This is a genomic window from Desulfobaccales bacterium (assembly GCA_041648175.1).
Classification (GTDB): Bacteria; Desulfobacterota; Desulfobaccia; order Desulfobaccales; family 0-14-0-80-60-11; genus 0-14-0-80-60-11.
On the sequence record JBAZPO010000010.1, the window covers coordinates 5001 to 120343 of the forward strand.

Sequence of the window (115343 nt, forward strand, 5' to 3'; positions counted from 1 at the left end):
GATGTCGGCTCATCGCATCCTGGGGCTGAAGAAGGTCCCAAGGGTTTGGCTGTTCGCCAATTAAAGCGGTACGTGAGCTGGGTTTAAAACGTCGTGAGACAGTTTGGTCCCTATCTGTTGTGGGCGTAGGAGATTTGAGAGGAGCTGTCCCTAGTACGAGAGGACCGGGATGGACGAACCGCTAGTGTTCCGGTTGTGCCGCCAGGCGCAGCGCCGGGTAGCCATGTTCGGACCGGATAACCGCTGAAAGCATCTAAGCGGGAAGCCGACCTCAAGAATAGATCTCCCGGATCGTAAGATCCCTAAAGGCCCCTGGTAGACCACCAGGTTGATAGGCCAGAGGTGGAAGCGCAGTAATGTGTGGAGCCGACTGGTACTAATCGGCCGTGCGGCTTGACCATATTTCCCTTGTTTTTGGAAACTGCTAAGGACTCATTTCTTCCAGATTCGATTGAGCGGACCCAAGGTTCCGCTCACTGGTAACGTGACATAAAGTTTCCGGTGGCCATAGCGCAGGGGCCACACCCGATCCCATCCCGAACTCGGTAGTTAAGCCCTGCAACGCCGATGATACTACGTGGGTGACTGCGTGGGAAAGTAGGACGCCGCCGGATTTAATATCATAGCAGCAGCCCCGCCTCTTGACTGAGGCGGGGTTTTTTTATTCTCAAATTCCCTATATTATTTTAACATGGTACAAAAATGATCTCGGGATTTGATGCCCAGTAGAAAAGGGCGTACTCATGTTGCTGCCTGGACAGGTGGAGGAAACGGAATGCCAAAGAAAGGCAAACCGCCAAAGAAAGGAAAGCCGCCAAAACTTGGTGAATTGATTCACCAGGAGATATTCCGTCGCTACGGCATTCCCGGCCTGGTCGTCCTTTTCGTCTTACTCGCAGCCGCTTATGTATATTGGGATTGGGAAAAGGTGAAAACCTTGCCTGGCGTTAAACCTGTCGTCACCCACTTCACCCGCTGGCCGATTCGCAAAGCCGACCCCAACCGCTATTCCATCCTGGTGGCCCACCTGGAGAATGACGCCCAACGGGAGCACGAGCTCCTGATCATCGAGGCCCTCAAGGAGTTCGAAGGGGTGCAGACTCTCAGGCTGGACCGGACCATCCCCTTGGAAGGGCCGGTGCCGGAGGTAATGGAAAAGCGGGGACAGGAAGAGGCTCAACGCTATCTCAAGGAGAGCGGGGCCTCTGTGCTCATCTGGGGGGCGGTCCTCAGTAGGGGGAGCAGCACGGTATACAAGCTGTATTGGACCCCGGCGGCAGGGGAGGCGCGGAAGCCGGAGCGCTATGCGGCGCCCCTGGCCGAGGCGCAGCTGAGCTTGCCGGAAGTCTTCTGGGGCGACCTAGCGGAAATCCTGCGCCTGCAAGTCACCTCAGGGGCGACGGAACTTGAGGCCCAGGAGGGGCGCTACGTGGCGGACAGGCTCCCCCCTTTCATTGCCCGGGTGAAACAGCTCCTGAAGGCCAGTGGTGAACGACCGGGCTGGAATGCGGATGCCAGGGGCGCCACGCTGGTGATCCTGGGTACTGCCCAGCATAAATTGGGCGAACAGAGCGGGCAGAAAAGGCACCTGGAAGAGGCGATAACGACCCACAGGGCAGCGCTCAAAGAGTATACCCGGGAGCGGGCGCCGCTTCAGTGGGCCTTGACCCAGAACAACCTGGGCTCTGCGCTCTGCAGGCTTGGGGAGCGGGAGAGCGGCATGGAAAGGCTAAAAGAGGCGGTGGCGGCCTACCAGGAGGCGCTCAAGGAAGGGACCCGTGAGCGGGTGCCTCTGGACTGGGCCCTAACGCAGTACAATCTGGGTAACGCGCTTCAGTGGCTGGGAGCACAGCATGATGGGACGGAAATGCTAAAAGAGACGGTATCAGCCTACATGAGCGCTTTGGAGGTCCTCGAAGCGACCCAGGCCCCTTACTACGTGAAAAAAGCTAGAGCCAGCCTGCTGAGCGCCGTGGCCCTGCTGCGGGAGAGGGAAAAAGATAAGGAAGTTCAGAGTGAGTTCGGCCCACCAGCGAACCACGGGCAAGACCAGACCTTAATTTTAAAATCTATAAGCCCCACAAATCCATTCCCGAGCTTAATAGACCAAGACCCGCAGGGCCGTTGGTCCTCCGTGGGTGACGGAGTGGGAAAGTAGGACGCCGCCGGATTTAATATCATAGCAGCAGCCCCGCCTCTTGACTGAGGCGGGGTTTTTTATTACCTTGTGCTCAGTGAAGAGAAAGACCTTAATCAAGCATATAGGTAAACACGGCGCTTTCTTGCTCAGGGAAGGTGGGCGGCATTCTATTTACCAAAAGGGGAGCTTTAGGACCTTGGTTCCCCGGCATACTGAAATAGTCGATGAACTGGCCAGGAAGATTTGCAAAGACCTGGAGATTCCATGGGTGAAATAATGAAATTCAGGGCCATGATTAAGCAAAGCGATGATTGGTGGATCGGTTGGCTGGTCGATCTTCCCGGGGTCAATGCCCAGGAGAAGACCCGGGAAGAATTGCTGGAGTCCCTAAAAATAGGAGCCGAAGACCTGTTGAGCACTGCAGTGCCCTTTGAAGCCGAGGCCCAGATGACCACTATTGACATTTCCGCGCCGGAATGGGGCCTGGAAAATGTGCGATAGCAAAGGTTGGGGCCACACCCGATCCCATCCCGAACTCGGTATTCAAGCCCTGCAACGCCGATGCTCCTCCGTGGGTGACTGCGTGGGAAAGGAGGACGCCGCCGGATTTAATATCATAGCAGCAGCCCCGCCTCTTGACTGAGGCGGGCTTTTTTTATTTTTATTCCAAGATGATTTGGTATAAATGGATCAGAGGGAAAGGTTATGCAATTTACTGTGGAATCCGAGCAGGAAGAAGATGGCCGCTGGCTGGCGGAGGTGCTGGAACTTCCCGGGGTGATGGTCTATGGCCAGACCCGCCAGGAAGCTCTGGCCAAGGCCCAGGCTCTGGCCCTGCGGGTCCTGGCCGAGCGGCTGGAACATGGTGAGATGCTGGCCGAGCCGATAAATATTTTGTTTGCCGCGGCATGAGTAGCTGGCCCGCCACCAAAGCAAGACGGGTATTGGCAGGTTTGGTGAGGCTTGGCTGGAAGATCAAGAGAACGTCGAAAACCTCCGGATCCCACCGCACTTTGTCTCGGAGCGGCTGGCCCGACGTCGTGTTCGCCTTTCATGATAATGAAGAAATCGGGCCGAAGATGCTGGCCCGCATTGCCAAGGTTACCGGCCTTACCCCCGAGGACTTATGAAGTTGTCGGAGCTTATATCTCGATACACCTGGCAAGAAGTTGAGCCAGCTTATGCGGAACTATACCCTAAGGAGAAAAGGAAAAGAAAGAGAGCCCGGGAGGCTTTCGAATATATTCAATATCTTAAGCTCATAGATTCTAAGATGCGGATTCATATTGAGTACCGGGAAGATGAAGAAAGCGGCTATCATGACGTTTTGGGCAGAGACGGCAGTCTTAGGGAGGATGGGCAGGAAGAAAGCTACAGCCTGTTTCTAGTGGAATGGGACGAGTGGCTGGGGATGGAAATTGAGACGGAGACCCTGGGAAAATATTCCGAGTTGGACATCTTGTGCCATGTTTTTTGGGAAATGACCTGGTGTGGCTATTCCATGGAAAAGGTTAAAAAATTCAGGAAAAAACTTGAGCGGTCCTCGAAGAGTAAAAAAGAGGATTTTATTCCCTTCGATCCCACTATGTTGGGGCAAGAAGATGGAACCTATCAGGATTAGGTCAATAATGCTCCTTTCAAGGCTTAATAAGGCAAATCAAATAGAAAACACGCCATCCTACATCGAACACACTCGTTAAACATTCTTTTGGCTTTAGGTCTGCAGGGCTTTGAGGCGGGCTACGGGGTCAAAGCCTGGGTTACGGCGCACTTCCTCGGCTGAGGGCAGGTGGTTGAGGCGCATTAATTCGGAGATGGCCGCGAGTAGGCGGTCGTGTTGGAGCCCCGCGGCGGCCAGCACTTGGTCGGCTTTCACATAGTAGGCTATGAAATTGCGGGTCTGCAGGTCCCCATGGATCAGGACGGCGTCCCAGGCTGAGGCGTAGCCCACGTACTGGAGGAAGAGATCGAACTGCTCACTCCAGAAAAAGGGCACGCCGGCATATTCAACGGGGCGGCCGGCCATATTATGCGCTGCTACCCGGCCATGCTGTGCGGCCAGGCGCCAGTGCTCAATGCGGATGGGGGCGCCGTCGCGCCAGTCGGGAAAGCGGGCCAAGTCGCCGGCGGCGTACAACCCGTCGGTGACCCTCAGATGCTTATCCACGGAGACGCTGCCGTCCGGGTTGAGTTCGAGGCCCGTGAGCATCTGGGTGGCGGGATTGATCCCCAAACCCACCAGCACCAGGTCGGCGGGCAGGGTGTCGCCGTCATCCAGGACCACGGCGTGCGTCCGGCCGTTACCCTCAAAGCGGACCGGAGTGCGGCCCAGGCGGAAGGCGACGCCGTGCTCGGTATGGACCTCTTGGAGCATTCCGCCGATTTCCGCGCCCAACTGCCGTTCTAAAGGGACAGGGCGGGAGCCTACCACGGTCACGGATAGCCCTCGTTTGGTGAGGCTTGCTGCCGCTTCCATGCCGATGAAGCCGGCGCCGATAACTACCACCCGGGAGGCAGGGCTTGCGGCCGCGATGATGGCATCGGCGTCGTCGAGGCTTCTTAAGGTCAAGACGTTGGGCCATTGGGCCCCGGGAAGGTCGAGTTTGCGGGGCAGACCTCCGGTGGCCAGGAGCAGGGCGTCATAAGCGAGGGAGCCGCCGCCGGCAAAGGTAAGGGTTTTGCGCCGGGGGTCCACTTGGGTGACGGATTGCCCCAAAAGGACCTCGATGTCGTGGTCACGGTAGAACTCGGCAGTCCTCCATGGCAGGGCATCGGGACCGGCTTCGCCGCTTAAGTAGCCTTTGCTCAGGTTGGGGCGGTCGTAAGGCAGATGCGGCTCACCGGTGATCATCACGATGCGGCCCTGAAAGCCGTCTTGGCGCAGGGTTTCCGCGGCGGCGTTGCCCGCAGCCCCGGCCCCCAGGATTACAAAAGTGCGGCTGTCGGCGGGGTCGCGCCGCACCATGGTGGGGGTGCGCCGGTTTTCCGCAGCGTCCGGCACCTTGAGGATGACGTCGTCGTCTTCCACCCGCACATCAAAGCAGGGCTGGGCATCCAGGGCCGGAGGCTCTTCCAGGTTGCCGGTCATCACATCGAAGGCGGCCTGATGCCAGGCACAGACTACCCGGCGACCGCTTAAGGCGCCGTCGATGAGGGGACCGCCATAGTGGGTGCATTCCGCGCCAATAGCATAGAATCGGCCTTTGAGGCGGACCACCAAGACCTTGGTCTCCCCCACGACCACCTCACGCATCTCACCATCCTGCAGCTCGTGCGCCTTGAAGACGATGGATTCCTTGGACATCTGCGTCTCCCTTCCCGGAATTAGGTCCTACAGCTCCCTAATTTTATAAAGTAGTGCCCTTCTTATCGGGAGGCAACGGTTATGGGGAAAAAAGCGCGATTTTCTCAGGTGGGGTAGAGCGGAGGCCAAATGGTTGTCCCGCTAGAAGGAGATGCTTCAAGACCAAAAAATTTCCTTAACTAGCGGCAATGACAAAAATACTACAGGCCATTGCAAAGCCGGTTTTTTCTGTCATCCTGAACGAAGTGACGTCGTGGACGTGGGATTCTTTATGGCCCGCAGTATTAATCGGGAGACTGCTCCCTGGGTTTAGCTTTATGTTTGGCAATAAGTTCTCGAACCGCTGGAACAAGTTCCAGAGGAACCTCCATGGTGGTTTGCGTCCGATCCTCAGAGGCCGCTTCGTCCTCCGCTACCGCTTCTGCCTCGGTTTGTGCCTCATAATGGGCCAAAACCCGGGTTACCCTGGCTTCATCCCATCCTGGCGGATACTTGCTTTTTTTCATTTTATTTTCCTTCGACGCCTCCGATAGGCGATTAAAGGCTTCCCCTTCAATTCATAGGCGGTAATGACAAAAATACTATTGGGTTTTGGATCGGGAACATAGATAATCCGCAAATAACGTCCGGATGAGGTCTGGCCAATTGCTACCCGGGAGCCTTCTTGCCCTGGCCGATCCTCTCCTGGCCTGCTCAGCACCTCTGCAATTTCATTCTCAGCTACGCCATGTTTAAGAATATGCGGTTGACCCGTTTCTGGGTCAAGATAAAAACGAATTTTCATCCCTCAGCCCTAAGTTTTATGCCCTCAAGACCCTAATCCACCCAGTAATTGGGCGCTTCTTTCATGATGATAACGTCGTGGACGTGTGATTCCTTGAGGCCCGCGGGGCTGATGCGCACGAATTTGGCCTTGGCCTGAAGTTCCTTGATGGTCCTGGCGCCCACGTAACCCATGCCGGACCGGAGGCCCCCCATGAGCTGGAAGACGACCTCCGCCAGTTTCCCCCGGGACGGCACCCGGCCCACAATGCCTTCGGGCACCAGTTTATTCTCCAGGTTGACGTCTTCCTGGCAATAGCGGTCCCGGCTGCCGGCCTTCATGGCCTCCACGGACCCCATGCCCCGGTAAATCTTGTAGCTGCGGCCCTGGAAGATTACGGTCTCCCCGGGGGATTCTTCGGTGCCGGCAAAGAGGCTGCCGATCATGATCACGTCGGCGCCCGCGGCCAGGGCCTTGGTTAGGTCGCCGGAGTACTTGATGCCGCCGTCGGCCACCAGGGGGATGTCCGCCGCCCGGGTCGCTTTGGCGCAGTCCATGATGGCGGTCAACTGAGGCACGCCTACCCCGGCGATCACCCGGGTGGTGCAGATGGAACCGGGACCCACCCCTACCTTGACCGCGTCGACCCCGGCCTTGATGAGGTCCCGGGCGCCTCCGGCGGTGGCGACGTTGCCGGCGATCAACTGTACGCCGGGGAAGTTCCGCCTGGTATCCTCCACGGTCTCGATCACCCGCCAAGAATGCCCATGTGCGGTATCGATAACGATGACATCCACGCCGGCCTTGATCAGAGCCTCAATGCGAGCCTCCCGGTCCGCCCCCACCCCGATGGCGGCCCCCACCCGCAGGCGGCCGAAGTCGTCTTTGCAAGATTGGGGATATTTACGGATCTTCTCGATATCCTTGATGGTGATAAGCCCGGTGAGGTTGCCGTCTTCGTCCACCACCAGGAGTTTTTCGATGCGGTATTTATGCAGCAAGGCCTTGGAATCCTCCAGGGTGATGCCCACCTGGGCGGTGACCAGGTGGTCTTTGGTCATCACCTCTTTGACCTTTTGCTCCAGGTTGGTTTCAAAGCGCAGGTCCCGGTTGGTGACGATGCCCACCAGTTTCTTGCCCTCCACCACCGGGATGCCGGAGATGCGGTAGCGTTCCATCAGTTGCAAGACATCGGCGATCCGGGCCTCGGGCCCGATGGTCACCGGGTCGATGATCATCCCGGACTCCGACTTTTTGACCTTTTCCGCCTCCAGGGCCTGGGCCTCGATGGTCATGTTGCGATGCAAAATACCGATACCGCCCTGGCGGGCCAAGGAGATGGCTGTGTCCGCTTCGGTGACCGTGTCCATGGCAGAACTAAGCAGCGGAATATTGAGGGATATGCTCCGGGTCAACCGGGTGCTGAGATCCGCTTCGCTGGGCAGCACCGAAGAGGCCCCCGGCAGCAGCAGCACATCATCGAAGGTAAACGCGTAGGGAATGGGATCTGGCGCCATAAGCTTTCCTTTACTACGGATTGGAGTTCTTGGTGATTAATCTTGGGCCACGGAAAAAAGGTGACATGCTTAATTATATGAATGAAATTGGGGCCAGCAAGTCGCCGGAAAAATAAATATAAATATTAACCAATTTCGGCGAATCCCGAAACCTAAAACTTGGCGGCCATCACCTGCAAAACTCCCTCCAGAAGCCCGGCGTCGATTACCGTCAGGGAATCTTGCCGGCAGACCTCGAGGATGGTCAGGACGATCAAGGCTCCCGCCACCATGACCCCGGCCTTGGCGGGTTCGAGGCCGGCCAAGCGGGCTCGCTCAGATTCGGGCAAACTGGCCAACAATTCCGCCAGGGCCGCTATTTGAGGCCGGGTTAAGACCAGATGGTTGACTTTATGGGCATCATATTGCCGTAACTGCAAGTGCATGGCCGCCAGCGTCGTGACCGCGCCGGCGGTACCCACCAGATGCGGGGCCGCGGGGAGGTGGGGCTTGATGGTCTCCTGGTAGAAAGCGCTCAGTTGGGCAGCCAGTTTATTTTTCAGGGCTGCCACCCTGGACGGCTGCGGCGGGTCGCCCAAGGGGGAGGCCTGGCTCAGGGTCAGAACCCCCAGAGGCAGGCTGGCCAAGATCGGGGCAAGGCCGGGCCGCACCAAGGCAAACTCGGAGCTGCCGCCGCCCACATCGAAGACCAGCACCGCCGGGGCCGCCAGCACGTTTGGGTTAAGTGCGGACAGCACCCCGGTAAGGGACAAACGGGCCTCTGCTTCCGGCGCCAGCACCTCCACGGTGAGTCCCAGAGAATTCCGAACCATATCCAGAAAGACCTGGCGGTTATTGCCCTGGCGGAGGGCCTGGGTGCCCACGGCCCGGTAGGCCTGCACGTCATGGGCCGCCATGACCTGCTTAAAGTCCTTCAGGGCCGCCAGGGTCCGGGCCAGGCCTTCCGGGTCCAATTCCCCAGTGGCGGCCAGCCCCTGCCCCAAACCGGTGATCTCGCGGCGGTGGAGAAGCACCCTGAACTTGCCGCCGGGCAGGGACTCGGCCACTGCCAGGCGCACGGTCAGGCTGCCAACGTCGATGGCGGCGAAATAGCGGAATAGAGAGGGCTCGGTCATCATTCAAATATTGTAATCGCTGTAGGGGCGGGTTTAAACCCCGCCCTCTATGGCGCAAGAAAAACGGGAAGCTGAAGAAGCAAGAGCGGATTATGCCTTGCCGCAATCAATCCTTTTCAAGGACAAAAATTTCCGGCAGGGTGCGGCTCTGTTCGCCGCAATCCAGACCGTAGCCCACCAGAAAGCCTTTTTCTATGGGAAAGCCCACGTAATCAAGGGGGACCTCCACTTCCCGGCGCTCTTTTTTGTCAATGAGGCAGCAGATTTTGACCGAGCGGGGCCGGTGGCTGGCCAGGTGACGTTTAAGGAAAGCCATGCTGAGACCTGTGTCGACAATATCCTCTACGATCAGGACATCCCGGTCCGTGAGAGATAGTTCCACGTCCTTGGTGATATGCACCTCGCCGGACGTGGTAGTGTCGGACCCGTAACTGCAAAGGCGCACAAAATCCACTTCCACGGAAAAAGGCAGGGCCCGCACCAGGTCGGCCATAAAAATGAACACCCCTTTCAGGACTCCCACCATGACCAGGTCCCGGCCGGTATAATCCCGGCCGATCTGCTCTCCCAGTTCCGCCACCCGCCGGGCAATAGCTTCTTTAGAGATGAGGCAACGCTTATTGGTACCCATGAATTCCCTCCCCACTGGACATAAAAATAAAGGAAGGGGAGGTCGTTGTCAAATCTTAGCGGAAGTTAGGGCGTGGCCACCGGAGCGGGAAACCGAGAGGTTGTGCCCAAGCGGAGCTTGGACGGAAAGTGGCGTTCCCAAGCCGGAGCTTGGGAACGAGGGCGTAAAACCAGGGCGTAAATCCGCCGAAAGCTACAATTTCCCTGGCCTGGGGGGAAGGGTAAGGGGGCTTTGGAAAGCCCCCTCTATATAAACTCTGCGAGTGTCTCAGTCACGGTCCAGGTTACTCAAAGTGTAGTGTAGACGCCATCGATCGTCCCCAGGCATGGACGACAGAGGCCGGCTATCCCACAAGAGATTATCGCAGAGGTTGCCTCAGAAAAGTTGGGTTTTCTTTTATACTCATTGCCAAAAGTTTTTTCTGCTTTACCCCTCACCCCGACTCTCCCCGGCAAGAGGAGAGGGGAATGAAGGAAAGAACTTTTGAGCTTCTTGCAAAATTGATAGACATTACGTGGTCGCAGGCTTTAGCCTACTTGAGCACAGGCTGGAAAGCCTGTGCTACTGGAGCGCTTTTCAGTTGGCGGCTTTTTCTTCGTAGAGCTCCCAGGATTGCTGAAAAGCGTGGTCAAAGGAGCGCTCCCGGACATAATCCCGGGCCAGCCGGCCCATCTCCTTTAAATTCTCGGGATCGGCAATCAGCTTCTCCACGGCCTGACGCAAGGCGGCTTCGTCATGCGCGGGGATAATGAGGCCGGTTTGGCCGGGGAGGACATTTTCCCGGGGACCCCCTGAATCGGTGACAATCACGGGCAGGCCCGAAGCCTGGGCCTCCAACACCACGTTGCCAAAGGTATCCGTGGCGCTGGGAAAGAGGAACAGGTCACAGGAAGCATAGACCTCCGCCAGGTCTTCCCCTTCGAGGTAGCCGGTAAACAGGCAGGGAGTGTCCGCTAAATCCTGGCGCATCTCTTCCAGATAAGGACCGTCGCCCACCACCACCAGGTGGAGATCGGCATGGGTCTGGGTCAAAGTCTTGAAGGCGCGCCCCAAGAGCTCCAGGTCCTTTTCTTTGGAGACCCGGCCCACATAGAGGAGCTTCGTGCCCTCCGCCAGGTGATAACGGCTTTGCAGGAAGCCGTTGCGTTTGTCCGGATTGAAGCGCTGGACATCGACTCCCCGGGGATAGACCTTCATTTTATCAGGGTTAATGCCTTTGGCGGCCAGTTCCTCGGCCGTGCTCCGGGAGGGCACATAGACCACATCCATCTGGTTATAAAACCAGACGATGTACTTCCACATCAGGTCAACCATGATGCCGTCATCCGTGAGGTACTGGGCATACTGGGGAAGCGCGGTGTGATAGGTGCCCCAAATGGGGAGTTGCAGCATGCGGGCCACGGCCAGGGCGGTGAGTCCCATGGGGCCCGGCGTGGCGGCCTTAATATGGGTAAAATTGTTTTTATAGCAATAATTGAGGATCTCCAAAACCGGCGGATGAAAGAGTTTCTGCTCCTTATACTCCGGCAAGTGAAAGACCCCGATGGGGGTGAAGCTCTTGACGCCTTTTTGGTGCGCATGCCCGGCTTTGTCACAGGTGATGATGGTGTATTTTTTGTTGGCCTGCACCGCGGCTTCAACCTGGCGCTGCAACGTGAGGCCCACCCCGTTGATTTCATAGAAAGTGTCGGTGAAATGGGCCAGCTTGATGCGGTCCGACTGAGGGACCCGGGAATGCTTGCCTTCTAAGAAGCGGTCGACGATCTCCTGGCCCAGTTGCCGGTCCCCGGCAAAGGAAGTGTAGGCGGCGAAGTAAGGTGACAATCCCATGTAGACCAGCCCGCTGGAAGTAATGGAATTCACTAATTCAATAAAATGGGCACCCGTTAAGGCCTTGCGGAAACTCTTGTTGAATTGCTTTAAAATATTCACCGAAACCATATTGATGATCTCATACCATTTATTCTCCGTGCCGCCATTCAATTCTATACACGGGATCTTCGCAACTTCGTCGGTAATTAAGGATATGATGGAATCATCTTTGGGGGTGCATTTAACCATATTGCGAATTTTGTTACCGATATAATACAACGTAGAAAAACCCGCTTTCTGCTCGAAATTCGAATCTAGTATTCTTTCAAAAACTTGAGAAAAAATATTGGAATAAGAATGGTTGTCACCCAACTTGTATTTACTTTTATAAAACTGATAGGCAATGCTGTAGATGTTATAGGCCAGGGTTAAGGGGGTGGAGGCCTGGCCGCGGATTTCCGCCCGGCCCTGGTTCAGTCCCCGGAAATACTCGGTGAGATTAGGCGCCATTTCCACTTCGGTAAACATCCGGGCAATATTGATGGAGCTGTGATCGTCGGACCCCCCGGTGAAATTCTTTTCCCAAGGGTTGGGAAACGGCGGGGTCAGCTTGTAGGTCTCCATCATTTTATCCATATCAGCGGGGGAGAGAATGGACAAAATAATCTTTAGCCAATCATTCAAACGGGCATCCCGCGCCCCATTCAGTTCGAAGTTTTTGAACAACAGGAGCAGCTGCTCGAAATGGGCCAGGGTAAGGCGATTATTCACCGCCCAGATGGGATGGGCCAGGGTGTGGGTAATCTCTTCTTCATTGAGATAAGCCACCAGATCAAAGATGTTGGTCCGGGCTTTCTGGATATCCGCATGTTGCCGTTCATCGATCTGATACACCGGGATGTGCACCTTACAGCCGTCCGGGAAATAACTGGTCACTTCCTCGCTGATGAAGGTATCGGGCAGATGGCAGATTTCCAGAACACCCTGGATGGTGTTGTGGTCGGTAATGGTGACCGCGGTCATGCCTTTTTCTTTGGCAATGCGATAGATCGCCAACGGTTCCGTGTAGCATTCCTGGCAGCCCAATTTTTGCAACACCCATTGAGACGGCCGCGTGGAATATTTGGAATGGACATGCAAGTCGATCTTCATGGTCCCTCCTGCTGGTCAAGTGACTGATAAATTAGTTGATTAATATAGTTTCCCCAGCCCGCACTTTATCTCCCGGTTGGACCACGACCTGCATGCCAGCGACTTGCGGCACCACCAGATCCACCTGAGAGCCGATGCGGATCATGCCGAAGGTGACGCCTTTTTCCAGAAGTTGCCCAACCCGGACATAACTGTCGATGCCCCGGACGCTTTTGCCGGCAATTTGCACGACGTAATAGGGCAGTGCTTTTTCTTTGAATTTGCCCCAGAGCCTGGTCACCGTCCTCTCGTTGCTTAAAATGTGCAGGGAGTTCGTATAGAAGGGCGGGCGGCGCAAGAGGGTGCGCCAATGCATGGAGGCCATGCAGCGGTTTTTAAACAGAGGCGGGTGATGATGGACGAACTCAACGCGGCCGGCCAGGGGGACCCGGTTATAATGGACGCTGAAGGGGCTCATAAAGATGCCCACCAGGATCTTGGGCAGGGCCAGGTCTTCCCGCACGATATCCGCGACCCGGGCCTGCACCCCCTGCTTGATGGTGATGACGTCTTGTTCGGGGGCGATCCCTTTGACATAGACCACGGTGCCGTCGGCCGGGCTCACGATGTTTTCACCCAGCGGTGCCACCCGGTCGGGGTTGCGAAAAAACCAGACGTAACGCCAATAAAGGAAACCAGCCAGGATGAGGGTCCCGGTGATGAGCAACCCCGGAATCATAGGAGTTTCTTGCCAAAGGCGGCGTCCTTGACACGGACAAGGGCCACCCCGGAGGAAAAGGGGAAATTGATCAGCTCAAAATGGTCTTCCTGCTTGTTGAGGAAGTTCAGCCATTTTTTGACGCCCGCGTGTTTGATCAGTTCCCGGATATAGATGTTGGTGTCATGGAGAAAGATGTAGGTATTCTTGTGGGATTGCTCCAAGACCTGCAGGAAGTCGTATTTAACATCTTTAAAGGCATGGCTGCCATCGATGAAGGCCAGATCAATGGGAGGCAGGTTGAAGCTGGGATACGCCGGAAAGAATTCATCACTGCGCCGGCGGTGGTGGGTGACAATATTTTCCAGCCCGAAGCGTTGAAAGTGGCGCTGCACCTGGTCCGCATCACTCCACATGCCGCGCCCGCCGATGGTATGCAGGGGACCGTCCTTGATCAAGGAGTAGGCAGGATCGATAAAGGTGAGCATCCCCCTGGCGTTGTCTTTGAGCCCCAGAGCCAGACAGACGACGCTGTAACCGTAGCCGGAGCCGATGACTACGATATGCTTGGGTTTGAGAGCCCGCACGACGCCATAATAAATAAAACCAAAGCCTAAATTGAGCTTTTTACTATTTTCATTATGTCCAAAAGGTTTGGCAAATTGAAAAACATCCCGAAGCAGGTCTTCATTTAAACTGAAGTACTCTTTTTTCTGTCCAACCCCATTCTCACTAGATTCTTTATGTTTGGTCTTGAGATTCATAAAGTTCATTATGCTCCCCTTTGTACAGAGAAAATAACACCCTTAATATTACTTAAATCGTTGTTGCCTGAACTAGCCTGACATTCTTTAGACAATACTTACAACAGTTGTATTTCAAAAAAATGTTTATCTGGTTATTTTTTGGTTATGGGGATACGGGGATTTGTGAGGCGATTCGGGCCAGTCTTATGGCGAGGTGAGGCGGTGCGGCAAATGCTGCTGGGAGGCTCGTGGATCTCCTCCCTAAGCGAGGTCGCCAGGACCTGTATAATCTATTGGTGTAGTTAGTTTGGTGGTACAATAAATCGGGATAATTGCATCACTGCGGGGAAGAGAATAAAGGATCGGCCGGTCCGATATGACCTTGCCAAGCAGCAGTTTAAACCCCATTATGTATAAAGAGTAATTGCCCGGATCGCTGGCTCATCTCCATCGAAGGCGGAACGAACGCCTGTCGATTCTTTGAGGGCGGGCGGCTGGCGGGTTTGAGGGAAGCAATCGCCTTTTCTTGAAAAGATGCTTCGAGGAGCCTGCAAAACGACTGTTTGTCATCCTGAGCGCAGCGAAGGATCTCATGCCTTTTGAGATTCTTCGGTCGCTTTGCTCTCTCAGAATGACAGGGATATGAACGTTGGAAGAGAATTAAAAAAGGATGGACATGGCATCTGAGCCTGGAATCGAAGAATTGACGGACCACCAAAACCAGACGGCCTATTTCGGCTATCGCCAGGTGAGTGCGGCGGAAAAAGGCAAACTGGTGCACCAGCACTTCGACACGGTGGCTCGAAGATACGACTTGCTGAATAGCCTCCTGAGTTTCGGGATGCACCACCTCTGGAAACGGGCCGCGGTGCGGATGATGGGCTTAAAACCCGGGGACCGGGTCATCGACGTCTGCGGTGGCACCGCCGACCTGGCTATCCGGGCCGCGCGCCTCATCGGCAGCAGCGGGCGAGTGACCGTTTATGACATCAACTGGGCCATGATGGCCGCGGGGTGGCCCAAAGTGGTCAAATCTAACCTGGCGCCCCGCATCAACTATATCCAGGGGGATGCCGAGCTAGTGTCCTGCCCGGATGCGAGCTTTGACGCGGCCATGGTGGGGTTCGGCATTCGCAACCTGACCCGCCCCGAGGTGGGTTTTCAAGAAATTTTCCGGGTCTTGAAGCCGGGCGGGACCATGATGTGCCTGGAGTTCTCCAAGCCCAAGACCGCCTGGTTCCGTTGGCTCTACGACCTTTACTCGTTTTATATCATGCCCGCCATGGGCAAAATTATGGTAGGGTCCTGGGAGGCCTACACCTATCTCCCGGAGTCCATCCGCATGTTCTCCCAACCCGAAGAATTGACTGCGACCCTGGAGGAAATCGGTTTTACCCAGGTCCGGTACCGCCGTCTGACCAACGGTATCGCGGTGATCTACCTGGGGGTAAAGCCATGAAAATCAACTGGGCTGAACGCTTGATGGTCAACAGCCCCGTCCGGATTATGGTCCAGCGCCTGATCATTAAGTGGATCAAGGGGGTAACCAGGATCGCACCCGAGGCCCGAGTCCTGGAAATAGGCTGCGGCCGGGGCGCCGGGGCCTGTATGATTGCCGAAGAGTTTAATCCGGCCATGCTGCACGCCTTCGACCTCGATCACCAGATGATTCTCATGGCCGGGCGCTATCTGAAGCCTGCACACAAAGAAAAAATTTCCCTCTACGTGGGGGATGCGCTCAGGCTGCCGTATCGAGACGGAGTTCTGGACGCAGTGTTCGGCTTCGGGGTGCTGCACCATCTACCGGATTGGCAGGGCGGCCTGAAGGAAATCGCCCGGGTCTTAAAGCCTGGAGGCATCTATTTCCTGGAGGAGTTTTATCCTCAGCTCTACCAGAACTTTGTGGCCCGGCGCATCTTCCTGCACCCGGAACACAACCGCTTTTACAGCCACGACCTGCATCAGGCCCTGACCGACGAGGGCTTCAGGATTCAGGGCCGCCTGGAGCAAAAAATGTTTGGTATCCTGGCGGTGGCCGTGAAGAGGGGGTTAGGGGTTAGACAGTGCGCCTGAAAATCTCTGATTTTGCGGAAAGTTGACCGCTATCTTAAGGGGAAGAACCATGAAGGCGATTCGCGTCCATGCATACGGCGATCCGGAAGTTATGGGTCTGGAAACTGTTGCCGAGCCCGAACCTGGGGCCGGGCAGGTATTGGTGCGGGTTTACGCCGTTGGGGTGAATCCGGTGGAGACCTATATCCGGTCCGGCATTTACCCCCAAGGTGCGCCCTTGCCCTATACGCCGGGCACCGATGCCGCGGGCGTGGTGGAGGCAGTGGGCGTCGGGGTGAGCCGGGTGGAATTGGGCGACCGGGTCTATACCTCCCATAGCGAGAGCGGCACGTATGCCGAAAAGGCCCTGTGCCAGGAGTCCCAGGTCCATCCTTTGCCGGAAGGCGTCTCTTTTGAGCAGGGGGCCGGGGTCACGGTGCCCTATGCGGCGGCCTACCGCGCCTTGTTCCAACGGGCTCGGGCCATGGCGGGCGAGGTGGTGCTGGTCCACGGCGCCAGCGGCGGGGTGGGCGTGGCTGCGGTGCAGTTGGGGGCCGCGTTCGGCCTGACCGTCATCGGCACCGCAGGCACCGAGGAGGGCCGGACCCTCACCACGGTGCAGGGAGCCCAGCACGTCCTGGACCATCATGATCCCGACCATTATAAGCAAGCCCTGGCCCTCACCGAGGAGCGCGGCGTCGATATTATCCTGGAGATGCTGGCCAAGGAGAACCTGGGAGATGACCTGAAAATCCTGGCCAACGGCGGCCGCGTGGTGGTCATCGGCACCCGGGGCACGGTAACCATCGACCCCCGGGACACCATCGCCAAAGAGACCAGCATCCTGGGCATGTATATCTGGAACGCGAGTGAAAAAGAGACCGCCAGCATTCACGCCGCACTGGGGGCCGGCCTGGCCAATGGCACTTTGCGACCCATCATCGGCAAAAAACTGCCCCTGTGCGAGGCCGCCCGGGCTCACCACGAAGTCATAGAAGCCAAGGCCTACGGTAAGATCGTGCTGATTCCTTGAAAAGTGGGGGAAGGTCGGGTATTTTCATATTTTCAATAAGTTTGCCCGCCTCCCCTCACCCCCCTTATCTGTCAAGCTCCCGCGGCCGGTTGTTGGTTGTTGACACTGCTTGAGAAGCACTTATCCTTGTTTAAAATACGTAAAAAACTCAGGCCCGTTTAGGGCTTCAAGGCCTCTCAAGGTGCGCGGTTGCGACAGACAACCTTTCAGCTCAAGCCGGTGCCGCCGTTTCGTCTGGATCTGACCGTCTGGGTGCTGCGGCGTCGTTCCCACAATCTGGTGGATCGCTGGGATGGCCAGACTTACCGGCGGGTTCTCGTGGTGCAGGATCAAGCGGTAGAGGTGGCGGTTACCCAAACCGGTCCGGCGGAGTCGCCGCTGCTCTTGGTTAAGGCCGGCCATACCCATTCCCCTAAGGATTTAAGCGCAGTTCTGACTCCCCTCCTGGTCAAGATGCTGGGGTTGAGCGCGGACCTGGCAGACTTTTATCGCCTGGCCGGAGCGGATGCGCTGCTGGGGCCTTTGGTGGCGCGCTTTCGCGGCTTTAAGCCACCCCGGTTTCCTTCGGTCTTTGAAGCCCTGGTCAACGCCATTGCCGGCCAACAGATTAGCCTGACCTTGGCGATTCACCTCCTTAACCGGCTGGCTGGCGCGTATGGGCCGGTCTTTCCGGGAGCAGGGGAACCGCTCCACGCTTTCCCGGGGCCGAGAGATTTGGCCAATCTTACGCCGGAAGCTTTCCGCGCTTTAGGTTTTAGCCATAGCAAGGGGAGAGCCATCATCGAGATAGCCCGGGGCCTGACTGCTGGCAGCCTTGACCTGGAAGACCTGGAGAAGATGGAGGAAGCCGAAGCGGTGACTCGATTGATTGGCCTTAAAGGGGTGGGACGCTGGTCGGCGGAATATGTGCTGCTTAGGGGCTTGGGACACTGGTCCGTTTTTCCCGGGGACGACGTGGGGGCGCGCCGTTATCTTGAGAACTGGCTGCAGCAAGATGAGCCCCTGGACTATGAGGGGGTGCACCGCGTCTTAGCAGGCTTGCAGCCTTACGGTGGGCTCATCTATTTCCACTCTCTCTTGAGCGGCCTGGCCGAGGAAGGGCGCCTCTCCTGAGGGCTCCGGCCCTGGAGATCGCTTGGGAGTCGGGAATTCCTTACCGGGGCTATTCCCAGTTCAGGGTCTGGAGATCGCTTAAGCTGCGGTAATCAGTGAGGTCGTGGTGGATGGGGGTAACGGTGACATAGCCCTGGCCGAGGGCGCCGTAGTCCGTGTCCAAATCGGGCTCCTGGCGTGCATGGATTTCCGCCAGCCAGTAGTAGACATGCCGCCGGGGGTCTACCCGGCGTTCGAAGTGTTCCACCAGAGGGCCGGTGTCCTGGCGGGTAATCCTGACCCCTTTGACCTGGTCCCGGGGCAGGGCCGGTAAGTTGACGTTGAGACAGGTGCCGTTGGTCCAACATGAACAACCCTGGAACTGCGCAAGCAAGTCCCGGGCCAGGCGGGCGCCGGTGGTAAAGTCGGCGTTTATGTCGTAGGAGTTCAAGGAAAAGGCAACCCCCTTCACCCCCAGGATGGAGGCCTCGGTGGCCGCGGACACGGTGCCGGAATAGAGCACGTTGATGCCCACGTTGGGGCCTGCATTAATGCCTGAGACCACCAGTTCCGGGAGCGCCGGGAGCAGCTCCGCTATGGCAATCTTGACGCAGTCGGCGGGAGTGCCGCTCACCGCCCAACCCTCGACGCCGCCGTTGATGGACACCTCTTTCACCCGAAGCGGGGTAATGAGGCTGATGGAGTGCCCGACGGCGCTCTGTTCGCTTTCCGGGGCCACCACCGTCACCTCCCCGAGGTTCTTCAGTTCCCGGTAGAGGGCTGCCAGCCCTGGGGCGTAAATGCCGTCATCGTTGGTTAAAAGTATGTTCAAGGGGTGCTCTCCGGATAGCGGGTTTGGCACAGTCAGGTAAGGCTAAAATCGTAAGTTTGAAAACCCCCCTAAATCCCCCTTTTACAAAGGGGGACTTAAAGGCCTTTCTTCAGGATGGACGTCTGTTCGACGTCGAAAAGTTTTTGCTTTTTTACCCCTCACTCTGACCCTTCAAGGGAAGAGGGATTGCAGGGAGGAGCTTCTGGCGAGAGGAATAAATTATAACTTAAATCTTCTGCTATTGCTTGCCTTTGGGGTTCTCGGCTTGCTCTGGGGCCGGTGCGGTTTTTTTGGCCGTAGCCGTCAAGCGGCCCATTTCGGCCTGCCATTGGCGGAACGGCGCCTGGGGGATCACGGCCGTCACGGCTTTATCCCCCACCTTTGCCACCACCTTGAGATCGGTCTTCCCGGGGGGGCCAATCTCCTCAAGATGCAGGAGGGGTTTGCCCGCCTGATCCAGGAGTTCCACGCTATAGGCCGGGGCGACGGCGGCGGCGGCGGGCTTGGGCAGGAATTTCTTAGCTTCCAGCTTCTGGAAATTCCACAGGGCCATCTCCAGGCGCGCCGCGGGCTGCTTCGTGGCCATCTGGTCCGGTCCGCTAATCTGCCAGGTTTCCTGGTCTTTCTTGGCGGTCCAGGTCTTGCCGGGCGGCCCCCACTTGATCTGATGCACCTGGGGGATGGCTCCGGCCCAGACGCGGTGGTCTTCTAGCGAACTCAGGCCCTTGGCGATATCGACGGGCAGGGCCGCCTCCACCAGCACGATGGGGCCGCCCGCCCCTTTGCGGGCATAGGCCGCCTCGCCAAGCTTGGGGCCTAACGAGAGAGTCTGATTGCCCGCGGGCGTGACTACGGTGATCTCGGTCATCAGAGGGGGAACCAGTCCCAGGGGTTTGAGATTCTTGGGCGGGGGCTCGAGAAAATTTTTGGCCTGGGATAGGTGCAGATCCCGCAGGAGTTTCTCCACGTTATCGCCCCGGACCTTAAAGTCGGGCCGCCCCACCCAGCGCCAGGTCTGGGGACCGGACTTCTCCAGGTTTACCACGGTCTTGCCGGTGACGATCTTCAGGCCCTTGACATCGCCTTTGATGAAGGCCAGCAGGGTTTTGTCCCGTAAGGCCAGAACCTGGCGGTCCAGGGAGTCTTTGCTGCCCTGGGTGACCATGAGCAGGTGGGGGTCCTGGTCGGCGAGGACGTAATAATTCTGGTCGCCCGGGACCTTGGCGCCGATCACCAATTGGTGCGGGTTCCCTTGGGCGGTGAATTTAACCACCAGGGACGGCTTATCCAACCCATAGGGCTTGAGGTCCTTTTCCACCCCTAAATCCCGTTCCTTTTTGAGCCCGGCCAGAGTGGTGAGCATATTGTCCACGATGGTTTGATCGGCCTTGGTGGTTATGGGGGCGGTGAGGAACCACTCTTTGTCCTTTTTGACCAGGCGGACCTCGCCCGCGCCCCGGATCAGGGTCAGGTCGGTGATCTCGGGTTGGGTGAGGTGAAAGACCTTTTTGGCCTGTTCCTCTTGGGTGAGATGTTTTTCCTGCCGCCAATGAAGACCGAAATAGGCGCCGGCCAGGACCAGGAAGATCACCAGATAGGGGAGCAACCGCCGGGGACTCATCGCCTTGCCCTCCGCCGCCGGCGGTAGGCCCAGATGCCGGCCGCCAGTATGATCACCGGGGCCCAGACCAGGCTGGCGAGAAGCAGCCACCAGGCCTGATAACCCCTGAGGGTCAAGAGTTGGGCCTTGCCGGTGGTGCGCACCGTGATCTGCCCCATGGCCTGGGCCAGAAAGTTGGCGGTGTTAAGAAAAAGGTCGCCGTTGCCGAAGAGGTTGAAGAACGAGTTGGCCGCGAAGTCCACATCCCCGAAGACTATCATATAGGTCTTGGACTCGGCTGGCGGTTCCGGCTTTGGAGCCGGGGCCGGCTTCTGGTCTGTGCCGCCGGGCTGAGGCTGATTGGGCTTGGGAGGGGCGGGTTTGATTTCCGCCTGGACCGCTAGGCTAAAAGGCCCTTTCTTATCGGTTACGGCATCAAACGCGGCTCTTTCGGTCTTGATCCATTCCTTCCCCAGCTTTTCGTAACTGGTGGACATGGTGGTGGCCAGGGGTAAAAGGGTGATGTCCTGCCGTTCCTTCAGGAAAAGCGGCCGGGCCATGGGGTAGATAGTGACGATGTTTTTAAAATCCTGGGTGATCTTGGAGGGACCGTACTGAGAGACGATAGGCATGACCGCACTTAAGCCCAGGGATTGGCTTACCTGGTTGACGTCCAGGATGAGGCCGTTATCCAGGTCCACGCCGTAGCCCGCCAGAAAGTCTTTAAGGCCGCCGTCTTCAAAGGCCTCCAGCATGACCAGCAGCCGGCCGCCATGCTCAAGGAACGACTTTAAAGACTGCACCTCGGTGCTCATCAGGGGCTTTTTGGGTCCGGCGATGACGACCACGGCCGCATCCGGGGGGATCGCGCCCCGGGTCAGCAGGTTAAAGGGCTCAACCTCGTAACCTTCGTTGTCCAGGGCCTTTTTCGCCACCTGGAAGCCCCCGGGTTTGGGGTCATTCAGATCCCGCTCGCCGTGGCCCGCGAGGAAATAAACCTTTTTGCGCTCGAGCTTCAAGACCTTGCGCAGGGCGTTAGTGATGGCGTTTTCATCAGGCTGATCAGCCATCTGGTGCCGTCCCTGATAGTCCAGAAGGACATTCCCGGCATAGCGATAGCCCGCCTGTTGGGCCTTGAGGGGGTCTTTCTCCGGGTCCACAAAATGGTAACTGACTTGGGGATTGTTGAAGGCGTAAAGCTGCACGATCTCTTTGGCGGTTTGGCGTTCGCCTGCGCCCTCGGGCAAAAAGACCGTCAGGGTCAGCGGCTTGGTGATGTCCTTCAACAGGGCCTTACTGACCGGGGACAGGGACTGGGTCTGTTCTTTGGTAACGTCCCAACGAAGGGGGTGCCAGTTGGCCAACAGGGAGGCCAAAAGCAGGATGCCCACCACCAGCAGGACCGACAAGGCGGAGCCGGCCCCATACAGCACTTGGCGTTTTTTGAATGGATTACCCCAACTCACGGTTATGCTCTCCAGCGCCGAGATTCCAACTGTCTCTTGGTGAGAAAGAGGAAGAAATAGATGAAACTCAGGCAGTATACCAGGTCACGAGTATCGATGACCCCCCGGGTGAAGTTCTCGTAATGGTCCAAAAGCGACAGGTACTTGACGACCGGCCCCAGGCTGCCGGCGCCCAGTTCCTGGACCCAGCCGATGATCCAGAAAAGGAGGAGCAGGGCAAAGGCCACCACTCCGGCCACGATCTGATTTTCGGTGAGGCTGGAGGCAAACAGTCCCAGCGACAGGCAGGCCCCGCCTAATAGGACCATCCCCAGGTAACCGGCGCCGAGAGCCCCCCAATCCAGCCGGGTAACCAGGCCAAAGACCGCGGCGTAACTGACGGTAACGGCCAGTAAAATAAGGTAAATCAGCAGGGCGGCGCCGAATTTGCCCGAGATCACCGCCCAGTCCGTCAAGGGGTAAGTGAATAAGAGTTCGGCGGTGCCCGAGCGCTTCTCTTCGGCCAAGAGGCGCATGGTGACGAAGGGCACCAGAAACAGCAGGATAATGCCCAGGACCGCAAACAGGGGCCGGAAGACCATCTGCTGGGGATTGAGTTGGGCCGCAATCTGGGGATTGCCGGCCTGCTGGGCCGCCTGGAAGCTGATGATGTTGTAATAGATGATGTTGGTGTAGAAAAAATATCCCGCCAGGAGCAGAAAGAAAAACCCCGTAATATAGAAAATGGGGGTGGCGAAATAGATCGTCAATTCTTTCCGCACCACCGCCAGCCAACCTCTAAGCTGCTTCATGATCTTCTTCCGTGACCAGATTGAGGAACACTTCTTCCAGGGTGAACTCCTGGGTCTTCATCTCCAGGAGGTCCCAGCCTTGGGCCACCACCAGACGGGCCAACTCGGGTCTGAGCTCGTGACTGAGGTCGGCCTCCACCAGGAATTTATGGTCGCCTTGGCTGAGGACCCGGTTCACCCCCGAGATTTTTCGTAAGGCCGCTTCCACCTCAACCGGAGGCCCGCCCACTGTCAGCAGCACCCGGGAATCATGGCCCAACTGCCGGGAGAGGTTTTCCGGGCGGTCGCTGGCTACGATCTGGCCCCGGTTGATGATGATCACCCGGTCGCAGAGTTGGCTGACTTCGGGCAGGATGTGGCTGCTGAGCATGACGGTGTGGTCGCCCTCCAGGTTCTTGATCATCTGGCGGATTTCCACGATCTGGGAAGGGTCCAGGCCTATGGTGGGCTCATCCAGGATGAGCACCGGCGGTTGGTTTAAAAGGGCCTGGGCCAGCCCTAAGCGCTGACGAAAGCCCTTGGAAAGCGCCGCGACCAGGGTGTGGCGGACTTCTTCCAGACCGCAGGACGCCACCACCCGGTCAATTTCGCGTTTTTCCTCTTTGGCCGCAACACCTTTGGCCCGGGCGGCAAATCCCAGGAATTGCGTCACCGTGAGGTCGGGATAAATCGAGACGTTCTCGGGCACGTACCCAAGAGAACGCCGGACGGCCAACGATTCGGTGACGCAGTCGAACCCGTTGATCCGGGCCGTGCCCGCGGAGGGGGCCAGAAATCCCGCCAGGATCTTCAAGGTCGTGGTTTTGCCGGCGCCGTTGGGACCCAAAAAACCCACAATCTCACCGGCTGCCACCTGGAAATCGAGGCGGCTGACGGCCAGATGAGGACCGTAATACTTGGTCAGATCCTGAACTTCAATCATGGTTTCCATGTTTAATACCGTTTTCGGTTTCAGTTTTCGGTTAAAAGAAAACGCCGTAGGGCGGGCGTCCTCGCCCGCCGATTGCAGCGACATAGGGCGTCCCGTGGCCGCCATCAATCGGCGTGCACGCCATGTATATTTACGCTATTCCCGGGGCCAGCCACTTTCCCTCGGCCGTTCAACAATCATATCCCCGCCGCCGCTTTAAAGGCCGCCACGGTTTGGGCCAGGCCATCGGATAGGATGGTCTTGGGCTGCCAGCCCAGCTCTTTTTGGGCCAGGGTGCTGTCCAGCACGCTGCGGCGCTGTTCTCCGGGCTTGGCCGGGCCGTGCACCGGTCCCAGGGGAGAGTCCATGATTTCCTGGAGCTTGAGGTAAATGGTGACAATATCGGTTTCTTTGCCGGTGCCGACGTTGAAGGTCCCGGCTTTGGGGTAGTCCAGGGCCAGCAGGTTGGCGGCCACGATATCCCCCACAAAGACGAAGTCCCGGGTCTGCAAACCGTCGCCGTTAATCCGGGGCTGCTGCCCGGCCAGCAATTTTTCAATGAAGATGGCCACCACGCCGGCTTCTCCCTGGCCGTTCTGGCGGGGTCCGAAGACATTGGCGTAGCGCAGGCAGATGGGGATAATGCCGTGTTCCGCCTGGTAGAAATGCAGATAATGCTCCACCGCCATCTTGGCGATGCCGTAGGGAGCCTCGGGTTGGGCCCGGTCTTCCTCCCGGGCCGGCAGTGGGGCTGCATTGCCGTACATAGCGCCGCCGGTAGATGCGAAGATGATTCTCTCTACCCGGGCCTGGGCCGCAGCCTGAAAGAGGTTCAAAGACCCCAGGATATTTTCCTGGGCATCTTTAACCGGATCACTCACCGACACCTGGACGCTCATCTGGGCGGCGTGGTGCACGATTACGTGGGGCTTTAAGCGGCGAATGAGGTCGGCGGTTTCCGGGGATTTGATGTCATAAGGATAGAACTGCGCCGCGGCCGGCACATGTTCGGCCTTGCCCGTGCTCAAGTTGTCCACGACCGTTACCTCGTGGCCGGTGGCGACCAGTTGGTCCGCAACGTGGGAGGCGATGAAGCCGGCTCCACCGGTAACCAGAATCCGTTTTGGCGAGTGCATAGGTCTCCCTTCTCAGTCTAATTTTTTATATTAACTAATTTTTCTCCCTAGATGCAATTATTTCGCGGCCTCACCGCAGACGGCAGCCTGAAAAGAATTTAGGTGAACTTTGCATCTTCCCCTGATATTATGCGGTTTAAAGTTTAAGCGATATTAATTGAATCTTTGTGATCATGCTCTTGGAGCAATTGGTATCAAAAGGGATTTGAAAGGAGGGGGGATATGGTTCTGAGGGCCCGGATTGGGGGAGTAATGCTGGGTTTGGTCCTCTTGACAGCGCCGGGGGCGGCCAGTGCCGCTGAGACCAAAGGCGAGACCAAAGCCGCGATCAAAACCGAAACCAAAGCAGCGACCAATGGCGAGACCAAAGCCACGACCAAGGTGCTCACCCTGCAAGAACTTGTCGTCATGGCCTTGAATTACAGTCCGCAAGTCAAGGCTACCAAAAGTGAAGTGACCCTGGCAAAAGAACAAAAGAACGAAGTGCACGGCTACCGTTATCCGCAGTTCGATGCCGTGGCCCTGGGCGGCGTGGTACCCAATGCCCGGCGGGGCCAGGTGCGCCAGGTCGGCGAAAACAAGACCCTGTTCTATCCTGATCCCGCAGGCAAGATCCACGGTATGAACGTGTTCGGCAATCTGACGTTTACGCTCATGCAGCCTCTTTATACCTTCGGCAAAATCGCCTATCGGGAAGAAGCCGCGGGCAAAAACGTTTTGGTCAAAAAAGCCGGGGTCGACCTCAAGAAAGGCGAGGTCATGCTTAATGTGTCCCAGGCGTATTACGGCCTCATCCTGGCTACTCAGGGCAGGGATGCGGTGAATGATGCCCGTACTTATTTGAAGGATACCCGGACGCGGATAACTCGCCTCATGCAGATCAACTCGGCCAACGTCAAGGAAAGCGATCAGTACCGACTGGCCATGTACGAGGGCGGGGTGGAGAAATTTGCAGCCCAGGCGGAGGAAGGGTCTAAGGTGGCTTATCAGGCCTTAAAAGCCCAGATCGGCTACGGGGAAAATCAGGATTTGCAGGTACCCCAGGAACTCCCGGCCCCCACAGCCCCCGCCGATTTGAACCACTACATCCGCACGGCCTTAGAACTGCGGCCGGAATTCACCCAGCTCAAGCATGGTCTGAAGGCCCGGCAGTTGCTGGTGGATGCGGCCAAGGCCGACCGCCTGCCGTCTTTCTTCTTCGCGGTTTTGGGCCAGGTGGCCGGAGCCCCGGGCCGGGATTACAACCCCGACCCTTATACCAACGACTACTTTAACGGCATCGGCGCCTTGCCCGCGGTGGGGGCCCAGTGGCACTTTGATTTCGGCATTCTGAAAGCCAAGGTCGGTGAGGCCAAAGCGGAACTTGATCAGTTGCAGCACACTGAAAAGACCGCGCTCATGGGCATCCCGGTGGAAGTGGCCAAGGATTACGGCAAGGTCCAGGAAAATTATAAAGGTTCTCAAGGGTTGGAGAAGGCTTATATCAACGCCCGGCGCTGGATGGTCACCTCGTTCAGCAACTTTGATATGGGGCTGGGGTCAATGGATGACATCTTCCAGGCCTTCGAGCGCTACGGGTCCTTCCGGGGCGAATACCTCCAATCCCTGTTTGACTACAACATGGCCGTGGTCGAACTGGACAAATCCAGTGGCGCGTATATCAGAAAGTTACCGGCTGAGAGCAAACCCGAGAAAGACATCACTTCGCGCCTGAATGTCAAGCCTGCCAGCGCTCCGGATACCGGCAAGACCAAATAGATTTTCCCTTATATCAGCAACAAAACCAGGGCAGGCCAAAGGGCCTGCCCTTTTGGTGTTCCCAGGGTGCACCACAACTTTGTACAAATCTTATAGTCAATCTAGACAAATATTTTATTATCTTGATAAAAAGAATATTTTATTGTTAGTATCATTTCAAGATATTCCGGAGCAAACTCTCCCGAGATATTACCGTGCGAAGGCGCAATAATATTCAATCAAGTCAAGACATCCCCGCACTAATCTCCGACCCATGCATTACCTGTATAGAGCCCTGACTATTATAATTTCGGTTATCCTTGCCACTTTCTGTGCCGAAATATTTTTAACTTTTAAGAATTACTTTAGGGCTGATTATAATAAATTGAGAATGCAAAAAGCCCAGGAAAGGAGACTCCCCTATGACTGTCGGACAGTTCTTGGGGTGGTTCAAGACCTAAAGAAGGAAGGCGTTCAGGCCTATCCATTTTTCTATCCAAAGGGAGCTTGTCAAACGTTAAGGACAATAGGTCCTTTGGCAGGTATATCACGGCAAATGACGGTTCTCTGCAATGAATGCGGACGCTATACAATTTACGGAGCTGATGAACATGGATTTAATAATCCACCAGGGGTGTGGCCGCGACGAGATATTGATTTAGGGTTAATCGGCGATTCATTCGCTCAAGGGGCTTGCGTCTCACCGGAAAATAATCTTGCCGCACTCATAAGAAGACGGGGAAAAACCGTTCTCAGTTTAGGCTCGGCAGGTATAGGACCTTTAGCGGAGTATGCCATCACGGTCGAGTATGTCAAGGTTGTAAGGCCCAAGACCGTGATGTGGTTGTACTTTGAAGGTAATGATCTTGACGACCTGGAGGAGGAATTAACCATACCGATATTAAATAAATATCTAAAGGATGGTTTTTCTCAGAACCTGATTAACCGGCAGGATGAAATTGATGAAAAATTAATAGATTCTGGAAAATATTATTACAATAGTGCTCAACAGGCATTTATTATTAGACAACTGCAGAGTTTATTTACCTTAGAAAAGATAAGAATAAATTATCATAAGGTAGCCAAACGATATCATGAAAAATATTATATAAAATTAACCGCTACTTTAATTAATCGAGCAAATAATATGGTGTCTTCCTGGGGAGGCAAATTATTCTTTGTATATCTCCCAAGCTACGATAGATACATGAAAAAGGTTAATGATGATAAATTTATGCGACGATCTGAATTAATAGCCCTTATCCTGCAAAATGGTATCCAGGTAATAGATTTTCATGAGACCATGATTAACGATCCAGACCCCTTAAGCTTTTTTCCATTTAGAGTGAATGGACATTATTCAGAAGCAGGCTATAAGAAATTAGCTAATACTATCATAAATCATTGCTACCCAACTCGCCCGTTACATAGCGGCGCCGCAGGTCATTAAAAGTCTCACCTAGGCTCGTTTCTAAAAGTTATTTCTTATTTACCCCTCACCCTGACCCTGTCCGGCAAGGGGAGAGAGGGATAAAGGGAAAGGACTTTGGGTGACAGCATACGGGAATCAATGGGGGGTGGTCCTGATAACAACCACCCAGAGGCGATTGTGATAGAAGCTGATTGGGCGATTGACGCCGTGACAGAAGAGGCTTAAAATAACTTATGCGGTTTGAGTGGGATGAAGAAAAGCGCCTAGGCAATCTGGAAAAGCATGGCGTAGACTTTATCGATGCCCCGCAGCTTTTCTCCAACGAAATGGTGATCGCCCTTGATCGGCGGATTGATTACGGCGAGGCAAGATTTATCGGGTTCGGCGTCCTCAACCGGCGGGTGATGGCCGTGGTCTTTAGTATGCGAAAGCCCAACATCATCCGGATTATTTCTTTGAGGAAGGCTAACCGGAGGGAGCAGAGAAGATATGAACAGTCAGTCGCAGACCGATTGGGAAAGAATTGATGCCCTGAAGGATGATGAGATAGATTATTCCGAAATCCCCGACCTAGGGGAAGATGAAGCCTTTTGGGCTCAGGCTGAGGTCTTGGTGCCTTTGACTATCTGGGTCGATCCGGACGTGCTTGCCTGGTTTAAGGGGAAAGGGAAGGGATATGAGGCGCGCATCAGTGCGGCGCTGCGGGACTACAAGGAGAATCACAGTAAGCGATGATGAGGAAAAAACGGGAGTGGCTTTAGGACCCTTTCCGCTATTAAAGTTCGTCTGACTTAATGGCCCCCTGACCTCAGATTTCCTTTCCGACAATCAGCCGATGAGGAATAACCGGACGTAGAGTACCACGGGCGCGGCGAAGAGCAGACTGTCCAGGCGGTCCAGCATGCCGCCATGGCCGGGCAGGAGCCCCGAGGTGTCCTTAACCTCGGCCTGACGCTTAAGCATGGACTCGAAGAGGTCCCCCAGCAGTCCCACAATGGCCAAAAACAGCGCCAACCCGGCCATGGTCGCCAAGCTCTCCCAGGGCAAGGCCCAATGCGCTACGGCGGCACCGACGATCACCGCCGCAATGGTGCCCCCCACTGCCCCGGCCCAGGTCTTGCCCGGACTGACCGCAGGGTAGAGTTTGGTTTTGCCAAAGGTCCGGCCGCAGTAAAATGCCCCCGTATCCCCGGCCATGATCACCATGAAGAGCCAGAAGATCCACCATTGGCCGTCGTTTAAGTGGCGCAGCCAGATAAAGTGCCCCAGAAGCAAAGGGATATACAGGAGGGCCAGGACGTTGATCATCAAATCCTTGGTGAGTTCGACGATGTGGTCGTAGGTGATGAGATAGAAGAGAAAAAGGACAAAGAGGACGCCCACCAGGACGAAGATGACACCGGTGGGATTGGAGATCTGAGAGGCCCGCTGGGCAGTACAGAAGCTCAGAAGAAGTATCGATCCCAGGATGATGGATTTCAACCGGCGAATGACGTCGGCTTCGACCTGGAACATGCCCAGGAACTCCCACTGGGCCAGGCAATTGACCGCCAGGATCAACAGGATAAAAAAGATATGCCCGCCTTTTAAGAGCACCAACAACAGTATAGGTAAAGCGATCAGGGCGGTTAGCCAGCGGCGTGCGTGCAATAGGCACCCCCTTTAAGGCAGGTTTCAGGTTTCGGGTTCTGGAAAAGGACTTTAGAACCTTGGACTCGAGAAGCCAAAAGTAAACCCTATCGTTTAAGACCCCAGACCCATCAATGCTGCTCCTGGGCCTGGGGCTGGGACTTAAAGCCCCAGTAAAGCAGCAGACCGGCGCACACCAGGAAGAGAACCAGGGCGATGAGCTGGGTCAGGGGCATCCAGCCAAGGTATGTTGGCCCCCGATAATCCAAGGGGCTGCGGAAAAACTCCACCACGAAGCGCACCAGGCCAGCCAGGCAAAGGTAAATCAGGATCACCTGTCCGCTATAGCGTTTCCGGGTTCGGAACCAATAGAGAAACCCGAATACGCCCAAAGCCAGGAAGGCTTCGTAGAGCTGAGACGGATGCAAATGGACCCCCCGGAGTGGACAGAGGGAGGTGGGGTCGGTGAAGACCACTGCCCAGGGCAGATCGGTGGGAGTGCCGAAGCAGCAACCGGCCATAAAGCAGCCGATGCGGCCGAAGAACTGGCCCAGGGGCGCGCCCACGGCCAGGGCATCCAGGGTGGGGCGCCAGGCCCAGCCGCGGTAGCGGATGTAGATAAAGGCCACAACCAGGGCCAAAAACATGCCTCCCTGGAAATCCAGGCCGCCTTCCCAGAGGGCGATGAGCTTTAGAGGATGGCTCAAAAAAGGCCCGGGCTCCAAAATGACGAAGAGCAGGCGGGAGCCCACCAGGGCCGCCACGATGATATAGAAACAGAGGTCGTAAAATTGCCCCTTGGGTATGCCCTGGCGCTGGGCTTCCCGGCCCGCCACGAAGATAGCGGTCAAAAAGGCCACGGCCAGGAAAAAGCCGTAAGTAAAGATTTTTATCGGCCCGAGTTCAAGCAGGATTGGATGCATCAGCGGTTTTCTCTTCTTTGATAATAACCCATACCAAGACGGCGGCTCCTACGCAGACCAGGCTGTCGGCCACATTGAAAGCCGGCCAATGGTAGTGGCCGTAATAGACGTCAACAAAATCCACCACTTCTCCCAGGCGGACCCGGTCAATCAGGTTGCCCAGGGCCCCGGTTAAGACCAGGCTGTATCCCAGGGTCGCGAGCCATTCGCTACCGGGCAGCCGCCATAACATATAACCCAGGATCACTAGGACCAAAGCGGTGGTTGCCACAAAGAACAGCCAGGCGAATTCAGCCGACCAGCCGGACAAGATGCCGAAAGCCGCGCCCTTGTTATGGACGTGCACGAAGTTGAGCAGTCCGGGGATGAGGGCCAGCTTACCTCCCAAAGGCAGCTTCAGGAGGATGAACAGCTTGCTGACCTGATCGAGAACCAAGCCCACCATGAGGACGGGCATGAGAATGGCTAATTTCCGGGACACTTTTTATTCCGCTTATGGTTTTTCGTTAAAATAGATCAAAATTGCAATAAGTTACCGTTTAAGTTTGGTTAATCTTAATGAGGACCTGGTATTAGTCCTCCAGGACCTGCCGGCAGCGGGCGCATATTTGGGGATGTTTGGGGTCTTCGCCAACTCCTGGATAATGGAACCAGCATCGGACGCATTTTTCTCCCGAGGCTTTTTTCACGAGCACCGCTAAACCGGAAATCTCTCCCGAGATGATACCTTCCCCTGAAAGGACTTCGATAGGCTCGACCTTCAATTCAGCCACTTGAGCCAAGGTTTTAAGCTCAGAGATGAGACCCTGCAGTTTCTCAAACCGTTCACCGGTCGCGCCCAAATATATCACAGCTTCCTGTGACGCAGCAATAAGCTTGGTCTTCCGGGCCTCTTCCAGCTTCCGGTTGATTTCGCCCCGGATTTTGAGCAAAAAGTCGTACTTGGCCAGCAAAGCCTCGTCAGGCAAGCCCGGGGGCGGCTCGGGAAAATCGCCCAAGTGGACACTTTCGGGACGGCCGGAGCCGGGAATATATCCCCAAATTTCATCCGCGGTAAACGACAGGATGGGGGACATGGCCAGGGTCAGGCCTTGGAGCAGGTCGAATAACGTGCTCTGGGCGCTCCTGCGCTCCCGTGAATCAGCCTTGGAGACGTAGAGGCGATCTTTCAAGATGTCCAGGTAGATGGCGCTCATTTCCACGGCACAGAATTGGTGCAGACGGTGGAAGGCCTGGTGGAATTCGTAGTCTTCGTAAGCGCGCTTGACCCGGGCCAGCAACTGGGCCAGCCAGGACAGGGCCAGGCGATCCAGTTCCTCCCGCTTATCCGGTTCGAGCCAGTCGCGCTCGGGGTCGAAGTCGGAGAGGTTGCCTAACATGAAGCGGGCGGTGTTGCGGAAGCGCCGGTAAGCATCGGCCAGTTGCTTGAGGATGTCCGGGGAGAGGCGGACGTCATCCCGGTAGTCCTCTGCGGCCACCCACAGGCGCAAGATTTCGGCGCCGTATTTGTCCATCACTTCCTGGGGGGCGATGACGTTCCCCAGGGACTTGGACATCTTGCGGCCGTCGCCGTCCACCACAAAGCCATGGGTCAGCACACCCTTATAAGGGGCGTGGCCCCGGGTGCCGACGCAGGTTAGGAGGCTGGAGTGAAACCAGCCCCGGTGCTGGTCCGAGCCCTCTAAATAGAGGTCGGCGGGCAGGGCCAGAGTCGGGTCGGGTTCCACCACCGCGGCCCAACTTACCCCGGAATCGAACCAAACGTCCAGAATGTCGGTTTCTTTCTTGAAATCGGAGCCGCCGCAGGCGCACGTGGTTCCCGGCGGGAGCAGTGATGCCGCAGAGTCTGCAAACCAAAGATCCGCACCTTCCTCACGTACCCGGGCGATGATGCTCTCTAAAATCTCGGGAGTAAGCAGCACCTTGCCGCAGCCTACGCAGTGAAAGGCCACAATGGGCACGCCCCAGGCCCGCTGGCGGGAGATGCACCAGTCCGGGCGCCGCTCCACCATCTGGTAGATGCGCTCCCGGCCCCAGCGGGGAATCCAGGTGACCCGGTCGATGGCCGCCAGGGCCTTGGACCTCAGGTCATTGGTTTCCATAGAAATGAACCACTGCTCGGTGGCCCTGAAAATGATGGGTTGTTTGCAGCGCCAGCAGTGGGGGTAGCTGTGGGTCAGCTCCTGGGCCGACAGGAGTTTGCCTTTGGCCTTGAGGAGTTCAATGATGCCGGAGTTGGCCTCCCAGACTTTTTGACCGGCAAACTCAGGCACTTCCTGGGTAAATTTGCCGAAGTCGTCCACCGGCGAATAGGGTTCCAGATTATACTTGCGGCCGCTGTCGTAGTCTTCCTGGCCGTGTCCCGGCGCGATGTGCACCAGGCCGGTGCCCGCTTCCAGGGTGACGTAATTGGCCAGGATGACCTGGGAGTCACGTTCCAGCCAGGGATGGCGGCAGAGAGCGCCTTCGAGCTTGCGTCCCTTGACCTTGAAGATTTCCTGCCCCGTGAGTCCCCACAGACTCAACAGGCCCGGGGCCAGGTCGGCGGCCAGCACCAGGACTTCGTCGCCCACATCCATACCCACGTATTCCAGGTTCGGGTGCATCGCGATGGCCAGGTTGGCAGGCAGAGTCCAGGGGGTGGTGGTCCAGATGACCAGGGCGGTTTTTTTGCCGGCCCCTAATTCTGGCATCTGGGGCGGAGGGGTCACAAGAGAAAATTTGACGAAAATAGTCGGGGTGCGGTGGTCTTCATATTCCACCTCGGCTTCGGCCAGGGCGGTGCGGCAGGTGGCGCACCAGTGGATGGGCTTTTTGCTCCGGTGAATGGCGCCGCTGAAGTAGAACTGGCCGTATTCCTCGAGGATTTCCGCCACGTAAGCATCTTTCATGGTGAGGTAGGGGTGATCCCAGTTTCCCAAGACCCCCAGACGCTTGAATTCGGCGCGTTGGATATCGATGAACTGGCCGGCGTAGGCCCGGCAGCGCTGGCGCACCTCGACCTGGGACAGGCGCAGTTTTTTGGCCTTCAGTTCTTTGTCCACCTGGTGTTCGATGGGCAGGCCGTGACAATCCCAGCCCGGCACGTAAGGGCTGTCATATCCCGTCATCTGCCGGGATTTGATAATGATATCTTTCAGGATCTTATTTAAGGCATGCCCCAGATGAATGTGGCCGTTGGCATAGGGAGGGCCGTCATGGAGGATAAACTTGGGGCGTCCCAGGCTTTGGGCCCTGATCTTGCCGTAAAGGTCCATCTCGGCCCAGCGCTCAAGGAACAAGGGTTCCCGCCGGGGCAGATCGGCCTTCATGGGAAAATTGGTGCGGGGCAAATTTAACGTCTCTTTATAATCCATGCAACAGCCTCCGAAAGACAATTTTATTATAGTACCATATCCCAGCCTGCCAAGGAATCAATTAGGCAGGGAACCGCTGCTCGAGGGCCTGGAGTTTGCCCCCCTTTCTCACCCCTCACCCTAGCCCTCTAGTCCCTATATGCCGCGGCGCAAGGACCATCACCCTCTCCTCCTTGACCGGAGGGAACGGTTTAGGATAAACTTAAACATGCGGCAAGGGTTAAAGGCTTTTCTGCTTTCGGCGTTCGTGTTTCCCGGGCTGGGGCAACTCTATAACCAGGACCGGCGGAAGGGCGTGCTTCTGGTGCTGGGGGCCAACATCCTTATAGGGGCGGTGCTGCTCGTGGGCATGGTGCTCCTGTCCCAGGAATACCTGTCGGTCTTCTACCCTCGCCCCCTGACCTGGCAGATGTTCCAACTCCTGGTCTTCGATACCATCACCCACCCGTTTTTCTTGATTCCGTTTGTCCTGCTGATGGCCTTGTGGGGTTTTGCCATGGTGGACGCCGCCCGTTGCCCTGGACAGCCCGAGCCGACGGAAAATGAGAAGGTCTAGGAAAGCCTTATGCGACAATATCTGCTGGACGAAATACCCCGGGACGATGTCGCCCGGGTCCGGGATTATCTCAACCAACACGCCATCGCCGCGGGTATAGCGGATATCTGGTGGATAGACCTGCAAGAGGATCTGTTGAGCCCGGATCAGTTTGACCACCGGGATTGCCGGCCGCACCGCTTCGCGGTGGAGGTAGGGGACGACTTCGTACGCTTCGAGTTCCTCATCCGCAGCCTGCAAACCATGCGCTGCAGTTGCATCGCCTACGCCACCCGGCAGCAGCGGGACTTTATCATGGGTTACGCCGACCGGTTGGCGGAGGAACTGGGCTTAAGGACGTGATTATTCCCTCATAACGACTATAAGTCATTTCAAAACCGATCTCGGGTTCATTTGAGACCGGAAAATAATATCCCCCTTTGGAAAGGAAGACAGGGGGGATATAACCCCTTGAAATCCCCGTAAATCCAATGCTGTTCACTTAAACATTTGTAGGGGCTGGGTCTCCCCGCCCTGGGTTGGAAAGTACGGCGGCCCTACATCCGAATAGATACTAGGCGGGTTTCAGTATCCCAGAAACCGGCGGCTTGCTCTTTTCTGCCCTCGATTTTAATTTTGCAAAAATTTTATTTCTCCGACCTGCAAGGCTTAACATTTTTCCTGAGGGTAGCTCTAATCCATCAAGCAAGGAGCAATCCCTTAAGGAGGGGAGAGTCATGAACGGCTTGCAACGATTCTTGGGTGTGCGTCTGGGAAAATGGCTGGCATTATTGGTCGTGATGGCCTTGAGTCTGTCAATGGGATGCGCCACCCAACAAAGTCCCAGTCCTTATATGTATGGCGGTGCGGGTCTGGGCGCGGCTTTGGGGGCCGGTTTAGGGGCAGCCATCAATAACCGCAACCCGTTAAAAGGTGCGGCCATTGGCGGTCTGCTGGGCGCGGCGGGAGGTGGCGTAGCCGGTGAGGCTTACGGCCAATCGCGCAATAATCAGCAGCAGGGCTACTATCCGCCGCCGCAGCAACAACAGGGTTATTATCAGCAGCAGCCTCAGGGTTATGGGCAACAGCAGCCCTATTATGGGCCTCCGCCTAGTTGATCGGCGTCTAGCCTCGGTTCGGTTATAAAGAAGCCCCGGTGAACATTTCACCGGGGCTTTTTTCTGAGCCCATTTCCCGGCCCCTCTCTGATTAAATCTGAAATTATAGCGTTTGCCAAAAGTTTTTTCCGTAATAGGAGATACTTTTTCTTAACAAGGTGTACAGTTTCTTAATACCCCTGCATATAACCTGTACACTTTCATAACCTACCGGAATAAAAGGCATAAGTGCGGATCAGAGAGACCCAGACAAAGAAGCTTAACAGTAAAAACGTGCCCCTTGCAGGTCAAGGTAAGTTCTGATAATTCTATTTTCTTGTAGTGTCCTCAGTTTGCGACGTCCAAGTTCCGTACGGCTTGACAATAATTGCTCCATTTGAGTATGGCATGGATATTGTAATTAGAGTATTGCGACAACCAATTCAATTTTGCTACTCCACAAATTAGAGAGCGCCGGCTCTATTGCGGTGTTCGAAATGAAGGAGGCTGGTTATGAAAACGAAAGTGGAGCAGAAAAGCCTGGAAGTGCGGGTTCTTTCCATGAGCGAGAACCAGTGTATCTGGATGAAGACCGGAGTGGTGAATTTCAAAACTTGTGAAAATGCCTTCGATTGCACTTCCTGTGCCTTTGACAAGGGAATCAGTGGAAAATCGGTTCAAAAACCAACGGCCCTGGTCAGTTGGAAAGAGGTCATGGGGAACCCAAATTTACATAAGCAGTGCAGACACATGCTGACGGGCCGTGTCCTTTTTAAATTATGCTCCCATAACTTCGAATGTAAAGACTGTGCATATGACCAACAGTTGTATGAATACGACCAACTTCTGCGTGAAGAAGACCTGTCGGCTCATCCTGCTGCTCAGGTTAACAAGGTTGCCGGCTTTATGGTTGCCGATGGCTATTACTACCACTGCGGTGTTCGAAATTAAGGAGGCTGGTTATGAAAACGAAAGTCGAGCAGAAAGGCCTGGGAGTGCGGGTTTTATCCATGAACGAGAACCAGTGTATCTGGATGAAGGCCGGAGTGGTGAATTTCAAAACTTGTGAAAATGCCTTCGATTGCACTTCCTGTGCCTTTGACAAGGCAATCAGTAAGAAATCGGTTCAAAAACCAACGGCCCTGGTCAGTTGGAAAGAGGTCATGGGGAACCCAAAATTACACAAGGAATGCCGGCACATGCTGACGGGCCGTGTCATTTTCAAATTATGCTCCCATAACTTCGAATGTAAAGACTGTGCATACGACCAACTTCTGTACGACTACGACCAACTTCTGTGTGAAGAGGACCTGTCAGCTCATTCCGCGGCTCAGGTTAACAAGGTTGCCGGCTTTATGGTTGCCGATGGCTATTACTACCACAAAGGGCACAGTTGGGCGCGGATAGAGCATGGAGGATTCGTACGCCTGGGTATCGATGATTTTGCCTGGAGGCTGCTCGGGGCAACCGACATCTCCCTTCCGAAAATCGGCACCAAGCTAAAGCCGAATCAGACAGGTTGGTCTATTAAGAGAGAGGAGATGACCGCTGAAATTCTCACGCCTATGAGTGGCATCGTTATGGCAACCAATCAAAGCGCTGTGGTGCAGCCTAATCTTTCTAAAAAAGACCCTTACGGAAAGGGCTGGTTGGTCGTCATTGACCCGGTCAGCGGCCTGAGAAACAAAACCAGGAGTCTTCTGTTCGAACAGAAAGCGGTTTCATGGCTCAAAGACGAGGTGAGGAAGCTGGAAGAAATGGTGGTGGATGTCTATGGAGTCCCGCTTGCCGCAACAGGCGGTGAAATAGTCGATGATATATTCGGGAACCTGCATGATCTCAAGTGGGAAGACCTCGTTCATAAGTTTCTTCTTACCTGAGTGCTAAACAAAAATGATTTGCGGCGGCGGTACGGGCAGCTATATATGAAGGTTTCTCATGCCTTGGCGAAGCATGAAACTGCACCGCTCACAAAAAAAAATGTTTAATTCGTCGAGGTGGCTGAGTCCCTGGCTGAATCGCATGAGGCATTTGGGGGTCTCACAATGGTAAAGGGAAAAAGTGTGAGCAATCTCATGGAGGGCGACCTTGGCCAGACGTTCATAATAGGTGCCCTCCGAAGCCATGATCCCGTCTTTCGTGTACTTTAGGCGGAAATCGGAGATAATTGCCAGGTTTAGCCCCAACTCCGCTTGACCGAATACAAAGGTTAGTATGGGAGTGCAAAGATCCACGTCCGTGATGGCAAGAATGCGCGAATGATGTGGAAAGGAAAACCGGGCCAGGTACTTCAGAACGAGTCCGGCATCATACTGACATCGATGGCGCTGAAACGCTTCTTCCGGGATTGCCATCGCAGGCAGCATCTCGACCGGAGTTTCAAGTATCGCTTGAATGTTCCCTGCTATAACTCGGAGCGCCGTCTGCGGTATCTGGCCCATCTTTGTCAGAGCGATCGAGAGGGCAGGCGGTTTTTTTCGTTGCTGTGACGGCATATCAAGTAGCCTGGGAAAAGGCGGTCTGCCTTGATCGGCAATGCTCACCTGCAGGGCAGGCAATGTCTTCAGGACGGGTTATTTCCAGGGGCGGAAGGCAGATAAAGGGGAAGTTCCACCGCGAACGTTGTCCCTCTCTGGCTCGTTTCCTTTACCCAGATACGTCCCTTGTTCTCTTTGACTATTCCATAAGCGGTGCTCAAGCCCAGCCCTGTACCTTTTCCCGGTGCTTTGGTGGTAAAAAACGGATCGAATATCAGGGCGAGGTCCGTTTCCGGAATACCCCGGCCCGTGTCGGAAACTTCGATACAGGCTGTTTGCGCGGGCTTGTTAAGATAAGTCCGAAGCGTCATGGTTCCTTCATGGTCCATAGCGTCCACGGCATTCAAAACGAGATTAACAATCACCTGGCCCAGTTGATCTCTATCGCCTTTGATTAGCATTATATCCTCTGAAAGCTCTTTCCTGATCTGGATACCCATGAAAAACTTTGTGTCACGAATGAGATCCAAGCTGTGCTCAAGAAGCGTATTGACGTGGAGGATTTCCTTGCTGGGGGTTTCCTGTCTACTATAGGCAAGGAGGTTCTTTATAATTTTGCCGCACCTTCTGGCGTCTTCATAGATGCACGTTAGACTGTGCCGCCGGGGATCATCCTCTTCGAGTGGATTCAGTAAAAGATCGGCGTAGAAAATAATTCCGGTCAGGGGATTGTTTATTTCATGAGCGACCCCGGCTGCGAGCTGACCCAGGGAAGCCATTTTTTCCGCTCGCGAAATTCGACTGAGCATCTCCCGCATTGATTGCTCGTGTTTGAGCCTCTCTCTTAAGTCATTAAACAACCCGACGGTGGCAGCTTCCTGACCGCCCTCGTAAATGATCGCGGCAGTGAGCTCCACCGGGATCTCCTCGCCTTGAGCATGAATAAGGGTAAATCTGCTCAGGTGCAGCTTGCCTTTGCCTCCCAGGCTTTCGTCCCTCAAAATTTTCATAATCTCCCTTGCCTGGCCCGGGGGGTAAAGGTCCTCGACGTTTATTCTTTCATGCGCCTCTCTCAGCGAATATCCCGTGAGTTCCTCGGCAGCGGGGTTCATAGTCACAATTTTGCCTCGGCTATCTGCGGCGATTATAGCAGTGGTTGAACTCTGTATGAGTTTTTGGGTAAGGTCTTTGGCGCCCGAGAGTTCTCGCTCGAGCATCTTTAATTGTGTGACATCATGAATACTTTCAACTATATACAGAACCTCGCCAGCCTCGTTGAGGATCGGGGAGAAAACACGATTATCCCATTTTTCTATTCCAGCGCTGGTTGTCACAAGTTCCAGGACGGAATGTCCATGACGGTCCGCCAGAACCTTTGCGATAGGGCAAGTTTTTATCGGACAAGGCTCCACTGACTGGTAGAAGAAATCGTGACAAGTCTTCCCGACTATTTCCTTTTTATTGGCCCTGAACTTCTCCAGGAAGTTAGCGTTCACGTCCACTACGATCCTATTGGGTTTCAGGATCAGGGTAGGAAGAGAAAGGCAGTCGAAAAGTCTGGTTTTCCAGTCGTTCGGGGTTTTCATTTTCGGTCTCTACCGCATCGATTTTCGTTGAAAGTTAACCTTGTGAGCCACCAGTCCTGTTGATAGTAGCTTTAAGGTTGTAATGCCTAATTTTGCTGTGGAGCGTAACCCTGCTAATTTCCAGAGCCTCCGCTGCTTTGGAGATGTTCCACCCATGGAGCATGAGAATCCTTTCTATATGCTGTTTCTCGGCCTCTCTTAACGCTTGAGGGATATCTTGGGCTGAGGATCTAAGGAGAAATGCAAAATCATCTCGGGTAAGGTGGTGTCCTTTGGCCAGCACGACGGCACGTTCAACTGCATTTTCCAACTCACGGACATTTCCGGGCCACGGATAATTCTTAAGAGCATTGATGGCTTGCTGATGAATCCCCGCAACCGGTTTATTTGTTTCTTGTCGGATGCGTTCCAGAAAGTGCTGTGCCAACACGGGAATATCATCGGTTCGAGCCCGAAGAGGTGGAATTTCAAGCTCGATGACATTCAACCTGTAATAGAAATCCTGCCGGAAGGCGCCGCGCTCGATCTCCTTTGCAAGATCCTTATGTGTAGCGCAGATGAGGCGAAAATCAACCGGAATATCCGCTATCCCGCCGACCCGATGAAAGGTTCTTTCCTGCAGAACCCGAAGAAGATCGATTTGCATCTTTAAAGGGATTTCACCGACCTCGTCCAGAAAGAGGGTCCCTCCCTGCGCCATCTCCAATCGCCCTTTTTTGGCCTTTCTTGCCCCGGTAAACGCCCCACTCTCGTGTCCGAACAACTCGCTTTCCAGGAGCGTCTCGGTAAAGGCCCCACAGTTTATTGGGATAAATGGCCCGACGCAACGTTCGCTCGTAGCATGGATCGCCCTCGCCACCAGTTCCTTTCCGGTCCCCGTTTCACCTCGCAGCAGAACGGGTGAATCGAATTTTGCGACCTGTTCGATCAATGCAAACAGTTGCTGCATGCAATTTGATACTCCAACCAAATCCTCGCAGCGCACCTGGCATGCCACCTGCTCTCGCAGGATCTCATTTTCATCAAGAATTCTTTTTTGTTGAAGGAGCCTTTCCAAAAGGCAGACCAAGTCCCCAGGTTCGAAAGGCTTTGTGAGATAATCGCAAGCTCCGCGTTTCATTGCGTCAACCGCAGTTTCAATCGATCCATACGCGGTAATCATGACCACCAATGAGTGTGGACAGTTCGCCTTTACGTTATCGAGCACTTCGAAACCGTTCACATCGGGCATTTTGATGTCGAGGAAGATGAAATCGTAGTCCTTCCTGTCCACCATATCGAGAGCAGCCTGGCCTCCATCGGCGCCTTCCACGTCATAGCCCGACTTCTTGAACCAGGCCACAAGGGATTCCCGCACAATCATTTCATCATCGACAACCAGTACCTTCCATTTTCCGCTCATAAATCCTCTTTCTTCATAAACGTTGCGGACCCAGGGGAGAATGGAACGACGAGCTTCGAATCCGCTTTAATATCAAATGCGCGCCGTTGGAATTGGAACCATTCCAATGGATGAATCCGCCTATAAATATATCATATGCCCGTTATTAGTACAAAATCAATGCCCGGTAATAACCACCATCATGAATGCTGCCGTGCCTGTGCGGCGCTATATTGCGATTGCCAAAAGTTCTTTCCTTTTATCCCCTCTCCCCTTGTGGGAGAGGGTTAGGGTGAGGGGGTGGAAAAGAAAAAACTTTTGAGCCTCTTGCAAATATCTCCCTGCCTGTCATTCTGAGGGAAAGAAGCAACCGAAGCATCTCATAAGTGACCAAACGGCTTTTTGCAAGAACCTCTCCTGACAATAAGTATATTTAAGTATTTCAAAAAAAAGTGGCGTTAATTCAAAGGGGTAATCAATTCTACAATGCCATCTTTTATGGCATGGTTGCAACCCGGATCATGTCCGCACTTGCAAAAGAAAACCTGTCACCTTTCTCATCATTGTTGGATCCGTCGCAGTTCTGAGTTTATGCTGTCTCCATGACTTGCCGGGATAAAAACGGTTCACTGCTGGCCAACCTGAGGAAAATCGGCAGACTCCAGCCGTTCCGCCTGTGCCGTGTCCCGGCACGAGGATGCCAGTCCAGCCTTAATTTATTGATATTAAAGACTAAATATTACGAAAGCCCGATTATTACCCTGGGACAAGCGCGGGACAAGCGCGTGACAACCTTGGCACTGCCTCGACCGGAACGCGCTTGCACGCGGGTTTAGGCCGGGTATATGGCGAGGGTACCTCGGCAATGTCCCGGCACATGTGCCGGGTTTGCCCGTCCATTCGGCCCGCGCCCGGCCATTTTCAGCGATTTTTGAGGTTGTTTGGAGGGACTAAAAGCCATTTTTAAACCGTTTTTCTCTGTCATCATGAACGAAGCGCAGGCTCTTATAGTGATTGCCAAAAGAGTTTCTTGCAAAATTACCGGACATTATGTGGTCGCAAGCTTTAGCCTGGTATCGAGAAATTCGCCGGTAGCACAGGCTTTCCAGCCTGTGCTTATGTCATATATACGGTTTCGACCGTAAAGAGACTTTTGCAAGAGGCTCAAAAGTTCTTTCCTTTTATCCCCTCTCCCCTTGTGGGAGAGGGTTAGGGTGAGGGGGAGGAAAAGAAAAAACTTTTTGCAATGAGTATAAGCGTACAATCGGGGAAGGGCCAACTCCTCTCTTTCTTGCCAGATTGTTTACTCACCGCCTGGGCGGCAAAACAATCTGGTATGGTCTGTATAATAAAATCTGGTCTTGGCAGGGGCCGGTAATGCAAGGTTGGAAAAGAAAGCTTGTCAGTGCAAAAGGTTCCCATCGTCCAAAAGGCGAGTTTTGACCGGGTTCAACATGACAGGTACGAGGACTTAAGGCATCATGGTGTACTTCTGTTCGCCCTTGGGGACGTACCACTTGATGAAGTTGTAGTCGATGCCCGCGGCGGCAGGTTTGATGCCGTGGAAGCGCCGGGAGATGGCGGGCAGGGCGTCGGGGACAAAGAGAAAGGTGTAAGGCTGGTCTTCGGCCAGAATTTCCTGGAATTTGAAGTAGGCCTGGCGCCGCTTTTCCCGGTCAAAGGTGTGGCGGCCTTCGGACAACAAGGCGTCGACCTGAGGGTTGTTATAGCCGATGAAGTTGAGCTCGCCGGGTTTGGTCTTGGTGGAACTCCAGATGTCGAACTGGTCCGGGTCCAGGCCGGTGTTCCAGCCCAGCAACACCGCGTCAAAGCGGCCCTTTTCGATAAACTGCTTGAGGAAGGCAGCCCACTCCACCATGCGTATATGCACGATAATACCGATTTGATGGAGGCGGCGCTGAATAATCTCGGCGGTGCGCACCCGGGTGTCGTTGCCCTGGTTGGTGAGGATGGTGAACTCGAAGGGGCGGCCGTCCTTGCTGAGAATGCCCGCGGGGTTAGGGCGCCAGCCGGCTTGGGCTAGCAGGGCCTTGGCTTTGGCCGGGTCGTAGGGGAATTTAGGCACATCGGGGTTGTAGAACCAGGTCCCGGGTTTATAAGGACCATAGGCTTGTTCCCCCAGGCCCATGAGCACGCCGTCGATGAGCTCCTGTTTGTTGATGGCGTGAGTCAGGGCCTGGCGCACCCGCCGGTCGGCGAACCGGGGATCGCGCAGGTTGTAGCCCAGGTAGATGTAAGAGAAGGGCATGTAGCGGTATTTCTTATACATGCGGTCGAACTTGGGATAAGCCGTCTGGCGGGTGTATTGCAAGGGGGTGAGGCCCATGCGGTCGAGGTTGCCGGACTTTAATTCCAGAAACATGGTGGCCAAGTCGGGGATCACCCGGTAAAGGTAACCGTTCAGATAGGGCCGTCCTTCGAAATAATTGGGGTTGTAGTCCAGGCCGATCATTTGGCCGGTTTTCCACTCCTTAAAGATATAAGGGCCGGTGCCGACGGGGCGCCGCCCCAGGGGGGATTTGGTAATGTCCTGGCCTTGAAGCAGGTGCCGGGGCAATATGTTTAGGCCCCAGGAGCCCAGGGCGGGGGCGAAGGGCTGGGGGTAGGTGACCCGGAACGTGTAGTCGTCGGGCGCCTCAGCCTTTTTCACCTGGAGATAGTCGCCGGAATAGGCGGTGGGAGTCTTGGGGTCCACCATCACCTGGTAGGTGAACAGGACGTCCTTGGCGGTGAAGGGAGCCCCGTCCTGCCACTTGACCCCGTGGCGGAGGTGAAAGGTAATGGTGAGGCCGTCTTTGGAGACCTCCCAGCTTTCGGCCAGATCCCCCACCAGGTTGAGGTCGCCGTCATATTTGACCAGGCCGTTGTAGATGAGGCCGATGATGCCAGCCGAGGAGGCATCGGAGGCCAGGGGCGGCAGCAGGGTGCTGGCATCGCCGATGGAGCCGTCGATAAAGAGGTCCCCATAAGCCGGGCCGGTGTCCGGGCCGCCGTAGCGCTGCTCTTCTTTTTCGGATTTGCAGCCGGAGAGGGCCACAGCCGCGCAGGCCAACAGAAGCAGGAGAAACAACCAATTTCGTCCCGAAGATTGCTGCCTGGTCAAAAAACCCCCCATTCTTAACCTCAAGCGGCGAAGGCTGGCACGCCTGGACCGTTTAAATTTCGTTTAATCCCGTAGGGGCGGGTTTAAAACCCGCCCCTACAAACCGATGGCCGATTTTCTCTTGCCCCGGCCCAAGCTTTTAGATACATTTAACGAGTCGGGACGTGGCTCAGCCTGGTAGAGCACAGCGTTCGGGACGCTGGGGTCGGAGGTTCAAATCCTCTCGTCCCGACCATACTCCCGGGGCGGTAATTTTATAATTGCCTCCCATTATGCTGTATCCGGCTTCCTGCCAGGTGCACCCCTCAACTAATATCCCGCTTCATCTGCTCAAACTCGTCTTTCGTGATTTCCCCTTTGGCGTAACGTTTTTTGAGGATGTCCAGGGCGCTGTCGTCCTCAAAGCCGCGGCCGGGCACCCAAGTCCGCCTGGCTTTGTTGCGGCCGAAGATGAAGTAGAGGCACAGGGCGATGATGACGATCCAAAAGACGGGCATGAACATGGGGAAGACCCACCAAGTGTGCCAGGACCAGTATTGTTCGGGGTACATGGCTGACCTCCATAAGCACAGGCGAGACGCCTGTGCCACCTGATTCTTCTCCTCAGCGCCGCCGCCAGCGAGGGCCGTTGGAGGTGTCGATGATCTCGATGCCCTGGGCGGCTAGGTCGTGACGGATTTGATCCGCGGCCTGCCAATCCTGGCGCTGCCGGGCTTCTTCCCGGGCCTTCAGGCTGGCTTCGATGGCCGCGTCTTGGGCGGCGGGCCCGGGGGCCAGGTTCATGACGCCCAAGACTTCGTCCAGTTCCTGGAAGCGGGTCAGGATGGCGCTCGCGGCGGCGTGCCCCAGCCGGTCGTGGTCGATATCGGTGTGAAATTCCCCCACCGCGGCGAAGATGGCCGACAGGACCCGGGAGATGTTGAGATCGTCGTCCAGGGCAGCGGTGCACTCTTTTTTCAACAGGAAGAGGCGCTCCTCGATTGCCGGGGTCATGGGGGCCTCGCCGTCTATGAGGGCGAGGCGCTCCAAGAAATGGTCCAGGCGGGCTCTAGCAACGGAGGCGGCCTTGAGGTTGGTGTCGCTTATGGCCAGGGGCTTGCGGTAGTGGGTGGCCAGCAGGAAGTGGCGCACCTCTTCGCCCCGGTAGCCTTTGGCCATCAGGTCCCGCACGGTGACGGCGCCGGCTTCTTTCAAGGGCCGGCCGTCTTTGAGGACCCGCTCGCAGTGAAGCCAGGCCCGGGCCATGGGTTTGCCCGTGGCCGCGGTGAACAGGGCGTTTTCGTTTTCATCGTGGGGAAAGAGCGATTCCACGCTGCCCACATGGAAGTCGACGGTTTCGCCGGGGTGTTTCAGGGCCATAGCCGCGGACTCCAGATGCCAGCTAGGGCGCACCTGGCCCCAGGGGGTGGTGTAATAGAGCCCCTTTTTTAGTTCCGCCAGCTTGGCCCTTTTGAGCAGCGTGAAATCCCGGGGATTATCCTTGGCGTATTCGTCCAGATCAACGGTCTTGCCCACGCGGATTTTGCTCAAATCTATACCGGAGAGGCGGCCGTAGCCTTTGAAGCGGGAGATGTCGAAATAGACGGAACGGAGTTTTTCATAGGCATAGCCCTTCTCCAGGAGTTTTTTGGTGAGGTTGACCATGTCGTCGATGTGGTCGGAGGCCAGGGGATAGAGCACGTCTTCTTTAATGCGCAGGGCTTGCAGGTCCTTGAAGAATTCCTGGCGGTAGTGCCCGGTGAATTCCTGCAGATCCCGGCCCGCGGCCGCGGCCCCGGCCAGGGCGCGGTCGTCCAGGTCGATTAAGCTTACTACCTGGCGGACCTTGAAGCCCCGGAAGGCGAGATAACGGTGCAGGAGGTCGGTTACCACCAACCGGCGGGCCACGCCCAGGGAGAGGTGATCGTAGAGGGCCGGGCCGTCGGCGAACAGGGTGGCTTCCCCCGGACGCCGGGGTTCGAAGGACTCTTTGGACCGGGCCAGGGTGTTATAAAAGCAGAGGGTCGGGGCCTCTTTTTCGGTGAACAGGGATGTGGAGAGGTAGCGTTCACCGCCATCGGGGGCGATGGCCACGATGAGGCCACGCGGCAGCTCCCGGGCCTTGCGGATGGCCACGGCGACCGCGGCTCCGGAACTCATGCCCAGGAAAAGGCCTTCCTGGCGGGCCAGGCGCCGGGCGGTCTCAAAGCCCTCTTCGTCTTCGATATTGACGATCTCGTCGGCCTTGGTCTTATCGAAGATGCCCGGTTTATAGGACTCCTGCATGTTTTTCAGGCCTTGGAGGGCATGGCCCAAAAACGGCTCCACGCCCACGATGCGGATGTCGGGATTGAACTTTTTCATCCCTGCGTAGAGGCCCATGAGGGTGCCGGTGGTGCCCATGGTGGCTACTACCATGGTGACCTTGCCTTCGGTCTGCTCCCAAATCTCCCGGCAGGTGGACTCGTGGGAGGCGGGATTGTGAGGGCTGTTGAACTGATCCGCCAGAAAGTATTTGTCCGGATTTTCCCGGGCCATGCGGTAGACTTCTTCGATGGACCCGTCGGTGCCCAGGTGAGCCGGGGTGAGCAGCAACTCGGCCCCCAGCCCCTTGAGGATGCGCTTGCGCTCCAGGCTGGCGGACTCGGGCATGGCCAAAAGGATGCGATAGCCCTTGACGGCGGAGACCATGGCCAGGCCGATACCGGTATTGCCGCTGGTGGCTTCAATGATGGTCTTGTCGGGGGTCAGCTCGCCTGTAGCCTCTGCAGCCTCGATCATGGCAAGGGCCGGGCGATCTTTGATTGACCCCCCGGGATTGAAATACTCCAGTTTGACGTAGATCTCTACCTGGGTATGGGGGTTGAGACGGTTCAGGCGGACGATGGGGGTCTGCCCGATCAGTGCCAAAATATTATCAGCCTTGCGCAGCATAACGGGATCCAAACTCCTGGCGTTAATGGTGAGGCGCGGTTAAAAACCTTCCTCCTGACCCGAGGCGGCACACTGCCCTCCGGTTTCCATTTCCTCGGCCAGATAATTATTGACCAGGTTGATCAGGGTGAGGATAAAAAACCGGCGAGCCTCAGGTTCATCGTGCATCACTTCCAGGAGGCGATAAATGAGGCCAAGTATTACCATCCCCGCCTGAGAAGGCGCAACATTTTCCTGGTTGAAGCGGTCCAGGATATCATTAACCAGGGGGCGGACGCTCTCCTGCAATTCTGCATCGGTGGCAAACGCGGCCGTATCGATTTCGGTCATGCGGTTATCCTTATGGGGTTGTCAACCTCTTTAATTATAAAGCAAAACCTACCATATTCCCCGGCGCTTTGCAAACCGCGGGCGTGGGGCCAGAGGAAAGATCCCGGCGGCGAGCCGGGTGGCTCCAAGCCTGTCAAAAGTTAGCGCCTCAGGGGCCTGGAAAAGGTTACGTAAGTGAATCAAGACCTTCTAAATTTCTTGATTGTTTCATCTCCAGGCAATATGTTCATCAATCTTTACCGCTTTATAGATCGGTTCAAACCTGGACAAAATAACCTCTTAAAATATTTAATAAAAATACACTAGTTCCGAATGGTACGATCTTTGCTTAATAAGAGGGCATTGATTCACAAAAATTAGCAGGGTTGTCAACGTTACAGGAGTGGAACCTATAAAAGAGATAGCATTTTACCGGTTCGGTTGGCAAAAGCACCCCCGCATCTGATTCTGGGAGGTTCGACAATGAAGGAGCAATCGGCTAACACCCCAGGCAAGGTAAAGATGGATCAGGCCCGGAGATTGATGGAGCAGGGGCAACACCGGAAGTCTTTGCTCCTGGCTTTGGAAGTGCTGTTAGAAGAGCTGAATAGCCTCAAGGAGTCTCTCATTGCCCTCCAGATGGTGACCCGGTTGGAAGTGGAGCCCACGACCGCCCCGGTCCGGGAAGAGCCGCCCCAGCCCGACCATTTCTGGCTGCCGCCAGTCAAACCCCGGGTCTTGCATTGAAAGAAAATATAATATTTCTCATAAGTAACCCTTTACAATCTCTGGCCCGGAGTTATTTTAAAACATAAATCTGTGGTTCGCCAAGGAGGCTAGTATGGGTCAGTTGATTGCTTGTGCTGCGCCAGAAGGGGTCATGGTGGCCTCGGACAGCCGCGCGGTGTTTTTCGAACCTTTCGGAGAAGAGCGCTTTATCACGGTCGACCGCATCATTCCCGTGACCTCACATGTCGTCCTGGCTTCGGCCGGAAACTGGGAAGCCGCGGACATTTGTAGAGAATTCGCCGGGTTTGCCAAAACCGAGGGCTTAACCGACATGGATGAGCTCATCAATGCGGCTATTCCCTTCTTTACCAGCCGCTACGATGAAATCCTGCGCAAGATGTGCGAAAAGATCCCGCCGGACCCCATCGTCAACATGTATCTGCTGCTGGCGGGCTATTCGAAAAAGACCCTGGATCACCCGGGCCACCTGTTCGTCATCTGGGACCGTCCCCAGCCGCCCAAAATCGAGTATAACCGGGTGACCGATGTCTTCACCCTGCCGCGTCGTATGGGCCTGGAATTTAAGCTGAACGACTTGGTGAAGAATAAAGCGCCCCTGGCCCAGCTCGTGGACGCGGCCAAGGCGGGCATGGAAAAGCTGGCGCCGCAAGACCACATGATCGGCCCGCCCTACCACTACGTCACCATCACCGCCAAAGGGATTGCCGGGCTCTGACGCCGGGGTGCAGCAAATCCCTAAAGTTTGCCTCCTGCGGTCAAGTTTGATAGTATGCCTAGGCTTGCCATTTCTTAAAGGATGGCAGGCCTAATTTATTTTCCGGACCCCTGGCCATGTCTCCTGATCTAGAGCGACTCCGCATTCAACGCCCGGGGGAAGAGCGCCCCGCGGCGGCCTTCTCCAGGACCCGTATTGCCCTGATTATCCTGGGCGTGGCCCTGGTGATCGTGGTCGGGCTCTACCTCTGGGGGCCCCTGCAGCCTGCATTGGAAGTGAGCACTACGGTGGTCTCCCGCCTCTACCCGGCCCAGGCTTACACGGTCTTAAACGCCAGCGGTTACGTGGTGGCCCAACGCAAGGCCGCGGTCTCCTCCAAGAGCACGGGCCGCCTGACCTTTCTGGGGGTGGAAGAAGGCAGCCGGGTAAAAAAAGGGCAAATCCTGGCCTCACTCGAGAATGAGGACCTGATAGCCGCCCGCAATCAGGCTGTCGCCCAGGTGAACCAGGCCAAAGCCGACCTGGGCACTGCCACTGCGGAGATGGCGGACGCCGAACTCCAGTACCGGCGCTACAAGACCCTGGTGGCCCAGGACCTGGTTCCCAAGCAGGACTTTGATACCGCGGATGCCAGGTATAAGAAGGCCCAAGCCGGGGTGGCCGCGGCCCAGGCCCGCATCAAGGTTGCCCAGGCCGGCCTGGCCAACACCCAGGCGTCTCTGGAATACAGCTATATCCGCGGCCCCTTCGATGGCGTGGTGACCACCAAATACGCCGAGGTCGGAGAGGTGGTGGCGCCCTTCGGCGCCGCGGCCAATGCCCGGGCCGCGGTGGTGACCATGGCCGACCTGCACTCGCTGATGGTGGAGGTGGATGTGGCGGAGTCTAATTTGGACAAGGTTCGCCTGGGGCAACCCTGCGAAATTTCCCTGGACGCCATCCCCGACCGGCGCTTTGCCGGAGCAGTGCATATGATTGTCCCCACTGCCGACCGGACCAAGGCCACCGTGCTCACCAAGGTGAAGTTCCTGGAAACCGACGACCGCATCTTGCCGGAAATGAGCGCCAAGGTGGCCTTTCTTTCTCAACCCCTGGAGCCGGGAGAGCGTCAACCCCGCCTGACCATCCCCAAGGCCGCCCTGGTCACCCGGGAAGGCGCCTCCTATAGTTACCTCGTGACCGGCAACCGGGTGAAGCTGGTCCCCATCACCGTCGGTCTCACCCTGAACGACCTGGTTGAGATCGCACAGGGCCTCAAGGAAGGCGACCGGGTGGTTTTGAACCCGCCCGCGTCCTTGCGTGACGGCTCCCGGGTAAAAGTCAAGCAACCGTGATGGCGAACCAGGCGATAGCAACGGCCCCGGTAGTGGAGATCGCCCACCTCAATAAATCTTATCGGCGGGGCAGCCAGGTGCTGCCGGTCCTTGAAGATATCAGCCTCACCATCTTTGCCGGGGAATTCCTGGCGCTCATGGGGCCTTCGGGCTCCGGCAAAACCACCCTTTTAAACCTCATTGCCGGGCTGGACCGGCCGGACTCCGGCCAACTGCTGGTGCACGGCATCGATCTTCCGGCCCTCTCCGAAACCCAACTGGCGGATTGGCGGGCCGCCAACGTGGGGTTCGTTTTTCAGTTTTACCAGCTTATCCCCGTGCTTACGGCCTTTGAGAACGTGGAACTGCCTCTGCTCCTCACGAAGCTGTCCCGCCGGGAGCGCAAGGAGCACGTGGAACTGGTCCTGGAATTGGTGGGTCTCACCGACCGCCAGAGCCACTACCCGTCTCAGCTCTCCGGCGGCCAGCAGCAACGGGTGGCCATCGGCCGGGCCCTTGTCACCGACCCCACCCTCATCGCCGCGGATGAGCCCACCGGCGATCTGGACAAGAAATCCGCCGGGGAAATCATGGACCTGTTGACCAGGCTCAACCAGGACTTTCAGAAAACCATTATTATCGTCACCCACGACCCCGAGGCCGCCAGCCACGCCGGCCGCATCCGCCGCCTCATTAAGGGGCAGTTGCTGAACGAGAACGGAGCCCAGGAGGATTAGTAGAGGAGTCATTTCAAAACCGATCTTGGGTTTATCTGGGACTAACCAAAGATTTGAGATTGGGAAGTAATCAACCCCCTCTCTTTCAAAGGGGGACTTGAAAACCCACGCTCATAAACTTTTTTGATCGAGAACGAACTCAAGCCTTGAGGCAGGTTTTGAAATAGTTTTTAGGGTTATTCGAATAATCCTTAAGCTTGTATCCTGGGTGCCGCGCAGGGTCTCAAACTTTTAGCCTGGAGGGGTCCCGCTTGTGAATAACTGTAGTCCCATTCCCAGGAATGCTCAAGGCCGCTTCTATCATATCGACTGCCTCCCCGGGGAACTGGCCCCCTATATCCTGACCTGCGGCGACCCGGACCGGGCCCAGCGTATCGCCCGGCTCTTTGACCGGGTGGAGATGCGCCGCAAGAACCGTGAGTTCCTCACCTATACCGGCTCCTATAAGGACATTCCGGTCTCGGTCATGTCCACCGGCATCGGCGCGCCGGCCACCGCCATCGCCATCGTGGAGGCGGCCAACTGCGTCAACCCCGTCACCTTTATCCGGCTGGGCACCTGCGGGGCGCTCCAATGGGACATCGAGGTGGGGGACCTGGTCATTACCGAGTCGGCGTGGGGTGGGGACGGCACCATTGAAAGCTATATTCCGGGAGGTATCGTCCCCCATGCTGATCCCGGGATTGTCACGGCCTTAAAAGAAGCGGCTGAAGCTTTTAAAATGACGTATCACGTGGGCCTGACCCTCACCACCGAGGATTTTTACGCGGGCCAGGGCCGGGCGGCGCCGGGGTTTCCCGCCCCGGACCCCGAGTACATGCAAGTCCTGATGGAAAGCGGCGTGCTGAACATGGAGATGGAGATGGCGGTTTATCTGGCCCTGGCCGCGGTTTCCACTTATGAGATCAGGGCCGGGGGCGCCTGTTTGGTCCTGGACAACCGGGAAAGCGAAGTCGGGTTCACCTCCGTTAAGGATAAGCGGTGCGGCGAGGGACGCCTCATCAAGGTGGGCTTGCGGGCGTTGGAAATCCTAGCCAGGCAGGACATTCATAATAAAGCCCCAGTAACTGGCCACTGACAACTGATGTTAAAACTCACCTGGCGCAACACCACCCGGCACCCGCTGCGGGCCGCGCTCACTATCTTGGGGATGGCCGTGGCCGTACTAGCTTTCTGCCTACTGCGCACCGTGGTGGCGGCCTGGTATTCCGGGGTGAACGCCGCGTCGCCGGCCCGCCTGGTGACCCGGAACGCCATCTCCCTGATCTTCCCTTTGCCCATAGCCTATCTCCCCAAGATCCAGGCCATTCCCGGTATTGAAGGGGTGGCTTACGGCAACTGGTTCGGTGGCGTCTACATCGATGAGCGCCACTTTTTTCCTACGTTTGCCGTGGATGTGCGCCGCTACCTCCCCATCTATCCCGAGTTTGTCATGCGCGAAGACCAAAAGCTGGCGTTTATCCAGGATCGCCGGGGCGCGGCAGTGGGGCGCTCTCTGGCGACCCGATACGGCTTTAAGCTGGGAGACCCCATTGTCCTCAAAGGCACTATTTATCCGGGCGAGTGGCCGTTCATCATTCGGGCCATTTATGACGGCGCCGAACCCACCACCGATGAATCGCGACTCTTTTTCCATTGGGATTACTTGAACGAGACCTTGAAGAAACAAGGTTCCAGCCGGGCCGATAACGTGGGCTGGTATCTCATCAAGGTCGCCAGACCGGACTTGGCGCCCCAGGTGGCGGCCCAGGTGGACGCCCTGTTTAAAAACAGCCTGGCCGAGACTATAACGGAAACGGAGCAGGCCTTCGCCCTGGGGTTTGTGTCCATGACCGAAGCCATTCTGGTGGCCATCCAGGTAGTGTCCTGGGTGGTCATCGGCGTGATCCTGGTGGTCCTGGCCAACACCATGGCCATGAGCGCCCGGGAGCGCCAGAGAGAATATGCCGTCCTTAAAACCATGGGCTTCAAGGCCCGGCACCTGGCCGGCCTGATCTTCGGAGAATCCCTGATCCTGGCCCTGGCGGGAGGCCTGGTGGGGGAAGCCCTGACCTTCCCGGCGGTACATTTTTTCAAATCCCAACTGGGCCAGTATTTCCGGGTCTTTCCCCTCACCCGGGCTACCCTGGTCCTGGGTCTGGCGGTAGCTCTGATGGTGGGCCTCCTAGCCGCGCTGCTGCCGTCGGTGCGGGCCAGCCGGGTGAGCATCGCCGAGGCCTTGCGCAAGGTGGGTTGAGCAGATACTTTATTCCGAAAGAGTTATCAAATTTACTGACAAATTCATCATCCGAGTTAGCAGAATAAGCCCAAGTATGAGACTTTGGATCGGAGGCCGTATGGAAACCAGGCAGTCATAGCCGAAACCAAGGAGGAGAACATGGCCATTAGAGATGATGTGCTCAAGGAAGCGGAGCGGATGCGGCCCCTGTTTGAGTGGGCCGGGAACGAGTGGGGTTTTGCGCCAGCCTTGCTGGCCGCGCTAGCCGTACGAGAGTCTGCCTGCGGCCTGGCCCTGGACGCTGATGGGCTGGGCGACAACGGCCACGGCCACGGCATCATGCAGGTGGATGATCGTTCCTTCGGCGGGCTCTTCGATAGCCGCTACCCGCGCTTTTGGACCGACCCGATGTGGAGCATTGCTACCGGTGCGGCCATCCTGGACGCTAAATGGCGGTACCTCCAGAAGCATACCTCGCTGACTGACCGGGAGTTGACCTGGGCCGCAGTGGCTGCCTACAACTGTGGGGAGGGAAACGTCAGTAAGGTCGCGGCGCAGTTGGCCCAGCATCATGTCGAGGACGATGAGTTCTGGCAGATTGCGGATACCTATACGGCTAACCACGACTACGCCCGGCAGGTATGGCGGGATACCCACGAGTTTGTTAAGCAAGGTTGGAGTGAGGGCGCTGCCGAACCGGCGGCTGCAACCCCAGGGCAGCCTGCGCAGCCGAGCGCCCCTCCACAACCGGCGGTACAGCCTCCCCCAGCTCCGCAACCCTCAGTGCAGCCGGTTGAGGCTCAACCGCAGACCTATGCCGTCCAACCGGGCGATAGCTTGTCCCTGATCAGCAAAAAATTTTACGGTGACCCTGACCTCTACCAGAAGTTGGCTTATTACAACGGCATTTGCGATCCCGATGTCATCCAGGTAGGTCAGCTCCTGGAAATCCCTTCTAAAAGCGAACTCTTGGGCGAAAGCGTGGCAGCCCCACCCGCTGAAGTGACTCCTTCCGGCCCCGGGGTTGAAATAATCACGCCAGTAGGATTAACCCCGCCAAACGGCCTGAATGAGATTTTTGCCACCTTCGGGGACATACGCCACTATATTAACGGAGATGGCACTCTTAATCCTGCCTGGGAAACCGAAGCTTTAGGGCGGGCCGTACTGCCTTTCGCCATCCCCCTCTCCTGGGACCTGGGCACTAAGGTTTCGAGGATTCAGTGCCATAAAAAACTGGTGGATATCTTTCCCGAGGTCTTAGCCGCCATCGAAAAAGCGGGGTTGAAGAACCGGATCAAAAATTATGGGGGCTGTTATAATTACCGCAGCAAACGGTCGGGCGGCAAACTGTCCACCCACAGCTGGGGTATTGCCATCGATCTCAACCCCTTGACCAATCCCATGGGCGTTCCCGGCGATATGAGCCCCGACATTGTGGCCATTTTCCGTAAATTTGGTTTCAAGTGGGGCGGGGATTGGCCCGGCAGGAATCAGGACCCCATGCATTTTCAATTCTGCACCGGCTATTAATGGCGAACGCTGAGGGACTAGTCCCTTGATCTTACCACGGTGAAGAGAAACTCCGCTTCGGCGGCCTGAAATGACCGGAGCATCGCAACCCGGGAACCGCCCACCATGCTGAAACTCACCTGGCGCAATACCATCCGGCACCCTTTGCGGGCCGCGCTCACCATCTGCGGCCTGGCCGTGGCGGTGCTGGCTTTTTGTATACTGCGCACCGTGGTGGGCGCCTGGTACGCCGGGGTGGACGCTTCCTCCCCGGTGCGTTTGGTCACCCGGAACGCCGTATCCCTTATGTTTCCCCTGCCCCTGGCCTATCTCCCCAAGATCCAGGCCGTGCCCGGCATCACCCGGATGGCCTATGCCTACTGGTTTGAAGGCATCTATATCGACAAGAAACACTTTTTCCCCCAGTTCGCGGCGTCGCTGCCCGGATACCTGGACGCCTACCCGGAATATCTCCTGCCCGAGCACCAGAAACTGGCCTTGGTCCAGGACCGGCGCGGGGCCGTGGCCGGCCGCAAGCTGGCGGCCCGCTTCGGCTGGCGGGTGGGGGATGCCATCGTCCTGAAGGGCACGTATTTCCCGGGGGAATACCGGCTGGTGCTCCGGGGCATCTATAAGGGGCAATACCCCAACACGGATGAGACCCCGCTGTTTTTTCACTGGGATTACCTCAATGAAACCTTGAAGAAAATTGCCCCGGATATGGCCGATAAAGTGGGCTGGTATCTGGTCCAGGTGGCCCGCCCGGAGTTGGCCGTGCCGGTGTCGGTGCAGATCGACGCCGCGTTCAAGAACTCCCTGGCCGAGACCCTGACGGAGACCGAAGCTGCCTTCAATTTAGGCTTTGTGGAGATGAGCTCTGCCATCCTGGTGGCCATCCAGGTAGTCTCCTGGGTAGTCATTGGGGTGATTTTAGGGGTCCTGGCCAACACCATGGCCATGAACGCCCGGGAGCGGCTCGGGGAGTACGCCGCGCTGAAGACCATGGGCTTCAAGGCCCACCACCTGGCGGGTCTCATTATGGGGGAATCGCTTATGCTCTCCCTGGTGGGGGGGCTCCTGGGCCTGGCCTTGAGCTTTCCCGCCACGAGAGCATTTCCGCCGGAGGTGGTCCAGTATTTTCCGGGCCTGGAGGTGAGCCGTATGACCATGCTGATCGGGATGGCGGTCGCCCTGGCGGTGGGGGTGCTGGCCGGGATCATCCCGGCCTGGCAAGCCACCCGGGTTAAGATCGCCACGGCGCTGCGCAAGGTGGGGTGAGGCTTTCGATTAAATTTTAATTGGAATATGGCAGGTTAACGCCTGGTCGCATATCGAGGGGATGGTCTTGAAGTAGCGCCATAAATATATTAATATCTTTACACAAAAGAGGGGGTTTTCTCATATTCTTCTTCTGAGAGAGCAATAAATATTTTATTAACTCACCGTTAATCTGTCATAGTGTTGAGTTATGGATGGAAAGAAAATTTTGATCGCCGATGATGAAATGTCGGTACGTCTTTTATTCAGTGAGTTGTTAACGGAAGAGGGATATGAAGTATACCTAGCAGCTAATGGTAGAGAAGCCCTTGAAATCTATACTAAAATAGATATAGACTTAGTTATCCTGGATATAGCGATGCCAGAAATGAATGGGATTGAGGCCTTGCGCAGAATGGTTGAAATAAATAATGGTATCCCGATTATATTCAATACCGCTTACGAGGAGTATAGACAAAGTTTTGCTACTTGGGGGGCTAGTGATTATTTAGTAAAAGCATCTGACCTTGGGGAGATTATGGAATGTATAAAGAGGCATTTACGCGAATAGTAATAGATGTGGAATTGGGTATTTATACTAAAGTTCAATAAGATCATTTGCTCAAGCATCTTACCTAGTATATAAGCTCGCATAAGGCTGTTATGGATAATAAATCTAAGAAAATTCTGGTTGCCGATGATGAAAGTTCCATGCATCTTTTATTAGGTGAGGAATTAAAAGAACAAGGATATGAAGTATTCTATGCATTCAATGGGAGAGAAGCTATGGGAATTTTCAAAAAGATTTCTATCGACTTAGTTATTTTAGACATAAAAATGCCGGAGATGGATGGCCTTGAAGCTCTACGCCAAATGAAAGAATATAAAGAGGATATCCCGGTTATATTTTTTACCGCTTACGGGGAATATAAATACGATTTTGCTACCTGGGGTGCTGATGAATATCTGGTAAAATCATCTGACCTTGGAGATCTTTTTAAGTGTGTAGAGTATTATCTGAATGAAGATAAATAAATTATTGCGGTAGAATTATAGACTTTAAATAAGGTGGAACAATCGCAATGGATCGAGTCTTAATCCTCTATAGCAATCCTTCAGATACCCAGCGCCTGCGGTTGGATAAAGAGCATCGCACTATCGACCAATTGCTGGAGAAATTGAAACTTCCTGCCGATACGATAGAGAGGAAACATGCGGTGACCAGGGAAGATCTCCTGGGAGTTCTCTCGGAAGGAAAGTATGACATAATTCAATTTTCGGGTCATGGCACCGGTGAATGTTTTTCCTTAGAAAGGGAAAACGGCATATCAAGTGAAAATATTGCTGCCGAGCAAGTGGCGCATCTTTTAATCGAGGCTCAACCCAATCTGAAACTGGCCATATTTATGACGTGTTTCTCCGCCGAGGCTTTGCCGATACTCGGCCAAGCTGCGCCGTATATCATCACGGTATTCGGCCCGGCGGATGATGCCAAATGTGTTGAGTTTACCCGGATCTTTTATGATAACTATTTTCGCAAGGATTCAATTGAGCGAGCCTATTTTTTTGCCCAAGAATACACCGGCAGTGAGCTTCAAGTCGTGCTGACCCGGCGGGCGCTGGACCAGAAAGGGGGTAAGGTGCTTTTTCAGGTATTTCCCCGGGGAGATCATTTGGGAGACTCGTTCTTGATTGATCTCGAAGAAGCGAAGCATGATATCGAGTTGCTGGGCGTTCCCCGGGAAAAATTCCTCAATATATTGACCCGCAAGATTCGCCTGCACAAAAAGATTTTTAATACTCCCCGGGAGCGGGCTATACTGCCCATCGGCCAATTTTTCGGGATTTTCTCCTGGCAAAACGCACTTGACGTTATCAAGTGCCACCGGATTTTGCGGGTCCGGTCGGACGTGGACGATAAGGCCTGCGAAGTATGGGCTAGACTTACGGTTACCTATAATGACAGCGCCGGGGAACGCTATCGCCTGCTGCCTCAGCCTTTTGGGCCAGGCATTAACAAGATCATTGGCAGGGCCCTGGAGAATTTCCGGTTCGCCTATGAGCTCATTTCCGAAAATACTGAATACCAGGAAGTGTTAAATCGGTATGTGCCGGAGCAATACCGATTGTCAAAATCAATAATGCTCGCCAATATGGAGATGGCAGATCGCAAGCTTTACCAGGAAGATTTTGGCGAGACCATGGTTTATTTGGAAAGCGTTTTGAGTGCCTTGCATGACCTGCTGGATAGGTTGACTGATGAGCTCGCCATGGAAGCTTAGAACCAATGTGACTTCACCCTTCCCGCTTCCAGGTAAGGGCCACCTTCAAATTAGCCTCACCACTTCCAGAGGCGAGGATAGCTCCCGCTTGGGCAGTTAATTTCAACCCGAACTCGACCTGGATTTGATCCGGGATTGTAGTAAGATTTTTTAATTTCGCGATAATGGTGTTGGCAATGGGCCGGACGTTCTCCAGAGCGGCTTCAAAGGTTGGCACCGCCGCGGTGATGGCCTTTTCCGCAACTCCACGTGAAGGCGCGCCGGGTGCAGTTTCAATCTCCACCCAGATTGAGCCACAGGTCTCCAGCTTGAACTCCACCATTTGCTTCATATGAACCTCCTTTCACCTCATTTATGCAAATGTAGCTTTACTTTCCTGGAACTAAAAGTCAAGAATTCTGCAGTCACTCTTTTTATGCGTAGGTTGTTAATCCCTCATGCCGATTCCCATCTCCTATAGCTATCGCAATCTCCTGGCCCGGCGGCTGACCACGTTTCTCACCGCGGTGGGGATGGCGCTGGTGGTCTTTGTCTTCGCCGCGGTGCTCATGCTTTCTGAAGGCTTGCGGCGCACCCTGGTGGCCACCGGATCTTATGATAATGTGGTGGTGCTGCGGGCCGGGTCCGAGTCCGAGGTGCAGAGCGCCGTTGACCGCTCCCAGGCCGGGATCATCGGGGCTCAGCCGGAAGTGGCTCTGGGCAAGGAGGGTAGGCGGCAGGTGGCCGCGGAGGCCATTGTGCTCATCAACCTGCCCAAGCGGGGCAGCGGCATGCCGGGCAACGTCATCATCCGGGGGGTGCAGCCGGTGTCGCCGGAGTTGCGGCGGGAAGTGCATCTGGCCGCCGGGCGTTTCTTGAAGCCCGGATCCACCGAGATCGTGGCGGGGGCTGAGATCGCCCGGCGTTTTCAGGGGGCCGGGCTGGGGGAAACCCTGCGCTTCGCCATGCGGAACTGGCGGGTGGTGGGCGTTCTGGAGGCGGGCAACACGGGCTTCTCCTCTGAGCTGTGGGGGGATGTGGAAACCCTGCTGGCGGCCTTTCGGCGCACGGGATTTTCATCGGTGATTTTGCGCCTGAGGGACCCCGCGGCCTTTGACGCCCTGAAAGCCCGCCTGGAGAGCGACCCCCGCCTGCCGGTGCAGGTGCTCCGTGAGGTGCAATTCTACGAAAACCAATCCCGGCGCCTGGCAAACTTTATCCGCGTGTTGGGCCTGGTGCTCACCGGCATTTTTGGCCTGGGGGCCATCTTGGGGGCTATGGTCACCATGTACGCCCAGGTGGGGGCCCGGGTCGCGGAGATCGGCACCCTTAGGGCCTTAGGGTTCAAGCGGCATCATATCCTGGCCGCGTTTCTGCTGGAGTCCATGTTCCTGGGATTCCTGGGCTGGCTTTTGGGCCTGGTGCCCGCGGCGCTGTTGAACTTTTTGACGCTGACCACCATCAACTGGTCCAGCTTTGCCGAACTCACCTTCAAGTTCGCCCTGACCCCGGGGATCGTGGTCAAGAGCCTGATTTTCGGCGTGGGCATGGGCCTGGTGGGGGGCTTTTTACCGTCGCTGAAGGCGGCCCGCCTGCCGCTCCTGGAGGCTCTGCGGGCGGCGTAATTTCAATGCTGTTCACTTAAGCATTGGCGACTTCTGATCGGCTGTAGGGGCGGGGTTTCCCCGCCCAGCCCGGGGCACGTTTAAGCCAGGGCGGGGGAACCCCGCGCACTACAGTACTTAAGTGAACAGCATTGGGCCTAATCGATCCTTGCAGACTTTCGGGATTAATGGGGAATCAACCCCAAAATGCCGACAATAATTAGATAGATGGCCACAATGTTATTTAAGAGTCTGGGTTGAATGAGAATTAATATTCCCGCAATAAGGGCGATAATGGGGCCTATATAAGGATGCATTGCCAGCCTCCTTTTCCTTTGAAGTTGATAACCGGGAAGTTACCAAAAGGTAAGAACCTGATGCGCGGCTGTCAATTTCAAAAAGGGAATATTCTGTGAACTGATTACAATCGGGGGGAACGGAAGACTCTCCCGGTGGCTTAACCGTTTTTCGCGGTTTTTTGTCTGGTAGTGCGCACCAGTTCCTCCAGGACCTCCATCTGGATGCGCTGAATTTCCAGGAGGCGGCGCCACTGGGTGGAGAGGAGCAGGTCCATCTTTTCGTTCAGATGCCGGATTTCGAGCTCGGCCTTGAGGTTGAGCTGGTAGTCGTGCTCGGAACGCAGGCGGTCCTTGGCGTCCTGGCGGTTCTGGCTCATCATGATGACCGGGGCCTGGAGGGCGGCCAGGCAGGAAAGCACCAGGTTGAGCAGGATGTAGGGGTAGGGGTCGAAGGGTTGCCGGATGAGGGCGATGGAATTGACCACCACCCAGATGCCGATGACCACGCCGAAGCCCACGATGAAGCGCCAACTGCCGCCGAAGAACGCGACTTTGTCGGACATCCGCTCCCAGACCGTCAACTCCTGCTCGAACTCCAGGTTGATGTTTTTGGAGAGGATTTCGTGTTCCTTCAGGCTTTCCAGCACTTCCTCGTGGAGGGTGGAAATCTGGCCCATCTCCTCTTCCAGGACGTCTTCGACATATTCGCCCCGGAAGTGGTTCAGGTCCGCCTGGCAGATGTAGCCCTGGTCGTCCCAATCGGGGTGTTTCTTGCGGATGGTGTCACGAATCCCCTCCCGGATCAGTTCTGCGGGCCAGACCTCGTCCAGATCCTTCATTTGGCGGCAAATCTGGCAGGACACCTGTTCGGCTGGATCTTCTCCCATAAGAGCCTCACTGGGGGTGGGCGAGACGGGGAATAACTGCTGCACTGTCCCTCCCCCACCCTAATTCTCTCCCCTCAGAGGGGAGAGGGGATAAAAGGAAGAACCTATTGGCAAGCGTTCTATAAGGCCATCCAACCCGCGGTTGGCGGTTCACTTCTCCACGGCGCTGTCAAAGTCCTGAGGGGTGGTGGCTTTGCGATATCCTGGAGGCAGGTCAAACAACCGGTCGGGCACCTTGCCTTCTTTGATAGCCTTATATTCCAGGGAAAAGCGGCGTTCCCGGCACTCCATCTTGATGGGCAAGTCCAATTTTTTAGCCACCCAGTAGGTCTGGATTTCGGGGCCCCGGCTGCCTGGAACGGAAACCTGGTATTTATCGGTCTCATAGCCCTCGATCAGGTCATGACCTATCAGGTGCCTGTTCACTGCCTGGGGCGGGATCTGGAGGAACTGGCCGGGCAGTTTTTTCGTCAGGGGCATCTCCAGGAAGGTCCGGCCGGGGGGGATGAGCACCCAGACCACTTTCTTATCCGGGCGCACAATGGTAACGGTCTGCCCCCGCTCATCGATAAATTCCTGGCGCATCTTGCCATCGCTGACATAGATTTTGCCCGGGAAGAGCTTGGGGCCGTCTTTGACGATCATCTGGGCGGAAAAGTCCGCCCCCCGGGCCAGTGCCGGGATTATCAGGATCAGCAGGAGGACCCACCAGAAGCGCGGCATTGTGCAGGTAACCTGCTTGATAATGTTCATAGCTACACCTCTACTGCAAGCCTTTAGGGGCGGACAGGCAAGTTCGCCCCTATGGTGGTGCCCAAGCAGAGCTTGGGCGGCAAGTGGCGTTCCCAAGTGCAACTCGGGAACGAGGGGCTAAAAGGAGGGAATCACTTTAAGGCCTCATTAAATTTCCCGGCTGCAGCCGATTCCCTGGCCGGTGAGGAAATAGTATTCCTCGCCGGCGCAGGCCAGACAGACCTTTTGGCCCCCTTGCACCCTGATCCTGGGCTCCATCACCCCTTCGCCGCAGCGGGCGCAGACCTCGGTGGTGAAAATCCGGGCATACGCCGGCATGTGGATGGTGAGGGTCTCGATCAGGAACTGCTCGGAGAGGTCCACTTCTTCCAACTCCCGGCGGGCCACGCCTTCCCACAGGTGGTGGAAGCGGTGGTGATCCTCCTCGGTGCCCTGGCGCTGGACCACCACCTTCTCAAACAACGGTCCCGCGGCGGGGTAGCGGGCAAACATGCGCTCCCTAAAGTCAGGGTGCACCACCAGGCGCACTGCCGCGCCGTCGCTGCGCCGGGCCACGGTGACTGCGGTTTTGCCCAAATCTTTATAAATCAAGGCGTTGTTGCCGAAGGTGCAGCCGGTGACCACCTGGATACCGTCGACGAAGCAGTTGTTACACTCGACGACGGCCACCATTTCCTCCATGCCGGTGTTTTCCTGATCCAGATAGTCCATAGCATACTGGCCAGCCTTGACCCCCAGGGCCAGGTAAGGGCAGCGGTGCCCGTGCATGGATTCGGCGTGGCGCAACAACCCTTCCAGGTCCCTGCTGCGAATCATGGCTTCTACGGCCGCGCGGGCCGAGGCGTGTTCATGCATAGTGTGATTCCTTTATTCGATTTAAAGAATTATTTTGTTATCCTTAAGCCATTTTTCAATCTGTGGTGATAATGTTTTATTAAGATTTTGAATATCAAATTCAATATACAATTTACCCACTATATCAGAATTTAACTTAAACATGGTTCGTTCCTTTAAGAGACAGATTTTCTTCTTTAGTCAGAACATATAACCAACTTCAAAAGATACATTTGGATTAAAAATATCACTCTCCAATCGCTCAAAAACAGCTATTGCAAAGCTGCAACCATAAATGTAACTTTCTATATTTATTAATAGATCGTCAGAATAGCTCCTAATATCTGCTCTTAATAGATTAATATTGAATTTATTGAATATATCCTTCAAAACTTTATAAATATTAATATGTAACTTTGTTGACTTAAAGGACATTATAAGAAAACAGTTCCGTCCATATTCGGGGAAATCCTGAAAAAGTCTTATTAGGGATGATCTAACCCATGATAAAGCTCTTTCGATTGGGGATTCTTTCAATTCAGAAATATCTAAACCTTTTAAAATTTCTGTAAATTTGACATCGAGAGCTTTATCATAGGCAGCATTTATATGAGATAACGTATTATATGGAGTATGAAGTCGTTTATCGATCCAAGTCTCATTTGCCCAAATGGGGAACACATCATCGAAACTTTCTAAAATTGCAACAAAAATATCAAGATCATAAATTTCCTTCCTTAAATTTTTTTGTGCTATTGAGATAGAGAGATCAATAATATTTTCCCTTGTCATAATTCTTCTACCCAATGTATCTGAATATGGAGGGATATCTGAATCATATGGATCAAGAATATCTTCTACTATATTATTCCTCCTCATTGCTAAGATAGCTTCATCTGGATTGCCTCCAAGATTATTTAATGCAGATCTCAAGTGAGGCATTGTCTCCAAACATGATAATAGAAAGAATGAATGATGTATCGGAAGTGTGTTATGTTCCTCGCAAAAATGTTCGACATATTCAAAGATAATTTTTGCTGCTTTCGATAAGCGAAAGCCAAAAGAACTTACATATTTTTCTAAATCTAAAATAGCTTCGGTAGAGGTTAATGTCATCTTAATTCACCAGATAATCCGCACCCCTCCCAGGTCTTGAATGGAAAAGGTTTGGGCATGCGTCAACGAGCCCATAAACATCATGTTCTTGGGAATGTCCAGTTCTTTGGATAGGGCGTCTACGGTCTCTGGGGTGAACAGGCCTTTCCGGGCCTGGTACTCGATCTTCAGGTCGGGATGCAATTCCCGGATAATCCCCAGGTTGCGGTGAATGTTTAACTCCGCGGCAGGATCGTCTTCGGTGTAGAGACGAAAAATCAAGACATTCTGACAGTCTTCATTGCGGCTCAGGTAATTGAAGGCCTTGATCATACGGTTCAGGGTGCCCAGGCCCACAAACACCACGGCCCGGATATTGGCGATGGCCTCGATGCGTTCTTCCACCCCTTCCCGCCAGTGGGAGAACCGGGTGAGGACCCGGTCAATGAGGGTAAGGATCCATTTGAGGATAGGGATGCGCATGTACATGGCGATGCCGCCCAGTACTGCGGGAATGAAGTAGATGGCAAAATAGCCCAGGAAAACGAAGTTAATCGCCAGGTTACCCAGGATGCCCACGCAGGTGGCGATCACGCCTAGGATAACCGACCCCCACCCGGCCCGGAAGGTGCGCTTCAGTTCGGGGCGGTTTACCTTGAGGAGGATATTGCCAATACCGAACAGGGTCATCACCCCGAGGAAGGAGATGGTGTAAACCCCGGCCAGAGACAGCAATTCTCCGCCCGTGAGGTAGAGGATGGAGATGCACAGGATCATGAAACCGACGATGATGAGAGGGAAACTACCCCGCCGGGTTTGCTTGAGGAGAAACTGGGGAAAACACTGGTCCAAGGTCATGCGGTGCACCAGGCCGCTTACGCCCACATAACTGGTGAGCACTGCGCCGGAGAGGACCAGGACGGCGTCCAGCACGATGAGCGTGTGCAAGGAATGGCCGCCCACCAGCATGCCCATTTGGCCCACCAGGTCGTCCTTGGCGCCGATAATCTCCGGCACCATAAAGAGTCCCAGGGCCAACAGGGCAATGAGGGGATTGAACACGGTTACCGCCAGCCACATATTACGCAAGGTCAGGCGAAAGACGCCGGGGCGCTGCTGCTCGACGTAATTGGCGGAGGACTCGAAGCCGCTCACGCCCAGCATGGCCGCGGAAAAACCCAAAAAAAGGGCCTTGGGCCAATAGACGTCATGGCGCAGCAGGGCTAGATTCGCCAACCAATGGGTGATGAGATTGGCGCTGAAAATGACCCAGATAACAAACAAGGTCAGGGTAGCCAGGTGCAGCAGGAAAATGCCCAGGGCCACCCGGGCCGAATCCGTAATCCCCAAGATGGTCAACCCGGCAAAGACTGTGAGCACCACCGCGGTAGTCTCCAGGGGCGGCAAGCCGGGATACAGGTCAATTAAATATGCGGCGGCGGTCTTGGCCGAGATCACCGCAGTGGCCAGGTACGACAGGAGGGTGAGGCAGGCGGCGAAGGAGGCGTCGAACTTCCGGGTGCAGTTGAGCAGGCAGTTGTAGGCGCCGCCGTCCAGGGGCAGGGCCTCCACCACCTCGGTGTAGATCTTGCGATAGAGGTAGAGCACCCCGGCGGCCAGCAGCAGGGCCACCGGCGCGAGGGCGTGGGCATAGACGATGGCGATGGCCGAGACGTAAAGGCAGGAGGAGGTGATGTCATTGCCGCAGATGGCGGTGGCGTGCCAGGCCCCCAGCCGCTCTTTTTTGACTTTGCCCTGAATGAGCTCTTCCGGGGTGGGTTGCTCCACGACCAAAGGAGCGGTGATCTCAGCGTCGCTCATTTAGTCTTTTTAATAGATTTTTTCGTTTTTGTCGAGCTTTCCGCAAGGCCGGGGATTTGCGCCGCGGTCGCTTTGGTGCTAAGATCATCGTTAAATTTGGAGCAGATCCCCGTCTAAAGATGCAACTCAAACAAGCCATCGTTGCCCTTTTGAGCCCTGACGCGCTTGAAGCCGTCTGTCGGGAATATGGCCTAGAAGCCGACAGCAGCCGGTTGGCCCTGGCGTACCAGGTGATGCGCCATGAGCCGGTAGCAGTTGAAGAATTGTTGGAGTATTTGACGGAAGCGGAAGTGCAAAAAGTTTGTGCGGCCCGGGGAATTGCCGGCAGGAGGAAAGCCACTCTCATCAAAAAGCTTCTGAAGACCGAGCGCGGCCCCACTTTTGTGGCCCTGGACTTTGAAACCGCCGATTATTCCCGGGACAGCGCCTGCGCCCTGGGATTGGTGCGGGTGGAAAACCACCAAATCGTTAAGCGTTCCTACAGCCTGATCAAACCGCCGCGCAAAAGATTCGTCTTCACTTATCTCCACGGCATCACCTGGGAGGACGTGGCGAACCAGCCCACCTTTGGCGAACTGTGGCCCAGTTTCAGCCCAATGCTTGCGGGGATCGATTTTCTGGCGGCCCACAACGCCTCGTTTGACCGGTCGGTGCTCCATAAGTGCTGTGAGAAAGCGGAGTTGGAGCCGCCCAAGATTCCCTTCCGCTGCACGGTGCAACTGGCCCGGCAGACCTGGAACATATACCCCACGAAACTGAATCATGTCTGCGATCATCTGGGCATTACCCTCAAGCACCACCAAGCCGCGTCCGACGCCGAGGCCTGCGCCCTGATCGTCATGGCGGCGCACAAAATTCCCCCAAAATAATTCCCGAGTTAAGACTCGGCGCGCCAGAGGAGAAACGGCGTGCCCTGCCGGTTCAGCCATTGGCGGCGGTGGGCAAAATCAGGGAGGACCGCGGCCACGACGCCCCAGAACCGGGGGTTGTGGCCGGGGACTTTGAGGTGGGCCAGTTCGTGCACCACCACGTAGTCGATGACTTCCGCAGGCAGCAGGATGAGGCGCCAGTTGAATTTGAGGGTGCCGTCGGGATGGCATTCGCCCCAACGGCGCTTCCATTCTTTTAGTTCCACCGGACCGGGCGCAAGACCCATGGTTACCGCAAAATGGCGCACCCGTCCATGGAGCAGCCCAAAAGCGCGCTCGGCATACCAGGCGACCAACCGGGACCAGAGATCGGCCCCGTTTGGCAGAGGCACCCGAATCTCCTGGCCATTCAGGGTTACGGGTCCCGTGGCACCCTTAAGCACCGTGAGCCTTAAAGGCTGTCCAAGGAGGTGGGCCTCCCCTGCCTTGAGTTGCCCCCAGGCCGCCTTACGGTCCGCCACCTTGCGTTCGAGCCAGGCGCCGTGTTTTTCAAAAGCCCGGGCGAGGTTTTCCTTGGAGGTGCCTCGGGGCATAGTCACCACCACCCGGCCTTCGGCGGTGACCATGAGGGCGATGCTCTTGCGCCTGGGGCTGATGCGGTATTCGATGTCTAGTTCTGTCATTTTAGGGTTTGCCCGGCAAGCCGTGCGCCTACGACGATCATAGGAGTTGCTTATGGCTCCGGAAGGGGATTCGGGATTGATTTTTTAACTACTTGGAAATCCTCCTAAATAACCATTTTTAAAAGGGGGGCTTTCCCTTTGCAGGAATTACTTAACTCTAAATTTCGGAACCGATTACTGTAAAACCATAAATAAGGGGCCAGGGAAATCCCTGACCCCTAAGCGTATCTTGAGCCGGCCTATTTTACAACCGGTAGCGTTCGTCCACGATGCGCTCCACTTCTTCTTCAGACGGCATGGTGTCCCGGTAGCCCGCCATATATTGGTTTCTGAGCCAGCGGAAGAGGCTGACGGTTTCGTTGATGCGCACGATCTCTGGGATATCGCCGCTTTTCACCGTCTTGATGTGCTGGTTATACTGGCCTAGCATGGAAACCACATCATAGAAGGTGGCCGCGTCCCGCTTGATGCCCCGCTTGAAGGACTTGCCCTCCGTGGGATAGATCAGGTCAGGGGCGGGGTTGCCCGAAATGTCGATGCGCTGGAAGGGCCGGCGCACCGCCACCTGCCATTTCCGGGACTCCACCATCATCCGGGAGATCATCGGCCCGGCCCAGTCGTTGGTCACGTGGCCCGTGGGGCAGGCGGAGAAGAACTCCACCAGGGAGGGGCCGTTGTAAGCGATGGCTTCCTTGAGGATCTTGATGGCATAGAAGGGGTTGTCGACAGTGAGCTTGGCCGCGTAAACATGGGAGATGGCCATGGCCTGGCTGATAATCCGGCGGTGCAGGGTGGTCTTGCCCGCGTACTTCCTGCCGATGGGGGAGGTAGAGCGGTCGGTCCCGAAACGGGTGGCCCCGGACTTCTGCATGCCGGTGTTCATGTAGCCTTCGTTGTTGAAGATTACCCAGGTGATGTCAAAGTTTTCGCCCAGGGCATGGTTGAAGGGACCATTGCCGATGTCGTAAATGGCGCCATCCCCGGCAAAGACGATGATCTTGGTGAGCACGCTGTTGTAACGGTTTTGATAGGCCTGGTCCAGGCTGAACTTGGCCCCCAGGGCGGCGGCGGAGGCGGTGCCGAAACCGTAGTGGCCTGCCGGATACATCCGGGTATTGAAGGGGTTCACCAGTTCGGAGACCTGGTCGCAGCCGGTGGCGTTGATGGAGTAGATGTTGAAGCCGTGGTCCAGCATGTGCTCGATGGCCCGCTTGTTTTTCTCCGACAGGATCTTGAGGCCCTGGTAGAAGGTGGCGATGCCCTGGGGGTTATTGCGCAGGGACTCCGCCGCGAAGAAGGTCAGCAGGTTGATGACCCCCTCGGAGCAGCCCGGGCACAGGGTGTGCTTGCCGGGGTAGAGCTTGGAGAAGACGAAGAGCACCTGATGGTTGAGGGACAGCTTGTCCACGTACGGGGCCAGGTTGACCGTGTTGTCCCATGCCCGGCAGGCCGCCGGGAGAAAGTCCTCGTCTTTCACGGTGTTTTTGTCCACCATTTTCAGGGCATCGGTGGGGCACACCTGGGCACAAACGCCGCAGCCCTTGCAGGCGGCGGGGTCGGCGTTGATGTTTAAGGCGAAGCGCTCCCAGGGGATGCCCTTGGGTGGGCTCTTAAACTTCTTGAAGTACCGGGCCGCGTCATCTACCGGCCGATCGGTGACGGTGGAGATGAGGGCCGAATCAGGGCAGGAGGCGGTGCACAAGCCGCAGGCGATGCATTTCGAGGCGTCATAGACCGGCAGTTGGGCGCCGATGAAGCTCATATCCCGGTAGCGGCTGGTGCCCGCGGGCACGATGGGCAGGAAGTGATCCCAAGGAACTTTTTTGCCGTCCAGGATGGGTTTGACCATATCCTGGTAAAAGACCTCCTGGTAATTCTCCGTCAGGTTCACCGACTTGATGATCCCCATATGGTCTTTGTCGGCAAGGAGCACCGGGAGGCCCGCGGTCCTCGGACCCTGGCCGAAGTTCTCCGGCAGCGGCGGGGTGTAAGCGGGAGCGGTGGCATCTAAAGAGATGGTCCCAGGGGCTTTTTCACTGACGTGGCCGGAGGCCTGGTCGGCGCCGTATTTGAGCAATGAGACGTTGGACTCCAGCATTTCCCGCTTTTTGGTGCCCAGTTTCTTTTCCAGGATTTTCTTGAAGCGCTGCTCGAATTCCTTTTCGGTCAGAATGCCCATCTCCCGGTTGATGAGGCCCAGGAAGGCTGCGCCGGGGAGGTTGCGGTTGAGGTGCTGGAGCGCTGCCCGGGTGCCGTCGATGGCCATGATTTTGATGCGCCGGTACTTGATCAAGGACTGGACCTGGGACGAGAAGGTAGCCATGATATCATAGCAGCTTTTAGGGGTATTGATGACCAGGAGGCCGTTTTCCTTCAAGCCGCCCACATACTCTCGGAGAATCTGGTCAGACAGGAATTTTTCATTGAAGAAGGCCAGTACGTCCCGTTCCGTAAGTTCTGAGGAGTTGCGGATGGGCTGCGAGGAGATACGCAGGTTCATGAAGACCGGGGCGCCTTTGCGGGCGGCGCCGTAGCGGGCCCCGGACTGGATGTATTTCTTGCCGGTGCCCACATCCTGGGCATAAATAAGGGCCGCGGACTCCAGCGCAGTTTTAACACCTTCGGCGCCCACCCCGATGAAGGTCATGCCCAACTCCCGCTCCAGGTAACCGGGAAGCGGCGTAGGCCGCAGGGTCAGGGGGCCTTCGATGCCCACGTAAAAATCCCGGTGGAAACGCCGCTTTTTTTCGTAAAACGACAGCATGTTCTCCACCACGGCGGCGGCATCGTATTTGTTGAAATCCTTGCTGCCCAGGCCGTAGACTCCGTGGAAAAGGGTGGGCATATCTTCCCGGCCATAGATGCGGTGCTCTTTTTTGCCTTCCCGGCCGGCCCGGAGAGAGATTTGCAGGGAGGCCTGCACGTCGGCCAGGAGAAGCTGATTGTGGGCGGTGCCGGAGCGCTCCAACACCGAGATCACCTTGGCCTTGCGCATCCCATAGGCCAGCTCTTCATAGCAGGGCGGGTTGAACAACACCGGCCGCACCACTCCGATCTTGTAGCCTTTCACATCCCGGTAGTAGTCCACCACGTCTTTGACCACGCCGGCGGCGGAGCCCAAGAGGACCACGACCATGTCGGCGTCTTCGGTGCGGTAGCATTCCACCACTTTAAGGTTGGTGCCCAGAATCTTGTTCATGTTATTCATGGCCAGGGTGAAACCCCGGCGGAAGAAGCGGTAGGCCAGATCCTGGGCCACCTGGCCTTCCATGGTCAGGTCGGTGTCGGTGAAGGTGCCGGTGAGGGTGCCGTGTTCGAAGTTGGGTTGGTAGATGCGGTTGGGCGGCCCCACATAATACTCCAGGAAGGCGTCGGAAAGTTCCTTGATATTTTCGATAGCGTGGCTCTTGATGAAACCGTCACCGATGACCATAGTGGGCATCATCACCTGCTTGAGTTCGCTCACTTTAAAGGCCACAGGCAACAGGTCATGGAGCTCCTGGTTATCCTCGCTCACCAGTTGGGCCCAGCCCGCGTTGCGCACGGCGTAAAAATCGGTGTGGCCGCAGTGGATGCTCAAGGAGCCTTTGTTGACTTCCCGGGCCATGACGGTCATCACCACCGGCAGGCGCTTGCCCGCCACGGAAAAGAGGTTTTTGGTCTTAAGGAGGAGGCCCTGAGACGAAGTGTTGTCGGCGTAGCGCCCGCCCTGACAGGCCATGGCCTCAACCGCGGCGATGGCCGAGAGTTCGTCGCTGGGTTGAAAGTACATGAGTTCGTTGCCGAAGAGGTTTTTTTGGCCGTTGGCGGCCACCCGGGCAAAGGTTTCGGCAATAGGGGTGGACGGAGTGATGGGGTAGCCGCAGAGGCCGTCGACGAGGCGGGTCAACACCGAAATGGCCGCCTGGTTACCATCCATCAAGACCTCCTGCCGTTTGCGGATATTTTCCAGCAAAGTTTTAGGGATGGTGGCCAGGTCGAAGGCAAAGAGCTCGCTGGCGTCAAAGCGCTCCCATTCCGTGGGCCAATCGATGGGCAGGACTTTGTCTTTGCGGGTTTTGCGCAACCGGTGGTAGGGGAGTTGCTGACGCAAGGTATCGATTTCGGTGCTAGGTCTCATGGGGGCACTCTCCTTTACAAGAAACTAATGAAGTTTTTATCGCAAATTAATAAAGCCTTGGCAATAAAAAATCGCTTGACCTATAAAATTATCCTTCATAAGATTTGATAAGATATTTTGAAGGATAAAAATGGCAGCCGAATATTTTTTCCGGGAATTCGAGGCAACGCAACAGGAAACCCTGGCCCGAGCCGTCCAGGCCTATGGGAGTTATCTGAACGCCCTCAAGAGCGGCCGACCCCTCAAGGGCGGCATGCATTGGAAAAAGATCAAGGGTAAGAACTACTTATATAAATACCGGGACCGCTACGGCAACGGTGAGAGCCTAGGGCCTCGGTCGCCGGAAACAGAACGCCGGTTCACGGAATTCGGACGCGAGCGCCGCGAGTTGGCGGAGCGACTGGCTTCCCGGCGTGAGGACCTGGCCACCACAGCCCGGTTCTGCCGGGCGGCTTTAATCAACCGGGTCCCCGAGACCGTCATACGTATCATACGCCGCCTGGAAATGAGCGGTCTGACGGGAGCCACGGTCACCGTTATCGGCACCCACGCCCTGCATGCTTATGAATTTGCCGCTGGGGTCTTTATTGACGTGCTTAAGGAATCGCCGTTTTGGTCCGGTGCCGCACAAAAACTCACGCTGGGGGCAGCACGGCCAGTTCCGCCGGACGACCTCCTGCGTCTGCTGCGCCAGGCGGATCGCTCCTTTCAGCCCTTTCCCGGCAACGGTTTCCGGGCTGTCAATAAAGCCGGTTTTCTGGTCAAGTTAGCGCAGCCGCCAATCGTAAGGGTCCAGACCAGGGCCACGCCCCATAATGCTTCAGGGCCCGCGGTACCGGCCGAATCCGGCGATCTTATTGCCCTCTTGAGTGCTCCCAAGTTTTCCCAGGTAGTCATCGGCAAGCGGGGCACGCCGGCCACCCTGGCGGTCCCCGATCCCCGGGCCCTGGCCCTGCATAAACTTTGGCTGAGCCAGCAAGAGGACCGGGAGCCAGCCAAACGCAGCCGGGACCGCACCCAGGCCATGGCCCTGGCGGAGATGATCCTGCGCTACCTGCCCCAGTATTATTTTTTCTCTTCCCAACTTAACCTCTTTCCCCCCGAGGTGGTCCGCCCGGCCCAGGGGCTGGTGGAGGGGTATGAATCGAGTGAGGACCTGGACCTGGATTAGTGTCATGCCGCGTGAAAAGTCAGGAAGAGTTTGCACCCCGGATGTTTGTACTTATATTAAATCAGAGAACCTTCCCGGAGGATGGCGAATGGATGGATCTGCCCATGTAATCCTTTCCCGGCTGCAGTTTGCCCTGACCACCTAAAGACCCTTGAGACAATCGGGGGATAAATGAAGAGAAAGAAATATTCCGTTTTTGTCGGCTTGTTATCGCTAGGTGCCGTAACTTTCCTCGCAGGTTGCAGCACGATAGTTCTATTGGACCCCAAAGGACCGATCGGCGAGTCGGAGCGGTTCGTCATCATTGCGGCCATCGTGCTCATGGCGATCATCGTCATTCCCGTCTTCATCATGGCTTTCTGGTTTCCCCGAAAGTACAGAGCTTCCAATACCGAATCGACTTATATGCCGAAATGGGGTTATTCCGCCAAAATCGATTTTTTCATGTGGGCGGTTCCCATTGCCATTGTCACGGTCCTGGCGATTCTGGCCTGGACCTATACCCATTCTCTGGATCCCTATAAGCCCATCCCTTCGGCCGAAAAGCCCATCAACATCGAAGCCGTATCCCTGGATTGGAAATGGCTCTTCATCTACCCGGATGAGAAGATCGCGACCGTCAATCAAATCACTTTCCCCGTCAATGTGCCACTCAGCTTCAAAATCACCTCAGACACCGTAATGACTTCCTTCTTCATCCCGCAGTTGGGTAGCCAGATTTACGCCATGGCAGGCATGCAAACCCGATTGCACCTCCTGGCTGATAAACCAGGTATTTATGCCGGTCACAATAATCAAATCAGCGGTATCGGTTACGCTGACATGCATTTCAAGGCGAATGCGGTTTCCCCTGAAGAGTTTCACGCGTGGGTGCAAAAGATCAGGCAATCTCCGGAAAAGCTTGATCTGGACCGGTATGAGAAGCTCGCCAAGCCGAGCCTCGGGTACCACCCCGTGACCTATTTCTCTGTAGTCGAGCCCGATCTATTTGTGTATATCCTGCGCAAATTCGATCCGGCGTGGGGCAAACATCCCGGTCATATGAGCCGAGGCTCCGTTTCCCCACATGCAAGACACGACGTTTCGGAGGAGAAGTGAGATGTTTGGCAAGTTAACCCTTGCGGCGATTCCGTATGACAACATGATCACGTTCAGCGCCGTAATTGGTGCGTCTCTCCTGGGCCTGGTGATCATGGCCTTAATCACTTACTACAGAAAGTGGCCCTACCTTTACAAAGAATGGCTGACCAGCCTCGACCCCAAAAAGATCGGCATCATGTACATTATCCTGGCATTGGTCATGCTGCTGCGCGGCTTCTCCGATGCCATTCTGATGCGCGGTCAGCAGGCCATGGCCGCGGGCGGCTCCCTTGGTTATCTGTCCGCTGACCACTTCAATCAGATCTTCAGCGCTCACGGCTCGATCATGATCATCTTCATGGCCATGCCGTTTCTTACCGGGCTGATGAATATCGTGGTGCCGCCGCAAATCGGGGCCCGCGATGTCGCCTTTCCCTTTCTGAATTCGCTCAGTCTCTATCTAACCGCAGCCGGGGCGATGCTGATCATGGTATCTTTGGGTTGTGGTGAGTTTTCCCAAGCCGGATGGTCGGGATATACCCCGCTGACCGAACAACAGTACAGCCCGGGCACCGGGGTGGACTATTGGATCTGGGCCTTCCAGATCGCGGGTATCGGCACGACCTTGAGCGGTATCAATTTTCTCGTCACCATCCTGAAAATGCGCGCTCCCGGAATGAACCTTATGCGGATGCCGATGTTTGTTTGGACTAGTTTGTGCACCATGGTGCTCGTAGTTTGGGCCTTTCCGGTTCTGACGGCCAATCTATTTATGATAACCCTCGACCGCTACCTGGGCATGCATTTTTTCACCAACGACTTTGGTGGCAATATGATGATGTATGCCAACCTGTTCTGGACCTGGGGGCATCCCGAGGTTTATGTCGTGATTCTGCCGGCTTTCGGAATCTTTTCGGAGGTCGTTGCCACTTTCTCCGGGAAACGGCTATTCGGCTATGGGTCCATGGTTTATGCCGTTGCGGTCATCACGGTTCTGTCCTTTTCCGTCTGGGTGCATCATTTTTTCACCATGGGCGCCAGCCCGAACGTCAACCTCTTTTTCGGGATTGCGACCATGTTGATTGCCATCCCCACCGGGGTGAAAACCTTCAACTGGCTGTTCACCATGTATCGCGGCCGCATCCGGTTTAATACGCCGATGTACTGGGCCCTGGGGGGATTCGTGACCTTCGCTGTCGGCGGGTCCGCTGGCGTACTGCTGGCAATGCCGCCCGCTGATTACGTATTGCACAACAGCCTGTTTTTGATCGCCCATTTCCACAATATGCTGATCCCCGGGTCGCTGTTCGGCTTTATGGCAGGGTATTATTATTGGTTCCCCAAGGCCTTCGGCTTTCGGTTGCAGGAAGATTGGGGCAAACGCGCCTTCTGGTGCTGGCTGATCGGCTTTTATCTTGCCTTTATGCCCCTGTATGTGCTGGGCTTCATGGGCATGCCCCGCCGCATGGCGTTTTATCCCAACCCGGCCTGGCATCCCTATCTGCTCGTCGCCGCCTTGGGTACGGCCGTGATTGCGCTTGGCATCCTCTTTCAGGGAATCCAGTTGTTCGTCAGCATAAAGGAGCGCCAGGCGCTCAACGATCCCACCGGCGATCCCTGGGACGGCCGCACCTTGGAATGGCTGACCTCTTCTCCTCCCGCGGTCTATAACTTCCCGAAGGCACCTGTTGTAGATGACATCGATGCCTTTATGCACATGAAGGAAAAAGGCGGCGCGGATCCTCGGCCGGATCAATATAGCGACATCGAGATGCCAAAAAACGCGCCGCACGGCTTGATCATTGGCTTATTGGCTTTCGTGTTCGGATTTGCCATGATCTGGTACATCTGGTGGCTGGCCGGACTGGCCGCTCTGGGTATGCTTTTCACGGTCATTGCCCGCTCATTCGACGACGACCTCCATTATCTCATAACCGCCACCGAGGTCGAGCGGATCGAAACTGAACGCTTCGCCAGTTGGCCTTGGTCGAGGATAGACTCCACATCAGACCAACAGAATATTCCAGAACCCGTACCGGAGAGGTAAATGATGACCACAGACGCTTCGACCATCGGCGCCGCTCATAACGAAGAAGTTGAACACGATACCGTCGCGATGCAGACCTTCGGTTTCTGGCTCTACCTTATGAGCGACCTCATCATATTTGCGACGCTCTTCGCTACTTTTATCGTGCTGGGCCGCAACTATGCGGGCGGACCGACAGGGAAGGAATTGTTTGACCTGCCTTACCTGTTGGGTGAAACCTTGTTCCTGCTGGTCAGCAGTGTAACCTATGGTCTGGTCATGCTGGCCGTGCACGACGGCAAGACGAAGTGGGTTCTGATCGGACTCGCCGTCACCTTTCTGCTGGGGCTCGGTTTTGTCTCCCTGGAAATCAATGAGTTCCACGGTATGATTGCCGCGGGGCACGGGCCGGACCGCAGCGCCTTCCTTTCGAGTTTTTTCACCCTGGCAGGGACTCACGGTGCCCATGTGACTTTCGGGCTGATCTGGATGGCGGTCGTGATAGGTCAGGTCGCCGTCAAAGGGTTGACCTCTCCCGTTCAATCACGGCTGATGCGTCTGAGTATGTTCTGGCATTTTCTGGATCTCATATGGATCGGCATATTTAGTATCGTCTACCTGATGGGAGTTGTGTAAATGAGTCAAGCATCTATCGACAGCATCGGCGCAAGCAGGGGAAGTCTCAAATCGTACCTCACCGGCTTCGTTCTTTCCCTTATTCTGACCGCCATTCCGTTTGCCTTGGTGATGAGCGGTACTTTGTCCCCCACGGCGACCCTATCCGGCATATTCGTAGCTGGCATCGTGCAGATTATGGTGCACTTGCATTACTTCTTGCATCTGGACACAACATCTGCGGCGCGTTGGAACGTGCTAGCCCTGATCTTCACTTTATTGATCATGGTCCTCTTCGTCGGCGGAACCCTCTGGATCATGTCTAGCCTGAATTACCGAATGATGTGAAGCTGGCGGTCAGCTATTAGCTTTCAGCAGTCAGCTTTTTAAAGAAAAACAATTTGTTCCGTTACCTCAACAAATCAACCATTATCGACCTAATGTTCTAACTTATTGTTTTTGCTGATAGCTGACAGCTGATCGCTTAAGATGATGTGAGAATGCCTGAAAGGATCAAAAACTATGTGCTCGTTGCCAAACCGGGGATCGTTTTCGGCAACCTGATCTCCGCGGCAGCCGGCTTTTTTCTTGCCTCCAAAGGGCGGGTTGATGGCGCTCTTCTCCCGGGGACTCTCATCGGCATATCCTTGGTGGTCGCTTCCGGTTGCGTTTTCAACAACTGTGTCGATAGAAAAATAGACCGAAAAATGATCCGGACCCGCAACCGCGCCCTGGCCAAGGGGCTCATCAACCTGCCGATCGCCGTATCCTACGCCACGCTTTTGGGCATTGCGGGCCTGGCACTGCTCTGGACGGCAACCAACCTGCTGGCAGTTAGCATCGTGCTGGCGGGCCTGGTGATTTATGTGGGCGTATACAGCCTGTACCTGAAGCGCAATTCCGTCTACGGCGCGTTGATCGGCAGTCTGGCGGGAGCCACACCGCCCCTGGCGGGATATTGCGCAGTCACCGGCCGCTTCGACCTGGGAGCAGTGATATTGTTGTCAATCTTCAGCCTATGGCAGATGCCTCACTGCTACGCCATCGCGGTTTTTCGGTTTGAGGATTACACTCACGCGGCCATCCCGGTTCTGCCGGTTAAGCGGGGAACCGCCGCGGCAAAAAAGCATATTGTTGGTTATATCTTGGCCTTTATGGCCGCCACGCTGATGCTGCCCGTAGGCGGCTACACCGGTTACAGCACCTTTGCAGTGGCGACCGTGTTGGGCCTGACCTGGCTGTATATGGCCTGGTCGGGCTACAAGGCAAAAGGTGAACGGCTCTGGGCCAAGAAACTTTTTATCTTCTCCATTCTGACCATATTCATTCTGAGCGTCATGATGTCAACCGATTTCACCGCGCCTGTCCCGTCAGAAATTCTTCTGAGCTATGCTCCGTAGTCCAAACCGCTGTATTGAGAAATTTGTTATCAGTAACAGCGGGATCGAAGTGCCAGGGATATCGCTGATCAAGGATTTCGACAAGGTTCAGAGAGAATACCATCAGGATAATTGCTGGTGGGATCGGGCCAGGTGGCGAGGAGGCAAGGTTTTGCGGTTATAGCGATTGCCAAAAGTTCTTTCCTTATTATTCCCCTCTCCCCTTGTGGGAGAGGGCTAGGGTGAGGGGTGGATAGAAAAAACTTTTGGCAATGAGTATAAGTTTCGCGCACGCAGGTTGGGTTAATTGCGTCTCAGGCCCGCGAGTCTTGGCGATGCTGCTCCCGGTCGAGCCAGACCTGGAACATATCGACGCCTGGCTCCGTCGGGACCGAGAAGACTTTGACAGTTTGGGTTTTGCCCCGAAGTTGGACTTCGCCCTGGGGCACCACAGGAATATCGGAGTCCAAACCCAGACGCGTGTTCTCTTCGATGAGAATAGGCTGCCTTAAAACTTTGGTGTGCGATTCGAGGCGAGAGGCCAGGTTTACTGTATCGCCGATGCAGGTATAGGTGGCGCGCCTTTGGGTGCCGACAAAGCCGGCCACAACGGCGCCTGAGGCTATGCCTATGCCGATGGCAATGGGGGGGCGCTGCAACCCGGCTTGCTCTTGATTGAACAGTTTAATGCGCCGGATCATCCCCAGAGCCGCGCGGACCGAGCATTGGCGATGATCTTCCCGGGGCAACGGCGCCCCGAAGATCGACATCAACCCATCACCCGCCATCAGGCTGACAATGCCGCCCTCGCTGGCCGTAGCATCGATGATCATGCCATAGTAAGCGTTCAAGAGCTCAATGGTATCGTTAGGGTTTTGGGATTCGGCCAGGGTCGTAAAGGAACGGATATCGCAGAACAACACCGTCGCGTCCACGGTCCGGCCGCCCAAGGAAAAGCCCGAGGACATTAATTCTTCCGCAACTTCGTCGGTGGCGAATTTGCGAAACAGTTCCCGCTGTTCATCGAGGAGGCGTTTTTTCTCCAGGCTGGCGCCGACCCGGGCTTTCAGTAAAACGGGATTAAACGGCTTATTGAGATAATCCGCGGCCCCCATCTCGATGCACTTGACCACGCTGTCAATTTCATCTACCGCGGAAATCATGATCACCGGAATGTCCCGCCAGCGGGGATTGGCGCTTATCTGCTCCAACACTTCATAGCCATTCATCTCGGGCATTTCAATATCGAGCAAGACCACATCAGGGGAATGGGCTTGAAGCATTTCCAGAGCCTGTCGGCCATGTTCCGCAAATAAGACCTGGTGCCCTTGCTGTTCCAGGCTGCGGGCTAGCATCAAACGGTTCATGCGATTATCATCAACAATAAGGATTGAGCCCGTAAGTTTAGGCATAGGCATAGGTGGCTCCCGGTGTGGTTCGTATACTCATTGCCAAAATTTTTTTATTAACCCCTCACCCTGACCTCTCCCAAAAGGGGAGAGGAGAATAAGAGGAACGAACTTTTGGTAAGCGCTATAAGCCCTGGTTTTTCATTTGATCAGCTCCTGGAGCGCTTGCTTGACTAAGTTGTATTCGGCCTCAGCCAGCGCCACAGTGTCCGAGACCTCAGCCATTCTGCCTTCTCTGCTGAGCATCTCCAACCCTTTGGCCAGTTCGGATAATTTCGTTGCCCCGATTTGGGCGCTGTTGGATTTAAGACTGTGCGCGGTGCGACGGAAGAGTTCAGCATCATTGGCGGTCAAGGCCTGCTGCATATCCAGCAACAGATTGGGCGCGTCCTCATTAAAGACCTCGATGACTTCGCCGATGAAGTCGTCGCCCATGGCCTGCCGAAAACTCTCAAACTGCTCAGGGTCAATGGCCGGTCCTGATTCCGGAGGCAAATCCGGGGAAGCCTTCGGTTGGGTTTGGTTCAGGGCCGAAACCAAGGCCTCGACGCGAATCGGCTTGGTAATATAGTCATCCATGCCAGCATCTAGGCACTTTTCCCGGTCTCCCTGCATGGCGTTGGCGGTCATGGCAATAATCCGCGGTTTTTGGGCGGCAGACCAGGTCTGCTTGATGCGGCGTGCTGCTTCCAGTCCGTCCATCTCCGGCATCTGCACGTCCATCAATACCACGTCATAAGGTTGGCGCTGCAAGGCGGCCAGGGCTTCTACGCCATTGGCGGCCACGTCGGCCTGATATCCCATCCGCGCCAACAGTCGCAAGGCGACTTTCTGGTTCACGGCATTGTCCTCGGCCAGGAGAATTCGCAGCGGCAGCCGTTGGGCCTGGTGGGAATCGATATGGGCCGTAGCCGCGGCGCCGCTTTGGCGAACGGTTATCGGTTGCTCCGCAAAAAGGTTCATCAGGGCGTCGAATAATTGGGAGGGTTTGATGGGCTTGGTGATTTGGGCTGCGAAGATTGAGCTGTCCGGGCCAGTTTCCCGGTGACCCAGGGAAGAAAAGAGCACCAAGGGCAGGGTGGGGTTCAAGGCGCGAATCTCCCGGGCTAGCATGACGCCGTCCATTTCCGGCATTTGCATGTCCAGAATCACCACATCAAAGGGGTCGCCACGCCTGATCCATTCCAGCGCCTCCCGGGGTTTACCTGTGTCCCGGGCCAGCATGCCCCAGGAGCGCGTTTGGAGGACGAGGATGCGGCGATTGGTGTCGTTGTCGTCCACGGCCAGTATGCGTTTGCCGGCTAGGTGGGGCTGGAGCCTCAGCAACTCCTGCCGGGTGACTACGGGCATGACTACCGGCTCGGCCTGGATGGTGAAATGAAATGTCGCTCCCTGCCCCGGCAAGCCGGTGCTTTCGACCCACATGCTGCCGCCCATCATTTCGCTGAGCCGCTTGCAGATGACCAAGCCCAATCCCGTGCCGCCGTATTTGCGGGTGGTGGAGGCATCCACCTGGCTGAAAGATTGGAAGAGGCGGCCGAGACGATCTGGCGGTATGCCGATGCCGGTATCCGTCACGGCAAAATGCAAAACCAAGTGAGCAGGCGAAGCCATGGCGGGTTTTCCTGCCTCAGTCAATTCGCCGGATTCCACCCGGGCCGTCAGGACAATTTCCCCTTTTTCAGTGAACTTCACGGCATTGGTGAGCAGGTTGACCAAGATCTGCCGCAGGCGGGTGACATCGCCGGCAATAGTGGCCGGGACTTCCTCAGCAATCTGATAGGCCAATTCCAGACCTTTATGCGCCGCCAAGGTGGTCACCATATCCAGGGCGCTTTCAAGGCAGTGGCGCACATCAAAAGGCTGGTGCTCCAGTTCCATTTTGCCGGCCTCGATCTTGGAAAAGTCAAGGATATCGTTGATGATATTCAGGAGAGCGTCGCCGCTGGCACGAATCGTCTCGGTGAATTCCCGTTGTTCTTCATTAAGGGGGGTATCGAGTAAGAGGTGGGTCATGCCGATAACCCCGTTTATCGGGGTGCGAATTTCGTGACTCATCATGGCCAGGAACACACTCTTGGCCTCGTTGGCGGCTTCGGCGGCTTCTTGGGCCTCTCCGGCTTCGGCGTAAAGGCGGGCATTGTCCAAAGCCAAGGAAGCCAGTTCCGCAAAACGCTCAAGAAGTTCCGTCTCCTCCTCGCTAAATGTCTGGCCGGTTTCCCGGTGGCAGGCCAGACCGAGGACCCCGGTGGTCTGGGTCCCGGACTTAAGGGGAACTCCCATAACCACCCGGATGGCTTCGTAATCCAAATCAAGATTGTCGGCACGTTCTCCCCAACCCTGGTAATCTTCAATAAGTAATGGCTGACCGGTTTGCCAAATCTTCCCGGACAGACCTTGTCCCATCTTTAAGGTGGAGCCCAGGACTCCGCTGAAAATCCCCGCTCCAACCTTGCATTCCAGCACCTTTTTTTCCGGTTCGACCAGGAAAATAAAACCATGCGGCGTCCCTAATAATTGGCCGGCGCGATTGATCAGGGCTTGTAATAATTCTTGCAGGTTTAAGTGATTAATCAGGCCCAGGGTGGTTTCATGCAACGCGGCCAGATATTCTTTTTGGCGATGGAGCGCTCCTTCCATACGTTTACGCTCCGTGATATCCCGGATTATTTCGATGGCTCCCGTAAGATTTTCGGCAGAATCATACAGGCTTCCGGCTGTAGCCGCGAGATAAGCGCCGCCTTCTTTGAGCTGGGGGACATAGGTCTCGCCGCAGAGAATTTCTCCCCGCCTGCTCACCCGGGTATATTGGGCCCTGAATTCTGCTTCCTCATTGAAAATATAATCTATAAGGATCGGTCTTCTTTCCCCATAGAAGGGTAGAGCATATTCAAAATTGCCCTTCCCCAGGATATCTTGGGCCTTAACCCCGGTCATTGCTTCTATGGCACGGTTCCAGGCGATGACCGAACCTCCCTGGTCGATGACCAGAGTGGCGTCCGGCAAAAAATCAATGATATCCATAAGCCGGCGTTCGGATTCCCGCACCGCTGCTTCGGCTCGGACCCGCTCACTGATATCCAGGAAAGCTCCATAAATAAAATCAATTTCGCCGTGGGCATTACAAATTATCTGACTGCTCTCTTGAATCCACAACTGGTTGCCGTTTTTATGTTTGATGCGATATTCTCTTATATAGGACTTATCTCCTTTTAAGGCTGCCACTACTTTTTGCCGCATACCTGCAAGGTCTGCTTCGACCACAATATCCAGCCATTTCATTTTCCTGGAGGAAAAATCTGCTTTCGGGTAACCGGTCAAAGACTCAATCTTGTCATCGACGAAATCAGCCGACCAATCCTTATAGCCTTTAAAGACCACATTGGGCAGATTTTTTATCAGGAGCCGATACTTGGCCTCACTGTCGCGCCAAGCCTCATCAGCAGGGGGGTTGCCGCCACCGGTTGCCTGCGAATGGGCCAGTTGCTGGCGCAATTGGTTTAATTCTTCTACCAGTTCGTCTTTGGTTTTATCGTGGTCCCTCATGTCAGCCTCTGTCTTGGTATCGGAACATTTTTCCTTTATCTTTATATTAAAGAGGGGGGCATGATAATCCCTGGATTCCAAAAATAAACCTGCCACGAAGAGATTTCCACTGGGTATCTCGCCTTTGACGGGGCTGGTTGCTGGGTTTGGCCAGATTTTTCTGCGAAGGTGGGTATGAAAAATGTAAGGGGTTAGATTTTTCATCTAACCCCTTAGTTTAATGTGGTAGCGGGGGTAGGATTTGAACCTACGACCTTCGGGTTATGAGCCCGACGAGCTTCCAGGCTGCTCCACCCCGCGTCATTGACTTATGATTTTGTATTTATAACCATTTGACTCTGTTTCGTCAATGGCCAAAATGCCTGGCCTCTGACTGGCTGGCCCCGCAGTGCGTCAGAACTCGCTATAATTATTAATAAAAGAAAATTTGGCGTCGTGATGACTTTATGGCCGCGATGCCTTATGGAAGGCGGATACTGTTGTTGCCATGCTTTCTGCAACCTTTAAAATTATACGGTCCCCTGGGCCTTATCCTGAAGGTGAGTCTCCCCGGCCGCAGCCAGGTCGGCGGCCAGGTGGGGAAGCGCCGTAAAGATGAGTACAGCCCCTGCGGCCAGGGCTACCAAAGTAAGGGAGACGCCCCAGGTGAGGCTGCCCAAATCAGAGGCCAGGCCGATGAGAAAAGGGGAGGGTACATCCCCAACCAGATGAATAACCACGATGTTCAAGGCCACGGCCTGGGCCCGGCGCCATGGCCCCGCCACGCTCACCACCACCGCGGTGAGCACCCCGGGGTTGAGGAAGAGGAAGAATATGGCCCCTGCCAGGCCTGGGATATAGAAGGCGGGGTGATGGGCAAAAATGGCCAGGGCCGCCAGGGGCAAGGCCAGCACGATTCCCAGGCCACTGACCCACAAAGGCGCCCCGAGGGTATAGGTGAGCAGGCGATCTCCCAGGAACCCGCCCGTCAGGGTGCCCAGCCCACCGGCCAGGGTCACGGAGCCGAACAAAAGCAGGTTGGCCTGCGACAGGGTGAGGCCTTTCGATACTTCCAGGTAGTGGGGCATCCAGAACGCCAGGCCTCCCAGGGCAAAAGTCACCATGCCGTAGCCCAGGGTGACGCGGCGCAAGGTGGGCACCTTAAATAGTTGCCAATACGTGGCTAGAGGCGCAAGGGCAACCGGGGGCGCAATCGTTGCCCGAGATTCGGACCGGACCTCGCTGAGGCGGTAAATCAGCCCGGCCATGAGCAAGCCTGGCAATCCCGCCAGGAGGAAGGCCGGCCGCCAGCCCCAGTGGCTGCCGATCAGCCCGCCGATGAGGTAGGCCAGGGCGGTGCCCACCGGCAGCGCCAGGTAGAATAGGCCTAGGGCCCGGGCTCGGCGCCCCAACGGCAGGATATCGGCCAGATAGGCCGGCGCCAGGGTGCCGAAGGAGGCTTCGCCCACCCCCACCAGGCCCCGAGCCCCCACCAGGAAGGCATAAGAGGGCACCCAAAAAGTGAGGCTGGTGGCCAGGCTCCAGAGTACCGCGCCGCCAGCCATGAGGCGCAGGCGGCCGAAGCGGTCTCCCAGATAGCCGAATAAGGGCGAGGTGAGAAAATATACCAGGAAAAAGGCGGTGCCTAAGAACCCGAAGGCCTTGTCGCTCAAGTGGAGGTCGGCCTTTATCAGGCTGCCTAAAGAAGCCACCAAATACCGGTCCAGATAGTCCAGGAGATTGAGGGAGGCCAGGATGATGAGGGCGCGGGTGGCGAGGGACAGGGGCATGGTTGAGTAATCAGTAATCAGTAATCAGTGGACAGTATGCAATAACTGGCGTTTTCTGGCAACCGCTATGACGTTCCTGCTTGATTATTTTAGGCGTAAAGGCGTTCAAAAAATTTCCAGAAGTCCGGGAAGGACTTGGCCACGCAGTCCGGGTCGGTGATCACCATGCCCGGGGCCTTGAGGCCGGCCACCGCAAAGCTCATGGCGATGCGATGGTCGTTATAGGTTTCAATGACGTCGCCCCGGGGTTCGCCGCCTCGGATGCTCAGGCCGTCCGCGGTCTCTTTAGCCTCGATACCCAGCTTGGTCAGTTCCGTCGCCACTGCCGCCAGGCGGTCCGACTCCTTGTGGCGCAGGTGGGCTACCCCGGTGATGACCGTTTCGCCCCGGGCGAAGGCCGCCAGCACTGCCAGGGTGGGGACCAGATCCGGCATGGTCGCCATGTCAACGGCTATGCCCTGCAAGGGGCCGCCTTGGAGGGTGAGTCCCTGGGGAGATTCGCTTAGGGTGCAGCCGAGGCGCTCCAGCACGTGGGGAAAGGCCGCGTCGCCCTGGCTGGACTCCAGGCTCAGATTGGTGATGGTGACGCGCCCTCGGGTGAGGGCCGCCGCGGCCCAGAAATAGGAGGCGCTGGAAGCGTCGGCCTCAATCACATAGTTCTGGGGGAGATAGCACTGGCCACCAGGGAGTTGAAAAAATTGATGGCCCTGCCGGTAATAGGAGATGCCGAAGTCGCTCAGGACTTCCAGGGTCAGGTCCACATAAGGCTTGGAGACCAGGTCGCCGGTGATTTCAATTTCGAGGCCGGAGGGCGCCAGGGGGCCGATGAACAGCAGGGCCGAGAGATACTGGCTGCTGATGGAGCCCGAGAGTCGCGCATGGCCGCCGGTGAGGCCGCCGGTGACGCGCACCGGAGGGCAGCCGTCGCCGTTTTCTGATTTGGCCTGCACTCCCACCTGACCCAGCGCGTCCAGCAGCTCCCCCAGGGGACGCTGGCAAAGGCGTTCGGTGCCGGTGAGGCGATACTCTCCAACTCCTAAGGCGACCAGGGCCGTGAGGAAGCGCATGGAGGTGCCGGAGTTGCCCAGATAGATGGGCTCGGCTACCCGCCGCCAGCGGCCGCCCCGTCCGGTCACTTGAATGGTCGTTCCTTGCCAGTCAATTCCTGCGCCCAACTGGGCCAGGGCCTGTGCGGTGAGTTCGGTGTCTTCCGCCTTGAGAGCATTAACCAGCACGCTGTCCCCGGTGGCCAGGGCCGCGGCCATCAAGGCCCGGTGGGTGTAGCTCTTGGAGCCGGGGAGGGTGAGGGTGGCCTCTATCGGGCCGTGGGGTTTGACTTCTCTAAATGGAAGCATTGGTATCACAAGATCGTTAATCCTTTTGGATTTTGCGCAGGTTAAGGTCTATGGCTTCCTGTATGCAGGGGGTGGGTTTAAAACCCGCCCCTAACCGTTCGCTCCCAAGGCTGCATGAGCCGCCCGTGCCATGACCTCCAAAGGCGCCACCTGCCCGGTCCATAATTCAAACTGGGCCGTAGCCTGATGGATGAGCATCTGGAGGCCGTCGATGGTAGCGCAGCTCCGGGCCAGGGCTTCTTTTAAAAGACGTGTCGTAAGGGGTTGATAGACTATATCCATGACTACCTGGAAGCCCGACAAAAGCTCTGGATTGATTGGAATGCCGTCAATATCCGGGGTCATGCCTACAGGGGTGGCGTTTACCAGAATGGTGGCGGGGCAGCGGTCGACGGCGTCTGGAGGAATCGCCTCAGCGCCTAAGTCTTTGACTAACGCGCTAGCGCGAGCCTGGTCCACGTCCGTCAGGGTGACCCGTCCGCCTGCCCGGATAATGCCGAAGGCGATGGCCCGGGAGGCCCCTCCGGCCCCCAGGATGAGGACGTGTTGGCCGGCAAGATTGGTTCGGGCTTGGAGCGCCGTCACCGCCCCCAGCCAGTCGGTATTATACCCGGTGAGGCGGCCGTCCCGGTTGACCACGGTGTTCACCGCGCCGATTTGGGCGGCCTGGGGGTCCAAGGCATCGATCAGGGGGATGACTTCTTCCTTGAAGGGGATGGTGACGCTCACCCCGCCGATAGCCAGGCCTCGCAGGCCCGCCACGGCTTGGGGCAGGTCGGTCACCGGGAAGGCCACATAGACCGCATTGATCCCCAGGTGCCCAAACGCGGCGTTGTGCATGGCCGGGCTGAGCGAATGAGTCACGGGGCGGCCCAGGATGCCGAAGATTTTTGTATAGCCGTTGATTTTTATGCTATCAGCCATTGGAGATCAACCAAATTTAAACATAATGATGAGCATTCTGTAGGGGCGGGTTTAAAACCTGCCCCTACATTTGGAGGCCAGATTCTCAAAGGATAGGACCTATTTCAGCGTTCTCCACACCTTTTTCAGGTCATTTACTGTAAGCTGGCCCGGGGCCGAGGCCCCTGATTTGCTAAAAGGCGCGAAGGCGAGAAAGCTCCCCATGAGGATAGCTGCCAGCCGGGACCATTTTCCCAAGGGGCCCATGCAAAAGGCGATGATTTCTTTGCCCTGCGCTTGGGCTTTGGGGATGAGCGACAGCAGGCGGACGTTGTCCTCCGGCTGCCGTGCCAGGGTGACCAGTTTGATGATGTCCGTATCGGAGGCGATCATCTCCGCCAGCACGGCCTCCAGCCGGGCAGAGTCCGGGGTGCCGGTAAAATCGTGCCAGGACAGGATGAGTTTGGTTTTATTCCGCCTGGCCGCCAGCTCCCGGCGAAAGCTAGCGTCTGTGGCCAGTTCCACATCCAGGCAGGTCACCCCCAACGCCAGGGCATCTGTAAGGAGCTTAAGGCGGTTCGCCTCGTCGCCCTGCCAGCGGCCACCTTCGGTGGCTAGGCGGTTGGTGGCGATCACCGGTCCCGGTAAGGTTCGGAAGAGTTTTTGTAAGTTCGGGTTGACCTCTTCCAGGTAGTCCAAGCGCACCTCGGTCCACAAGCCCTTACGCGCAGCCCGCTGATATTTGCCCCGGGCGCGGTTGACCGTGGCCTCCACCACCGGCACGCAGATGCGTAAGGGCGTTTTTCGTTTTTCGTTTTTCGTTTTTCGTTCTCCTGCCATCATCAAAATGTTTACTTAAAAAATTTCCCCAAAAACCTCACTTTTTATTCTTTTACCAAAAACCAAAAACCAAAAACGAAAAACCATCAACTTAAGTTCTCCACGCCCGCGGCCCGGGGGAAGGAGCCCAGGAGTTTGAAGTGGGCGCTGATGGCTTCGACTTCTTCCAGGGCCTGGCCCACCTGGGGTTCGGTGGTATGGCCGTCCACATCCACAAAGAAGAGATAACGCCAGGCTTCATTTCTGGCGGGGCGGGAGACGATGCGGGTCATGTTGAGTTCCCGTTCCGCCAGGGGGCGCAGGGTTTTATAAAGGGCCCCGGGGATATTGTCCACGGCAAAGAGGATGGAGGTCTTGTCTTTGCCGGTGGGTCCCGGAGCGTCGGAGCCGATAACAAAAAAGTGGGTGACGTTGCCGGGGTTGTCTTCGATGCGGGATTCCACCACGCGCAGGTCATAAAGGGGCGCCGCGAAGGCGCTGGCGATAGCCGCGGCGTTGGGATTTTTGGCCGCCTTCTGGGCCGCCACGCCGGTGGAAGCAACCTCAAGGATGGGGATCTCACCCAGATGCGTTCCCAGCCAGCGGCGGCACTGGGCGTAGGGCTGGGGGTGGGTGTAGATGACTTCGATATCGGCCCGCTGCCCGGATTTGGACACCAGGTCGTGGGAAACTTCCAGATAGATCTCGCCGCAGATCTTCACCGCGGTCTCGGCAAAGAGGTCCATGGAGATATTGACGATGCCTTCGGTGGAATTTTCGATGGGCACCACGCCGTACTGGAATTTGCCTTTCTCCACTTCGGCAAAGACCTCTTGGATGGTACTCATGGGGCCAAAGCGGGTGGCCCGGCCAAATTTTTTCAGGGCCGCCAGGTGGGAGAAAGTGGCCTCGGGACCCAGGAAGGCCACCCCGAAGGGCATCTGCACTTCCCGGGCGGCGGAGATGATCTCCCGGAAGATATTGCGCAGGGCCGAGGGGCTCAAGGGGCCGGGGTTCAGATGCATGAGATGGGCCAGGACCTCTTCTTCCCGTTGAAAATCCAGGGTGCCCCGGCCTTCCCGGTTTTTGATCTGGCCGATAGTCTGGGCCAGAGTTTGACGACGGTTCAACAGGTTCAGGAGTTCCTGGTCCAGGGCATCGATCTGGTTTCGGATGGCTTCTTTTTCCGTCATAGTCATTTCTCCAGGATGGTTTCCTGGATTTTATGGCCAAAGTGGCGGCCGGTTTCTTCCAGGGCCACCAGGATTTCGTCCCCAGGTTTGAGCGTGACAATGGATACGGCCTCACCGTTAGGACGGGTGAGGCGGATGGTCTCGGCATTTTGCAAGATGGTGCCAATCTCCCGGCCGTTTGCCTCAGCCTGCACCAGCATCAGGGGACGGCGTTCCACCTTGACCCGGCCCACCACCGCCGGGGAGCTACGCCCCTGGTGATTAATCAGGAGGACTTCGTCTCCGGCCTTAAGCTCCCCCAGATACCGGGTCTTATCGCCGGGAACCCGAATATAGGCATGCACAGGTCCGGCGTTGACCCGGAAGGGCCGGGGAGCGACATAAGGATTTTCCAGGGATTCGGCGTGCACCAGGAACAGGCCCCCGGAAGAGTTGCCCACCAGCATGCCTTCGCCCGGCCCCATGTTGCTGCAGGTATCCACGCAGACCCGGTCGCCCATCCCCAGGGGCTTAAGTTCGGTGATGCGGGCTGCGGTTAAGGCCACCGGCGGCGAGACATCTTTTACCAGGCGGGCGATCTCTTTGACCACCGCTGGGGTGGCAGCGGAGACCACCAGGCCGTCCACCCCTTTTTCCAGGACTCCCAGGGCGGTGAGGGCCGTGTCTTTGTCGCTCACCTCCATGAAGATGTTGCCGCTCTGGGCCACCAGATTTTCCAGGGGAATGATGGTCCAATCCGGAGTGCGCACCAGCACCGGACCCTGGCGGGCCAGGCGGATGACCTCGGCCTCGTCCGCGGTGCTCAAGATGGTGACCTCCTGGACGTCGATGCCCGGAACCAGGTCGCCGTCCGGGGCCACCACGGTGATGAGCCCCAAGGCCTTGACGTCTGCGGTCCGGCCTTCGGGAACCCAGACCGCGTCGGCCCCGCTTTCCAGGGCGGTGGTCACGAGCTTTTTATCCCAGGGGTCAACTTTAACCCAGAGTTTTTTCATGGCCGCATCCTTTTTACATCGTTTGCAGGAAGGCCAGGGCCTCATCGACCCCGGAGTTTTCATGCACCAGCATGCTGATGGCGCCTACCATGTGGGCAGGATTGCGATGCTGGAAGACGTTGCGCCCGATGGAGACGCCAGCGCCCCCGGCTTCGATGGAGCCTTGCACCATCTCCAGGATGTCGCGGTCGGAATTCATCTTGGGGCCGCCGGCAATGACCACCGGCACCGGACAGCCGGCCACCACTTTGCGGAACGACTCCACCGAACCGGTGTAGGAGACCTTGACGATGTCTGCGCCCAACTCTGCCGCCAACCGGGCCACGTGCATGATGACCTGAGGGTCGAATTCATCCTTAATCTTTTCGCCCCGGGGGTACATCATGGCCAAGAGCGGCATGCCCCATTCCCTGGCTTCGCGGGCGACCTGGCCCAGATCGGCCAGCATCTCCCGTTCGGAGCCGTTGCCTATATTGATGTGAATGGACAGGGCGTCCGCGCCCAGCTTCAGGGCCTCTTCCACGGTGCATATCAGGGTTTTGGCATTGGGATAGGGCGACAGGGCGGTGGAGCCCGACAGGTGAATGATCAGCCCCACGTCCTTGCCCCGGCGGCGGTGGCCGCTGGTTACCAAGCCTTTGTGGATGATAATGGCATTGGCCCCGCCCGTGGCCACCGCATTGACGGTGGTCTTCATGTCGATGAGGCCTTCGATGGGCCCTACCGTGACGCCATGATCCATGGGGACGATCACGGTGCGCCCGGTGTCCCGGTTCATAATGCGTTCCAAGCGAATCTGTTTGCCGACCACGTCTTCCTCCCTCGCCGCTTTGCCTGCCAGGCTTTGACCCCGGCCCATAAAAAAAACCGTGGTCGCCTCGCCTGCGCCACGGCTTTTAAAAGATTTTTTAGTTTAGGGCTACATTCTTTTAAAAGTCGAGGCGCACTCCTGGCCCGGTAAAATAATAATAGCTAAAATAAAAATCGACGGTCCGGAGCCAGATGGATTGCATTTTCTTGAAGTCCTCGACTTTTGATACCCTAAATTATCCGTGCCCCCATGTCAATAAAAAATTATTTTGGCTATAATTTAAGTGATTCAGAAGTCGGGCAATGACCCCGCCGAGAGCTTGTCGGCCGATTCCGCCCCGCTCGACCCAGAGATCTTAGTGAAGGAGGCGGTATGCCCCGCATCGATGATTATAAGGCAGCCATCGCCCTGGCGGTGGCGGAGTTGAAACAAGTAAATCCCAAGCGGCTGGAGGCTCGCTGCGGTGCTGAATATTTTGTCGAGGACGCCCGGGACGGCCTCGTTGTCCCTTATTTCGGCCAGCCGCGCCGCATTACCTGGCCTGAGGTCAGTGTAACCCCTGGCACCGGCCCGGGAGAGATTTCGCTCCCGGAGCAGATCCTCGTCTTGCACTACTTGCTGCACGCCTCGGGAGAGCCGCTTGCCGGCCGGGTCATCGATTTCCGTGAGGTCCCGGAAGGCGGATTTTATTGGTCGGCCTTCGTCTCCCGGGCCAAAAAGCCGCTGTTGGAGACCTTCGGCCTTGACTTGAAGCTCTACCTCAAGGTGGCGGTGAGTCTGGGAGGCCAACCCCAGCCATTGGGCGATGCCGCGGCCTCATTTCTGGCCTTTCCCCGTGTGCCTATTACCCACGTTCTCTGGGGCGGTGATGAAGAGTTTCCCTCCGAAGCCAATATCCTTTTCGATGCAACCATCCCCGGCTATTTTCCAACCGAAGATGTCGCGGCGCTCGCGGGCGCCTCAGTGTACCGGTTGATGGGAGCGGCCCGGCAGTTTCAACAAAAGGGGTAAATCAACGAGAGACTATAGCCCCAGGTCTTGCCAGCCAGGATGAGCGCTAGAAACGATACTTGCGAAATCCTAAATAATGGTTATAATTTAATTTAGGGGGCGTAACGGCTTCGACGTAAATAGGGAACTGTGAGTTGCATGCCGAGGTCCTGTCCGCTCGTAAAACGGGTAGGAAAACCACAATTGCTGACAACTACAGCTACGCTCTAGCCGCTTAAGGCTAGCATCTGAGGCTCGATGCCGGGAGAGGGCCCCAGATGACGGTATCCTGGCGAAGCCGCCAACAAGGCCCATGGGTTGGCGGACGAAAATTTAAGGTGGGCTAGCCTCTAAGGATTCTGCCGGTGGAAGCCTTCTTGGGGCGAAACTAAAACATTGGCTACGCATGTAGAAGCTTCCAGGGACTATTGGCGGACGCGGGTTCGACTCCCGCCGCCTCCACCAATTAATTAGTTAGAAAATTCAAGTATTTATCTCATCAAGGCGACCCGGAATTTGGCCATTGTGTCTGTGATTGTGCCTATTCCGGGTTGCCTTTTTCATTTGCAGTTCCTGCCAACAAACCTTCCAGCGCCGAACCATCCTGCCTGGTCAAGTTAGGAATGTAGCGGCCATAAGTTTTGTAGATCATCGCCGTGGTTACATGGCCCAGGGTTCGGGCTACCCACTCCGGGGTTTCTCCTGCCGCCAAGGCCCAGGATGTAAAAGTATGCCGGATCTCGTACATGCGCCGATAGGGCAATTGGCTTTTCTTCATAGCCCTCATCCACAATTCCCGGAGTTTGTCTTGCAGGATTGGCCTTCCCTCCATATTTAGGAAAACATATGGGCTTTGAGGGTTAGCCAGCTGAATCTGTTGCTCTTCCAACACGTTCTTCATGGATGGCCGGATTTCAATCCGGCGATTGCTGGCGGCTGTTTTGAGCTCGGCCTTCTCCAGATTTCTCACCCGGCTCAACTCAACATGGATAAACCGATCATCGACTGCTGACCATTTCAGGGCCACCTGCTCTGATGGCCTCATGCCCGTAAGCACCGCCAGTTTGAAGTATGGCCTGTACCAAGCCGGAATGAACTCTATCAGACTGGCCCATTCCTCCATGGTGAATGGGTGGATACGCAATCTCTTCACCTGTGGCAATTTTAACGCATGGAAAGGGTCCGGCAGATCAATCCAGTCAAACTCGCCACAGGCATCCTTGAAAATCACCCGCAAGGGTATCAGGATATTGTGGATCCTCTTAGCAGTCAGGGGACTGCCTCCTGGCGACTTTTTAGTCCGCAGGTGCGACAGAAACTTCTTCATGAGCACTGGCCGGAACTCGCTAAACGCCGACTTCCCGAAGTAAGGCAAGAGGTGGCTCCTGAGTATGCTGGTGTAATCTCTAACTAAACTGGCGCTCATGCCAGGGCTCATCTCCGGCCACCATTGCTCCACATAATCACCAAAGATGATGTCCTTTGGGGCTCTCCGAAAGGTCTTGCCCTCCAACCTGGTGAAGTGGTCCATCTTGCTGTTGTGAGGGAAACTTTTCCCGAATTCAAATACCCCGTTTTCGATTTGGGAGACAATGAGGTCCAGCATTTTTCGCAAGCGCAAACGGTTCGTAGGGTTGTCATCCAGCCCGGAAGGCTCCCGAACTCGGTCCCCCAGATAGTAGAAGTCCACCCAGAGTCTGTCCCCCCGGGCGTAAACCCGACCGGATTTCCCGGCATTAAGCCGACCCCTGGTCCTCGTTTCCTGTTTAGACGTCTTGGGAAAGTCGATTACTTTAGCCTGTTGCATGTGTCAGTCCTCTCCGCCCTTCCAATCACCTCCCATCTGTCCAGATGTCACCATTTCCTGGTTACCACGGATCGAGGGCTGGTGTCAAATGCCCGGTCTTGAATTACGATCAAACAGTTATCGTTACCCAGGTTGGTTTCCTGGACTCCAATATGGTCGCCACGAAGCCATGACTCCACTGCACTCCAAATGAATAAAAGCTTTCTGGGTGTTGGTTTCAGGTAATGAATATCCTTCAAGAGTTTCTTCTGCCAGACGAGATTGCGTATAGTTCCAGGCGACATTTTTATCCGCGAGCCTAATTCATTCACCGTCATATATTCTTCCACAATAATTGTCCTCTTATCTCTATCAGTCCCAGGATATTGAAAGCCGGAAGTTATTATTCCTTGGGACATCGTTCGCAGTTATTAGCGGATGAAGCTGATGTTATGTAAAGTCTTAAGCCCCATCTTCTCTGGCAACGAGTTCTTTTTTGTCAGCCAAGCCCGTTAACCGGCTGCGGCCGGTATTGCCCCGAGATTAGGCGTCCAGCTAGGCAGAGCAAGTTACTTTTAAGGGAGGCGTCGTACTCCTCAATTGTCACGCCGTCTGTTCCTGGGCATCCTTTGTTCTTGGCGACCCGCCGGAAGGCGGCCCGCAGGTTGTCCAGAGAGCAGATCTCATCGAGTATCAGTTCTGTATATCCCTCACCTCCTTGTGCCCACCCAGATAGGGGGGCGGTGTCTGGTTTCGTAGACCTCATAGGCCAGTTTACCGTCTGTCCCGGCCCCACCGGGAATCCTACAAGACTGAGGCCGCGACGCCTCACTCGGGGTTACAGCTCCATCAGAGCAGGATGGTCGCTCCCCACCGACCCAAAGACACAGTTACCCTGGCCCGCCCCAAAGCGGGCCATGAATAACAGTTCTGCCCCACGCTGGCTATACAGATGAAGATCGGGGGCCGGCCGTAGACAATGAAGCCCATGGATGAGCCAGCGGAGTCGCTGTAGAAGCAAGGCGTTGCGGTAGATGCCGGGTTGGATATTCTCACCACGTTATAATCCGGACGCGGTAATAGCTGCAGTATGTAGCATCCATACAGATACAGGGTTCTAGTGCATCCTCGCCCCCGGTCACCCCTAAAGAGCCACAATAAGAGGGGTGCGGGCTCGAAGTAAAAGGGGGCCCCATGGGAGTCCCGCCTGATCGCACCTGGCACCCAAGCAGGATGTTTCTTTTCTCAGCGGATGAGGTTGTTGGGAGGGGTACCTGGAAATCGGGTTTGGGATTTTCGACCCTGGAAATTTTATTATGGTTTCTGGATGGATAAGCGATGTACGTTCAAATAATAATGGTGGAGGTAAAAATAACCAACATCAGATGAGTTTTTCGGTCCAAATTTCAACGATAACAGCTAACCAATGGTGAGAGCAAGGGGTTAGTAGTTCTTGAGGCCGTTTAGGGTCATTTTACTGGCCCTTATAGCCGCAAGACCTCGATGGATGAGATATGGTGTTTTGACGATATGTCAGGATATGGAAAGTTTTTAGCACAGTGATAAGTTCCTTATTATAGCAGAATCTTGCATTTTCATATCTAACAACGTTCTCAAAATGGTGACGCCACCAATAGTGAATATTTGTCAGCTCTTTTTCCTCCCGGAGCTTTAGAACTGGAAGGTATCCTGTGCATCGGAAGGTGAGTGACGCGGAAGTTAGTCATTATCGAGTGAGCCAGCGGCCGTCTCTTAGAGTGAGGAACGCATAAGGACGGATCCATTTCACGAAAAAGAGGGCGAAAAAAGCATAGAAGACGCCGTAGACGAAGTCCATGTCCCTTTCCGTGCTGATGTAATAAACCGTGAGTATAAAAGAGACCAGGGCCAGAGCTGTCAAAAACTTAACCAGCACCAAGGGGGAGATGACGATGGCAACCAGGATGAGTGGGATAAAGACACAAGAGAGGGGGAATTCCAATTCTCGGACAAAAAAGTCAACGATGGGCAGGATGCGGTGCTTTTCCCGGTAGTGGGTAAACATGAAGGTCATCTGTAAGTAGGACTCCCGAAAATTGGACCGGTCCCAGCGCAGAAACATACGGCACATGCCTTTGTAATTCTCGGGGACAGTGGTGTAAACCACGGCGCTGCGCTGGTAAACGGTGTCGTATCCTTGCTTGAGAATAAGGTTGGTAAAGGCCCGGTCTTCGCCGATGGTGCAGGGGGCGCCCAGGAAGGTCTGGCGGCGCCACTCTTCCAAAATGGGCAAGATCGCTTCCCGGCGGTAGGCGGACAAAGCCCCGGGAGTGTAGAAAACAAAGCGGTAGCCGGATTGGGAGGCCCGCAGGAAATCAAAAGCCAGGACAAAACGGACCCACAGCATCCGGGTAATCAGGTTGACCGAGCGGTTGTAAACCTTGATGTTGCCGGCCACTCCCCCGATCTTGGCGTCGTGGAGGAGAGGTGCCACAATATGTTTCAAGGTAGCTGGTTCAATGACGCTGTCCGAGTCCACGGTGACGAAATATTCCCCGGTCCCCATGGTAAAACCGATATAAAGAGCCTCCCGCTTACCTCTGTTTTCCGGAAAGCGGATTAAGCGGATCAATTCCGGACACCGGGACTGGGCCCGCTGCATGTATTCCCATGTGTCGTCTTTGGAACCGTCATCAATACAGAAAATCTCCAACCGATCGGTGGGGTAATCGGATGCGGCCACGGAATAAATGGCCTTCTCCACCATGGCCCCCTCATTGTAAGCGGGGATAATGACCGTAACCTTGGGGAGAGGCCCCCGGGGCAGGAGAAAAGGCTGGTAGCGCCACCAGAAGAAGGTGCGTACCGCCTGAAAAATTAAAAAAGTCAGGCCGTAGGCGGCCGCCACTGCTGCCAAGGGCTTTTGATAGGTCTGTAGAGTGAACAGGGCCAGATAACTATCCAGAAAACCCACTTCCAGGGCCACCCAGAATGAAACCAGCAGCCCCAGGGGCACAAAGATTTTTATCAATAAATCTATTGTATTTAAACGCTTGGCGGCCGGCAAAAGAGAGCCGTAGTCGGCCGCGGACTTAACTGCGCTGGCTGATACTTGCATAAGGTATACGCCCAAAGATCAGAGGGTGGATTGAACTGATTGGGAGTAATTATGACCGGACGGGCGGACCCTGACTATTGGCCGAACGCCAATTATAGGAAAACCGATGGAGGTTATTTAATAAGCCGATGGAGGAGAAAAGAGGCTCCAAAGGAGGGTCAGGAGTCCAGGGAAGTGAGTCCTTCCCGGAGGGCGTATTTGATGAGTTCGGCGAAGCTTTGGAAATCCAGCTTCTCCATGATCTGGCGGCGGTAGGCTTCCACGGTTTTGAGGCCCAGATGTAGGGTGGCGGCAATCTGCCGGGGGTTCTTGCCTTCGGCGAAGAGCTGTAAGACTTCCCGTTCCCGGGGAGTCAACACCGCAAAAGCGGAGTTGTCGAGGGCCGGAGAAGTATAGTCTTCAACCACCACTCCGGCCACCTCCGGGCTCAGGTAGACCTGGTTGACTATGACCAGTTTAATGGCCTTGATAAGTTCCTGAGAGGCGGAATGTTTCAGCAAGTAACCCGACGCCCCAGCCTGGAGCATGCCTTTGACAAAGCGGCGGTCGGCGTGCATGGACAGGGCGATGATCTTGATCTGCCGGTTTTCCTCGAGAATCTGGCGGGTGGCGTCAATGCCGTTGAGGTCAGGCATGGTGACGTCCATAACCACCACGTCAGGGCTGAGTTCTCGGGCCAGCCGCACCGCAGCCCGGCCGTCGCCGGCCTCACCCACAACTTGCAGGCCGGGTTCTCGCTCCAGCAAGGCGGCGAGCCCTTCCCGCATGATCTGATGATCATCGGCCAAAAGGATTTTAGTGCTCATGGGACATATACGTGGTGATATCCTTCGCCAGGGGAACGGTCAGAATGATATGGGCGCCGGCGCCGGGCTCGGACTGCACTTGCAGGAACCCGCCATAAGGGCGCAAGCGCTCCCGGATGCTAAAGAGGCCAAATCCGCACCTCTCCCGGCGGAAGGGTACCGGCTGAGGCATCTGGAAACCCACGCCATCATCCCCCACCTCCACCTTCAGATTCCCGTCTTCCCGCCGGATGGAAACCTCTACATTCTGAGCCTGAGCGTGCTTCACGACGTTGACCAACAGTTCATTGACCGACTGAAAGAGGAGAACCCGAACATCGTCGTCCAAGGGATCGGTGGAGCCATCGGCAATAAGCCGGGTGGAGATGCTGTGGTCTTTTTGGACCTGCTCCGTAAGCCATTCCAGGGCAGCAGCCAATCCCAATTCATAAAGTATGGGGGAGCTGATTTTGAATGTCAATGAATGGGTGTCCCGGATGGCTTGTTCCAGAAGACTACCTGTTTTTTCCAGTTCCGCAATGGGGTATCCGGGAAACTGGCCAAGGAGGGACTTTTGTAATTCCCCCAGCTTGATGTTTGCCAGGGCCAGGGTATGGCCGATTTGATCGTGGAGAAAGACCGCCAGGCGCCGGCGCTCCCGCTCTTCGGCCAGGGACAGAGAGGAAGCCAGGGACCTCAGGTTGTCTTGGTAAACAGCCACTTGGCTTTCCGCTCTTTTGCGTACGCCGATCTCCTGATTGAGGAGATAGATGAGCAGGACAAGGAGAGAAAAACTGGCAAAGGCCCCGCCGGAGAGGAACCATAAAATGATCTTAGTCTTCTGCTTCTCTCGGGCCCATTGGGGATTAAGCAATTTATTTTCCCGATCCTCCAGCTTTTCCAGACCCTTCCGAATCCGGTCCTGCAGCCTGGCTCCCTCCTTGGCCACTGCCTGCCTTCCCTTCTCCCCTTCCATTTGCTGGGCCAGGCCAATGGATTTCTGGAATAAGGCCCGTCGTTTTTCGATGAGGGGTTTCAACTCATCCAGGAGCCTCCTGGGGCCTGCTTCATCAGCAGTCAGTTGATAGAGATCGGCGAAGGCTTGGTCTATATTTTTGACAGCTACATGGTATCGGTCTAACTGCTGCTCATCTTTGGTGAGGACATAACCCCTGGCCGCAGACTCAGCGTCGGCCAGTTGATTTTCCAGATCGTAAACCAGGGAAAGGGTTTCCCGGATATGCGCCAACTTGTCCAGATCCAGACGCAGCTGCTCTTGGAAAGTAACCAGGTAAACAGTGGCAAAAATCGCCACCCCCAGGGTGATCCATACCGCGACCAGCTTTTTCCCTATTCCCGACCCCAAGGAATAAGGATTTCTTTTTCTTGCGGCGGTGTTTCTCCTTCTTTCTGAAACCATGCTTGTCTACTCTACATTCCTCAAAATTTCCTTTGATATGGCTACGTTCTCACTCAATACTATACACCATTGTCATATGAGATAAGACAATTTTCAGGCTCCTGATCCTGTGACAAACGGCTGTAAGGGTTTTATCTGCAAGATAAATATATTGTGAAAATGACAGTAAAGCCAACCCAGGAGACTCTGAGAAAAATATTTAATGTGAAATAGCTATTCAACAGTTCTTGCCACCCGAGAGACTTATCGGTTGAGGGGGGGGAAATGGAAGGTATCTTCTGGATATGGAAAGTTTTTGGTTCTGTGATAACGTCGGAACATAGCAGTAAGCACCTAAAACTCATATCGTAGTCCGGCGTTGATGAATTGGGTGATGGAGCCGGTCCGGCCCACCTCGGCGTTGAAGTTGACCTGGGCGTAGAGATTCTTCCTCAGTCCCGCAGTGACGCTCGCCCCTACCAGGACGAAGTTCCGCTTGGCGGCGTCGGTCTGGAAGCTAAAGCTGCTGCTCCCCTGGCTCAGGCTGGCATTAAGGTTCCGGCTACCGTTGGCGAACTCGTGTTGATAGAAGGCATAGCCCTGGGGGACCAGCTTGACCGAGCCCAGCCGGAGGGGGACGGTGAGACGGCCGCCCAGGCCGGTTTGCACGGAATTGGCGTTTTGGGCCCCTACCTTCAGGTTCAGGGCCGCGGCCCCTGTTTCCGTAAAGCTGCCCACCCAGAGGCCGGAGTATGCCAGGGTGGCAGACGGCGTCAGGATGAAGTGGCTGAGTTTCAGGTCATAGCCGGTCTCGCCATACAGGTTCAGTTGGTTGCCGGTAGTAGAACTGGTGGCGCTACGGCTAATGCCGTTAAAGCTGATGCCCCGGTTCAGGTCGTAGAGGTTGAGAGAATAGCCCAGCGAGCCGTAGGCGTAGAGGGAGCCAGGGAAATAGGCAGCGTAGGCGTTGAAGGGCACGGTATTGGTGTTCACGCTGCCCCGGGAGCCGTAGAATCCGGCACTGGTGTTACTGTACCCCGTGGCCAGGCCCACCAGAAGGTTGTCCTGCAGCCGGTAGTCGGCTCCTAAAGTCATACCACCCAGGTTAAAGTTGTAGCCAGTCTGGTTGATGGAGGAGTTTTGGCTGCCAAAGGCCGCTCCGCCGTCCAGATAGAGACCCCAGCGGCTCTCCGGGGCTTGGAACTTCTTCCTGGCGCTGAACAGATTGGAAAGAGAGGCGCCGTTGTAAGCCAGCATCATCCCATCCAGCTTGGAGTAATTGAAGCTTAGGCCTCCGGCATTAAGATTGCTGCCGCCATTTTCGCCCTGGACAAAGCGCAGGTTAGTGGCCCGGGTGGCCAGGTTACGCATCTGAAAGTTAGCCGACACAAACCCCAGGTTGGTAAGGGCCCCGGCCTTTTCCGGGGAGATCTGCTTGAAGGCATTTTGTACGCTGCCACTATCCGGCAGATAGTCGATGGCGTTCAGGACATTATCCAGGTCGCCGCTAGTCACCCCGGCCACGCTGTTGAGCATGGTTCCCACCGCCAGTTGGTTGGAGTTTAGACTGAGACTGGCGTTGGTATAATTGCGCTGCACCCAGAGGTCGACGCTGTTAGGGTTGTAACGCGTCTGCCAGAACAGGGTGGGGGTGAACTGCTGGTTGAGGATGGTGCTGAAGGCGCCGGAGATACCGCCGCTGGCCGTCAGGACCCCGGGAAAGACCTGGTTGCCCCGGGGTTTGAATCCGCCGTACAGCGTAGGGGCGATAGCGCCAGCCAGAGTGGCGGTACCCGGAGCGCCGGTGACGTTGATGCGATCATAGGATGAAGCCGAGGCAATTTCTGCAGTATAGGTGCCTGAGGCGGTCTGAACATAGCTACCCACCACACTCAGGGTGCCGGGAGAGTTACCGGGATTGACCCTGCCATTGTTCATCAGGGTGCCGGTGATGACCCCCGAGCCATTCACCAATCCGCCGGCATTGTTGGTCAGGTTGCCGATTAGGTTGCCATTGACATCGGTATTGCCGTTGTTGGTCAGACCGCCGGTTAAGGTCAAGGTGCTACCTGGGGCAATGTTTAACGTGGTGTCCGCTGAATTGGTCAAGGGGGCAGCGTTCGTATAGGTCCCAGTCCCTGACAGATTGAAGGTGCCGCCATTTAAGGTCAAAAGTCCGGACAGGGTACCGGCGCTCAGGTTCAGCGTCCCACCTGAAAGGGTGCTGGCGCCGCTATAAGTGGACCCGGCGCTGCTCATATTCAAGGTGCCGCCCGTCACTGTATTTATCCCGCTATAAGTTATGAGAGACGCACTGTTCAAGTTCAGGATGCCGCCGCTTACCGAATTGTTGCCGGCATAGCTGCCCGTACATTGCAGATTCAGAGTGCCACCCGTTACCGTTGAGGTCCCACTATAGCCGCCGTTGTTCCCTGTCAAGTTCAAGGTTCCGGCGGTGACGGTGCTGCCGCCGCTGTTCGTGCTGGTCAGATTGCCTTTTAAGGTATCATCGCTGGCGCCGTTGTGCGTTAGCGTGTTGCCCCCTAAATTCATGGCGCTTGTGAGGGTTATACTAGTTCCGGCTACGCCGCCCATATTGAAGCTGCCGCCTATAGTCAAAAGGTTGTCCACCGTAATGTTCGCAGCGCTGGCCCCGATGGTGCCGCCGTTGAGGGCTATGGCGCCGGAGCCGAAAGCGGAGTTGTTGCCCGTCAGCAGAGTGCCGCCCGCGAGAGTGGTCCCGCCGGTATAAGTGTTGACCCCGGACAAGGTCAGGGCGCCGGCGGTATTGTTAATATTGAGGCCACCGTTGCTGATGATGCCCGATAGGGTGGTATTGCCAGAGTTGGTCACAGTAAGGGTGCGGGTGGCGCCGCCCAGGCCCACTGCGCCGCTGAGGGTGAGATTGTTGGCGCCACCCAGGGTGAAATCCCCCCCGACGCTGATAGGGTTGCCCAAGGTGGGTGTCGTGCCAGTGGCTGCTTGTAGCGTGCCGCTGTTGATGGTCAAGGTTTGGTTCCCCAAGCCGTTGTCTGTGCCCGCCGCTACAGTGCCGCCGGCAAGAGTTATGGGCGCATTCAAGGTGCCTCCGGTCTGGTTGAAGAGACCTCCGGAGTTCACGATAATGGTTCCGGCCGTCAAGCCACCTCCCTGGAGGTTATAAGTGCCACTGCTGCCTGCATTGACCGCCAGGATCAGGTTGCCATTCACGGTGTTGGTACCGCCGCTCTGCGTGAAGGTTCCGGTGCCGGAGTTGCCCACGTATTCATTGTCCGCAGTAACGCCGCCGCCGCCCAGGTTAAAGGTGCTGCTGCTGTCAGCGTTTCTCCCCAGATAAAGATCCGTGAAAATGCTGGTACCACTGCTTTGGTTAAATTCTGTGAAATCCAGGGTGCCGGCGGTCTGGGTGAAGGTACTCCCGGAGTTCAGGGTCATGGTCCCGGCCGAGAGGCTGCCGCCACTGAGATCGTAGGAGCCGGTGCCGCCCCAGGCACCAAAGAAGAAGTTACTGCCTACCGTATGGGTACCGCCGGACTGGGTGAAACTGCCGGTGCCGGAGTAGCCGATGTATTCATTGCCTCCCACCGAGAGGCTGCCGTCGCTTAGGGTAAAGGAACCGCTGGCCCCGGCATCGATGCCCAGATACAGGGCGGTCACCGAATGGGTGCCCCCGCTCTGGGTAAAGGTCCCAGTGCCGGAGTAGCCCACGGCTCCATAGCCTTCCACCGAGAGGCTGCCGCCGCTCAGCGAGTAGGTGCCGCTGCTACCGGCATTGGCCGCCAGCATCAGGATACTGGTCACCGTGTGAGTGCCGCCGGTTTGGGTGAAGGTGCCGGTGCCGGAGTAGCCGATGTATTCATTGCCGCCCACCGACAGGCTGCCGTCGCTCAAGTTATAGGTGCCGCTGGCCCCGGCGTTTTGGCCTAATTTAAGATTATTGTTCACCGTGTTGGTGAAGCCCCCCTGGGTCAGCGTGCCGGTGCTGTTCTGGCCGATATATTCATTATCATAGGTGATGTCTCCGGTCACCGGATAGGTGGCGCCGTCGTCTATTATCAAATTAGAAGGAGCGTATAATGGCGAGAATTTGGTCACAAAGGCGTTTTGATAATTGGCGTTGCCCGGCCAGGTTTGTGCCGGATTTTGTAACGGAAAATCGCTGGAAAAGGTGAGACCTGTCAGGACGAGGTTGCCGTCGGGATCGACGGCCAGTCCGTAGGTGCGGTCACTGAGTGCCCCGCCGAGGTAGGTAGAGTAGTCCAGGGAGTCGCCGCTTGGGTTGATTTGCATGAGCATGGCATCTTCGCTCCCCTGGGGCGCCTGGAGAAACGCGTTGCGGGTGTAAGGAAAGGTCTGGGGCGCCGTCAGGTCGGAAGGATCATATAGGGCGCCCTGGGCGTCGGTCTCCCCGCCTACATAGATCGCGCCCCGCGCATCGACGGCCACGCTGGTGCTCCAACTGCCCCACTTTCCGCTGGCCGATCCGCCTCCCAGGAAAGTGGAGTAGACGAGGGAAGCGGTGCCATTCAAGGAAGGGTTGATCTTCACGAGGTAGGGCTCATCTCCAGACTTTCCCTCCTTGAGATAGGGGGCGGAATTGAAGATGGTGGGGCCTCCCGTGGTCATCGGAAAGCCTGATGACTGCGTCCGGCCTGTGGCCACGATGAGCCCCGATGGCGTCATGGTCATGCCGTAGACGTCATCTCGGGCGGTGCTCGAGTTTGCCCCCAGGTAGGTGGAGTAGCGCATGGTGTATGTGGAGGACGGGGAGCCGGGCTGGCTTGATTGGAATTGGGTGATAAAGCCGTTGCTTGAATTGGGGCCAAAGCCACCGGAAGGGGCAGTACTCCGGTAGGCGTTGCTGGTGGTGGGGAAGTTCGAAGAGGTGGTAAAGCCGCCCACGGCAATGTAGCGGCCGGAGGGGTCCACCGCGACGCTGTGCCCCTGGTTATCGCGGTCCCCGCCCAGAAAGCTGGAGTAAACCAACGAGGCGGCGCCGCTCTTGGAAGGATCGAGGATGCTCAGGGAGGCATCCCTTGAACCGGCAAAATCTTTCTGGAGGGCGGTTTTGTCCGTCACTGGGAATTTGATCGCCCCACTGCCGCCACCGGAAGTGGTTATGCCGCCAACATAGACCCGACCGTTCGCATCCACCGCGACACAGTTGCCGTTGTTGCTATCGTCGTTAAAAATGATCTGCCCTGACGTTCCCCCCACCGCTCCCTCCACGTTGCTCCCACCCAGGTACGTCGAGTATTGCAGTTTGCCTTTCGCATCAAATACGGTCACGAAGTAATCCGATTGCCCGTTGTTCTTCGACTGAAACGCGTTCAGGGTGGTGGGGAACGGTCCCGAGGCATCTGAAGTGGTAATGCCGGTGACCGCCACGCCGCCGTTCGGCGTGGCAGCCACCCCAATGCCCATGCTTTGATTGTTACCACCCAGGTAGGTGCACCAAAGCAGCTGGCCGGCAGGATTGTACTTCGCCACGAACGCCGACTCCGTGCTGCCTGGCGCCGGGGTCGGTTGATAGGCGTTCAGTACGGGAAGGTTTGAGACCTGGGTGGCGCCGGTCACATAGATATTCCCCAGTGCGTCGCAAGCGGCGTTTTGGCCGAAGGTAAGCGGACTGGAGCCAGCCGCTCCTCCCAGATAGGTGGAAAAAACCAAATCCGGAGTCACGGTTTGTGCGTGGGCAGATGAATAGCTGATACCGAGAATTGTGGTTATCAACAGATAAGTAACAGCTCTAAAAATAATACGCCCAATCTTGCAGGACTGAACACCTTTCCAGGACATCGCAGGCATATTAACCGGAATTTCACTGAGATTATGCGGCAATCTGAGTCACCGCAGCTTAAAAATGGTTTTTGGGACCCCTTTGTCCGGGTAAAATCTCCCAAACGATCCTCTTCTCGAAGCCAAATTTTCTCATCGAGGGCATGATAATGCAAATTTGGGCGGAAAGTCAATTTTCTGCCAGATTTCGGGCATACCACCCCCCAGAATCCAAATATCTCTTTGCTTTGGAGCTTAAGAACCCCAGGCCAACACTGCTTGGTAATGATGCGCCAGAGGAAAAGCTGAGGCTACATGTACATACCAACTCAGACCTCTCCTCCGGTAGCTGCAATCCTCAAGGTTGGAAAGCTTCTTGGGATGAGAAGATGATCCTTCTGCTTCTGTTCGAGCCACTATAATGTTTTGGAACGGCTCTCAGTGGCTTAATCATTGCGTGGAATCTATTTGGGCATGATCAGGAGGGTATAGATATCAGAGAATACGGTCAGGTGAGGGGAAAATGATAGTGCATTTGTGAAAAAGGTGTCGACATTGACCAAGTACCCATTCCGAACACAGTTTCTCCTTCAAGACCAGGAGTTATTCATCTCGCCGGCTACAACCTGAATTTGGACCCACACATAAGGGCACTCAAACGCGCCTAAATTGAGTACGGATTTATGAATGGTAAGTTGTCAGGGGAGGAGGTCAACGTTCGAAATTGGGCCCGCAAACGGCTCTTACGTTCGCAAAATCTTGAAGGGTTGCCATGGTTCCAGGGGTAGGAGGTTGAGAGTGGAGGTCTGAGGGGGTTTCCACTGGGAAGTGAGCTGCGTGAGCAGTGCTTAGGCCTCGCCAGGGAAATCGGTGACCGCAAGGGGGAAGGGAGCGTCCCGTTTGATATGAGCCTGGACTTGGATGAACTGGGGGAGCGGGCCCAGGTCATGTCCAGGCCCAAAAGGCCTTGGAGATTTACGAGCAGATCGAAGCGCCGGGAAACCTAAGAGGCGGGCACTTCCCCAGGTGACCGGCTCAGCCTGGCAGAGCGAAAAGAGTCGCCCTTCAGGGCGTAAGATATGTTCTCCGACAAAGAGTCAGCACGAACTCAATTTTGTAAAGAAATAATAAGACAGAGCTCTAATCTATCAATGTTATTTCATCATGTTAAGTAAATAAGGTATCGAAATCATCGGGGGTGACATTTTAGAGAGGGTCCACCAGGTTTTAATGCGCCCGAGCAAAGTCAGAAAACCAAGTTCTGGATTAAAGATAGCCTATTTTCTGACAGGCACACGTGGCCAGATTATCGTGTCGGCGCCGCTTTTGCCAGCCAGTATGAAAACTGCCAGCACCTCAAATATGCAGGCGGCTCTATGCTCACCGCAGCTATAGCCCATGAATATTCTTCCGGCCAAGCGGGCAACAGTGATGCCGGCATTCCTACGGGCGGACTCGGAAAAAATGTGAAGCATCACACCAGCCGGTTATTCCTTTTGGGAATCTGTGCCTAAAATTGTGCCTAACTCGAATGAAATCCTGTGACCGAGAATGATAGTGGGTGACATCCGGTCCAGAAGGGAGAGGTTAGAAAAGCCTTTTAAGTTATCATCTTATGTCATTGATAATCATTACATGCCATTGATATGATTGAAGATTAAGCGGGTTCGACTCCCGCCGCCACCATTTTTATCAATGATTATCGGCCCTTTGCGGGGCCGATTTTTCTTGACGGACAGTCGACGGACAGTGTCCGTATTTATGGGAAAAAAACCTTGCATTCGATCAGCCGCGGCCTTAATTTGTGACTAGGCGATGGGGTCCGCCCGGGAGCAGAATTTCCTCCCGAACCGCTGAGACGCTGATGGCTCCTGCGTACACCTTTGGTGAGGCAGGAGCTTTTTTTATGAGCTCCGATCTTTAGCTTCATCTCTCAATCTTTAGGAGCTTGTTATGGAGCACGTATGGTTCACCGCGGCCAGTTGGCTCGGCGTAGCGTTGTTAGCCAGCCTCATTTCCATCCGCACCGGCATCTCGGTAGCCCTCGTGGAAATCTTCTTGGGGGTGATGGCGGGAAACTTTTTAGGATTCCACTCGGCCCCCTGGATCGATGTCCTGGCTGCTTTCGGGTCCATGATGCTGACCTTCCTGGCGGGGGCCGAAATCGATCCCGTCTCCTTCAAGAAGCATCTCAAACCCAGCCTGGTGATCGGCTTCATCTCATTTTTATTTCCCTTCTTGGGAGCCTGGTCCTTTGCCCACTACGTCTCCGGCTGGGACTGGCAAGCCGCCCAGATTGCCGGCATCGCCCTGTCCACCACCTCGGTGGCCGTGGTTTATGCCGTCATGGTGGAAACCGGCTTGAATGAAACCGACATCGGCAAGCTCATCCTGGCCGCCTGTTTCGTCACCGACCTGGGCACGGTGCTGGCCTTGGGAGTGCTGTTTGCCAATTTTAACCGTTGGATGCTCGTTTTTGTCGTGGTTACCTGCATTGCCCTGTGGATGCTGCCGCGTCTCAGCCGTTGGATGTTCAAAAAATATGGCGGCCGGGTCAGCGAACCGGAGGTTAAGTTCATCTTTTTGGTTCTCTGCTTTCTGGGCGCCCTGGCAGTCACGGCCAACAGTGAAGCGGTGTTGCCGGCTTATCTGTTCGGGCTGGTGGTCGCCGGCGTGTTCGTGCAAGACAAAGTCCTGATGCGGCGCATGCGGACCATCACGTTCACCTTGTTAACCCCTTTTTTCTTTATTAAGGCCGGTGCCTTGATCTCCCTACCAGCTTTGTACACGGGAATCGTTCTGATCCTTATCCTGCTGGGGGTTAAGCTCGCCGCCAAAATCATCGGGGTCTGGCCGCTATGCCGGGCCTTTAAGATGCCGTATAGGGAAAGTAATTATACTACTTTGCTTATGTCCACCGGCCTCACTTTCGGCAGTATTTCGGCACTTTACGGGCTTACTCGCGGAATTGTCAGTCAGGACCAATATTCCATCCTGGTAACGGTGGTCATCGGTTCTGCGGTGGTGCCGACCTTTATTGCCCAAACCTGGTTCCAACCCAAGACCGTGGTACCTTATGAGCCTGCATATATCGGCAGCCCCGAGCATGTTTTGCACATGCCGGAGGAATATGAGGTTTAAGAATCTGAAAATTGGCATTACCGTCACAGACCTGAGCAGGAAGCTCAGATCCTGAAAGCCCCTTTTGGGTATCCCTCAGGTCGGTGCCATGTTGGTGGGATCATGGTCACCAGCAGGTGGGATCTTATCTTCCTCATAGCCTGATCTCGTCTAAAAGAAATCGCAACTGGAGGAATAAAATGTTTAAAAAAATCCTGCTGGCCTATGATGGATCGGAAGGGGCGAATAGGGCCCTTGAGGCTGCCATTGAATTGGCTCAACTTCACCAGGGGAAGATTTGGGCGCTGGCGGTAGAGGAAAATCTGCCGCACGTCATCGCCACCGTCGGCGAGTTTCAGGATACCAAGGAACAGGCCAACGAAAAATTCCGCAAGCTGCTCCAGGAGGCTCATGCCCGGGCCGAAAAAGCCGGGGTTGAGTTAAAGGCTCTGCTGCGCGGCGGTCACCCGGCCCAGACTATCATCGGTGTAGCCCAAGAAGGTGAATTTGACGTGATCTTGGTGGGGCATAGCGGTCTTTCCGGGGTTTGGGCGGCATTCTTAGGGACTACTGCCGAAAAGGTGAGCCGCCATGCTCCATGCAGCGTCCTCATAGTCCGTTAGTTTTGCCGTCATCTGGTTATTTTTCTTGATAATGAAGGGCGTTAAGGCAGGGTAGCGCTCTTTGGTGAAGACCGGGTTTTGTCCTTAACCCGTTGTGGCAATGAGTCGATTCCGGAGATAGTGATGCCATCTAAAGACCTTAACAAGGCCGAGGCGTGGAAATTTATCATCCTGGTGGGCGTGGTCAGCCTCTTTAGCGATATGACTTATGAAGGAGCCCGCAGTATCACCGGTCCCTTTCTCGGCATCCTCAATGCCAGCGCCACGGTTGTGGGGATCGTGGCCGGGTTGGGAGAGTTCATCGGTTATGCCCTGAGGCTGGTTTCCGGTTACTTGACAGACCGGCTCGGTAAATATTGGTCCATTACTTTCGTGGGCTATGCCTTGAACCTGTTTGTCGTGCCTCTGCTGGCTTTAGCAGGAACTTGGGAACTGGCGGCTTTACTGATCTTAATGGAACGGATGGGCAAGGCTATCCGCACTCCGGCCAGAGATGCCATGCTCTCGCACGCCACCACCGAGGTGGGCAGAGGGTGGGGCTTTGGTTTTCATGAGGCCATGGATCAGACCGGCGCCATGCTGGGGCCACTCATCGTCGCGCTGGTTCTCTATTTTAAGGGTGGTTATCGCACTGGTTTTGCTTATCTCTTGATCCCGGCCATCTTAGCGATCCTGGTCATCACCATTGCCGCGCGCCTTTATCCCCACCCACAGCATTTGGAGGTAAGCGTTCCCAAGCTAGAAACCAAAGGACTCAGTCACCCCTACTGGCTCTATGTGGTTGCTGTGGGCTTGATTGGCGCTGGCTATGCCGATTTCCCCTTAATTGCTTACCATTTTGGCAAAGCCTCGGTCACTCCACCCAATTGGATTCCCATATTTTATGCCGTGGCCATGGGGATGGATGGCATTGCGGCGCTCATTTTGGGCCGCCTATTCGATCGGCTGGGAATGCCGGTTATTATGGCGGTCTCAATTTTATCCGCCCTGTTTGCTCCCCTGGTCTTTCTGGGAGGCTTTAATCTCACCCTGTTGGGCATGGTCTTTTGGGGAATCGGCATGGGGGCGCAAGAATCTATTATCAAGGCCGCCCTCGCGGAAATGGTTCCCAAAGACCGCCGGGCCACCGGCTACGGCATTTTTAACACCGGCTTCGGCCTTTTCTGGTTCCTCGGAAGCGCCTTGATGGGCATCCTGTATGATTTCTCCATAGGGTCTTTGATTTTCTTCTCTGTGGTTATTCAGCTTTGTTCGATACCAATATTTTTTCGCATCTCCAAAGAAATTTGCTTTGTACATAGTTAAGGGAAAGGAGTGTTAATACGATGGCTCAAAAATCACTTCATGTTTAAGTCATAGATGCAAGATAGGTTCCAATCAATTGGGCAGGGCTATGGCTCTCCCACGCAGTCGGCCCCCAAGCCATAGTCGACCTGTGCCTTTTCCCTGGACGACCTGCCGGGGGAGTGAGTGAAAGAGTTGTGGGTGATATGCTGGGCCACAAAAACTCGAACTCGAAGTCCACGAGGTCCCATGCCAAAATGAAAACAGAGTCCTTGAAGCAAGTTTGGGGAGACAGGGAAGAAATGACCGCCCCAGGGCATCAAGTGGTCAATCTAACTGACCGGAAAAACAATTAAAAATAAAGCGAGGTTAACGGGTTCGACGCCCGCCGCCTACCACCAATTTAGAATAAATAATTTCAATGTGATAGGGGCCAAGAGGCCCTATTTTTGTGTTCCCATAGATTATGGGGACAATTGTCTCCAGACTCCGGACAGCACTCTTATTCCCTAAAAAATCGCTTAACCAATATCCTCACCCGTGGCATAATGCAACGATGAGACGCGGGTCTTTAAGAACAGGCGAGCAAGCCGCACGAACCGTTAGACGAGCAATAAATTAAGATTATTTATAGCTTGTGTCGATTGCCTGCTTGCGCCTTAAATCTGAAAGCGAAGACAATGCCGCATCCAGGAAAAATTGAAGGGAGACAACTAATGGCAGCATGTGACGTTTATGATCTCATTATCGTTGGTGGCGGTCCCGGCGGCCTCACAGCAGGGCTTTATGCTATGAGAGCCGCACTCAAGACCGTGTTGGTCGAAAAAGGCCTGCCCGGTGGCCAGATCAACCTGACGGAAAGCGTGGAAAATTATCCTGGCTTTGAAAATATCAGCGGCTTTGACCTATCTCAGAAGTTTTTGCAGCATGCCAGGTCTTATGGTCTTGAAATAAGGCAGGAGGAAGTGGCGGAAGTGGAGCCGGGGCTGGAATATCACACGGTCCGTCTGACCAATGGCGCCCAGCTTAATACCCATGCGGTGATCTTGGCCACCGGCGGCAGCCCGCGTAAGCTCAACGTCCCGGGCGAAATGGAGTATTACGGCAGGGGGGTTTCATACTGCGCCACCTGCGACGGCTTCTTTTTCCGGGACAAGACCGTGACGGTGGTGGGCGGCGGCGATACTGCCCTGGAGGAAGCCCTCTATCTGGCCAAAATCACCCGGCAGGTTTACCTCGCCCATCGCCGGGATGCCTTCCGGGCCAGCCGGATTTTGCAACAGCGGGTCATGGCTGAAGGGAAAATCGACGTCCTCTGGAACACCGTGGTCACGGAGATCAAGGCCAATGACCAGGGGGTAGCCGCGGTGGCTCTCAAGGACACGCAGACCGGGGCATCCCGGGAACTGGCCACGGACGGGGTGTTCATCTTCATCGGCTTCGTGCCCAACAATCACCTGGTGCCGGCAGGAACCCGGATGGATCAGGACGGCTACGTCATGACCGATGAGCGGTGCGAGACCAACCTTTCGGGGATCTTTGTGATCGGCGATCTGAGGCAGAAGTACGCCAAGCAGATTATCCTCGCGGCGGCAGACGGTTGTACCGCAGCCCTGGCCGCGGCCCTCTGCGTGGAAATGAAAAAAGCTGGTCAAAACACCACGGCGCCACGGGGATGAGGCGTGGACGCCGTACCTTCTTGCAGTAAGAATTTAAGAGTCTCAGATCGATATCATTTGCCATCCGTCTGGTCTGGCGGGGTCGTCACCTTTGGGGGATCTTTTTTGCGGCGCTCACTGAAGCGCTGGGTGATCACGTAGAATACCGGCACAAAGGGAATAGCCAGCAGGGTCGAGGCCAACATGCCGCCGAAGACCACTGTGCCGATGGCCTGCTGACTGGCCGCGCCGGCCCCTGCGGCCTTCATCAACGGCACCACGCCTAGAATGAAGGCGAAAGAGGTCATGACAATGGGCCGGAAGCGCCGGCGGGTGGCCTCCACTGCGGCGTCGAGGAGGGGCATGCCTTCAGCCTGCAGTTCCCGGGCGAACTCCACCACCAGGATGGCGTTTTTGCTGGCCAGGGCGATCATCAGCACCAGGCCTACCTGAGTATATAGGTTGTTTTCCAAGCCTCGGACAATAAGCGCCAGGATTACCCCCACCAGAGCGATGGGCACCACCAGGATAACCGCGGCGGGGCTGGTCCAGCTTTCATAGAGGCCGGCCAGAACCAGGAAGACCAGGGTAATGGCCAGGGCATAGATGAAGTAGGCCTGGTTGCCCACTTGTTTTTCCTGGTAGGCCGTGGCCGTCCAGTCGTAGGAAGCGCCCACGGGCAAGTTGTTTTTCGCTACCTGTTCCATGAGGTTCAGGGCCTGGCCGGAACTGAAGCCCGAAGCGGCAGCCCCGATTATGGGCACAGCGGGATACAGGTTGTAGCGGGTGAGCAGTTCGGAACCCAGCATCCGCTTGACGGTCATCAGGGTCCCCAGAGGCACCATTTCCAGTTTCTTATTGCGGACATAAAGGGCTTCGATATCCTGGGGGGTCAGGCGGAAGGGGGCGCCGGCCTGGACGTAGACCTGGTAAGATTGGTTGAATTTGTTGAACAGGTTTACATAGGCCGAGCCCAGGTACGCCTGGAGGGTCCTGAAGACGTCGTCCATGGGAACTTCCAGAGACTCCACCTTGGTCCGGTCAATATCAAGGAAAAGCTGAGGACTTTGAGCATTGAAAGTCGTGGTGACGCCGAACAAACCGGATTGGGCCCGGGCAGCCATAACGACCGCCATGGTGGTTTCTTCCATCTCAGTAAGGCCCAGGCTGCGCCGGTCCTCCAACATCATCTGAAAACCGCCTGATTGCCCCAGACCGCTAATAGGTGGCGGGACCAGCACTGCAAACTCGGCCTTTTCAATCCCAGCCAGTTGTTGCCTGACATTGTCAAGAATTCGGTCCTGGCTTAAGGCTGTGCCGCGTTTTTCGAAGCTATCGTAAATGACAAAGGTGGTGAACATCGTGGAGACATTGGCGGTATCCAGGATGGAAAAGCCACCAATGGTGACCCATTGAGCTACGCCCGGGATCTTTTTAAGCACTGCGTTGACCTGGCCGGAAACCTCCTTGACCCGAGGTTGGGAGGACCCTTCGGGTAACATCGCTGCAACAATGCCGTAGCCCTGGTCTTCATCCGGGAGAAAGCCGGTGGGGTGCTGGACGAAGAGGAGGGTGCCGATGCCAATAATGAGGCAAAATACCAGGGCCATGAGCCCGGTGCGATGCACCATCCAGGCCACCAGGTCGATATAAACCTTCTCCACCACTGCATAGCCCCGGTTGAAGCCCCGGTAAAAGGCATTGATCTTCTTGTTGGGGTCATGGGGGCGCAGGTAGAGGGCGCACTGGGCCGGCTTCAGGGTCAAGGCGTTCAGCGCGCTGATTACCGCAGTGGCGGCGATCACCAGGGCAAACTGGCGAAAGAGCTGGCCGGTAATGCCCGGCATAAAAGCCGCAGGCAGAAAGACCGCGACGAGCACCAGGGTAATACCCATAATCGGGCCAGTCAATTCGCTCATTGCCTTAATAGCCGCATCGTGAGGGGAGAGACCCTTTTCCACATAGTGCGAGGCGTTCTCCACAATGACGATGGCGTCGTCCACGACGATGCCGATGGACAGAATCAAGGCAAAGAGGGTCATGAGATTGACCGTAAAGCCGAGCATAGCTATGGCCGCAAAGGCGCCGATGATGGTGACCGGCACGGTGGTCGCCGGCACCAGGGTGGCCCGGAAGTTCTGGAGAAAGACCAGGATGACGATGAGCACCAGAATTCCGGCTTCATATAAGGTATGGTAGACCGCGTTGATGGCATCGCTGATAAACACGGTGGTGTCGTAATAAATGCCGTATTTCAGGCCAGCCGGAAAATGCTCGCTCATCTTATCCATGGCCTGGCGCACTTCCTGGCCCACAGCGATGGCATTGGCGCCCGGCAGGGAGTAAATGATGAGGTGGCCGCTCGGATGGCCGGAGGTGTTGGAAAAATTAGTAAAAACCTGTTGACTGAGTTCCACCCGGGCCAGATCTTTCACCCGGACGATCTGGGCAGTCTCATCGCTACGTTGGATTTTTATAATGATATTTTCGAACTGGGTCACATCTTCGAGGCGCCCCAGGGCGTTGACGGTAAACTGAAAGGCCTGGTTGGACGGCACCGGCGGCCCCCCCAGTTCCCCCGCGGCCACCTGGATGTTTTGCTGCTTGATGGCATCCACCACGTCCATAGTGGTCAGGCCGTAGTATTGGAGCTTGTTGGGGTCCAGCCAGACCCGCATGGCGTATTGGCCGGCACCCACGCACTTGACCTGGGCGACGCCGGGGAGACGGGCCAGGGGATATTGCACATTGATCATGCCGTAATTGGACAGAAAAGTTTCATCGTAGCGGTCATCATCGGAGAAAAGATCGACTACCTGCAGAATATTGGTAGAGACCTGCCTGACCGTAATGCCCTGAGCCTGAACGGTTTCGGGCAGTTGGGCCAGGGCCGAATTGACATAATTCTGGACCAGGGCCAGGGAAGTATCGAGATCGGTGCCCACATTGAAGGTTACGGTTAAGATGTAACTCCCATCACTGCCGCTGGTGGAGGACATATAGATGGAGTCTTTGACCCCGTTGACCGCCTGTTCGATGGGGATGCCCACGGTATTTGCGATGATTGAGGCGCTGGCTCCGGGATACATGGTGGTTACTTGAATCGTGGGCGGGACAATATTGGGATACTGAGCCACGGGGAGCGTTAACAGGCAGACCAGCCCCAGGATGATGAAGATTACCGCAATGACGTTGGCCAAGATAGGCCGCTCGATGAAAAACTTGGACATCATGGGGCGGCCTTCCGGGGGGCAGGGTTCTTAGGAGCTCTGGTATCTTTGGGGTCGGGCTGAGCAGGGCTTTTTTCCGGGGTTACCGGCCGGCCCGGTATGGCCCTTAGCAGACCGGCCACAACCACCCATTCCTGGCCTTGCAAACCTTCCAAGACTACCCGGTCTGAATCTACCTGGTTGCCGAGTTTAACCCCGCGACGTTCCACGATATTCTTATCGTTCACCACCCGGACAAAGGGACCGATCTGGTCAAAGCTCAGGGCCGCTTCCGGCACCAACAAGGCTTTCTCTACCTCACCGATGGGGACTCGCACCCGGGCGAATAAGCCCGGCAAGATTCTAGTCTTCGGATTGGGGAAGATTCCCCGCAGCATCAGGCTGCCGGTGGTGGGATTAAGAGAGATAGCAGCAAAATCCAGGTAGCCTTTATGCGGAAAGCCTTCGTCATCGGCCAGACCCACATAGACGGGGTGTTTGGCCTTCTCGACCTCAGCTTGCGGTTCCGGGTCTTTCCCGCGCACACGGAGCAAGTCCTGCTCATTAATGGGGAAATAAACATAGATGGGGTCAATCTGGTTGATCTCGGCCAGAACGGTTTTTACTCCGGCGCCCACTAATTCGCCCGGGTCCTTGAGGTGGCGGCCCATACGTCCGGTAAAGGGGGCGGTGACCTTGGTATAGCTCAGATTGAGCTTGGCCAGCACGACCTGGGCCTCGGCGGCCATGACCGCGGCCCGACGCGAGTCTCGTTCGTAGTGCCAGCGGTCCACGTCCGTTTGGGCCGCGGCTTGCTCCTGACGCAGCTTGGCGTACCGGACATATTCGGTTTGGGCATGCAACAATTGGGCTTTTTCGGACAGAACCGAGGCCTGGGCCTTTTGGAGTTGGGCCTTATATTGTTCCTGTTGGATGAGGAACAACAGTTTACCTTTTTTTACCGTCTCGCCGTCCTGGAACAAGAGCTTTTCCAAGAAGCCTTCCACCCGGGCCACCAGTTGCACGGTGTTCAAGGCCACGGCGTTCCCCGTGAACTCCAGGTAATCGGTCACGGGCTTTGAAAAGGGCTGACTTACCGTTACTTTGGGCGGCGGCGGCGGCGCATAGGTATTCCTTTCACCACAGGCCAAGGCCATGATCAGGAGCGCCACCGCGAGCGCCATTTTGGGGGCGAGGCCGCGATACCGGATTGGGCTTCTCTTTCCTTCAACCATTGTCTCAAGTTCCTTCTGGCAGTTCCTTAAGTAAACCGTTACCGCCGCACCGCCGGTTGAGCAATCACTGGGGCTGGTCGCTGGCGATTTCTCATCCTGGTAAAAATTCCTTCTGCCAGCTGCTACCATTCTGGCAGCCGGATATCGTATTTGGGTTGGTCCGGGGGTGGAGGCAAGGGGACCGGCTTAAGCAGGTTGCCCCAATTGGTGCGTTGCGCCATGACCTTTTTAACGGATTCCGGCACGAAATCATGACCGGTTCGAATCTGCCAGCCACCGCCCATGGCCCGGT

At 55.8% G+C, this 115343-nt stretch carries 93 protein-coding genes, 2 tRNA genes, 3 rRNA genes, 1 other RNA gene and 1 riboswitch (2 of these 100 cut by a window edge); of the genes, 47 read left to right on the plus strand and 52 right to left on the minus strand.

Features of this window, described 5'->3' with window-relative positions; translation table 11 throughout:
• From WC600_10530 to WC600_10565, 8 genes are all read left to right on the plus strand, one after another.
• Window positions 1–401 (plus strand): 23S ribosomal RNA (locus tag WC600_10530); it begins 2614 nt to the left of the window's first position.
• Between the two features lie 96 nt (window positions 402–497).
• A 5S ribosomal RNA gene (rrf, locus tag WC600_10535) occupies window positions 498–614 on the plus strand.
• Between the two features lie 161 nt (window positions 615–775).
• Window positions 776–2158, plus strand: coding sequence for a tetratricopeptide repeat protein (locus tag WC600_10540; protein MFA4903168.1), 1383 nt, complete (start codon window positions 776–778; stop codon window positions 2156–2158).
• 246 nt (window positions 2159–2404) lie between these two features.
• Window positions 2405–2641: a type II toxin-antitoxin system HicB family antitoxin gene (locus tag WC600_10545; GenBank protein MFA4903169.1), complete on the plus strand. Its 237-nt coding sequence runs from the start codon at window positions 2405–2407 to the stop codon at window positions 2639–2641.
• Window positions 2634–2748, plus strand: a 5S ribosomal RNA gene (gene rrf / locus WC600_10550). Before WC600_10545 ends, rrf (WC600_10550) begins: the two co-directional genes overlap by 8 nt.
• Window positions 2749–2845: 97 nt before the next feature.
• A complete protein-coding gene (locus tag WC600_10555) occupies window positions 2846–3052 on the plus strand; it encodes a hypothetical protein (protein MFA4903170.1) in 207 nt (68 codons plus the stop codon).
• A gap of 32 nt (window positions 3053–3084) precedes the next feature.
• Entirely contained in the window at window positions 3085–3270 is a 186-nt protein-coding gene (locus WC600_10560) for a type II toxin-antitoxin system HicA family toxin (GenBank protein MFA4903171.1), read from the plus strand.
• Window positions 3267–3761 carry a DUF6557 family protein gene (locus WC600_10565; GenBank protein ID MFA4903172.1) on the plus strand — a complete coding sequence of 165 codons (495 nt, stop codon included), beginning with the start codon at window positions 3267–3269 and terminating at the stop codon, window positions 3759–3761. Before WC600_10560 ends, WC600_10565 begins: the two co-directional genes overlap by 4 nt.
• A 93-nt stretch (window positions 3762–3854) precedes the next feature.
• Here the strand turns inward: WC600_10565 and WC600_10570 are convergent, their stop codons facing one another.
• From WC600_10570 to WC600_10610, 9 genes are all read right to left on the minus strand, one after another.
• Window positions 3855–5444, minus strand: a complete 1590-nt coding sequence (locus tag WC600_10570; GenBank protein MFA4903173.1) for an FAD-dependent oxidoreductase — start codon at window positions 5442–5444, stop codon at window positions 3855–3857.
• Between the two features lie 284 nt (window positions 5445–5728).
• Entirely contained in the window at window positions 5729–5950 is a 222-nt protein-coding gene (locus WC600_10575; protein ID MFA4903174.1) for a hypothetical protein, read from the minus strand.
• Window positions 5947–6228: a DUF4258 domain-containing protein gene (locus tag WC600_10580; GenBank protein ID MFA4903175.1), complete on the minus strand. Its 282-nt coding sequence runs from the start codon at window positions 6226–6228 to the stop codon at window positions 5947–5949. Before WC600_10580 ends, WC600_10575 begins: the two co-directional genes overlap by 4 nt.
• A gap of 32 nt (window positions 6229–6260) precedes the next feature.
• The gene (gene guaB, locus WC600_10585) at window positions 6261–7724 is read right to left on the minus strand and encodes an IMP dehydrogenase (protein ID MFA4903176.1); all 1464 of its coding nucleotides are present in this window, start codon (window positions 7722–7724) and stop codon (window positions 6261–6263) included.
• A 152-nt stretch (window positions 7725–7876) separates the two neighbouring features.
• Window positions 7877–8842 (minus strand): hypothetical protein, encoded by a 966-nt coding sequence (locus WC600_10590; protein ID MFA4903177.1) that lies wholly within the window; start codon window positions 8840–8842, stop codon window positions 7877–7879.
• Between the two features lie 103 nt (window positions 8843–8945).
• Window positions 8946–9470: a hypoxanthine phosphoribosyltransferase gene (gene hpt / locus WC600_10595; protein ID MFA4903178.1), complete on the minus strand. Its 525-nt coding sequence runs from the start codon at window positions 9468–9470 to the stop codon at window positions 8946–8948.
• Window positions 9471–10046: 576 nt separating this feature from the next.
• Complete coding sequence (locus WC600_10600; GenBank protein ID MFA4903179.1) at window positions 10047–12434, minus strand: glycosyltransferase; 2388 nt, start codon at window positions 12432–12434, stop codon at window positions 10047–10049.
• Window positions 12435–12465: 31 nt separating this feature from the next.
• On the minus strand, window positions 12466–13152 hold the full coding sequence (locus tag WC600_10605) for a phosphatidylserine decarboxylase (GenBank protein ID MFA4903180.1): 687 nt from the start codon (window positions 13150–13152) through the stop codon (window positions 12466–12468).
• Window positions 13149–13904, minus strand: coding sequence for a class I SAM-dependent methyltransferase (locus WC600_10610; GenBank protein ID MFA4903181.1), 756 nt, complete (start codon window positions 13902–13904; stop codon window positions 13149–13151). Before WC600_10610 ends, WC600_10605 begins: the two co-directional genes overlap by 4 nt.
• Before the next feature lie 649 nt (window positions 13905–14553).
• Here WC600_10610 and ubiE point away from each other — a divergent pair.
• The 4 genes from ubiE (at window position 14554) to WC600_10630 (ending at window position 18075) form a co-directional block, all read left to right on the plus strand.
• Window positions 14554–15336, plus strand: a complete 783-nt coding sequence (gene ubiE, locus WC600_10615; protein MFA4903182.1) for a bifunctional demethylmenaquinone methyltransferase/2-methoxy-6-polyprenyl-1,4-benzoquinol methylase UbiE — start codon at window positions 14554–14556, stop codon at window positions 15334–15336.
• The gene (locus tag WC600_10620; GenBank protein ID MFA4903183.1) at window positions 15333–15950 is read left to right on the plus strand and encodes a class I SAM-dependent methyltransferase; all 618 of its coding nucleotides are present in this window, start codon (window positions 15333–15335) and stop codon (window positions 15948–15950) included. The genes ubiE and WC600_10620 overlap by 4 nt, the downstream gene beginning before the upstream one ends.
• Before the next feature lie 49 nt (window positions 15951–15999).
• Window positions 16000–16962, plus strand: a complete 963-nt coding sequence (locus WC600_10625; GenBank protein ID MFA4903184.1) for an NADPH:quinone reductase — start codon at window positions 16000–16002, stop codon at window positions 16960–16962.
• A gap of 189 nt (window positions 16963–17151) precedes the next feature.
• A complete protein-coding gene (locus WC600_10630; GenBank protein MFA4903185.1) occupies window positions 17152–18075 on the plus strand; it encodes a hypothetical protein in 924 nt (307 codons plus the stop codon).
• A 49-nt stretch (window positions 18076–18124) separates the two neighbouring features.
• Here the strand turns inward: WC600_10630 and surE are convergent, their stop codons facing one another.
• The 6 genes from surE to WC600_10660 all read right to left on the minus strand — a co-directional run bounded on the left by surE (window position 18125) and on the right by WC600_10660 (window position 24789).
• Complete coding sequence (surE, locus tag WC600_10635; protein MFA4903186.1) at window positions 18125–18886, minus strand: 5'/3'-nucleotidase SurE; 762 nt, start codon at window positions 18884–18886, stop codon at window positions 18125–18127.
• A 238-nt stretch (window positions 18887–19124) separates the two neighbouring features.
• Window positions 19125–20507 (minus strand): DUF4340 domain-containing protein, encoded by a 1383-nt coding sequence (locus tag WC600_10640; protein MFA4903187.1) that lies wholly within the window; start codon window positions 20505–20507, stop codon window positions 19125–19127.
• A complete protein-coding gene (locus WC600_10645) occupies window positions 20504–21952 on the minus strand; it encodes a GldG family protein (GenBank protein MFA4903188.1) in 1449 nt (482 codons plus the stop codon). The genes WC600_10640 and WC600_10645 overlap by 4 nt, the downstream gene beginning before the upstream one ends.
• 2 nt (window positions 21953–21954) lie before the next feature.
• Window positions 21955–22743: an ABC transporter permease gene (locus WC600_10650; GenBank protein ID MFA4903189.1), complete on the minus strand. Its 789-nt coding sequence runs from the start codon at window positions 22741–22743 to the stop codon at window positions 21955–21957.
• Entirely contained in the window at window positions 22730–23758 is a 1029-nt protein-coding gene (locus WC600_10655) for an ABC transporter ATP-binding protein (protein ID MFA4903190.1), read from the minus strand. Before WC600_10655 ends, WC600_10650 begins: the two co-directional genes overlap by 14 nt.
• Window positions 23759–23850: 92 nt before the next feature.
• Complete coding sequence (locus WC600_10660; protein ID MFA4903191.1) at window positions 23851–24789, minus strand: NAD-dependent epimerase/dehydratase family protein; 939 nt, start codon at window positions 24787–24789, stop codon at window positions 23851–23853.
• A 222-nt stretch (window positions 24790–25011) separates the two neighbouring features.
• On the opposite strand from WC600_10660, the gene WC600_10665 reads away from it, so the two are divergent.
• The 4 genes from WC600_10665 (at window position 25012) to WC600_10680 (ending at window position 28693) form a co-directional block, all read left to right on the plus strand.
• A complete protein-coding gene (locus WC600_10665; protein ID MFA4903192.1) occupies window positions 25012–26547 on the plus strand; it encodes a TolC family protein in 1536 nt (511 codons plus the stop codon).
• Window positions 26548–26917: 370 nt separating this feature from the next.
• The gene (locus WC600_10670) at window positions 26918–27976 is read left to right on the plus strand and encodes a hypothetical protein (protein ID MFA4903193.1); all 1059 of its coding nucleotides are present in this window, start codon (window positions 26918–26920) and stop codon (window positions 27974–27976) included.
• Between the two features lie 215 nt (window positions 27977–28191).
• Entirely contained in the window at window positions 28192–28485 is a 294-nt protein-coding gene (locus WC600_10675) for a BrnT family toxin (protein MFA4903194.1), read from the plus strand.
• Window positions 28448–28693 (plus strand): BrnA antitoxin family protein, encoded by a 246-nt coding sequence (locus tag WC600_10680; GenBank protein MFA4903195.1) that lies wholly within the window; start codon window positions 28448–28450, stop codon window positions 28691–28693. Before WC600_10675 ends, WC600_10680 begins: the two co-directional genes overlap by 38 nt.
• Window positions 28694–28786: 93 nt before the next feature.
• Here WC600_10680 and WC600_10685 read toward each other — a convergent pair whose 3' ends face one another.
• From WC600_10685 to ileS, 4 genes are all read right to left on the minus strand, one after another.
• The gene (locus WC600_10685; GenBank protein ID MFA4903196.1) at window positions 28787–29608 is read right to left on the minus strand and encodes a phosphatidate cytidylyltransferase; all 822 of its coding nucleotides are present in this window, start codon (window positions 29606–29608) and stop codon (window positions 28787–28789) included.
• Window positions 29609–29718: 110 nt separating this feature from the next.
• Window positions 29719–30510, minus strand: coding sequence for a prolipoprotein diacylglyceryl transferase (lgt, locus tag WC600_10690; protein ID MFA4903197.1), 792 nt, complete (start codon window positions 30508–30510; stop codon window positions 29719–29721).
• Window positions 30491–30991 (minus strand): signal peptidase II, encoded by a 501-nt coding sequence (gene lspA / locus WC600_10695; protein ID MFA4903198.1) that lies wholly within the window; start codon window positions 30989–30991, stop codon window positions 30491–30493. Before lspA ends, lgt begins: the two co-directional genes overlap by 20 nt.
• A gap of 91 nt (window positions 30992–31082) precedes the next feature.
• On the minus strand, window positions 31083–33866 hold the full coding sequence (ileS, locus tag WC600_10700) for an isoleucine--tRNA ligase (GenBank protein ID MFA4903199.1): 2784 nt from the start codon (window positions 33864–33866) through the stop codon (window positions 31083–31085).
• A gap of 208 nt (window positions 33867–34074) precedes the next feature.
• On the opposite strand from ileS, the gene WC600_10705 reads away from it, so the two are divergent.
• From WC600_10705 to WC600_10725, 5 genes are all read left to right on the plus strand, one after another.
• Window positions 34075–34422, plus strand: coding sequence for a hypothetical protein (locus WC600_10705; protein ID MFA4903200.1), 348 nt, complete (start codon window positions 34075–34077; stop codon window positions 34420–34422).
• Between the two features lie 9 nt (window positions 34423–34431).
• The gene (locus WC600_10710) at window positions 34432–34764 is read left to right on the plus strand and encodes a hypothetical protein (protein ID MFA4903201.1); all 333 of its coding nucleotides are present in this window, start codon (window positions 34432–34434) and stop codon (window positions 34762–34764) included.
• A gap of 374 nt (window positions 34765–35138) precedes the next feature.
• On the plus strand, window positions 35139–35519 hold the full coding sequence (locus tag WC600_10715) for a hypothetical protein (protein MFA4903202.1): 381 nt from the start codon (window positions 35139–35141) through the stop codon (window positions 35517–35519).
• A gap of 492 nt (window positions 35520–36011) precedes the next feature.
• On the plus strand, window positions 36012–36449 hold the full coding sequence (locus tag WC600_10720; protein ID MFA4903203.1) for a hypothetical protein: 438 nt from the start codon (window positions 36012–36014) through the stop codon (window positions 36447–36449).
• 11 nt (window positions 36450–36460) lie between these two features.
• Complete coding sequence (locus WC600_10725; GenBank protein ID MFA4903204.1) at window positions 36461–37378, plus strand: glycine cleavage system protein H; 918 nt, start codon at window positions 36461–36463, stop codon at window positions 37376–37378.
• A gap of 39 nt (window positions 37379–37417) precedes the next feature.
• Here the strand turns inward: WC600_10725 and WC600_10730 are convergent, their stop codons facing one another.
• From WC600_10730 to WC600_10745, 4 genes are all read right to left on the minus strand, one after another.
• Window positions 37418–37993, minus strand: a complete 576-nt coding sequence (locus WC600_10730) for an archaemetzincin family Zn-dependent metalloprotease (GenBank protein ID MFA4903205.1) — start codon at window positions 37991–37993, stop codon at window positions 37418–37420.
• A gap of 68 nt (window positions 37994–38061) precedes the next feature.
• On the minus strand, window positions 38062–39561 hold the full coding sequence (locus WC600_10735; GenBank protein MFA4903206.1) for an ATP-binding protein: 1500 nt from the start codon (window positions 39559–39561) through the stop codon (window positions 38062–38064).
• A 34-nt stretch (window positions 39562–39595) separates the two neighbouring features.
• Entirely contained in the window at window positions 39596–40963 is a 1368-nt protein-coding gene (locus tag WC600_10740; protein ID MFA4903207.1) for a sigma-54 dependent transcriptional regulator, read from the minus strand.
• A 1450-nt stretch (window positions 40964–42413) separates the two neighbouring features.
• Window positions 42414–44066 (minus strand): peptide-binding protein, encoded by a 1653-nt coding sequence (locus tag WC600_10745; GenBank protein ID MFA4903208.1) that lies wholly within the window; start codon window positions 44064–44066, stop codon window positions 42414–42416.
• 158 nt (window positions 44067–44224) lie between these two features.
• Here WC600_10745 and WC600_10750 point away from each other — a divergent pair.
• Window positions 44225–44301, plus strand: a tRNA-Pro gene (locus WC600_10750).
• Window positions 44302–44371: 70 nt separating this feature from the next.
• Here WC600_10750 and WC600_10755 read toward each other — a convergent pair.
• The 3 genes from WC600_10755 to WC600_10765 are packed head-to-tail and all read right to left on the minus strand — an operon-like array spanning window position 44372 to window position 47309.
• On the minus strand, window positions 44372–44617 hold the full coding sequence (locus WC600_10755) for an SHOCT domain-containing protein (protein ID MFA4903209.1): 246 nt from the start codon (window positions 44615–44617) through the stop codon (window positions 44372–44374).
• 52 nt (window positions 44618–44669) lie between these two features.
• Entirely contained in the window at window positions 44670–46979 is a 2310-nt protein-coding gene (locus tag WC600_10760) for a cysteine synthase (protein ID MFA4903210.1), read from the minus strand.
• 39 nt (window positions 46980–47018) lie between these two features.
• A complete protein-coding gene (locus WC600_10765; protein MFA4903211.1) occupies window positions 47019–47309 on the minus strand; it encodes a hypothetical protein in 291 nt (96 codons plus the stop codon).
• A 462-nt stretch (window positions 47310–47771) separates the two neighbouring features.
• Here WC600_10765 and WC600_10770 point away from each other — a divergent pair, with 462 nt between their 5' ends.
• The 11 genes from WC600_10770 to WC600_10820 all read left to right on the plus strand — a co-directional run bounded on the left by WC600_10770 (window position 47772) and on the right by WC600_10820 (window position 58072).
• On the plus strand, window positions 47772–48035 hold the full coding sequence (locus WC600_10770; protein ID MFA4903212.1) for a hypothetical protein: 264 nt from the start codon (window positions 47772–47774) through the stop codon (window positions 48033–48035).
• 94 nt (window positions 48036–48129) lie between these two features.
• Entirely contained in the window at window positions 48130–48753 is a 624-nt protein-coding gene (locus WC600_10775) for a hypothetical protein (GenBank protein MFA4903213.1), read from the plus strand.
• 116 nt (window positions 48754–48869) lie between these two features.
• Window positions 48870–50087 carry an efflux RND transporter periplasmic adaptor subunit gene (locus tag WC600_10780; GenBank protein ID MFA4903214.1) on the plus strand — a complete coding sequence of 406 codons (1218 nt, stop codon included), beginning with the start codon at window positions 48870–48872 and terminating at the stop codon, window positions 50085–50087.
• A complete protein-coding gene (locus WC600_10785; GenBank protein MFA4903215.1) occupies window positions 50087–50803 on the plus strand; it encodes an ABC transporter ATP-binding protein in 717 nt (238 codons plus the stop codon). Before WC600_10780 ends, WC600_10785 begins: the two co-directional genes overlap by 1 nt.
• Window positions 50804–51056: 253 nt before the next feature.
• Complete coding sequence (locus WC600_10790; protein MFA4903216.1) at window positions 51057–51881, plus strand: nucleoside phosphorylase; 825 nt, start codon at window positions 51057–51059, stop codon at window positions 51879–51881.
• 6 nt (window positions 51882–51887) lie between these two features.
• Window positions 51888–53039, plus strand: a complete 1152-nt coding sequence (locus WC600_10795) for an ABC transporter permease (GenBank protein ID MFA4903217.1) — start codon at window positions 51888–51890, stop codon at window positions 53037–53039.
• A 141-nt stretch (window positions 53040–53180) separates the two neighbouring features.
• A complete protein-coding gene (locus WC600_10800) occupies window positions 53181–54554 on the plus strand; it encodes a M15 family metallopeptidase (GenBank protein ID MFA4903218.1) in 1374 nt (457 codons plus the stop codon).
• 105 nt (window positions 54555–54659) lie between these two features.
• Window positions 54660–55811, plus strand: coding sequence for an ABC transporter permease (locus tag WC600_10805; protein MFA4903219.1), 1152 nt, complete (start codon window positions 54660–54662; stop codon window positions 55809–55811).
• 190 nt (window positions 55812–56001) lie between these two features.
• Window positions 56002–56361 carry a response regulator gene (locus WC600_10810; GenBank protein ID MFA4903220.1) on the plus strand — a complete coding sequence of 120 codons (360 nt, stop codon included), beginning with the start codon at window positions 56002–56004 and terminating at the stop codon, window positions 56359–56361.
• Window positions 56362–56453: 92 nt separating this feature from the next.
• Window positions 56454–56825, plus strand: coding sequence for a response regulator (locus WC600_10815; GenBank protein MFA4903221.1), 372 nt, complete (start codon window positions 56454–56456; stop codon window positions 56823–56825).
• Between the two features lie 47 nt (window positions 56826–56872).
• Window positions 56873–58072, plus strand: coding sequence for a hypothetical protein (locus tag WC600_10820; GenBank protein ID MFA4903222.1), 1200 nt, complete (start codon window positions 56873–56875; stop codon window positions 58070–58072).
• A gap of 13 nt (window positions 58073–58085) precedes the next feature.
• Here the strand turns inward: WC600_10820 and WC600_10825 are convergent, their stop codons facing one another.
• Window positions 58086–58403 carry a CU044_2847 family protein gene (locus WC600_10825; GenBank protein ID MFA4903223.1) on the minus strand — a complete coding sequence of 106 codons (318 nt, stop codon included), beginning with the start codon at window positions 58401–58403 and terminating at the stop codon, window positions 58086–58088.
• A 106-nt stretch (window positions 58404–58509) separates the two neighbouring features.
• Between WC600_10825 and WC600_10830 the strand changes: the two genes are divergently transcribed.
• Window positions 58510–59676, plus strand: coding sequence for an ABC transporter permease (locus WC600_10830; GenBank protein MFA4903224.1), 1167 nt, complete (start codon window positions 58510–58512; stop codon window positions 59674–59676).
• 436 nt (window positions 59677–60112) lie between these two features.
• On the opposite strand, the gene WC600_10835 is transcribed toward WC600_10830, so the two are convergent.
• The 5 genes from WC600_10835 to WC600_10855 form a co-directional block, all read right to left on the minus strand.
• Window positions 60113–60841, minus strand: coding sequence for a DUF1003 domain-containing protein (locus tag WC600_10835; protein MFA4903225.1), 729 nt, complete (start codon window positions 60839–60841; stop codon window positions 60113–60115).
• Between the two features lie 150 nt (window positions 60842–60991).
• Window positions 60992–61594, minus strand: coding sequence for a hypothetical protein (locus WC600_10840; GenBank protein MFA4903226.1), 603 nt, complete (start codon window positions 61592–61594; stop codon window positions 60992–60994).
• A 147-nt stretch (window positions 61595–61741) separates the two neighbouring features.
• The gene (locus tag WC600_10845) at window positions 61742–62449 is read right to left on the minus strand and encodes an FmdE family protein (protein MFA4903227.1); all 708 of its coding nucleotides are present in this window, start codon (window positions 62447–62449) and stop codon (window positions 61742–61744) included.
• Between the two features lie 180 nt (window positions 62450–62629).
• Window positions 62630–63544 carry a hypothetical protein gene (locus WC600_10850; protein ID MFA4903228.1) on the minus strand — a complete coding sequence of 305 codons (915 nt, stop codon included), beginning with the start codon at window positions 63542–63544 and terminating at the stop codon, window positions 62630–62632.
• Between the two features lie 6 nt (window positions 63545–63550).
• Window positions 63551–65344 carry an APC family permease gene (locus WC600_10855; GenBank protein ID MFA4903229.1) on the minus strand — a complete coding sequence of 598 codons (1794 nt, stop codon included), beginning with the start codon at window positions 65342–65344 and terminating at the stop codon, window positions 63551–63553.
• Window positions 65345–65463: 119 nt separating this feature from the next.
• Between WC600_10855 and WC600_10860 the strand changes: the two genes are divergently transcribed.
• Complete coding sequence (locus WC600_10860; protein ID MFA4903230.1) at window positions 65464–66213, plus strand: 3'-5' exonuclease; 750 nt, start codon at window positions 65464–65466, stop codon at window positions 66211–66213.
• An 8-nt stretch (window positions 66214–66221) separates the two neighbouring features.
• On the opposite strand, the gene WC600_10865 is transcribed toward WC600_10860, so the two are convergent.
• Both WC600_10865 and WC600_10870 read right to left on the minus strand, forming a co-directional pair.
• On the minus strand, window positions 66222–66896 hold the full coding sequence (locus tag WC600_10865; protein MFA4903231.1) for a SprT family zinc-dependent metalloprotease: 675 nt from the start codon (window positions 66894–66896) through the stop codon (window positions 66222–66224).
• Window positions 66897–67140: 244 nt separating this feature from the next.
• Window positions 67141–71016: a 2-oxoacid:acceptor oxidoreductase family protein gene (locus WC600_10870; GenBank protein ID MFA4903232.1), complete on the minus strand. Its 3876-nt coding sequence runs from the start codon at window positions 71014–71016 to the stop codon at window positions 67141–67143.
• A gap of 130 nt (window positions 71017–71146) precedes the next feature.
• On the opposite strand from WC600_10870, the gene WC600_10875 reads away from it, so the two are divergent.
• The 6 genes from WC600_10875 to cyoE all read left to right on the plus strand — a co-directional run bounded on the left by WC600_10875 (window position 71147) and on the right by cyoE (window position 77308).
• Window positions 71147–72187, plus strand: coding sequence for a GSU2403 family nucleotidyltransferase fold protein (locus WC600_10875; protein MFA4903233.1), 1041 nt, complete (start codon window positions 71147–71149; stop codon window positions 72185–72187).
• 171 nt (window positions 72188–72358) lie between these two features.
• On the plus strand, window positions 72359–73285 hold the full coding sequence (gene cyoA / locus WC600_10880) for a ubiquinol oxidase subunit II (GenBank protein ID MFA4903234.1): 927 nt from the start codon (window positions 72359–72361) through the stop codon (window positions 73283–73285).
• Between the two features lies 1 nt (window position 73286).
• On the plus strand, window positions 73287–75314 hold the full coding sequence (cyoB, locus tag WC600_10885) for a cytochrome o ubiquinol oxidase subunit I (GenBank protein ID MFA4903235.1): 2028 nt from the start codon (window positions 73287–73289) through the stop codon (window positions 75312–75314).
• Window positions 75315–75929: a cytochrome o ubiquinol oxidase subunit III gene (gene cyoC, locus WC600_10890; protein MFA4903236.1), complete on the plus strand. Its 615-nt coding sequence runs from the start codon at window positions 75315–75317 to the stop codon at window positions 75927–75929.
• The gene (gene cyoD, locus WC600_10895) at window positions 75930–76256 is read left to right on the plus strand and encodes a cytochrome o ubiquinol oxidase subunit IV (protein MFA4903237.1); all 327 of its coding nucleotides are present in this window, start codon (window positions 75930–75932) and stop codon (window positions 76254–76256) included. It abuts the gene before it with no gap.
• Window positions 76257–76408: 152 nt separating this feature from the next.
• Entirely contained in the window at window positions 76409–77308 is a 900-nt protein-coding gene (gene cyoE / locus WC600_10900; protein ID MFA4903238.1) for a heme o synthase, read from the plus strand.
• Window positions 77309–77601: 293 nt separating this feature from the next.
• Here the strand turns inward: cyoE and WC600_10905 are convergent, their stop codons facing one another.
• The 10 genes from WC600_10905 to WC600_10950 form a co-directional block, all read right to left on the minus strand.
• Window positions 77602–78705: a response regulator gene (locus WC600_10905; GenBank protein MFA4903239.1), complete on the minus strand. Its 1104-nt coding sequence runs from the start codon at window positions 78703–78705 to the stop codon at window positions 77602–77604.
• 132 nt (window positions 78706–78837) lie between these two features.
• Window positions 78838–82242: a response regulator gene (locus tag WC600_10910; protein ID MFA4903240.1), complete on the minus strand. Its 3405-nt coding sequence runs from the start codon at window positions 82240–82242 to the stop codon at window positions 78838–78840.
• A 223-nt stretch (window positions 82243–82465) separates the two neighbouring features.
• Window positions 82466–82542 (minus strand) — tRNA-Met (locus WC600_10915).
• Between the two features lie 209 nt (window positions 82543–82751).
• Complete coding sequence (locus WC600_10920) at window positions 82752–84011, minus strand: MFS transporter (GenBank protein ID MFA4903241.1); 1260 nt, start codon at window positions 84009–84011, stop codon at window positions 82752–82754.
• An 89-nt stretch (window positions 84012–84100) separates the two neighbouring features.
• A complete protein-coding gene (aroA, locus tag WC600_10925) occupies window positions 84101–85366 on the minus strand; it encodes a 3-phosphoshikimate 1-carboxyvinyltransferase (GenBank protein MFA4903242.1) in 1266 nt (421 codons plus the stop codon).
• A gap of 90 nt (window positions 85367–85456) precedes the next feature.
• The gene (locus tag WC600_10930; GenBank protein ID MFA4903243.1) at window positions 85457–86290 is read right to left on the minus strand and encodes a shikimate dehydrogenase; all 834 of its coding nucleotides are present in this window, start codon (window positions 86288–86290) and stop codon (window positions 85457–85459) included.
• 99 nt (window positions 86291–86389) lie between these two features.
• The gene (gene aroD / locus WC600_10935; protein MFA4903244.1) at window positions 86390–87112 is read right to left on the minus strand and encodes a type I 3-dehydroquinate dehydratase; all 723 of its coding nucleotides are present in this window, start codon (window positions 87110–87112) and stop codon (window positions 86390–86392) included.
• 83 nt (window positions 87113–87195) lie between these two features.
• Entirely contained in the window at window positions 87196–88281 is a 1086-nt protein-coding gene (gene pheA / locus WC600_10940; protein MFA4903245.1) for a prephenate dehydratase, read from the minus strand.
• Between the two features lie 2 nt (window positions 88282–88283).
• Window positions 88284–89276 (minus strand): 3-dehydroquinate synthase II, encoded by a 993-nt coding sequence (locus tag WC600_10945; GenBank protein MFA4903246.1) that lies wholly within the window; start codon window positions 89274–89276, stop codon window positions 88284–88286.
• A 13-nt stretch (window positions 89277–89289) separates the two neighbouring features.
• Window positions 89290–90135 carry a 2-amino-3,7-dideoxy-D-threo-hept-6-ulosonate synthase gene (locus WC600_10950; GenBank protein ID MFA4903247.1) on the minus strand — a complete coding sequence of 282 codons (846 nt, stop codon included), beginning with the start codon at window positions 90133–90135 and terminating at the stop codon, window positions 89290–89292.
• A 324-nt stretch (window positions 90136–90459) separates the two neighbouring features.
• Here WC600_10950 and WC600_10955 point away from each other — a divergent pair, with 324 nt between their 5' ends.
• Window positions 90460–91098 (plus strand): DUF3786 domain-containing protein, encoded by a 639-nt coding sequence (locus WC600_10955; protein ID MFA4903248.1) that lies wholly within the window; start codon window positions 90460–90462, stop codon window positions 91096–91098.
• A gap of 95 nt (window positions 91099–91193) precedes the next feature.
• Window positions 91194–91542: a transfer-messenger RNA gene (gene ssrA, locus WC600_10960) on the plus strand.
• 76 nt (window positions 91543–91618) lie between these two features.
• Here the strand turns inward: ssrA and WC600_10965 are convergent.
• The 5 genes from WC600_10965 to WC600_10985 form a co-directional block, all read right to left on the minus strand.
• Window positions 91619–92884, minus strand: coding sequence for a DUF3596 domain-containing protein (locus tag WC600_10965; protein MFA4903249.1), 1266 nt, complete (start codon window positions 92882–92884; stop codon window positions 91619–91621).
• A gap of 1705 nt (window positions 92885–94589) precedes the next feature.
• The gene (locus WC600_10970) at window positions 94590–95960 is read right to left on the minus strand and encodes a glycosyltransferase (protein ID MFA4903250.1); all 1371 of its coding nucleotides are present in this window, start codon (window positions 95958–95960) and stop codon (window positions 94590–94592) included.
• Window positions 95961–96118: 158 nt separating this feature from the next.
• Window positions 96119–96766, minus strand: coding sequence for a response regulator transcription factor (locus WC600_10975; protein ID MFA4903251.1), 648 nt, complete (start codon window positions 96764–96766; stop codon window positions 96119–96121).
• The gene (locus WC600_10980; protein MFA4903252.1) at window positions 96756–98111 is read right to left on the minus strand and encodes a CHASE3 domain-containing protein; all 1356 of its coding nucleotides are present in this window, start codon (window positions 98109–98111) and stop codon (window positions 96756–96758) included. The genes WC600_10975 and WC600_10980 overlap by 11 nt, the downstream gene beginning before the upstream one ends.
• A 387-nt stretch (window positions 98112–98498) precedes the next feature.
• On the minus strand, window positions 98499–103826 hold the full coding sequence (locus WC600_10985; GenBank protein MFA4903253.1) for an autotransporter domain-containing protein: 5328 nt from the start codon (window positions 103824–103826) through the stop codon (window positions 98499–98501).
• A 1898-nt stretch (window positions 103827–105724) separates the two neighbouring features.
• Window positions 105725–105803, plus strand: a riboswitch (Fluoride riboswitch).
• A gap of 72 nt (window positions 105804–105875) precedes the next feature.
• Here WC600_10985 and WC600_10990 point away from each other — a divergent pair.
• The 4 genes from WC600_10990 (at window position 105876) to trxB (ending at window position 110628) form a co-directional block, all read left to right on the plus strand.
• On the plus strand, window positions 105876–107063 hold the full coding sequence (locus WC600_10990) for a cation:proton antiporter (protein MFA4903254.1): 1188 nt from the start codon (window positions 105876–105878) through the stop codon (window positions 107061–107063).
• A 179-nt stretch (window positions 107064–107242) separates the two neighbouring features.
• Window positions 107243–107665 carry a universal stress protein gene (locus tag WC600_10995; protein ID MFA4903255.1) on the plus strand — a complete coding sequence of 141 codons (423 nt, stop codon included), beginning with the start codon at window positions 107243–107245 and terminating at the stop codon, window positions 107663–107665.
• A gap of 123 nt (window positions 107666–107788) precedes the next feature.
• The gene (locus tag WC600_11000) at window positions 107789–108970 is read left to right on the plus strand and encodes an MFS transporter (protein ID MFA4903256.1); all 1182 of its coding nucleotides are present in this window, start codon (window positions 107789–107791) and stop codon (window positions 108968–108970) included.
• Between the two features lie 695 nt (window positions 108971–109665).
• Window positions 109666–110628: a thioredoxin-disulfide reductase gene (gene trxB / locus WC600_11005; protein MFA4903257.1), complete on the plus strand. Its 963-nt coding sequence runs from the start codon at window positions 109666–109668 to the stop codon at window positions 110626–110628.
• Window positions 110629–110681: 53 nt separating this feature from the next.
• Here the strand turns inward: trxB and WC600_11010 are convergent, their stop codons facing one another.
• The 3 genes from WC600_11010 to WC600_11020 all read right to left on the minus strand — a co-directional run.
• Window positions 110682–113840: an efflux RND transporter permease subunit gene (locus WC600_11010; protein ID MFA4903258.1), complete on the minus strand. Its 3159-nt coding sequence runs from the start codon at window positions 113838–113840 to the stop codon at window positions 110682–110684.
• Window positions 113837–115051, minus strand: a complete 1215-nt coding sequence (locus WC600_11015) for an efflux RND transporter periplasmic adaptor subunit (protein ID MFA4903259.1) — start codon at window positions 115049–115051, stop codon at window positions 113837–113839. Before WC600_11015 ends, WC600_11010 begins: the two co-directional genes overlap by 4 nt.
• A 122-nt stretch (window positions 115052–115173) precedes the next feature.
• Window positions 115174–115343, minus strand: partial view of an efflux transporter outer membrane subunit gene (locus tag WC600_11020; protein ID MFA4903260.1) — the 3' end only. The gene runs 1438 nt beyond the window's last position; only the last 170 of its 1608 coding nucleotides appear in the window; the start codon falls outside the window, past its right edge; it ends in the stop codon at window positions 115174–115176.

What these genes read in the sequence shown, in the direction of transcription:
- WC600_10540 (MFA4903168.1), top strand. Translation starts at nt 776, where the DNA reads ATGCCAAAGAAAGGCAAACCGCCAAAGAAAGGAAAGCCGCCAAAACTT.
- WC600_10545 (MFA4903169.1), top strand. Translation starts at nt 2,405, where the DNA reads ATGGGTGAAATAATGAAATTCAGGGCCATGATTAAGCAAAGCGATGAT.
- WC600_10555 (MFA4903170.1), top strand. Translation starts at nt 2,846, where the DNA reads ATGCAATTTACTGTGGAATCCGAGCAGGAAGAAGATGGCCGCTGGCTG.
- WC600_10565 (MFA4903172.1), top strand. Translation starts at nt 3,267, where the DNA reads ATGAAGTTGTCGGAGCTTATATCTCGATACACCTGGCAAGAAGTTGAG.
- WC600_10570 (MFA4903173.1), bottom strand. Translation starts at nt 5,444, where the DNA reads ATGTCCAAGGAATCCATCGTCTTCAAGGCGCACGAGCTGCAGGATGGT.
- WC600_10575 (MFA4903174.1), bottom strand. Translation starts at nt 5,950, where the DNA reads ATGAAAAAAAGCAAGTATCCGCCAGGATGGGATGAAGCCAGGGTAACC.
- WC600_10580 (MFA4903175.1), bottom strand. Translation starts at nt 6,228, where the DNA reads ATGAAAATTCGTTTTTATCTTGACCCAGAAACGGGTCAACCGCATATT.
- guaB (MFA4903176.1), bottom strand. Translation starts at nt 7,724, where the DNA reads ATGGCGCCAGATCCCATTCCCTACGCGTTTACCTTCGATGATGTGCTG.
- WC600_10590 (MFA4903177.1), bottom strand. Translation starts at nt 8,842, where the DNA reads ATGATGACCGAGCCCTCTCTATTCCGCTATTTCGCCGCCATCGACGTT.
- hpt (MFA4903178.1), bottom strand. Translation starts at nt 9,470, where the DNA reads ATGGGTACCAATAAGCGTTGCCTCATCTCTAAAGAAGCTATTGCCCGG.
- WC600_10600 (MFA4903179.1), bottom strand. Translation starts at nt 12,434, where the DNA reads ATGAAGATCGACTTGCATGTCCATTCCAAATATTCCACGCGGCCGTCT.
- WC600_10605 (MFA4903180.1), bottom strand. Translation starts at nt 13,152, where the DNA reads ATGATTCCGGGGTTGCTCATCACCGGGACCCTCATCCTGGCTGGTTTC.
- WC600_10610 (MFA4903181.1), bottom strand. Translation starts at nt 13,904, where the DNA reads ATGAACTTTATGAATCTCAAGACCAAACATAAAGAATCTAGTGAGAAT.
- ubiE (MFA4903182.1), top strand. Translation starts at nt 14,554, where the DNA reads ATGGCATCTGAGCCTGGAATCGAAGAATTGACGGACCACCAAAACCAG.
- WC600_10620 (MFA4903183.1), top strand. Translation starts at nt 15,333, where the DNA reads ATGAAAATCAACTGGGCTGAACGCTTGATGGTCAACAGCCCCGTCCGG.
- WC600_10625 (MFA4903184.1), top strand. Translation starts at nt 16,000, where the DNA reads ATGAAGGCGATTCGCGTCCATGCATACGGCGATCCGGAAGTTATGGGT.
- WC600_10640 (MFA4903187.1), bottom strand. Translation starts at nt 20,507, where the DNA reads ATGAGTCCCCGGCGGTTGCTCCCCTATCTGGTGATCTTCCTGGTCCTG.
- WC600_10650 (MFA4903189.1), bottom strand. Translation starts at nt 22,743, where the DNA reads ATGAAGCAGCTTAGAGGTTGGCTGGCGGTGGTGCGGAAAGAATTGACG.
- WC600_10655 (MFA4903190.1), bottom strand. Translation starts at nt 23,758, where the DNA reads ATGTCGCTGCAATCGGCGGGCGAGGACGCCCGCCCTACGGCGTTTTCT.
- WC600_10660 (MFA4903191.1), bottom strand. Translation starts at nt 24,789, where the DNA reads ATGCACTCGCCAAAACGGATTCTGGTTACCGGTGGAGCCGGCTTCATC.
- WC600_10665 (MFA4903192.1), top strand. Translation starts at nt 25,012, where the DNA reads ATGGTTCTGAGGGCCCGGATTGGGGGAGTAATGCTGGGTTTGGTCCTC.
- WC600_10670 (MFA4903193.1), top strand. Translation starts at nt 26,918, where the DNA reads ATGCAAAAAGCCCAGGAAAGGAGACTCCCCTATGACTGTCGGACAGTT.
- WC600_10675 (MFA4903194.1), top strand. Translation starts at nt 28,192, where the DNA reads ATGCGGTTTGAGTGGGATGAAGAAAAGCGCCTAGGCAATCTGGAAAAG.
- WC600_10680 (MFA4903195.1), top strand. Translation starts at nt 28,448, where the DNA reads ATGAACAGTCAGTCGCAGACCGATTGGGAAAGAATTGATGCCCTGAAG.
- lgt (MFA4903197.1), bottom strand. Translation starts at nt 30,510, where the DNA reads ATGCATCCAATCCTGCTTGAACTCGGGCCGATAAAAATCTTTACTTAC.
- ileS (MFA4903199.1), bottom strand. Translation starts at nt 33,866, where the DNA reads ATGGATTATAAAGAGACGTTAAATTTGCCCCGCACCAATTTTCCCATG.
- WC600_10705 (MFA4903200.1), top strand. Translation starts at nt 34,075, where the DNA reads ATGCGGCAAGGGTTAAAGGCTTTTCTGCTTTCGGCGTTCGTGTTTCCC.
- WC600_10710 (MFA4903201.1), top strand. Translation starts at nt 34,432, where the DNA reads ATGCGACAATATCTGCTGGACGAAATACCCCGGGACGATGTCGCCCGG.
- WC600_10715 (MFA4903202.1), top strand. Translation starts at nt 35,139, where the DNA reads ATGAACGGCTTGCAACGATTCTTGGGTGTGCGTCTGGGAAAATGGCTG.
- WC600_10720 (MFA4903203.1), top strand. Translation starts at nt 36,012, where the DNA reads ATGAAAACGAAAGTGGAGCAGAAAAGCCTGGAAGTGCGGGTTCTTTCC.
- WC600_10725 (MFA4903204.1), top strand. Translation starts at nt 36,461, where the DNA reads ATGAAAACGAAAGTCGAGCAGAAAGGCCTGGGAGTGCGGGTTTTATCC.
- WC600_10730 (MFA4903205.1), bottom strand. Translation starts at nt 37,993, where the DNA reads ATGCCGTCACAGCAACGAAAAAAACCGCCTGCCCTCTCGATCGCTCTG.
- WC600_10735 (MFA4903206.1), bottom strand. Translation starts at nt 39,561, where the DNA reads ATGAAAACCCCGAACGACTGGAAAACCAGACTTTTCGACTGCCTTTCT.
- WC600_10740 (MFA4903207.1), bottom strand. Translation starts at nt 40,963, where the DNA reads ATGAGCGGAAAATGGAAGGTACTGGTTGTCGATGATGAAATGATTGTG.
- WC600_10755 (MFA4903209.1), bottom strand. Translation starts at nt 44,617, where the DNA reads ATGTACCCCGAACAATACTGGTCCTGGCACACTTGGTGGGTCTTCCCC.
- WC600_10760 (MFA4903210.1), bottom strand. Translation starts at nt 46,979, where the DNA reads ATGCTGCGCAAGGCTGATAATATTTTGGCACTGATCGGGCAGACCCCC.
- WC600_10765 (MFA4903211.1), bottom strand. Translation starts at nt 47,309, where the DNA reads ATGACCGAAATCGATACGGCCGCGTTTGCCACCGATGCAGAATTGCAG.
- WC600_10770 (MFA4903212.1), top strand. Translation starts at nt 47,772, where the DNA reads ATGAAGGAGCAATCGGCTAACACCCCAGGCAAGGTAAAGATGGATCAG.
- WC600_10775 (MFA4903213.1), top strand. Translation starts at nt 48,130, where the DNA reads ATGGGTCAGTTGATTGCTTGTGCTGCGCCAGAAGGGGTCATGGTGGCC.
- WC600_10780 (MFA4903214.1), top strand. Translation starts at nt 48,870, where the DNA reads ATGTCTCCTGATCTAGAGCGACTCCGCATTCAACGCCCGGGGGAAGAG.
- WC600_10785 (MFA4903215.1), top strand. Translation starts at nt 50,087, where the DNA reads ATGGCGAACCAGGCGATAGCAACGGCCCCGGTAGTGGAGATCGCCCAC.
- WC600_10795 (MFA4903217.1), top strand. Translation starts at nt 51,888, where the DNA reads ATGTTAAAACTCACCTGGCGCAACACCACCCGGCACCCGCTGCGGGCC.
- WC600_10800 (MFA4903218.1), top strand. Translation starts at nt 53,181, where the DNA reads ATGGCCATTAGAGATGATGTGCTCAAGGAAGCGGAGCGGATGCGGCCC.
- WC600_10805 (MFA4903219.1), top strand. Translation starts at nt 54,660, where the DNA reads ATGCTGAAACTCACCTGGCGCAATACCATCCGGCACCCTTTGCGGGCC.
- WC600_10810 (MFA4903220.1), top strand. Translation starts at nt 56,002, where the DNA reads ATGGATGGAAAGAAAATTTTGATCGCCGATGATGAAATGTCGGTACGT.
- WC600_10815 (MFA4903221.1), top strand. Translation starts at nt 56,454, where the DNA reads ATGGATAATAAATCTAAGAAAATTCTGGTTGCCGATGATGAAAGTTCC.
- WC600_10820 (MFA4903222.1), top strand. Translation starts at nt 56,873, where the DNA reads ATGGATCGAGTCTTAATCCTCTATAGCAATCCTTCAGATACCCAGCGC.
- WC600_10825 (MFA4903223.1), bottom strand. Translation starts at nt 58,403, where the DNA reads ATGAAGCAAATGGTGGAGTTCAAGCTGGAGACCTGTGGCTCAATCTGG.
- WC600_10830 (MFA4903224.1), top strand. Translation starts at nt 58,510, where the DNA reads ATGCCGATTCCCATCTCCTATAGCTATCGCAATCTCCTGGCCCGGCGG.
- WC600_10835 (MFA4903225.1), bottom strand. Translation starts at nt 60,841, where the DNA reads ATGGGAGAAGATCCAGCCGAACAGGTGTCCTGCCAGATTTGCCGCCAA.
- WC600_10840 (MFA4903226.1), bottom strand. Translation starts at nt 61,594, where the DNA reads ATGAACATTATCAAGCAGGTTACCTGCACAATGCCGCGCTTCTGGTGG.
- WC600_10845 (MFA4903227.1), bottom strand. Translation starts at nt 62,449, where the DNA reads ATGCATGAACACGCCTCGGCCCGCGCGGCCGTAGAAGCCATGATTCGC.
- WC600_10850 (MFA4903228.1), bottom strand. Translation starts at nt 63,544, where the DNA reads ATGACATTAACCTCTACCGAAGCTATTTTAGATTTAGAAAAATATGTA.
- WC600_10855 (MFA4903229.1), bottom strand. Translation starts at nt 65,344, where the DNA reads ATGAGCGACGCTGAGATCACCGCTCCTTTGGTCGTGGAGCAACCCACC.
- WC600_10860 (MFA4903230.1), top strand. Translation starts at nt 65,464, where the DNA reads ATGCAACTCAAACAAGCCATCGTTGCCCTTTTGAGCCCTGACGCGCTT.
- WC600_10865 (MFA4903231.1), bottom strand. Translation starts at nt 66,896, where the DNA reads ATGACAGAACTAGACATCGAATACCGCATCAGCCCCAGGCGCAAGAGC.
- WC600_10870 (MFA4903232.1), bottom strand. Translation starts at nt 71,016, where the DNA reads ATGAGACCTAGCACCGAAATCGATACCTTGCGTCAGCAACTCCCCTAC.
- WC600_10875 (MFA4903233.1), top strand. Translation starts at nt 71,147, where the DNA reads ATGGCAGCCGAATATTTTTTCCGGGAATTCGAGGCAACGCAACAGGAA.
- cyoA (MFA4903234.1), top strand. Translation starts at nt 72,359, where the DNA reads ATGAAGAGAAAGAAATATTCCGTTTTTGTCGGCTTGTTATCGCTAGGT.
- cyoB (MFA4903235.1), top strand. Translation starts at nt 73,287, where the DNA reads ATGTTTGGCAAGTTAACCCTTGCGGCGATTCCGTATGACAACATGATC.
- cyoC (MFA4903236.1), top strand. Translation starts at nt 75,315, where the DNA reads ATGATGACCACAGACGCTTCGACCATCGGCGCCGCTCATAACGAAGAA.
- cyoD (MFA4903237.1), top strand. Translation starts at nt 75,930, where the DNA reads ATGAGTCAAGCATCTATCGACAGCATCGGCGCAAGCAGGGGAAGTCTC.
- cyoE (MFA4903238.1), top strand. Translation starts at nt 76,409, where the DNA reads ATGCCTGAAAGGATCAAAAACTATGTGCTCGTTGCCAAACCGGGGATC.
- WC600_10905 (MFA4903239.1), bottom strand. Translation starts at nt 78,705, where the DNA reads ATGCCTATGCCTAAACTTACGGGCTCAATCCTTATTGTTGATGATAAT.
- WC600_10910 (MFA4903240.1), bottom strand. Translation starts at nt 82,242, where the DNA reads ATGAGGGACCACGATAAAACCAAAGACGAACTGGTAGAAGAATTAAAC.
- WC600_10920 (MFA4903241.1), bottom strand. Translation starts at nt 84,011, where the DNA reads ATGCCCCTGTCCCTCGCCACCCGCGCCCTCATCATCCTGGCCTCCCTC.
- aroA (MFA4903242.1), bottom strand. Translation starts at nt 85,366, where the DNA reads ATGCTTCCATTTAGAGAAGTCAAACCCCACGGCCCGATAGAGGCCACC.
- WC600_10930 (MFA4903243.1), bottom strand. Translation starts at nt 86,290, where the DNA reads ATGGCTGATAGCATAAAAATCAACGGCTATACAAAAATCTTCGGCATC.
- aroD (MFA4903244.1), bottom strand. Translation starts at nt 87,112, where the DNA reads ATGATGGCAGGAGAACGAAAAACGAAAAACGAAAAACGAAAAACGCCC.
- pheA (MFA4903245.1), bottom strand. Translation starts at nt 88,281, where the DNA reads ATGACGGAAAAAGAAGCCATCCGAAACCAGATCGATGCCCTGGACCAG.
- WC600_10945 (MFA4903246.1), bottom strand. Translation starts at nt 89,276, where the DNA reads ATGAAAAAACTCTGGGTTAAAGTTGACCCCTGGGATAAAAAGCTCGTG.
- WC600_10950 (MFA4903247.1), bottom strand. Translation starts at nt 90,135, where the DNA reads ATGGGCCGGGGTCAAAGCCTGGCAGGCAAAGCGGCGAGGGAGGAAGAC.
- WC600_10955 (MFA4903248.1), top strand. Translation starts at nt 90,460, where the DNA reads ATGCCCCGCATCGATGATTATAAGGCAGCCATCGCCCTGGCGGTGGCG.
- WC600_10965 (MFA4903249.1), bottom strand. Translation starts at nt 92,884, where the DNA reads ATGCAACAGGCTAAAGTAATCGACTTTCCCAAGACGTCTAAACAGGAA.
- WC600_10970 (MFA4903250.1), bottom strand. Translation starts at nt 95,960, where the DNA reads ATGCAAGTATCAGCCAGCGCAGTTAAGTCCGCGGCCGACTACGGCTCT.
- WC600_10975 (MFA4903251.1), bottom strand. Translation starts at nt 96,766, where the DNA reads ATGAGCACTAAAATCCTTTTGGCCGATGATCATCAGATCATGCGGGAA.
- WC600_10990 (MFA4903254.1), top strand. Translation starts at nt 105,876, where the DNA reads ATGGAGCACGTATGGTTCACCGCGGCCAGTTGGCTCGGCGTAGCGTTG.
- WC600_10995 (MFA4903255.1), top strand. Translation starts at nt 107,243, where the DNA reads ATGTTTAAAAAAATCCTGCTGGCCTATGATGGATCGGAAGGGGCGAAT.
- WC600_11000 (MFA4903256.1), top strand. Translation starts at nt 107,789, where the DNA reads ATGCCATCTAAAGACCTTAACAAGGCCGAGGCGTGGAAATTTATCATC.
- trxB (MFA4903257.1), top strand. Translation starts at nt 109,666, where the DNA reads ATGGCAGCATGTGACGTTTATGATCTCATTATCGTTGGTGGCGGTCCC.
- WC600_11010 (MFA4903258.1), bottom strand. Translation starts at nt 113,840, where the DNA reads ATGATGTCCAAGTTTTTCATCGAGCGGCCTATCTTGGCCAACGTCATT.
- WC600_11015 (MFA4903259.1), bottom strand. Translation starts at nt 115,051, where the DNA reads ATGGTTGAAGGAAAGAGAAGCCCAATCCGGTATCGCGGCCTCGCCCCC.